Source organism: Paenalicyclobacillus ferrooxydans, from assembly GCF_001399675.1.
Lineage (GTDB): Bacteria > Bacillota > Bacilli > Alicyclobacillales > Alicyclobacillaceae > Alicyclobacillus_B > Alicyclobacillus_B ferrooxydans.
Window position 1 is genome coordinate 57672 of record NZ_LJCO01000033.1, and the last position, 115343, is coordinate 173014.

The 115343-nt window shown below is 52.0% G+C and carries 89 protein-coding genes and 1 pseudogene (2 of these 90 cut by a window edge); 58 read left to right on the plus strand and 32 right to left on the minus strand.

Annotated elements, in window-relative coordinates; translation table 11 throughout:
* The 17 genes and pseudogenes from AN477_RS07090 to AN477_RS07185 all read left to right on the plus strand — a co-directional run.
* On the plus strand, positions 1-523 hold the 3' portion of the coding sequence (locus AN477_RS07090; protein WP_054968474.1) for a flagellar biosynthetic protein FliR. Its footprint begins 257 nt before the window's first position; only the last 523 of its 780 coding nucleotides appear in the window; the start codon falls outside the window, past its left edge; the stop codon is at positions 521-523.
* 4 nt (positions 524-527) lie between these two features.
* Positions 528-1604: a flagellar biosynthesis protein FlhB gene (gene flhB / locus AN477_RS07095; RefSeq protein ID WP_054968475.1), complete on the plus strand. Its 1077-nt coding sequence runs from the start codon at positions 528-530 to the stop codon at positions 1602-1604.
* Positions 1605-3644 (plus strand): annotated as a pseudogene (flhA, locus tag AN477_RS07100) (flagellar biosynthesis protein FlhA).
* Positions 3644-4699: a flagellar biosynthesis GTPase FlhF gene (gene flhF / locus AN477_RS07105; RefSeq protein WP_054968476.1), complete on the plus strand. Its 1056-nt coding sequence runs from the start codon at positions 3644-3646 to the stop codon at positions 4697-4699. The pseudogene flhA and the gene flhF overlap by 1 nt, the downstream one beginning before the upstream one ends.
* The gene (locus AN477_RS07110) at positions 4699-5562 is read left to right on the plus strand and encodes an AAA family ATPase (protein WP_054968477.1); all 864 of its coding nucleotides are present in this window, start codon (positions 4699-4701) and stop codon (positions 5560-5562) included. Before flhF ends, AN477_RS07110 begins: the two co-directional genes overlap by 1 nt.
* A gap of 14 nt (positions 5563-5576) precedes the next feature.
* Entirely contained in the window at positions 5577-6281 is a 705-nt protein-coding gene (locus AN477_RS07115; protein WP_054968478.1) for a MerR family transcriptional regulator, read from the plus strand.
* Between the two features lie 91 nt (positions 6282-6372).
* On the plus strand, positions 6373-7608 hold the full coding sequence (locus AN477_RS07120; RefSeq protein WP_054968479.1) for a flagellar hook-basal body protein: 1236 nt from the start codon (positions 6373-6375) through the stop codon (positions 7606-7608).
* Positions 7609-7621: 13 nt separating this feature from the next.
* Complete coding sequence (locus AN477_RS07125) at positions 7622-8428, plus strand: flagellar hook-basal body protein (protein WP_054968480.1); 807 nt, start codon at positions 7622-7624, stop codon at positions 8426-8428.
* Positions 8429-8961: 533 nt separating this feature from the next.
* Positions 8962-10296, plus strand: coding sequence for a DNA sulfur modification protein DndB (locus AN477_RS07135; RefSeq protein ID WP_054968482.1), 1335 nt, complete (start codon positions 8962-8964; stop codon positions 10294-10296).
* A gap of 1372 nt (positions 10297-11668) precedes the next feature.
* Positions 11669-12223, plus strand: coding sequence for a hypothetical protein (locus AN477_RS07150; protein ID WP_054968485.1), 555 nt, complete (start codon positions 11669-11671; stop codon positions 12221-12223).
* 71 nt (positions 12224-12294) lie between these two features.
* Positions 12295-12768 (plus strand): hypothetical protein, encoded by a 474-nt coding sequence (locus tag AN477_RS07155; RefSeq protein ID WP_054968486.1) that lies wholly within the window; start codon positions 12295-12297, stop codon positions 12766-12768.
* 312 nt (positions 12769-13080) lie between these two features.
* Positions 13081-13890 carry a flagellar motor protein gene (locus AN477_RS07160; RefSeq protein ID WP_054968487.1) on the plus strand — a complete coding sequence of 270 codons (810 nt, stop codon included), beginning with the start codon at positions 13081-13083 and terminating at the stop codon, positions 13888-13890.
* The gene (locus tag AN477_RS07165) at positions 13871-14701 is read left to right on the plus strand and encodes a flagellar motor protein MotB (RefSeq protein WP_054968488.1); all 831 of its coding nucleotides are present in this window, start codon (positions 13871-13873) and stop codon (positions 14699-14701) included. The genes AN477_RS07160 and AN477_RS07165 overlap by 20 nt, the downstream gene beginning before the upstream one ends.
* A 203-nt stretch (positions 14702-14904) precedes the next feature.
* Positions 14905-15636: a flagellar type III secretion system pore protein FliP gene (fliP, locus tag AN477_RS07170; protein ID WP_054968489.1), complete on the plus strand. Its 732-nt coding sequence runs from the start codon at positions 14905-14907 to the stop codon at positions 15634-15636.
* 32 nt (positions 15637-15668) lie between these two features.
* Complete coding sequence (locus AN477_RS07175; protein WP_245631748.1) at positions 15669-16406, plus strand: lytic transglycosylase domain-containing protein; 738 nt, start codon at positions 15669-15671, stop codon at positions 16404-16406.
* A 50-nt stretch (positions 16407-16456) separates the two neighbouring features.
* Positions 16457-16882, plus strand: a complete 426-nt coding sequence (locus AN477_RS07180; RefSeq protein ID WP_054968490.1) for a flagellar basal body-associated FliL family protein — start codon at positions 16457-16459, stop codon at positions 16880-16882.
* 432 nt (positions 16883-17314) lie between these two features.
* On the plus strand, positions 17315-18214 hold the full coding sequence (locus AN477_RS07185) for a flagellar hook-basal body protein (protein WP_054968491.1): 900 nt from the start codon (positions 17315-17317) through the stop codon (positions 18212-18214).
* Positions 18215-18278: 64 nt separating this feature from the next.
* On the opposite strand, the gene AN477_RS07190 is transcribed toward AN477_RS07185, so the two are convergent.
* The 6 genes from AN477_RS07190 to AN477_RS07205 form a co-directional block, all read right to left on the minus strand.
* Positions 18279-19049, minus strand: coding sequence for a single-stranded DNA-binding protein (locus AN477_RS07190; RefSeq protein ID WP_054968492.1), 771 nt, complete (start codon positions 19047-19049; stop codon positions 18279-18281).
* Between the two features lie 175 nt (positions 19050-19224).
* Positions 19225-19707: a hypothetical protein gene (locus tag AN477_RS07195; protein ID WP_054968493.1), complete on the minus strand. Its 483-nt coding sequence runs from the start codon at positions 19705-19707 to the stop codon at positions 19225-19227.
* A gap of 540 nt (positions 19708-20247) precedes the next feature.
* Positions 20248-21621, minus strand: coding sequence for an FAD-binding oxidoreductase (locus AN477_RS07200; protein WP_054968494.1), 1374 nt, complete (start codon positions 21619-21621; stop codon positions 20248-20250).
* 574 nt (positions 21622-22195) lie between these two features.
* Entirely contained in the window at positions 22196-22336 is a 141-nt protein-coding gene (locus tag AN477_RS24975; protein WP_169787859.1) for a hypothetical protein, read from the minus strand.
* A 48-nt stretch (positions 22337-22384) separates the two neighbouring features.
* Positions 22385-22513: a hypothetical protein gene (locus AN477_RS25655; protein ID WP_281176324.1), complete on the minus strand. Its 129-nt coding sequence runs from the start codon at positions 22511-22513 to the stop codon at positions 22385-22387.
* 95 nt (positions 22514-22608) lie between these two features.
* Positions 22609-23940: a sugar efflux transporter gene (locus tag AN477_RS07205; protein WP_054968495.1), complete on the minus strand. Its 1332-nt coding sequence runs from the start codon at positions 23938-23940 to the stop codon at positions 22609-22611.
* Between the two features lie 170 nt (positions 23941-24110).
* On the opposite strand from AN477_RS07205, the gene AN477_RS07210 reads away from it, so the two are divergent.
* The 3 genes from AN477_RS07210 to AN477_RS07220 all read left to right on the plus strand — a co-directional run bounded on the left by AN477_RS07210 (position 24111) and on the right by AN477_RS07220 (position 26959).
* Entirely contained in the window at positions 24111-25220 is a 1110-nt protein-coding gene (locus AN477_RS07210; protein WP_054968496.1) for a pyridoxal-phosphate-dependent aminotransferase family protein, read from the plus strand.
* Positions 25221-25640: 420 nt separating this feature from the next.
* Positions 25641-26300: a CoA transferase subunit A gene (locus tag AN477_RS07215; RefSeq protein WP_054968576.1), complete on the plus strand. Its 660-nt coding sequence runs from the start codon at positions 25641-25643 to the stop codon at positions 26298-26300.
* Between the two features lie 8 nt (positions 26301-26308).
* Positions 26309-26959, plus strand: coding sequence for a 3-oxoacid CoA-transferase subunit B (locus tag AN477_RS07220; RefSeq protein ID WP_054968577.1), 651 nt, complete (start codon positions 26309-26311; stop codon positions 26957-26959).
* A 167-nt stretch (positions 26960-27126) separates the two neighbouring features.
* On the opposite strand, the gene AN477_RS07225 is transcribed toward AN477_RS07220, so the two are convergent.
* Positions 27127-27768 carry an EAL domain-containing protein gene (locus AN477_RS07225; protein WP_054968497.1) on the minus strand — a complete coding sequence of 214 codons (642 nt, stop codon included), beginning with the start codon at positions 27766-27768 and terminating at the stop codon, positions 27127-27129.
* Positions 27769-28587: 819 nt separating this feature from the next.
* On the minus strand, positions 28588-30309 hold the full coding sequence (locus AN477_RS07230) for a long-chain fatty acid--CoA ligase (RefSeq protein ID WP_054968578.1): 1722 nt from the start codon (positions 30307-30309) through the stop codon (positions 28588-28590).
* A gap of 337 nt (positions 30310-30646) precedes the next feature.
* Between AN477_RS07230 and AN477_RS07235 the strand changes: the two genes are divergently transcribed.
* Complete coding sequence (locus AN477_RS07235) at positions 30647-31792, plus strand: acyl-CoA dehydrogenase family protein (protein WP_157061853.1); 1146 nt, start codon at positions 30647-30649, stop codon at positions 31790-31792.
* 305 nt (positions 31793-32097) lie between these two features.
* Positions 32098-32667, plus strand: coding sequence for a hypothetical protein (locus AN477_RS07240; protein ID WP_054968499.1), 570 nt, complete (start codon positions 32098-32100; stop codon positions 32665-32667).
* Between the two features lie 99 nt (positions 32668-32766).
* On the opposite strand, the gene AN477_RS07245 is transcribed toward AN477_RS07240, so the two are convergent.
* The gene (locus AN477_RS07245) at positions 32767-34443 is read right to left on the minus strand and encodes an acyl-CoA synthetase (RefSeq protein WP_054968500.1); all 1677 of its coding nucleotides are present in this window, start codon (positions 34441-34443) and stop codon (positions 32767-32769) included.
* A gap of 293 nt (positions 34444-34736) precedes the next feature.
* Here AN477_RS07245 and AN477_RS07250 point away from each other — a divergent pair, with 293 nt between their 5' ends.
* From AN477_RS07250 to AN477_RS07265, 4 genes are all read left to right on the plus strand, one after another.
* Positions 34737-36113 (plus strand): 6-phospho-beta-glucosidase, encoded by a 1377-nt coding sequence (locus AN477_RS07250; protein WP_083486046.1) that lies wholly within the window; start codon positions 34737-34739, stop codon positions 36111-36113.
* A gap of 54 nt (positions 36114-36167) precedes the next feature.
* Complete coding sequence (locus tag AN477_RS07255; protein WP_054968501.1) at positions 36168-37349, plus strand: N-acetylglucosamine kinase; 1182 nt, start codon at positions 36168-36170, stop codon at positions 37347-37349.
* A 129-nt stretch (positions 37350-37478) separates the two neighbouring features.
* Positions 37479-39254 carry a glycerol-3-phosphate dehydrogenase/oxidase gene (locus tag AN477_RS07260; RefSeq protein WP_054968502.1) on the plus strand — a complete coding sequence of 592 codons (1776 nt, stop codon included), beginning with the start codon at positions 37479-37481 and terminating at the stop codon, positions 39252-39254.
* Between the two features lie 231 nt (positions 39255-39485).
* Positions 39486-40037, plus strand: coding sequence for a glycerol-3-phosphate responsive antiterminator (locus AN477_RS07265; protein WP_245631749.1), 552 nt, complete (start codon positions 39486-39488; stop codon positions 40035-40037).
* On the opposite strand, the gene AN477_RS07270 is transcribed toward AN477_RS07265, so the two are convergent.
* The 6 genes from AN477_RS07270 to AN477_RS07290 all read right to left on the minus strand — a co-directional run bounded on the left by AN477_RS07270 (position 40034) and on the right by AN477_RS07290 (position 47664).
* Complete coding sequence (locus AN477_RS07270; RefSeq protein WP_157061854.1) at positions 40034-40207, minus strand: hypothetical protein; 174 nt, start codon at positions 40205-40207, stop codon at positions 40034-40036. The genes AN477_RS07265 and AN477_RS07270 overlap by 4 nt on opposite strands.
* 292 nt (positions 40208-40499) lie before the next feature.
* Positions 40500-42803: a peptidoglycan D,D-transpeptidase FtsI family protein gene (locus AN477_RS07275; RefSeq protein ID WP_245631750.1), complete on the minus strand. Its 2304-nt coding sequence runs from the start codon at positions 42801-42803 to the stop codon at positions 40500-40502.
* A 549-nt stretch (positions 42804-43352) separates the two neighbouring features.
* Positions 43353-44513 (minus strand): glycosyltransferase family protein, encoded by a 1161-nt coding sequence (locus AN477_RS07280; RefSeq protein ID WP_054968505.1) that lies wholly within the window; start codon positions 44511-44513, stop codon positions 43353-43355.
* Positions 44514-44771: 258 nt separating this feature from the next.
* The gene (locus AN477_RS07285) at positions 44772-45752 is read right to left on the minus strand and encodes a phosphotriesterase family protein (RefSeq protein ID WP_054968506.1); all 981 of its coding nucleotides are present in this window, start codon (positions 45750-45752) and stop codon (positions 44772-44774) included.
* A gap of 45 nt (positions 45753-45797) precedes the next feature.
* Positions 45798-45947 (minus strand): hypothetical protein, encoded by a 150-nt coding sequence (locus AN477_RS24340; protein ID WP_157061855.1) that lies wholly within the window; start codon positions 45945-45947, stop codon positions 45798-45800.
* A 1-nt stretch (position 45948) separates the two neighbouring features.
* Positions 45949-47664 carry a long-chain fatty acid--CoA ligase gene (locus AN477_RS07290; protein WP_054968581.1) on the minus strand — a complete coding sequence of 572 codons (1716 nt, stop codon included), beginning with the start codon at positions 47662-47664 and terminating at the stop codon, positions 45949-45951.
* A 1228-nt stretch (positions 47665-48892) separates the two neighbouring features.
* Here AN477_RS07290 and AN477_RS07295 point away from each other — a divergent pair.
* From AN477_RS07295 to AN477_RS07355, 13 genes are all read left to right on the plus strand, one after another.
* A complete protein-coding gene (locus tag AN477_RS07295; RefSeq protein WP_054968507.1) occupies positions 48893-50536 on the plus strand; it encodes a long-chain-fatty-acid--CoA ligase in 1644 nt (547 codons plus the stop codon).
* Positions 50537-50871: 335 nt separating this feature from the next.
* The gene (locus AN477_RS07300) at positions 50872-51435 is read left to right on the plus strand and encodes a TetR/AcrR family transcriptional regulator (RefSeq protein WP_054968508.1); all 564 of its coding nucleotides are present in this window, start codon (positions 50872-50874) and stop codon (positions 51433-51435) included.
* Between the two features lie 205 nt (positions 51436-51640).
* Entirely contained in the window at positions 51641-53467 is a 1827-nt protein-coding gene (locus tag AN477_RS07305; RefSeq protein WP_054968509.1) for a class I adenylate-forming enzyme family protein, read from the plus strand.
* 123 nt (positions 53468-53590) lie between these two features.
* Positions 53591-55153, plus strand: a complete 1563-nt coding sequence (locus tag AN477_RS07310; RefSeq protein WP_157061856.1) for an acyl-CoA carboxylase subunit beta — start codon at positions 53591-53593, stop codon at positions 55151-55153.
* A gap of 714 nt (positions 55154-55867) precedes the next feature.
* Positions 55868-56263, plus strand: coding sequence for a VOC family protein (locus tag AN477_RS07315; protein WP_054968510.1), 396 nt, complete (start codon positions 55868-55870; stop codon positions 56261-56263).
* Positions 56264-56577: 314 nt separating this feature from the next.
* The gene (locus AN477_RS07320; protein ID WP_054968511.1) at positions 56578-58620 is read left to right on the plus strand and encodes a beta-galactosidase; all 2043 of its coding nucleotides are present in this window, start codon (positions 56578-56580) and stop codon (positions 58618-58620) included.
* A gap of 356 nt (positions 58621-58976) precedes the next feature.
* A complete protein-coding gene (locus AN477_RS07325; protein ID WP_054968512.1) occupies positions 58977-60350 on the plus strand; it encodes an ABC transporter substrate-binding protein in 1374 nt (457 codons plus the stop codon).
* Between the two features lie 106 nt (positions 60351-60456).
* Positions 60457-61371 carry a carbohydrate ABC transporter permease gene (locus tag AN477_RS07330; protein ID WP_083486047.1) on the plus strand — a complete coding sequence of 305 codons (915 nt, stop codon included), beginning with the start codon at positions 60457-60459 and terminating at the stop codon, positions 61369-61371.
* Entirely contained in the window at positions 61371-62210 is an 840-nt protein-coding gene (locus AN477_RS07335; RefSeq protein WP_054968513.1) for a carbohydrate ABC transporter permease, read from the plus strand. The genes AN477_RS07330 and AN477_RS07335 overlap by 1 nt, the downstream gene beginning before the upstream one ends.
* Before the next feature lie 119 nt (positions 62211-62329).
* The gene (locus AN477_RS07340) at positions 62330-63343 is read left to right on the plus strand and encodes a LacI family DNA-binding transcriptional regulator (RefSeq protein ID WP_054968584.1); all 1014 of its coding nucleotides are present in this window, start codon (positions 62330-62332) and stop codon (positions 63341-63343) included.
* A gap of 52 nt (positions 63344-63395) precedes the next feature.
* A complete protein-coding gene (locus tag AN477_RS07345) occupies positions 63396-65813 on the plus strand; it encodes a glycoside hydrolase family 2 protein (RefSeq protein ID WP_054968514.1) in 2418 nt (805 codons plus the stop codon).
* Between the two features lie 70 nt (positions 65814-65883).
* Positions 65884-68256: an alpha-galactosidase gene (locus tag AN477_RS07350; RefSeq protein WP_054968515.1), complete on the plus strand. Its 2373-nt coding sequence runs from the start codon at positions 65884-65886 to the stop codon at positions 68254-68256.
* A gap of 103 nt (positions 68257-68359) precedes the next feature.
* On the plus strand, positions 68360-69550 hold the full coding sequence (locus tag AN477_RS07355) for a PfkB family carbohydrate kinase (RefSeq protein WP_083486049.1): 1191 nt from the start codon (positions 68360-68362) through the stop codon (positions 69548-69550).
* Between the two features lie 399 nt (positions 69551-69949).
* Here AN477_RS07355 and AN477_RS07360 read toward each other — a convergent pair whose 3' ends face one another.
* From AN477_RS07360 to AN477_RS07370, 3 genes are all read right to left on the minus strand, one after another.
* Positions 69950-70543 (minus strand): plasmid pRiA4b ORF-3 family protein, encoded by a 594-nt coding sequence (locus tag AN477_RS07360; protein WP_054968516.1) that lies wholly within the window; start codon positions 70541-70543, stop codon positions 69950-69952.
* 19 nt (positions 70544-70562) lie between these two features.
* Positions 70563-74798, minus strand: a complete 4236-nt coding sequence (locus AN477_RS07365; protein WP_054968517.1) for a DEAD/DEAH box helicase — start codon at positions 74796-74798, stop codon at positions 70563-70565.
* A 921-nt stretch (positions 74799-75719) separates the two neighbouring features.
* The gene (locus AN477_RS07370; protein ID WP_054968518.1) at positions 75720-76385 is read right to left on the minus strand and encodes a hypothetical protein; all 666 of its coding nucleotides are present in this window, start codon (positions 76383-76385) and stop codon (positions 75720-75722) included.
* A 684-nt stretch (positions 76386-77069) separates the two neighbouring features.
* On the opposite strand from AN477_RS07370, the gene AN477_RS07375 reads away from it, so the two are divergent.
* The 5 genes from AN477_RS07375 to AN477_RS07390 all read left to right on the plus strand — a co-directional run bounded on the left by AN477_RS07375 (position 77070) and on the right by AN477_RS07390 (position 84211).
* Entirely contained in the window at positions 77070-78032 is a 963-nt protein-coding gene (locus tag AN477_RS07375) for an ABC transporter substrate-binding protein (RefSeq protein WP_054968519.1), read from the plus strand.
* Positions 78033-78443: 411 nt separating this feature from the next.
* Positions 78444-80018, plus strand: coding sequence for an APC family permease (locus tag AN477_RS07380; protein WP_054968520.1), 1575 nt, complete (start codon positions 78444-78446; stop codon positions 80016-80018).
* 354 nt (positions 80019-80372) lie between these two features.
* Positions 80373-81938 (plus strand): MFS transporter, encoded by a 1566-nt coding sequence (locus AN477_RS07385; RefSeq protein ID WP_054968521.1) that lies wholly within the window; start codon positions 80373-80375, stop codon positions 81936-81938.
* A 17-nt stretch (positions 81939-81955) separates the two neighbouring features.
* A complete protein-coding gene (locus AN477_RS25850) occupies positions 81956-82168 on the plus strand; it encodes a DUF6886 family protein (RefSeq protein ID WP_425388137.1) in 213 nt (70 codons plus the stop codon).
* A 264-nt stretch (positions 82169-82432) separates the two neighbouring features.
* Complete coding sequence (locus AN477_RS07390) at positions 82433-84211, plus strand: long-chain-fatty-acid--CoA ligase (RefSeq protein ID WP_169787860.1); 1779 nt, start codon at positions 82433-82435, stop codon at positions 84209-84211.
* A gap of 362 nt (positions 84212-84573) precedes the next feature.
* Here AN477_RS07390 and AN477_RS07395 read toward each other — a convergent pair whose 3' ends face one another.
* Entirely contained in the window at positions 84574-85584 is a 1011-nt protein-coding gene (locus AN477_RS07395; protein ID WP_054968522.1) for a VanW family protein, read from the minus strand.
* 172 nt (positions 85585-85756) lie between these two features.
* On the opposite strand from AN477_RS07395, the gene AN477_RS07400 reads away from it, so the two are divergent.
* Positions 85757-86563, plus strand: a complete 807-nt coding sequence (locus AN477_RS07400) for an EamA family transporter (RefSeq protein ID WP_054968523.1) — start codon at positions 85757-85759, stop codon at positions 86561-86563.
* A 1-nt stretch (position 86564) separates the two neighbouring features.
* On the opposite strand, the gene AN477_RS07405 is transcribed toward AN477_RS07400, so the two are convergent.
* Positions 86565-86744 (minus strand): hypothetical protein, encoded by a 180-nt coding sequence (locus AN477_RS07405; protein WP_054968524.1) that lies wholly within the window; start codon positions 86742-86744, stop codon positions 86565-86567.
* Between the two features lie 391 nt (positions 86745-87135).
* Here AN477_RS07405 and AN477_RS07415 point away from each other — a divergent pair, with 391 nt between their 5' ends.
* On the plus strand, positions 87136-87711 hold the full coding sequence (locus tag AN477_RS07415; RefSeq protein ID WP_083486052.1) for a DsbA family oxidoreductase: 576 nt from the start codon (positions 87136-87138) through the stop codon (positions 87709-87711).
* A 133-nt stretch (positions 87712-87844) separates the two neighbouring features.
* Here the strand turns inward: AN477_RS07415 and AN477_RS07420 are convergent, their stop codons facing one another.
* Together AN477_RS07420 and AN477_RS07425 are read right to left on the minus strand one after the other, a co-directional pair.
* On the minus strand, positions 87845-88090 hold the full coding sequence (locus AN477_RS07420; RefSeq protein ID WP_054968527.1) for a hypothetical protein: 246 nt from the start codon (positions 88088-88090) through the stop codon (positions 87845-87847).
* 139 nt (positions 88091-88229) lie between these two features.
* Positions 88230-89078: a pirin family protein gene (locus AN477_RS07425; protein ID WP_054968528.1), complete on the minus strand. Its 849-nt coding sequence runs from the start codon at positions 89076-89078 to the stop codon at positions 88230-88232.
* A 231-nt stretch (positions 89079-89309) separates the two neighbouring features.
* On the opposite strand from AN477_RS07425, the gene AN477_RS07430 reads away from it, so the two are divergent.
* Both AN477_RS07430 and AN477_RS07435 read left to right on the plus strand, forming a co-directional pair.
* Entirely contained in the window at positions 89310-90260 is a 951-nt protein-coding gene (locus AN477_RS07430) for an aldo/keto reductase (RefSeq protein WP_211265969.1), read from the plus strand.
* Positions 90261-91035: 775 nt separating this feature from the next.
* Entirely contained in the window at positions 91036-91989 is a 954-nt protein-coding gene (locus AN477_RS07435; protein ID WP_054968530.1) for a hydroxyacid dehydrogenase, read from the plus strand.
* A 236-nt stretch (positions 91990-92225) separates the two neighbouring features.
* Here the strand turns inward: AN477_RS07435 and AN477_RS07440 are convergent, their stop codons facing one another.
* The 4 genes from AN477_RS07440 to AN477_RS07455 all read right to left on the minus strand — a co-directional run bounded on the left by AN477_RS07440 (position 92226) and on the right by AN477_RS07455 (position 97609).
* Entirely contained in the window at positions 92226-94364 is a 2139-nt protein-coding gene (locus AN477_RS07440) for a glycoside hydrolase family 13 protein (protein WP_054968531.1), read from the minus strand.
* Between the two features lie 134 nt (positions 94365-94498).
* The gene (locus tag AN477_RS07445; protein WP_054968532.1) at positions 94499-95656 is read right to left on the minus strand and encodes an aminotransferase class V-fold PLP-dependent enzyme; all 1158 of its coding nucleotides are present in this window, start codon (positions 95654-95656) and stop codon (positions 94499-94501) included.
* 12 nt (positions 95657-95668) lie between these two features.
* Positions 95669-96847 (minus strand): hypothetical protein, encoded by a 1179-nt coding sequence (locus tag AN477_RS07450; RefSeq protein ID WP_054968533.1) that lies wholly within the window; start codon positions 96845-96847, stop codon positions 95669-95671.
* Positions 96848-96859: 12 nt separating this feature from the next.
* A complete protein-coding gene (locus AN477_RS07455; RefSeq protein WP_054968534.1) occupies positions 96860-97609 on the minus strand; it encodes a phosphodiester glycosidase family protein in 750 nt (249 codons plus the stop codon).
* Positions 97610-98208: 599 nt separating this feature from the next.
* On the opposite strand from AN477_RS07455, the gene AN477_RS07460 reads away from it, so the two are divergent.
* The 5 genes from AN477_RS07460 (at position 98209) to AN477_RS07480 (ending at position 103744) form a co-directional block, all read left to right on the plus strand.
* The gene (locus AN477_RS07460; RefSeq protein WP_054968535.1) at positions 98209-98970 is read left to right on the plus strand and encodes a TSUP family transporter; all 762 of its coding nucleotides are present in this window, start codon (positions 98209-98211) and stop codon (positions 98968-98970) included.
* A 256-nt stretch (positions 98971-99226) separates the two neighbouring features.
* Positions 99227-100570 carry an ABC transporter substrate-binding protein gene (locus tag AN477_RS07465; RefSeq protein WP_245631751.1) on the plus strand — a complete coding sequence of 448 codons (1344 nt, stop codon included), beginning with the start codon at positions 99227-99229 and terminating at the stop codon, positions 100568-100570.
* Between the two features lie 96 nt (positions 100571-100666).
* Complete coding sequence (locus tag AN477_RS07470) at positions 100667-101650, plus strand: carbohydrate ABC transporter permease (RefSeq protein WP_054968536.1); 984 nt, start codon at positions 100667-100669, stop codon at positions 101648-101650.
* On the plus strand, positions 101647-102468 hold the full coding sequence (locus AN477_RS07475) for a carbohydrate ABC transporter permease (protein ID WP_054968537.1): 822 nt from the start codon (positions 101647-101649) through the stop codon (positions 102466-102468). Before AN477_RS07470 ends, AN477_RS07475 begins: the two co-directional genes overlap by 4 nt.
* 100 nt (positions 102469-102568) lie before the next feature.
* A complete protein-coding gene (locus tag AN477_RS07480; RefSeq protein ID WP_054968538.1) occupies positions 102569-103744 on the plus strand; it encodes an ROK family protein in 1176 nt (391 codons plus the stop codon).
* 90 nt (positions 103745-103834) lie between these two features.
* Here AN477_RS07480 and AN477_RS07485 read toward each other — a convergent pair whose 3' ends face one another.
* From AN477_RS07485 to murB, 6 genes are all read right to left on the minus strand, one after another.
* Positions 103835-104788, minus strand: a complete 954-nt coding sequence (locus tag AN477_RS07485) for a DUF4097 family beta strand repeat-containing protein (protein ID WP_054968539.1) — start codon at positions 104786-104788, stop codon at positions 103835-103837.
* A gap of 1 nt (position 104789) precedes the next feature.
* Positions 104790-105353 carry an HAAS signaling domain-containing protein gene (locus AN477_RS07490; RefSeq protein WP_054968540.1) on the minus strand — a complete coding sequence of 188 codons (564 nt, stop codon included), beginning with the start codon at positions 105351-105353 and terminating at the stop codon, positions 104790-104792.
* Positions 105350-105670 (minus strand): PadR family transcriptional regulator, encoded by a 321-nt coding sequence (locus AN477_RS07495; RefSeq protein ID WP_054968541.1) that lies wholly within the window; start codon positions 105668-105670, stop codon positions 105350-105352. The genes AN477_RS07490 and AN477_RS07495 overlap by 4 nt, the downstream gene beginning before the upstream one ends.
* A gap of 269 nt (positions 105671-105939) precedes the next feature.
* Positions 105940-107211, minus strand: coding sequence for an MFS transporter (locus tag AN477_RS07500; protein ID WP_054968542.1), 1272 nt, complete (start codon positions 107209-107211; stop codon positions 105940-105942).
* Positions 107212-107471: 260 nt separating this feature from the next.
* Entirely contained in the window at positions 107472-108446 is a 975-nt protein-coding gene (locus AN477_RS07505; protein WP_054968543.1) for an aldo/keto reductase, read from the minus strand.
* A 555-nt stretch (positions 108447-109001) separates the two neighbouring features.
* A complete protein-coding gene (gene murB / locus AN477_RS07510; RefSeq protein WP_054968544.1) occupies positions 109002-109910 on the minus strand; it encodes a UDP-N-acetylmuramate dehydrogenase in 909 nt (302 codons plus the stop codon).
* Between the two features lie 168 nt (positions 109911-110078).
* Between murB and AN477_RS07515 the strand changes: the two genes are divergently transcribed.
* The 5 genes from AN477_RS07515 to AN477_RS07540 form a co-directional block, all read left to right on the plus strand.
* Positions 110079-111245: a M20 family metallopeptidase gene (locus tag AN477_RS07515; RefSeq protein ID WP_054968545.1), complete on the plus strand. Its 1167-nt coding sequence runs from the start codon at positions 110079-110081 to the stop codon at positions 111243-111245.
* Between the two features lie 167 nt (positions 111246-111412).
* Positions 111413-112414: an SDR family NAD(P)-dependent oxidoreductase gene (locus tag AN477_RS07520; protein WP_245631752.1), complete on the plus strand. Its 1002-nt coding sequence runs from the start codon at positions 111413-111415 to the stop codon at positions 112412-112414.
* A 51-nt stretch (positions 112415-112465) separates the two neighbouring features.
* The gene (locus tag AN477_RS07525; RefSeq protein ID WP_054968546.1) at positions 112466-113128 is read left to right on the plus strand and encodes a GntR family transcriptional regulator; all 663 of its coding nucleotides are present in this window, start codon (positions 112466-112468) and stop codon (positions 113126-113128) included.
* Positions 113129-113604: 476 nt separating this feature from the next.
* On the plus strand, positions 113605-113919 hold the full coding sequence (locus AN477_RS07530; RefSeq protein ID WP_054968547.1) for an LSm family protein: 315 nt from the start codon (positions 113605-113607) through the stop codon (positions 113917-113919).
* A gap of 564 nt (positions 113920-114483) precedes the next feature.
* Positions 114484-115343, plus strand: partial view of a hypothetical protein gene (locus AN477_RS07540; protein ID WP_157061860.1) — the 5' portion only. It continues 451 nt past the right edge of the window; only the first 860 of its 1311 coding nucleotides appear in the window; it begins with the start codon at positions 114484-114486; the stop codon falls past the right edge of the window.

Sequence of the window (115343 nt, forward strand, 5' to 3'; positions counted from 1 at the left end):
CGCAAGTGTCATATACGCGACGGTAAATGTGGCTGGACGCATACTTGATTTGGAGATTGGGTACAGTGCTGTATCGCTGCTGGCACCTGGGACAAACGACCAGGAGAGTGTGATGGGGTCTTTTCAGGGGGCTTTGTTTGCTCTCTATTTTCTAGGGATGAATGGATTGGACGGACTCGTTCTCGCAGTCTTGAACAGCTATAAGCTTATCCCGCTTGGATACTTCCACATGCCGGGTACGACGATTCAGTTTTTGATGTACATGTTTAATGTGTTGTTTACGATGGCCGTCGAAGTCGTCATTCCGTTTCTGTGTGTGCTGCTGTTCACTGATGTGACTTTGGCCGTTATTTCCCGCAGTATGCCACAGTTGAACGTATTCATTGTGGGGCTTCCCGCAAAGTTATTCTTTGGTCTGTCATTGTTTTCCATTGGCATGGTTGGTACTACTTATTTGTTTGGGCAAATATTTCAAACGCTTTTTAGCGATACAACGATGTTTTTGAAGTGGTTTGGGGGCTAGTCCAGTGCTCGCGTTTGAGCTTCAGAGGTTTGCTGAAGACAAAACTGAAAAGGCTACGCCTCGTCGTCGGCAGAAATCCATACAAGAAGGCAACATTCCCAAAAGCCGCGATCTGGTTTCATCGATTTCTTTTCTAGTCGCATTATTTGTACTGAAATTTTTTGCTCAAGGCACCTGGAATCGTTTAACACAGGACTGGACTTATGATTTATCGCATGTAGCGCAGGTCCAACTCACTGCGGCCGATGTAATCCCCTTTTTGTTCCAACAGTTGATGGTGGTCGTTGGTATTGCTTATCCGTTTGTGATTTTTCCAATGATTGTCGGTATTATCGCAAACTACGCGCAGGTAAAATTCGTTTTTCTGCCCAATTTGATTTTGCCCAAGTTTAGTCGTCTGAACCCGTTAACAGGTTTTACACGGATATTTGGGGTAAGCGGCCTGGTACAGACTCTGCAGTCTCTGTTTAAACTGCTGGTGATATCCAGTGTGGCGTATTTTTCGGTGCAGGGTCTGATCAGTCAGATTTTGAATCTGCCACAATACTTGCTATCGCAGTATCCGGGCCTGATTGCAAGCATGATATACAGCGTGATGATCAAAGCGGCCGTTGGTTTGATAGTGCTAGCTGGACTTGATTACGCCTATCAGAGGTTTGATTCTGAGAAACGTATGAAGATGTCCAAGGAGGAAGTTAAGCGAGAACGCAAGGACGCTGAAGGGAATCCAGAAGTCAAGCAAAAAATTCGAAAGATGGGATTCCAAATCGCGTCTAAGCGGATGATGCAGCAAGTACCGAAAGCCGATGTTGTTGTCACCAATCCAACTCATTTCGCCGTGTGTCTCAAGTACGAACGAGGCACGAAGGCTCCAATTGTTACTGCAAAAGGTTCTGATGAGATAGCATTGCGCATTCGATCTATCGCTCACGAGCACGCGATTCCAATTGTCGAAAATAAGCCTCTCGCTCGTGAGTTATATCAATCATGTGACCTAGATGACCCAATCCCAATGCATTTGTTCAAAGCTGTAGCGGAATTACTGGCTTATGTCTATATCCGCAGGAAGATGGTGAGATAAATGAAGCGAAGCGACCTGATTGTGATGGCCTCCATTTTGGGCATGGTTGTGATGATTGTGATACCCATCAATCGCACCTTGCTCGATATTTTGCTCATTATTAACCTCTTTCTCTCCATGTCCATCCTGCTGGTGGCTATGAACACGACGAAGCCCTTGGAATTTTCCATCTTTCCTTCCTTACTTTTGGTTACCACCTTGTTTCGATTGGCGCTGAACCTGTCCTCAACGCGACTCATTTTAACGCAAGGCAATGCTGGACAGGTGATTCAAACATTCGGACACTTCGTTATAGGTGGTAATGTTGTAATTGGACTCATTGTCTTCATCATCATTGCTGTAGTTCAATTTATTGTAATTACGAAGGGGTCTGAACGAGTCGCTGAGGTTGCAGCACGGTTTACTCTCGATGCAATGCCAGGTAAACAGATTTCGATCGATGCTGACCTTAACTCGGGGTTAATCAATGAACAGGAAGCACGAGCCAGACGTCAAGAGATTGAAGGCGAAGCGGACTTTTATGGTGCAATGGACGGGGCATCCAAGTTTGTTCGAGGTGATGCTATTGCAACCTTGTTTATTGTTGTCATTAACATCATTGGTGGCTTTATCATTGGCATGGTCGGCAGTCATATGAGTTGGCAAACGGCTGCTCAAACATACACGACACTTTCCATCGGCGATGCACTGGTTGACCAGATTCCTGCGTTACTTTTATCGACCGCGACAGGCTTGATTGTTACCCGCGCAGCTTCGACTGGAAATTTTGGTTCAGACATCGTTGGGCAGGTATTCGCATATCCACGAACCATCTTCATCGTATCGGGGGCGATTGCCGCTCTTGGAGTAATTACTCCAATTGGAGTCTTTCGAACGTGGCCAGTTGCCATAGGGTTCGGTATTCTCGGGTGGAATATTCGGCGCACTGCACAGGCCGTTACGCGAAAGCAGGAAGATGAGGTGAAACGCCAAAAGGTAGAGGATACAAAACGTCCTGAGAGTTTAATGCCGTTGTTACGTGTTGATCCGATTGAGTTTGAGTTCGGATTTTCGCTGATTCCCCTTGTCGACAATAAGCAGGGGGGAGACTTTCTGAATCGGATGTCTTCCATTCGAAAGCAGCTCGCATTGGAGCTCGGTTATTTGATTCCGGTGGTTAAGATGCAGGACAATCCAAAGTTAGCGTCCGATGCGTATCTCATTAAAATTAACGGCGTCGCGGTGGCAGAAGGCACCATCATGCCGAGACACTGGCTCGCAATGAATGCTGGAAACGTTACAGACGATACAGTCGTTGGTATTCCAACAAAGGAGCCAACTTTTGGAGCGAGTGCGTTGTGGGTGAGCAATGATATGCGCAGCGTTGCGGAAGAGGCTGGATATACCATCATCGACCCTACGACTGTCTTGGCAACGCACATGAAGCACGTTTTGAAGAGCCATGGGCACGAACTTCTAGGCCGCAAAGAAACAAAAGCCTTACTCGACAATCTCAAGGAAGTGTCTGCCTCATCCTTGGTGGATGACTTGATACCCAGTCTGCTCTCCATTGCCCAAGTCCAAAGGATTCTCATTAACCTGCTGTCGGAGCGGATTTCCATTCGATCGCTCAACTTAATTTTGGAAATCTTGGCGATTCACGCCGAGAATACAAAAGACATTGACGTTTTAACCGAACTGGTGCGCCAAGGCTTATCAAGACAGATATGCAACCAATTCCGCGTACCAAACGGACCGTTACGCGTGGTTACGTTGTCTCCGAGTGTGGAAGGTGAGCTGGATGGGTCTCTCGTTGAGAAAAATGGAAATCTCTTTGTTGGGTTAAACGCCGTGAGAGGGTAAGCTGTTTTTAAACGACTTCAAGAGGAGGCGCAGCAGCTCTCTCGAGGAGGTTTGACGCCAATCTTGCTTGTACCGCCGAAGTTGCGTCTTCCAATTCGAAGGTGGTTGGCGAAAACCCTACCGAGTCTCGTAATTATGTCTTACAGTGAGCTCGATCCAGGTATAGATATTACGAATGCAGGTGTGGTGAATCTCTGATGCAGGTGCAAACGTTTGTTGCGGATAACATGCCGGAGGCAATTCTTCAAATTCGAAAACACATGGGGAAAGATGCGGTGATTTTGAATTCGAGGAAGGTTTATCAGCGTCGTTGGTGGAGTCTCAAGAAAACCGTAAAATACGAGGTGTCTGCTTGCTTAGCAGCAGAAGCTCCGGAAGTCCAATCTCAACTTACGTCCAATTCCAGACCTACCGATAGGGATGAAATCCAAACGGAGTTAAAGCAAATTCGGAGCATGCTGCAAACCGCAATTCAAACCAATGACGCAATGATTGTAATGCTGTCCGATTATTTGAGAGAGCAGGGTTTGACGCGTGAGCTTGCAATGGCGCTTATTCAAGAAATTTCCCACGATACGAACGCTCGGGAGGAAGTGAAGGAGTCCCTCCAGAGAAGATTGGTTGAACAGTTGCACGACTTCCAGCATACAGCTCCCATAAGACCGGAGTCACGGGTTATCGCATTTGTAGGGCCGACAGGGGTTGGAAAGACGACGACCATTGCAAAACTCGCCGCTGCATACGTTGCTAACGGAAAAAAGGTTGGGTTGATTACGACAGATACCTATCGGATCGCGGCGATTGAACAGTTGAAGACATATGCCAAAATCCTAGAAATACCTGTCGAGGTTGCCTATAAGCCTGAAGAATTGACTAAGGCGATGGAGCGATTGCGACACTGCGACGTAATTTTGGTCGACACATCAGGACGAAACTTCAGACTTATGTCTTATGTAGAGGAAACAAAGGCTTTTCTTCGAGAACTGCCGGTGGATGAAACTTTGCTTGTGCTTTCACTTACGATGAAACCCAAGGATATCAATTATATTGTTGAAATGTTTATGGACCTGCCTGCAGATAAGTTTGTATTCACAAAACTGGATGAAACGGACACTTATGGTTCCATCCTGAATGTTCTTTTGACGCACAAGAAACCGATGTCTTACATCACCATGGGTCAATCTGTCCCAACTGATATTGAAATTCCATCTCTAGACAGAATTGTAAACATGGTATTGGAAGGCATCCAGTGATGGCTGACCAAGCAGAAGCATTACGACGTATGATGGACACCAACCGATCACAAAGGACAGCTGAACGAATTGTGGCCATCGCTAGCGGCAAAGGGGGCGTTGGGAAATCAAATGTTGCTGTCAACCTGGCTGTTGCTTTGCAACGTCTTGGCCGAAGTGCGATTGTTATCGATTTAGATATTGGATTTACAAACGTGGAACTGCTGCTGGGTGCCAGAAGTCGCAGACGTTTGACTGACGTGTTGCATGGCACGGACATCTGGGATGTCATCAATCATTCGGCATCAGGGGTTTCGTTTATTACTTCAGGTACGCAGTTTGCTGACTTCGGCCAATTCACACCTGAGCAACTCATCACACTGGTCAACCAACTGAAGCGTCTACATGAGCAATATGACTTCATCTTGTTGGATGGGAGCGCTGGAATGACTGCAAATAGTCAGCGGCTGATATCGGCAGCGGATGATATGCTTCTTATTGTCACCCCAGAGCCGACCTCGATTGCAGATGCATATTCGTTTGTGAAATTTCTCTACCGTGAGCATAGTCTCCCCACGACCCATATCGTAACAAACCGGGCCCAGTCATTTGTGGATGCGAAGAATGCTGCTGCTAAGATTCAATCCGTTTGCACGCACTTTCTCAACGTGTCACTGTCTATACTTGGCTATGTACTTGACGATGTCCACGTCCCGGATGCTGTCAGAAAACAAACAGCGGTTATGACGCTATATCCAAACACTCTGGCATCAAAGTGTATCATGCAGGTGGCGAAGAATTATCTGAATGCAGGAGAATCCAGAGAAGAAGTCCAGCTTAAACGGGGTTTTGCTGCATGGTTGGACAATATGTTTAGAAAATAAACGGGGGTGCCTGTATGACGTACCTGTATATTTACGGTGTCATTTTGATCTTACTGGTGGGCGTGTATATCCTCAGCAAAAACAAAGACGGAAAGTCACGGAATTTTCTGTACGGAGTCAACACCCTGTTGCGTCCCCATTCGCAGTTAGATAGCAGCGGAGACGATGCGGAAGCAATCCTATTATTGGAGGAGATGTACAAGGAGTTCACACTTGGACTGGAAGACGTCCAATTAAAAAATCAGGAACTCCAACACCAAGTGGAACAAATGCGGGAGGAGTTGGCATCCATTAAAGGTGTAAATGCAGGACTTCCTATGTCAGCAAGTACGCTGACGACGAAGGACATTGCTCATATGATTGGTTCAGCGGAATCAACAGTGAGGAAGTGGGAGAAAGAATTTGGGGAATACATTCCAAAATTCAATGATCCTTCTGGAAGCAAGCGGCACAATGAAGAAGCCCTTCGAGTGTTCTTCCAAATCAAGTTCTTGCGGGATAGACGCGTGCCGACCGATGCAATTAAGGAAGAACTTGCACAAGGGCATAACGAATCCCCAAAGAAGGATGAACTTGATGATACGGCTTACCACCAAGCTGTTCAGGAATTGCTGAACAAAGGCTTGTCAGCGAGTGAAGTCGCACAGAACCTGGGAGTGTCGGTTACTGAAATTCAAATTCTTCAGGATAAACTCACCTTTACCCCCTCGATTTTTTAAGCAACCTCCAGTTGCAGATACAGAAGTTATCGGCCAGGCCTAAAACGTTATAGTGATTGGTAGCATCCCAATGGTAAAGAGAGGCTTCCGTATGTTACGCGGTATCACTACAGCATCATCAGGTATGTTGACGGACCAACGCTTGGAACAGGCACTCGCGAATAACCTGGCCAACCTCCAAACGCCGGGATACAAGGCCGTTGCCGGTGAATCATTATCGTTTCCGCAACAACTCATTGTGGCAATGAAGGATACAGGATCGTCAGTGATAGGCCAGTTAGGCACCGGTGCAGTGTATCAGGAGGGTGTTCCTTATTTTGGCCAAGGTGCGATTGCGAGTACAGGAAGAAACCTCGACGTTGCAATTCAAGATAACCTGCAGGCTGGAACGTATGCTTCGGTAGTTGGGCCGAACAATCAACCGATATCGGCTCAGGGGCAGATTACATCTGGACTCAATGGGCGCCTCACGATGAATGGTCAACCACTTGCTATACTAAATGGGCAGAATCAAATTGTTCCAAATGTATACGCGGCCGTGAATCCTGCTTATAAGCCAGCTAATTCCACGGTTGGGCTGGTTGCCTCGGACGGCAAGCCGAACTATGACAGTGCTGGTAACCCATCGTATGTGTTTGTAAATGCGCAGGGGAAGATTATTGGTTCCTCAGCTAGCTCTGCATTTGCGGACTTGGGGATAAGAGTGGGGAATCAGAACGACATGGGTGTACACCAGTTTTTTCCTGTCGGGTACACTGCCTTCAACGGTAATACAGGCGTTGTTTTGACCCAAGACGGCCATTTTTCAATAAACGCGAAACATCAACTTGTAGATGTAAACGGTAACCCGATTTTGCCGATTGACTCGGTAACGGGTCGTCCAATTGTTGGCGGACATATTAATATAAATCCAAATTATACGGGAAAAGCTTTGTTTGCTTCAAATGGAACGGCGTTAACAGACGCACAAGGTCAATTATCGTTTCAAGCGGTGAATGCAACAGGACAGGTGATTTCAACTGGGCGTCTGGGGACTGTTGGAGCAGACGTAACCAATGTATCTCCGCTAGGGCAAAGCGAATATATGGTAAACGGCACAATCCAATCTGGTACAGCTCTTGGCGGCCTCACCTTCTATAATTCTAACAATCCCAATAGAGCGAGTTTGCTTCCAGGTGAGTTGGAGCAAAGTAATGTGAATCAAAATCAGACGATGACCGAGATGGATCAAATCCTCAATGAATATCAGGCAAACCAAAGTGTCTTGCAGTCAGAAGCTCAAGCTCTAGACCTTGCAACGACTGATATAGGGAAAGTAAATATCTAAGGGGGTATCCTCGGTGCAAAGTCTTTGGACGGGATTGTCAGCTCTCAATGCTGCATCTAGCCAACTAAGTCAGGTTTCTGGGAATATAGCCAATATTAATACTGTTGGATATGGCACGGCAGATAGTACTTTTGAAGATTTACTCACAACGCATCTCGGTGGAGAAGCGACTGCTCCGACGGTTGCTGGGCGTTACACACAACCCGGCCTGTGGGAAGGGACTGGGGTCATGAATACGCAACTCATGACACACTTTGGCGGGATGGGACTTGAAAAGACGGGCAACAGCCTGGACTTTGCGCTGTCAGCGGAGAACGAATTTTTCGTTTTGAAAGACTCAAATGGTCAAACCCTCTATACAAAAGCGGGTAATTTTCAACTTAAAGAGAATTCCAACGGCACGGCTAACCTTGTGACAACAGGTGGCCAGCAGGTTGAAAGCACAAATGGACAACCCATTACCATCCCCAAAGGCGTAAAATCGATAGAGGTTTCAAGTAATGGGCAGATTTCATACGGGGGCCAGACGGGTCAGCGGATTGCAGTCGCCATCGTAAATACGCCGAGTCAGTTTCTAAGGTCAGTTGGTAACAATAACTTCGCCAGTGTCCAGGGCCTTCCCTCCCAGACTATCGCAAATTCAGCCGCAGGCTCAAGTTCAGGGATTCACGTTCTACAGGGCTATCTAACAACCAACAACGTAGATTTAACGAACGAGATGACTGACTTAGTTAAAGCTCAGGATTACTATGAATCAAACGCAAAGGCTATCAATATTGCGAACAAATTAATGCAAATCGATAACCAAATCCGTCCCTAGTACAACACTCACCAATGACCGTGTTGGTACGTTGTTGTAATGTGAAGATGAGTACGAGACGTAAGACGGGCGGGGTGCAAGGTGGACATCTTCAAAGACCTGTTATTCTTATTGCTTATTCTCGGTAGCCTGGTATTTATGTCTTCTAAAAGGACGCGCAGGCGAAATGTTACCGCTCAGAACGAAGATCTGATGGACACTGTTGCATGCCGCTATCTACTGACACAGTTACGCCAACGCGGTGTTGATCCCCAGTTGTTATCCCGTTTAGAGACTATGGAATACGGCGCTGTACGCAGACACGTGATTCGAGAACATCTGCTAACCTATGACGAAGTTAACGAGTACGCAGAGAGAGTTCAAAAGCATACAGATGCTATACGCAGGGTTCTGGAAAATACGTAGAAAGTAAATTAATACGGTTCAGTACAGTGGAACCCGTTTTTATATGATGTAGTTGCAAAGAAAAAATATTGTTGGTATGTTGAACGCATTGATTGCAAATCTGCAAAAACAGCAAAGGGCGGACTCATATGGCAAAATTATTCGGTGCCAACTACGATTTACAGGCTTACGAGGCGGCTGACATTTTCCCTGATGGACTTCATATTGATGAAAATGTTCAACGAAGGATAGCACCATCTCGCGTGAAGGGAATTGGGCAGTACATTATTAGAGCTGTTGATACGCAGACTGTTGGTGCTTTTTTTGCACCCCTGGTCGTGAATAAACGTACCGACGGGAATATGTATATCCTGGATGGACAGCACCGCTACAAGGGGATTGGTGTGGCCATTGATACCTTAGAAAAGCGAGTAAAGTCGTTGTCAGCATATTTGTCGAAGAAAAACCTCAACGAGCATGATAAGGATACCGCCCAAAGTGAGTTGGCTGGGACCAAGCGGATGTTAAACAGTATCCGCACCAGTCGCATCCCCGTAATGGTCTATCAAGGCCTCAATACTGAAGAAGAGAGGCAACTCTTTCATGATTTGAATAATCTAGCAAAGAGAGCTCCGACATCATTGGCTCTTTTGTTCGACAACTCGGATCCCTACGTGCGTGTTGCAAAGGAAGTTGTGTCGATTGTAGATGGTCTGGAAGCTCTGGTTGACCATGTAAACACGAATAAACTCGACGAAGGAAAACTGTTCCTCTTTAGTACTGTACATAAATCTGTGGTCAAATTGCTTGGTAAGAGGTATTTCTCCGATCGCGGGGTTCAGTTTACAACAGTTTATAACAATGGTGTCGAAAAGACAGCTCGTTTCTTTGAAGTTGTGCTTGCTTCCTTACCGGAAGATGCAGCAACCGGAAATTACCTATACAAGGATGCAAAGGTACTTCAGGGTATTGGTGAGTTTGTTAACAAGATGGATAACATTCAGTATGTAGACGGGCTAGTCACATTGAGGGAGCTCCTTAAGGACTTCTCTTTTCAGAGTACGAATAAGTTGTTCGCGACGGCTGGGGGAGCGACAAGAAATCCTGACGGGACGATTTCGTTTAAGGGGACGGGGTCTGGTATCAAAGCCGTTGTGAGAACGTTATCTTCACAAGCAATTCGCTACGATGCAAATGGAATTGAGGCAACAGATGCCTATAAGTATTCAATTGATGACAAGATTGATGATTCTGAAGTCGTGACTCCCGATGAACCAACCGTGTTTCCTGAAGCAGTGAGCCGCAAAAAGTCCTCACGTAATTCTCAGAGTGAAAAACGGAGAGACAAAACACCCCGTGCTGAACGGTTAAAGAATGTGGAATTCGTAGATTCACCTGTAAAAGCAAAAATTCAAGTGGATGACGTAGAAGATGCACAGCAACTTGATTTAACAAAACAGTTGAGTCACTTTTTCAAGGGTTGACGAGATCTGCAGCCAGGAATTTACTTTCAGATAAATTTACAAGGCTACACGATTCCGCCTCGGCGTCGTGTAGCCTTATTCTATTCGGTACGAATACGAATACCTTGCTCCTCATATATTTTCTCCAGAAATGTTCTGGGGAGATTATACTCTCTAACCTTCGTATCGTGTTCAAAACGGTACAGCCATTGCTCACCGTTCCTCTCCATCCGAAGAAGTCTCCAGTCACGCCCCCAGTCACGACAGTACAGTGTTCCAGTTGGAATAGAACCATCTGTTTCATCTGCCACAATATAAAACAAAAGAGGACCGAGTTTTTTGTCTGAGAAGATAAAAGAGTGGGGTTTTCCGCACTCAGAGATTATGAGTTCTGAGAAGCTCAATAACATGTAATTTCGCACCATCCTGACGGTTAACTTTCTAAGTTATTATTACGAAAAAGCCAAGAAGGGGAAGGGAAATAAGGGGAGAAGATATATCTTTTTCACGGTCTACAATAGATGCCTTTTTCCGGAGCGTGAAGACGTTAGAATCTGGCGGATAGATTGCAATGGCTCATGAGTCAACCTCCATCGTTACTTGAAGACGAGTTACAACTATTCGTAGGTGTTCATTGTGATTATTTTATGGGACGAAACGGACCGTACAGCGATGGCTGCAGAGTGGGTGCACGAATATACCCGGGGAAGCTGTGGTGGGGATTTCTAAATGTGGATTCCTTTCCGAGACTGCCCTATCGAAATATCATTCACGAGGTTGACCGACAAGAGGACGGCATCTTCTTTACTTTTTCGAACTCACAAACAGCACTAGTACAGTCTATTTCGGACCTGGGCTATTTTGTCGTTGTATACATACAGGGTGTATCAAGCTGGAGCGAGAAATCTAAGTACTTTGACGAAAGAACATTTCAACACATAATCCGCCTTGGTGCACAGGAGCTAGACAATCGTGTGTTGGTTGGTGCCTGCCGTAGGAGATTTGAGTTTGTATTCTTTTTTTTGTATGCCATAGACGGAGGGAGGCGTGAGGATGACGACGTATGTTGGAATGCACATTGAGGATAGTCTTCCGTTTATTGTAATTTCCCAATGCCCTCCGGAGCCGTACATGAAAATCGATTGGTACTGGAACTTCAACCTAAATCAGGACCCTCCACAGGTTTTGTTTGCCAGCAGGCGCGTGTGGATTCGGTGTGCACAATCCGAACTGAAGATCCTGTTGCGAGAATTCCCATCGCTGATAGACCGAGAGCAGGTTTTTGTATCACGAGCTCTCATCAGGTCATTTTATCGGAGTTACCCGGGCTCGCGAGATTGCTGTGTATTTCAGGAGGGGTCTTTACATATCGCGGATCAGGAGATTTCGACTCATGTATGGTTATGACGAGTTATTCTGGGAAGAGACAATTCAGGGATATCACAAAAAACAATTTCCTAAAAATTATTTTCAGAAGTCCATAGCTAAAATGCGAGGTATGGTTTTACTTCAATATTTCTGCGAATTAGATGGCAGGACTGTCGAGGTTATCTATCAAGATTTAAACGATGAATGGATAGAACAGTACAGACTGGACAGGTTTGAGAAGTATCTGCCACTTCTAGGGAACACGCGCTTTGATCGTATCGTACATTTGTTCAGAATTACGTTTCCTCAGCTACCCCCTTTCGATCTGCGAACGCAAATTGTGCAGTGGAATATTGAGTTGTTAGCGGGTGAACGGAGGGCTTATCCCTACAAGTGCTTTGATGGACGCACTGGTAGAGACAGGGCGATTGCTCTCTTAAAGCACTTTAAACGGTCATCAAAGCTACCCTCGAATGCCATCACATTAGAAGTCTTACAATCCTATCGAATCCCTCTGCTGCATGTGCTTGCACCAACTTTAAAAGGGCTTCAGGACATTTATGAAGCTCTCTCGGTTTAGTGGCTTGGAGCAGTTTTGTGTGGGTACGGAGCGTATTATAAGCGAATTCTAGTTGGAAAGAGGCTGATGTGATGCCGAATGTTATACCGTTTGGTAAGCCTCCCAAGCAGGGAGGGTCGTCTACGATCACCTTTGAAATACTGCGTGTGGACCAACATGTGTGGCATCAGTTTCTTGAGTTTGTTCTAGAGAGCCAATTCTTAGTTCTTCAAGAACTAAGCGGGTTTGAGTCCGATAATCTTGACAGGTGTACTTGCTATGCATTCATTACAACCTTCTCAAGAGTCGGAGTAATGTTGGGTAGTGGAACCGAAGGCCCGATTAGAATTGAACTAGAGCCATTCGAAGTACCGGTCCTCATTCTTGGATTACAGCACTTTTTGTCGGTTGGTAGGACGCTTGTGAACGAAGAGTATCAGGCGAAGCGATACGAGAGAAACTGTGCTGTGTATATGGACAAGATTACTAATGCATCAAAGTACTTTCTTAACGAAGCTTACTATCTTGGTGAACTTAAAAAGTACGCGCAGACCTTTATTGGATGAAGTGACTCTTTGTACAAACCCCACGGTATGTCACACCTTATAAGGTTGACTACGATTAGATACCCTAACGAGTTTTGAGAGGGCTCGACGTTTGGATAACCCTGCGGACGGCAGCCGCCAAAGCGTCCTTTCACCTAGGGGCTTCTCAGTCATGTTCAAATGCGAGTCGCATGGTCAAGTGCCTTGTCGAGTAATGGATGACCCCCTTAGCCACATGTATTCGTATGGAGCCATAGTGAACCGTGATTTTCTCGTATAATCCTGGACACATGGTGAGTCGAGAATTTCACCCATAGAAGGAGACCGATCAGGTTGGACATTGCGACGATCTTTGGAATTACCATTGCCATAGCTAGTTTAGTCGGTGGATTTGTAATGGATGGCGGCAAGATCGGCGGACTTTATCAACCGACGGCACTGATAATTGTATTTGGAGGGACCATTGGTGCAACTCTGACGAGTGTATCCCTTAAGGATTTCTTTGCGCTCGGCAAGTATATAAAGGTCTCAATGTTCGGTAAAGCTAAAGATCCGCTAGTATTGATTGAGATGCTGGTAACATTGTCGGCATACGCGAGACGAGAGGGTCTTCTAGCCTTAGAAGAAAGAGTCGAAAACTTGAACGATGATTTTGTCAAAACAAACCTACGTCTCGTGATTGATGGAATTGAGGAAGCGATGGTTCAAGGCATTATGGAGATAGAAATCAGCAATATTGAAAGTCGGCATAAGCGTCAAGCCAGTTTCTTTGATATGGCTGGAGGTTTTGCACCGACGATGGGCATTATTGGTACTGTAATGGGCTTGATTCATGTGTTAGGAAGCTTGAGTGATGTATTGACGCTTGGGCCAAAAATTGCAACCGCATTTACTGCCACGCTGTACGGCGTAGCTAGTGCAAATGTTCTGTGGCACCCACTTGCGAACAAACTGAAGCATCGAAACTACAGTGAAGGACTCTATTATGAAATTGCAGCGGAAGGGATTCTATCCATTCAGGCCGGAGAAAGCCCGAATGCCCTTAGAGACAAACTGATATCATTTCTCTCGCGGACGGACAGAAGTCGCTTGGACAAGATGGGACAGAGGGGGCAGGACCAGCTTGAAGCGCAGGCGCAGTGAGGATGAACATGTAAACCAAGAGAGATGGTTGATTACTTATTCGGACTTAATTACACTCTTGTTGATATTTTTTGTTATTTTATTTTCAATGAGTACCATTGATAAACAAAAATTTCAGCAACTCATGATGACAATGGCAAAATCAATGAGCGTTGGCCAAAGTCACATTGTCATGAATCAAGGGAATACGGGACTCATTGCTCAGTCAAACCAGTTGTCACAGGCGCAGAAAATTCAGGAACAAAAAGATGCGATTGATGCAAAGCAACTCGACCGCTTGTACAAGGAAGTACAGTCATATATCAAGCAGAATCATTTGCAAAATAATATGTCTGTTACAAATGAGAATATTGGTGTCGTGGTTACGATGAAAGATGTGGCTTTATTTGCAACGGGTTCTGACCAGTTGACCCCTCAATCGAGGCATATCCTTGATGGACTCGTGCCTCTCCTGTTGCAAATGACGAACGACATTGATGTGGCCGGATACACGGACAATGTTCCGATTCATACTGCCCAATTTGCGTCAAACTGGGAGTTATCGGCCATGCGTGCTATCAATGTGGTTCATTATCTTATATCTAAAAATATTGACCCATCCCGTCTTGCAGGAATTGGTTATGGTGCCTATCATCCTGTTGCTTCGAACGCAACTCCTCTAGGGCGGCAGAGTAATCGCCGTGTTAATCTCGTAGTTCTCCGGAAGTCTGACGCAAATCTATTCAATAGTCCAGCCCCATCCACAGCGAAGCAGGAGATCGGCAATCAAATTGGCACTACACTTTCGGGCAACATCAATAATACACCGTAATTGGTTCGAATTTCTTAATCTTATGCTCGGATTGGCTCGTGGTTGATATAAAACTCACCTTTTGGGTTTTGTTTTGTACATACATTGTTAGTTCTCTGCGAATTTCGTCAGACTGTGGTTGTGTGTTCAGCCTTGTCATTTAGGATGTGGTAGCAATTTCACAGCGTAGAGTCGTTCTAATCCTCGTTACCTTTTTCTTTTCAATGCTTGTTGTAAGAGATCAAGCCTTTGCTGCAACGACAACCAACAATAATTCGATTTTGCCAGGAATACATCTGAATATCGGATCATCGACTGGGCCCACTGGAGTAGATGGCACCATACAAATTATTCTCTTATTAACGGTCCTCTCCATTGCCCCAGCTATCCTGGTTTTGATGACAGCCTTCACAAGGGTCATTGTAGTATTGGGTTTTGTTCGCAACGCGTTATCGCTGCAGAATACGCCACCCAATCAAGTGCTCATTGGACTGGCCTTGTTTATAACGTTGTTCATTATGCAACCAGTGCTCTCGCAGGCCAATACGGATGCTCTACAGCCGTATCTTAAGGGTGATATTTCTCAAACGATCGCTCTTCAGAAGGCGGAGTTACCTTTCAAAGAGTTTATGGGAAAGGAGACACGCACTGATGACATTGAAATCTTCTTGAATTACCGTCACGAGAAAATGCCTGCGAAGGTTCAGGATTTGCCAATGAGCATTCTGGTACCTGCGTACACAATTAGTGAACTTAAGACCGGTTTTCAGATCGGATTCATGATATATATTCCCTTTCTCCTGATTGATTTAATTGTATCAACTACGCTCATGTCGATGGGCATGATGATGCTCCCCCCGACAATGATTTCACTGCCCTTTAAAATACTGTTGTTTATTCTAGTCGATGGATGGAACTTGATTATTCAGTCCATCTTATCTGGTTATGCTCATTAGCCGTCAAATTTTGTTAGAGTGGAGGAAAAGTCGTGCAAGTGCAGGCCGCAAGTGTACCCACTGTGAAACCGAGCGCCTCAGAAACGTTGTTCCCTGCCAATGTGAGCGCCGTTCAGGCGTTTGAACAATTGGTTCTTGAAGAGATCACACAACTTATGCAGACAGATGCAGTTTCGGCCGCCCAACAGATATCGAGCGGGACTTCTTCCTCCGATGAAATCCTGCAAAAATTATTCACCGGCACGTGGCTTCCAATGCTTGAGGCGGTTAACGGGCCGCAGTTGACCGCTTCGGGAGTGAGTAGTGGCGGGGGGGCAAGCTTCAATGCTGGTAATGCGTCTAGTGTGACCAGTGTCGGTTCAGAGAATGCAAGCGGAACTATGAGCAAGACTGCCATCGATAACTTCATTGCACAGGCAAGTGATGCTTATGGAGTACCTGGTAACCTTATCAAAGGGGTCGTGCAACAAGAGTCGGGCATGAATGTGCACGCAGTGAGTGGTGCAGGTGCTATGGGCTTGATGCAGTTGATGCCGGGTACTGCGCAAGCTATGGGTGTCTCAAATCCGTTTGATCCACAACAAAATGTTATGGGAGGTACGAAATACCTGTCACAACTTCTGACCCGATTTGGTGGGAATCAAGCACTGGCGCTTGCCGCATACAACGCAGGGCCTGCTGCGGTAGAAAAATATGGCGGCATCCCTCCCTACGCCCAGACCCAAGACTATGTCCACAAAGTACTCAGCTACGCCAATGCATACGCGTAACTATGGGTAACGAACAGATAACCAGGTGTTGAACAAGAAGGGTGAAATTATTGAGGAAGTTAGTGATATATATTTCTAGCGGTGTTTTGTTAGTTGCAGTTTTAGCATTAGGGGGCGCTTATTGGTATCACACAAAGAAGGCGCCACATAAGCCTGCGCCGCTGACATTGGCCGAACTATCGAAACTTCAGGTCAATCTGCCACAGGTGATGACCAATACTAGAGATGGACATCTTGTGCAAGCAACATTCACAATTCAGACGTTGAATCAACAAACGTATAAGGACGTAACTGCGGGTCAAGCTCAAATACTGGATATCATTAATACCTCGATCCATGGAGAGAACGGGAGTGAATTTCTTTCCCAACACGGATTGGAAAATTTCAAACTATTAGTACTAGGCCAAATAAGGAAACTGCTTCCTGTCAAAGATGAGATATCTCAGATTGATGTCGTTAATATCATCGAGCAGTGACAACTGCCCATCTGGTGTAATCTTAGTGGAATTACAACTGACGCATTCGGAATGTGATCTGGGGGAATAGACGAGTGTCAAGAGTTTACTAGAATTGTTGTCGCTGGTAGATGGCACGATATAATTAATTGGACTATTTATAAACAATGAAGGGTTTCGGGGTCGATTCATAAGTAAGGACTGAATAGGCCATATTACAAATACGGAATGGTAGCCAAAATAACCCGGAAAGGTCCAGAAACCACGCGAACGTTGCGTTGGTTCTGGACCTTTCTATTTGATTGGGAATCGTTCTGGGGTAGGGCTACTGTAATTAGGCAAGATGAAATATGTTCGTTTGTCGGTAAGCAGATATATTGGTTCATCATCGTGATTTTCTGGAGTACTATGAGGCTATTGTACTTTTTGATCTCGTGAGAGTGAGGTAGAGCTATGGGACTATTAGACACTCCTGTTTCGGGTATGGACGCCTATAATCAGTGGATGCAAGTCATTGGAAACAATATCGCAAACGTAAATACGGTAGGCTATAAAAGCAGTGATGTAAATTTTGAGACGATGCTCAGCCAAACAATGAGTCAAGGTGCTTCAGCCGGAGGTGGGACAAACCCCGAGCAGGTGGGGCTTGGCGTAGCAGTTGGTCAAATAGCTCCCAATTTTTCCGAGGGTAGTCTTGTGCAGACTGGGAGTCCGAGCGACATGGCGATTAATGGGAATGGATTTTTCGTCGTGAACACGAAACCGGACGGTACCGGAACATTCTATTACGAACGTGCTGGGAATTTTGCTCCAGACAGTAATGGTTACTTGGTCGATCCGAATGGAAATTATCTTATGGGAGTGGATACCTCCACGTCGACCAGTGGTACTGGTAGCGGTACTGGTACAGGATCCGCTAATACCACGCCGACATGGTCGGCAATCAATATTGAGAGTTTGGCGGCCAATTCTGGCACTGGAACCACTGGAACCACGCCCACATTCTCTGGTCAACCGTCGACATACACGATTGGTCAAAATGGAACAATTACTGTTCAGAATGGAAAAACATATAATATCATGTTGGCGGATTTTCCGAACCCTAGTGGCTTGGACGCTGTGGGGAACAATTTGTATCAAGCGCCGACAGGCGGAAATGAAGGTACCGTGACATACAATCAAGGTGGTCAATCGAATCTTGGTACAATTCAACAGGGGATGCTTGAACAATCCAATGTGGATTTGACCAAGGAAATGTCGAACATGATTCAAGCACAGACGGACTATAATGCGAATTCAAAAGTGATTAATACAGCAAATGGCATGCTACAGTTTATGTTGCAACAAGTCTAATGTAGAAAACGGCCGATCGCGGAGCGACGGCCGTTTTTTCAAAGTCACCCAAGTACCAGACCCGTTACCCCAACTCCTGAGCTAGATTTTTGATTTTAGACAACTCGTTCAGTGCCCAGTGATTAGGGTCAGCGTTTTCTGGGAATCTACACCGGTTCAAGTATTCGGTTGACCGAGCAACAATCTCTGTGTTTAGACTTCTCAGTGTGTGGATGTTTCCACACCCAGGACATACGATTGAGCGTGGACGGACTGATGTTTGGACGGCGCCTTCAACAAATAATTGTGAGCCATGCTGTAAGCGATGGGCATCTTCTTGTGCCAGTCGTTTATAAGACGAAATGAAAGGATAGTCCGCCCCGCCAGTTGAATCCTTTCGATTAATAGCCATTTGATACTTTGTTTTCGGGATGTTATTCCTGGTTGTCCAAACCTGGGGATCCTTCACTAAGGTTCCGAGCAGATACGCATGGTTCTCGGAGAATGTGTGCCCCTTAATAAGTGGCAGTATTTGGAATCCGTCTTCGCCAACAGCAATACTTGTAATCATTATACTGGTGGAATATAGGGTACTGCATCTGTCGCAGGTAAGTGTCTTCGTGGCCGAGCGTGTACGGATTTCTCCTTCGATATGCACTGCATCCCCAACAGAGAGCCTGGATACTTCGGGAAATAGATTCTCGTCCAGCACTTCAATGATCGGTTCATCAGTACCAACATGTTTTCGACGCGCAAGGAAGAGTTTGAAGAAAAAAAAGTCTTTGCTATTTCTCAGTGAATGTGTAACTCCGGACCCAACCACCCCGGTTAAGTTAATGATATTTTTACGTGCCATTGCTCAGTGCACTCCTTAGTCTATCCTGTCGTGTGACATGCAGATCGCGTACGATTTACGCAGGCGGTACTTCTGACACTATACTTGTTTCAAACGAGATTTGCGCGCTGTATATCTGACGTTCGGGGTGTGATTGCAGCCACACGTGTATGAGCTATTGAAAGCTTACCCTCAATCAAAAAATAGCTCTAATCCATTCTTTTCGCGCCTCTAGGCCACTATGAAGGATTTCATCGAGCTCAGATTTTAATACGAACTTTGCTTCCACAATAAAGTTCAGGAAATGGTCTCGACCCATGTCTTGTGCTGTTACATACTGCGTCTGCCCGTAAACATTCCACTGTAATACGTTAAAACATCCATTGTTAACGGTAAGTTTTGGATAGGGAACGCCGTCAATTTCAACTCGTTCAATCCACTTCGTCATACGTGCACTACCCTCGTAGACTCCTTCCAGGCACAGCCCTTGTTTAAAATCTACAAGGATGAGTTGCATTAACATATAGCGGTTACGAAACGGATTGTATTGATGGAAGTGTTTCACGAAGAGGTGCTTGTCTTTGCTGTACTGTGCCACCATCCAGACGTTGATGAGTTCACCATAGTATTTCTCATCGATGAGTAGGTCTTTTTGTGCTTGTGAGATATTTACACTCATTGTTTTGTTATCCACCCTTATGAACTTCGCCAGTATCATGCCACATCAAGAGCATCACCACATAATTCGTCATGGTTCGACAGCTTTCATCAAACCTATCTACGTGACGACATGTGTGGGCGGAGTTTTTGTTTAATATGCTTTACAACAATTGTAACGTAGTTTATGTATTCAGGAAGGGCGTAAGGGGCATGTGTTTTGCGAGAGTGGATATATACACTCTCTGCCGTTTGCCTGGTTGTACAATCCCTGATCACGTTTTGACCTTCAATGACTGACTTCATGACTTGTTGTTCTGACTCAGAGAGAAACTCAGGAGGTATGGCCCTACGCATTTCAGAAATGTGTGGAAATCCGATTCGTGCCCCGCGAGGGACGCTGATTGGTGGGCCGCATCAATACGCGAAGTATCAGATGAGGTCAAAGCTGAAAAGCGTTGGCTCCGCTCTGAAAACTTGCTGCAGTTGGTCAATTGGCTGCAGGGGTTGCACACGAGATTGGCAATCCACATACAGTTCAATATGTACTCGAAATATGCAATCAAACTCCGTCACGAATATTTACATTGTGCCGGAAGGTGTTGCGAGGGTCGATTCGTCGTTTCAGGGTCTGCAAGCGGGCGTAGTTGACACCATAGACATCTCTTGGAAGGGAATCGTCCATGGTTTCTGTAACGCCAATTGCATTGGCATACCTCGTTGCTGAATCAGAATGGTCTCGAATATCTTGAATGGCTCGCCTCATCCATTCTGCGCGTTGTTGCAGCCTATCTCGATCACTCCCCGCTGCGTTGATGAACACCGCCCAATCTGCGTTGCGAATCGGGAATGCCGTCGCATCTTCAGCAGGTCGATTCATCTGACCGCCAAGCATCCATAACTGGAGTGACACTGGCTGAGGGTTATCCACAAGGAGAGATTCCATCAATTGAATGGCATCTGGCGTCAAAGTCTCCAAAAACACGCTCGTCCCATCGTAATAGACACTATCCGGAAAATTTGCATCTAACCGAGACTGCAGTGCGTTATAAGGCATGATCCCGCTCTCGTCAAGAAGAGGCTTTGCGAGTGTGCGGAATGCCTCTAAGAGTTTCATTCCTTCATCAGCGTTGTGGTTCGCCATACCTAAAATCCTGATCACCCACTGTCCTTGCATAGTGGGAGTATAATTCCGATTCATGGGCAGTGGTGACACAAGGAGATGAAAAGAGATTACGTCCGGTGCTGTGCGTGGTGCCTCAATCAACTTCGTCATCACAGTTCGAAACTGCGAGATGGGGTAGAAGACGTCGAGGACCGAAACCTCGGGTCCGACGTTGTGAAGTCGGAACTCAAACTCCGTTACAACTCCGAAATTACCGCCGCCTCCGCGAATCCCCCAAAAGATTTCGGTATTCTCATTCTCACTGACCTGAATGACTTCGCCGCTTGGAAGGACGAGTCTGGCGGAAACAAGCTGGTCGATGGTTAAGCCGTATTGTCGACGCAAGTGACCAAAGCCTCCGCCAAGTGTCAGCCCAGCAATTCCTGTTCCCGAAGACGTTCCCGTGGGTACGGCAAACCCGTATGATTGGGTTACTCTGTCTAACTCACCGATTGTGGCCCCTGCACCGACCTTGACTGTTTTGTTAAACTCGTCGACAACAATGTGATTGAGACCGCGCATGTGTATCATGACCGCATCATCTTGGACGGCAAATCCGGCAAAATGGTGTCCACCGCCCCGAACACACACGGTCTTGCCGGATTTCTCCGCGTACAAGACAGCCAATGAGACATCTATTTCGTTCACAGGAACGACAATGAGATGCGGAGTCCCGTCGGCAGCTTTATTCCATACACTTCGATAGGCTTCGAATTCTTCGTCTCCGGCGTTAACTACCTTACCTTGAATGGCCAGCAGTGAATCATGCATACCGATAGACCCCCAGACAGATGACAAGGAACTGACTACTGATACTTTACCAGAATCTTCTTTATCATAGACGATCTGAGATCAACAAGAGCATAAATGTTAGGGAGTCGATCTAATAGAGTTCTCCTAGAGTTCCCCTGATACGGTCCACTCAGGATTCGACGTTTTGTCGAGGGAACGCGAGCTTCGTCGCTCACCTGCGCGAATAGATCTGATCTCTCTTCGCGATGAGGACTCTTGTCGAAGATGCAGAATGGACGTCGAGGGTTTGCGCGAATAGATCTGATCAATTCGGTGGATTTGTCTCTCAAAAGTCCCACTGAGGTGTAAAACATTCTACCGACGTACGAAATTCTCTTTCTATCTCAACACGTGGTACGATGGATAGAAGAATACGAGGTGATTTGGCTCCCTCCGGAGCATTGAGAAGTACCCATAATTACTTTTCCTGGATCATTTTTCAGCTGTGTGCGACACAATCTGACATGACTAATTTGAACAAAAAAGGACGCTCCATGATGATGGATCGTCCTTCTTCTGTCTTCCGCTAGTTGTCAATATCCGTAACAGCTAGTTAATAGCCGTAACCGCCGCCTGCTCCACCAGCGCAGCTTCCGCCGCCGTAGTAAGGAACGAGCAAGAAGAACAGGACAAAGATGATCAGAAATACTACTGCCCACTGGGTGTAGTATCCAAAGGTTCCACCACCGTACATAGCCTTTGACCTCCTCCCGTGTGAGTATCAAAAATGGCTGTTTAAAGATTAGTAGCCGGCTGCTCCGCCTGCACAACTCCCGCCGCCGTAATATGGCACAAGCAGCATGAACAGAACGAAGATAATCAGGAACACAACTGCCCAGCGTGTGTAGCCGCCAAAGGTTCCGCCGTACATGTCATAATCCCTCCCTGTGGTACAACATGCTGCTAGAATACGCGGCACCGCCACAGACAGGTATGCATATTTGTCTAGTACATCCAAAAACGGGCTTATTCAGAGGAAGTGCGCACGTTGGCGGGTAGAGTGCTTGAAAGGGTGTCTTGAGTGGAGCGGGAGCGTCGACGCAGCAAGAACACATACGAAATCACTCCTAGGCCGACGCAAAGCCAAAAGACTGCCCGAAACCCGAAGGCCTGAGCGATGACACCGCCAAGGAGGCTGCCGGTCATGGAGCCTACATTGCTCGTGTTGCTGTACAGGGTTGTAGCCGCTCCCGGTGCATCCGGCATGAAATCCTGAAAATAGCTCATGCCAATGCTGACTGCAATCGATACGTAAACAGCACAGAGGACCTGGAGGGCAAGGACTTCCCACGGTGCACGGGCAAATGCCATGCCCAGGTAGTACGCGGTTCCAAAGATGGCGCCACCGAGGAGCAGGATACGCTTGCCGAGCCTGACAGCAACGGCACCAAGACCAATCATAATCGGGATTTCAAGGCCGGCACTCAGGCTGAAGACCCACCCGACGACTCTTTCTGAGCCGTGCAGGGTACGAGTGACAAGGAGTGGCATATACAACATGTTGCTCGTCATTGCGGTTGAAATGGCGACGAAGGAGATACAGGACAGCCAAACATCCTTGGTCTTCAGAGTCGCCCATAGGGTGGTATCGGATCGGGATGAGATATCGTTTGCGCCCTGGGCTGATCCGGTTGCCTTCGGCTTCCCCGCCGCCGGGCCACGCGTGGCGCGCGTACTTGTGGATCGCGAGCGTCGTTCAAGCCGGAGTAGGACAAGCAAGAACACGACGACAAAGACAATGCCCGTGGAGACAAACAGCCCCTGGTAATGAAATGAGCTCAGCACCCAGGTTCCGACGAGCGGCCCGATGACCCAGGCAAGGGAGAAGAAAGAGCGCAGGGTTGAGATGGCGATGGTTGCATCTCCTTGAACAGCAGAGCGGGCAGACTCCCTGGCGTAGGCGAACAACTGCGGGTATGCTGCAGAACCGAGTCCTAGCAACACTGTTGAGACAATCAGTAAGGGCCAGTAGGCATGAAGAAATAGAAAGCTGACATAACCTAAGCCTGCGGCCACGGTAGACACGAGCATGATGTCTTTTTTCGGGGTGCGGGAATCAGAGAGTTTCCCAAGCCAGGTGCTGGCAATCACGCCGCCGACCCCGTTAATGAATGTGAAGACGCCGAGTTGGAGGGGGGACATGTGAATCACGTTGGTGTAAAAGAGGGACAGGTAAGGACGGGTGATGGACAGGCCGACACCGATGAGCGTGATCCCAAGGCTCAGCACAATAAAGCCCGGGAAGCGCGTGAACACGGACGAAGACGTGGATGGCCTGCTCGAAGATGTCAGCCGCAAAGGTGTGGCCCCCTCGAATTCATAGGGATTAGATACGCGCTTATCGTATCACAGCCGATGGATGGCGCAAGATTAGAATTTCGGCACAATCCAGGTGGTTTAAACCTTTGAAGATCTGGTTCAACCAGCTATCATTAGAACTATCTGGTGAGGAAAGAAGGGGAGTATCAGTGCACATTCAATCCCAAAACCGTTTGTTGCTCGGACCGGGACCAAGCAGTGTTCACCCGGAGGTTCTAAAGGCGATGGCGACTCCGCTCGTGGGGCACCTCGATCCCTACTTCCTCCAAGTCATGTCCGACACGCAAGGCATGTTACGGAAGGTATTTCAGACAGATAACCAACTCACGTTGGCGATGTCCGGCACCGGCAGTGCTGGAATGGAGACCGTTTTCGTGAACCTCGTCGAGCCGGGAGACAGGGTCATCGTGTGTATCGCGGGTGTGTTTGGAGAGCGGATGAAGGATGTTGCAGAGCGATCCGGTGCCGAAGTCATCACTGTTGAAACACCGTGGGGCAGGGCGATTGAACCGGATCAGGTGGAAAAGGCTCTCAAAGCGACGCCAGGCGTGAAGGCTGTCGCGATTGTCCATGCGGAAACATCCACTGGTGTTCGCCAACCCCTCGAAGAAATCGCACGGCTTGCCCATGACTACGGTGCGTTGTTCATCGTCGATGCCGTGACGTCTCTCGGAGGCATTCCGGTTGAGGTCGACAAGCTCGGCATTGACGCGTGCTACAGCGGTACGCAGAAGTGTCTCGGGGCACCTCCGGGACTGGCACCGGTAACGCTAAACGCCAGAGCGCTCGAAGTCGTTCGGAACCGTACAAAGAAAGTGCAGAGTTGGTATTTGGACCTCAATATGATCGCGAATTATTGGGGCGAAGACCGATTCTATCACCATACAGCTCCGATTTCGATGATTTTCTCTCTGCACGAAGCACTTCGCCTCTTGCTTGATGAAGGTCTCGAGAATGCGTTCACGCGGCACGCACAGAACGGCGAATTGCTCCAGTCTGAGTTGCAGAAGATGGGCCTCGAACTGTTTGCGGCAGAAGGCTTCCGTTTGCCGCAGTTGACGAGCGTCGTCTTCCCAGACGGCGTGAATGAAGGACAGCTGCGCAAACAGTTACTTGAAGAATACGGGATTGAGGTCGGCGGAGGTCTTGGTTCACTGAAGGGCCGCGCATGGCGCATTGGCCTCCTCGGCTACTCCTCACAGAAACGCAATGTGGTGCTGCTGCTCCAGGCGATGAAGGAACTGCTCGGTCAGGCGTAAGGCCATAGGCGGTAACGTGAGACAACTAAGTTGTGCAAATCAAGTAAATGAGGGCCATCCCATTCTTGGGATGGCCTTTTATGTAATAAATCGGATGGGGCATCTCTGCTAATTTGTTGATATGCGATGTATACTGGTTACGTAGACATTTGCACAATCGGATAAATAAAATTGACAGTCTATTATAATTGTTTAAAAAATAAGCGGGGGATAGGGGGGCTGTGTGCGGCATAGAGCGCACCTGCCCGACGGCGCACATAGAGCGTCTAACCAAGGAGCAAGGCAACGAACGAGAAGGCCGATGGAACCAGACCGCCAATGGAACGAACAGGCCAGTAGAACCTGACCGCCAGTGGAACGAACATGCTGACGAACGAACATGCCAACAAACGAACAAGCCAAAAAAATGGGGGATCAGCGATGCGCAACAAGGTCGTAACCAAGGAAGAGGCGGTGTCGCAGATCCGGAGCGGATCGGCGATTATGGTCGGCGGATTTGGGCAAGTGGGGACACCGCTTCTGCTCATCGACGAGTTGCTCAGGCAAGGTCAGCGCGATCTGACTATTATCAGCAACAACGTGGGAGAACCGGGCCGGGGGCTCGGACTCTTGCTTGAGCATGGACGCATTCGCAAGGCCATCGGATCGTACTTTACAAGCAACCCAGTGGTTGGCCAGCACTATCTGCGCGGCGAGATAGAGGTGCAGCTCATCCCGCAGGGGTCGTTCTCCGAGGCTATCCGTGCAGGGGGAGCGGGGATTGGCGGATTTTATACGAGGGCGTCCGCCGGTACAACGCTCGCTGAGGGAAAAGAACAGAAGGTTATCAATGGTCAACTCTACGTTCTCGAATATCCGCTCGTCGCTGATGTATCGCTGATACGGGCATACCGGGCTGACACACTCGGCAATCTTACCTATCGAAAGACAGCACGCAATTTCAACCCTGTGATGGCGACGGCTGGCAAATTAGTCATTGCGGAAGTCGATGAGGTGGTCTCTCCAGGCGATCTCGATCCCGAATCCATTGTGACACCCCACCTCTACGTAGACTTTGTGGTACAAAGGGGGATGATGTGATGAGTGACATGGATTTTAAAGCTATCATTGCAGCTCGGGCGGCCCTAGAGTTGCAGGACGGGGACATCGTTAATTTGGGTGTCGGGATTCCCACACTCGTGGTGAATTATCTCCCCGAGGGGCGCGAGGTGTTTATGCACACTGAAAACGGTCTGCTGGGTGTCGGGCCGACTCCTGCACCTGATCATGTCGATCCCGATCTCATCAACGCAAGCAAGCTTCCCGTCACCCAAACGGTTGGATGTAGCTTCTTTGCGAGCGATGAGTCTTTTGCGATGATCCGCGGGGGGCACATCGATGTGACGATTCTCGGGGCCCTGCAGGTCGACACGCGTGGGCGAGTAGCCAATTGGTCTGTACCGGGGAAACCGATTCTTGGTGTTGGCGGTGCGATGGATCTGTTAATCGGAGCCAAGCGGGTCATCGTGACGATGAGTCATACGGATCGCAATGGAAACCCGAAGATTGTAGAGGAGTGCACATTGCCGCTGACAGCGGATCGGAATGTGAATGTGGTTATCACGGATTTAGCGGTATTTAAGGTAGAGCCGCAAGGCCTGGTTCTGACGGAACTCCTATCTGGAGCCACATTGGATGAGGTCACGGCCAAAACCGGTGCCCGGTTTGACGTCAAGTTGGTTGAAACCACGACGGGGTGAGACTTGCGAGATCTTTGGGTTTGCGTGGCACGGGGGATTCGGGATGAGATTCGGGATGAGATTTTGGGGGGGCGAAACCACGTGATGAGAGAGGCGACGCTCCATGAAGCTCAGAGCATGGCCTCGTGGAACGTCAACGGATCGGCCAAAACCAAGAGGACATCACATCAGGAAAACAGCTCACTCAGAGGTTTCGGCATGCCGAGATACCAGCCTTGCATGTAGCGGACGCCGAGTTCCAGGAGTTGATGATAGTCCTGCTTTGACTCGACACCTTCTACAATCAGGTTGATAGCCCCTTCTTCGCAGAACCTCAGCATTCCACGGATGCTTGTCGATTGGCCATTCTGGCGCATGGTTTCCACGAAATATTTATCTAACTTGATGTACTCAGGGTGCAAGATGTCTACCAACTTTAACGCATCAGCACCGACACCGAAGTCATCTAATGCAACCTTCATACCCCGGCGCCGGTTGGCTTCGATTTTTCCCAACACCTTGTCGTTGGTAGGCAAAAGCTGATGCTCCGTGATCTCGAGTGTCACATGATTCAAGTCATGATCCTCATCGAACCATGGGTACTCACCAACCTCGTGGTCGGGGAACAGGTTTACGAAAATGCGTTGGTTCGGATTCAAACGAGACATCAGGCCATCGAGTGCCTGACATCTGGCTAAATAATCTATGGTGTTCACTTCGCGGGATCCGTAGCGACGGATCAGATCAAGGAAACCGTCCGTTGTGGCTTCATAGCCGATGATTTGGTTGGTGTTCCATGTATCGCAAATTGGCTGGTATCTAGTATCCACGAATATGCTCCTTGTGTTCTTTATAATGAACATATATGTATATATATAGAACGATAGTACCATACATCACAGGCCTCTCAATAGCTGTTCAATGGAAAAAATGTGCGCATGCGTATGTTACCGAGTGGAATGTCATGACCCACTTGGCTAAGTCGGTGAGAGCGACTTAATAGCCGCGGCCCCCCAAGGCTAAGTGGCTGAGACCGACTAAGGAGCTCGAAATTGGGGAGCTAAGTCGCTGGGAGCGACTTAGCATCGACCACTGGCAGTTGTTCCACCGGTTTAAGTCGGTGAGAGCCACTTAATAGCTGCCGACCCACCAGGCTAAGTGGCTGAGACCGACTAAGGAGCTCGAAATTCGGGAGCTAAGTCGCTGGGAGCGACTTAGCATCTACCATTGGCCGCCTTTCCGCCGGTTTAAGTCGGTGAGAGCGACTTAGTAGGCGTCGCCCCCCAAGGCTAAGTGGCTGAGACCGACTAAGGAGCTCAAAATTCGGGAGCTAAGTCGCTGGGAGCGACTTAGCATCGACCATTGGCCGCCTTTCCGCCGGTTTAAGTCGGTGAGAGCGACTTAATAGCTGCCGACCCACCAGGCTAAGTGGCTGAGACCGACTAAGAAGCTCAAAATTGGGGAGCTAAGTCGCTGCGAGCGACTTAGCATCTACCATTGGCAGCCTTTCCGCCGGTTTAAGTCGGTGAGAGCGACTTAATAGCCGCCGCCCCACAAGGCTAAGTCGGCTGCCCCGCGCCCTGCCTACCGCCCCACCCGCTACACGCCGCGCCCGCCCGCTGGCCTGCCGGCACCTACCGCCTTACACCTCACACCCCTGCGTAGTGGCCCTGGTACTCTTCGCGTAAGGTGCGCTTCATGAACTTGCCGACGGAGGTCTTCGGGATCTCATCGATGATGAGGATGTCATCTGGAATCCACCATTTGGCGAAGCGGGATCGCAAACTGTTAAGCAGTTCCTCCTTGGCAGCCGACTGGCCTGGTTTGAAAACCACGAATGCAAGTGGTCTCTCGTCCCACTTGGGGTGGGGTACTCCGACAACTGCAGCCTCGAAGACAGCGGGATGGGCCATGAGGGCATTCTCGAGATCGACCGAGGAGATCCACTCGCCGCCGCTTTTCACCAGATCCTTTGTGCGGTCAACGAGCCTCACAAAACCTTCCTCGTCAATGGTGGCAACATCCCCGGTGTGCAGCCACCCATCCCGGAAGGCGTCTTGGCTGCGTTCATCGTTGTAATACCCATCGGCAATCCACGGCCCGCGCAGCAACAATTCACCCATCTCGCGCCCGTCCCATGCGACATCCTCGTCATCCTCGTCATCCTTGACCACGCGAACCTCGAGGCCAGGCACGAGCATGCCCTGCGTGGCCCGGATGGACAACTGCTCTTCGGGGGATAGGGCCGTCTGATATGTCTGCAGCCGCGCAAAGGTGGCAAGCGGACTCGTCTCAGTCATCCCATACGCGTGCTGGAAGGGGATGCCGTGTTGCTCGTAAGCCTGAATCAAGGCTGGAGGGGCGGCCGATCCGCCGCATAACACCGTCCGCAACGCAAGCTTCTGTTCCGGATGCGTCTCAACCTCCTGCAGCAGCCCAAGCCAAACAGTCGGCACTCCTGCAGCGACGGTGACTCCTTCTTTGGCGATCAGACTGAGCAGTGCAGACGGTGATGGTGCGGGCCCTGGCAGGACCATCTTGGCGCCAAACCAAACCGCGGCGAAAGGGAGGCCCCATGCGTTGGCGTGGAACATCGGCACAATCGGCATGATGACATCGCTCTCGGACAGGGCCATCGTGTTCGCCAGGCCGGTCGCCATCGTGTGCAGGTAGATGCCGCGATGCGAATACACGACACCCTTCGGATTCCCTGTCGTGGCCGAGGTGTAGCACATGCCCATGGGGGCGTTTTCCTCGAGATCGTCGGGGTAGGAAAATGCAGGGTCACCCTCCGTGAGCAGGGCCTCATAGCTGTACGCCGGTTGAAGTGGGGTATTTCGCGCGCGATCCGATGCACCACTTTCGCTGCCCCCGGCCCCGATTCGCCCTTTGCCTCCGGCTCCGCCTTCGCCTGCTCCGCTGCCAGCCGCGTCTTCGCCGTCGAGTTGAACCCCGCCTTCGCCCATGATGATGAAGGCCTTCACGCTTTGCAGCTGATCGGCGAGCGGTTCGAGCAACGGCAACAGACCCTCGTCCACGAGCAGGACCTTGTCCTCGGCGTGGTTCACGATGTAGGTGATGTGCTCCGGCGAGAGCCGGATGTTGATGGTGTGCAGGACTGCACCCATGCACGGGATGGCGAAGTAGGCTTCGAGGTGGCGGTGATGGTTCCAGGCAAAGGTCCCAACTCTGTCGCCGCGCTCGACACCAAGTTTGGCGAGTGCGGAGGACAGCCGGCGCGTGCGCTCACCGAAGTCACGGTAGGTGTAGCGAAATTCACCATCTGGGGTGCGAGTTACAATTTCCTTCTGTGGATAATAGATTTGTGAATATTCAAATAAATGACGCATGATCAGGGGCGTTTCCATCATAACCGTCATCCACTCCCGTTCCATGTTGAGGTCCACTTGCCACCATTATAATCGAAATATTAGTACGAATGTCACGAGGTCACTTGGCTTCTGATTTATAATTGAGAGGATAGGAAATTCGAGTCCCTGTAATAGCGTGCTTGTGATTTACATGATGAGCATTCCTGGTTTGCGTGATCGAGGCTCATGTGGTGGGACATGTGTGATTACGCAGCAACAATATTCGAGGTTGATGTAACGCGACATTTAAGAACAACATTTAAGAACAACATTTAAGAACAACATTTAAGAACAACATTTAAGAACAACATTTAAGAACAACATGGAGGGGACGGGTTTGCAACACTTGTATCTGACGGACGAGCACAACCAGTTTCGGCAGGCTTTTCGACGCTTTCTGGAGCGCGAGGCGGTGCCGTACTTTGCAGAGTGGGAGAAGCAGCACCGGATCCCACGAGAACTCTGGCGGAAGATGGGCGAACAGGGGTACCTCGCTCCGTCTGTGCCGGAAGCGTACGGCGGTGCGGAGGGGGACTTTGGCTACTCCGTGGTGATGAATGAGGAGTTGGAGCGGGTCGGATCGGGCATGGTCGGTATTGGCCTCCACAACGACATCGTCATTCCATATCTGATGGACTACGGCACGGCGGAACAAAAGGACCGCTGGCTCCCAGGCTGTGTGACGGGAGACATCATCACGGCCATCGCAATGACTGAACCAGGTGCCGGTTCCGATCTCGCTGGCGTCCGCACGACCGCCATTCGCGATGGCGACCACTATGTGTTAAACGGACAGAAGACCTTTATTACGAACGGCATGCAGTCCGATCTCGTTGTCGTGGTCTGCAAAACGGATCTGCACGCGAATCCGCCGCACAAAGGGATGAGCCTCATCGCAGTTGAGACGGGCACGCCAGGGTTTACGCGGGGGCGACAGCTTGAAAAAATCGGGCAGCACAGCCAGGATACGGCGGAGCTCTTCTTTGAAGACTGCCGAGTGCCCGTCGGTAACCTGGTTGGCGAGGAAGGCAAGGCGTTCACCTACCTGATGGAGAAGCTGCAGCAAGAGCGGCTGATTGTGGCCATTTCAGCTCAGATTGCGATGGAGGAGTCGCTTTGCATCACGATTGACTACGTCAAACAGCGGACGGCCTTCGGCCAACCCATCAGTAAGTTCCAGAATACGCGCTTCAAGATTGCCGAGGCTGCGACAAAGGTGGAGGTCAGCCGGGCCTTCTTAGATCAGCTCATCGCGCGCCACATGGCGGGGGAGTCGATTGTCACCGAGGTCTCGATGGCGAAATACTGGAGCACGGACGTCGCAAAGGATGTCATCGGCGAGTGCATGCAGTTGCACGGTGGGTACGGGTATATGGAAGAGTACGAGATCGCGCGCCGGTTTCGCGACATCCCCGTAATGGCGATTTACGCGGGCACAAACGAGATTATGAAGACCATCATCGCGAAGAACCTTGGATTGTAAGGAATGAAGGTTTGATCGCAAAGGAACAGCGTGCCAACCGTGCCGAATGGGCACCTTGGCACGCTGTTTTGATCCCGAGGATGCTGCTGCAAAGCACCCAGGGTTCTGATTCCATCCGAAGTGCAACAGGACTTTTTGCTCCTTACCGAGAGTATAGATCAATAGAACCGTTGATCTGTTCTTGACCCGCATCCTGTGGGTGCCTTGGCTGTGTTTGTTCTAACGGAACGGGAGATCGCTGGCTGGGCAGGTACCTTTTCATGAGAAAGTTTGCTACGACAATACGAAAGGAGTTGCGTTACTACTTGGAAAACAAAAAACACAATTTGAGTGCTATGGTAACGGGGGCTCTCGTCGGAACGCTTACGAATGCTGGAGAGGTTGGTACTGCTGCCATTGATGCAGTCAAGAAAATTGTTGTCACTGCCTTGCGCGATACATCAGAGGTAACCACGGCGGCGACCCAGGCAGCAGGTGATATTACAGGAGCTGCAATCCACACCGCTGTCAGCGTGGGGAGTGACGCGGGCACAGCAGTGAGCCATGCCATTCATGGTGTGATTCACGGGGTCAATGACGTTGGTGGTGACCTTGGTGCAACCGTCGAACATGCTGCCAAAGGTGCGATTAAAGCCACAAACGAAGTGGGCGGTGACCTGGGGAAGACGGCTGTTTCCGTCGTGCGGGGCACTATCGCAGCAACGGCGCAGGTTGGCGGTGATGTCGGGCAGGTATCTGAGAAAGCTGTGAAAGGCGTTCTTGATGGAGCCCGGGAGATCAGTCAAACGGCCGTCAATACCGTATCTGGTGCTCTTGAAAGCAGTATCGTGGAAGCGAAAGATATCGTGCACACAGCTGTGAGCAAACATAAGTAGTTTACGAGTTCCGCTTTGACGGGGCCAGCCACTGGTGACTGACCTCACCGTCAGTCACCAGTGGCTGGCTCTTCACTGATTTGAAAGGCCCAGGCGAGCCTACTGGCCTGCCTGCTTTCGCTCTGCCTCCCGCTTGCGCAAAACCGCGCGCTGGATCTTTCCGGAGGGCGTCATCGGAAATGACTCTACGAATTCAATCTCCCGCGGGTATTCGTGCGCGCCGAGTTTCTGGCGAACCCACTGCTGAAGCTCGCGTCTCAACGGATCGTCCGCGGCAACTCCATCCCGCAGCCGCACAAACGCCTTCACAATCTGCCCGCGCGTTTCGTCCGGGATGCCGACGACCGCCGCCATCAGCACAGTGGGATGCTGTACGAGCGATTCCTCGACCTCTGCCGGTCCAATCCGGTACCCGGCTGAGCTGATGATGTCGTCGTCGCGTCCGACAAAATAGATGTAACCTTCCTCATTCATATAGCCCATGTCACCCGTGCGCAGCCAGTCACCGACGAATTTGCGATCCGTTGCGGCAGACTGGTTCCAATAGCGGAGAAACATGACGGGATTCGGACTCTTGACCGCGATCTCGCCCATGGTACCTGAAGGCACTACATTGCCGTCGTCATCGATGATGGCCACTTCATGCCCAGGGGCCGCCTTTCCCATGGAACCAGGCTTGGACGGAAATGCGTCGGTACAGTTGCTGACGACCATGTTGCACTCAGTTTGTCCGTAAAACTCGTTGATGTGGATGCCAAGTGAGGTCTCAGCCCACCGCAGGGTCTCTTCGCCTAAGGACTCGCCGCCGCAAGCGATAGTCCGCAGTTGCAAAGGCCAACGGTCGAGCGGTTTTTCAATCTGCCGCATCATTTTCAGAGCTGTTGGGGGCAGAAAGGTGTTTCTGACGTTGAGGCGCGCCATCAAGTAGAACGCTGCTTCTGGATCAAACTTCGGCATGCGGTGGGCGACAATCGGGATCGCCCAGTGGAGTGCAGGGAAGAGCACGTCAAACATACCGCCAATCCATGCCCAGTCCGCAGGTGTCCAAATGAGGTCGTTCGGCCTTGGCATCAGGTTGTGCGACACGCTGACGCCGGGCAGGTGACCGAGCAGGACTCGGTGCCCGTGGAGCGCACCCTTCGCCTTGCCGGTGGTGCCGGAAGTGTAGATGATGATAGCGGGATCGTCCGATTTGGTATGAACGGGTTCAAAGGTGTCGGAACTGGCAGCGAGCAGGTCGTCTAAACTGAGTGCGCCAGAATGGTGACCGTCAACCACGATGACATGCTCTAAATCGGGGAGTTCCCTTTGACAGTCGAGAATGAGATTCAGGTGTTCCTCGTCGGTGATGACAATTCGTGCTTGGCTGTCGCTCATGCGGTGCACAACGGCATCGGGTCCAAAGAGGGTAAACAAGGGGACAACAATCGCCCCGAGTTTGTAGATGGCAAAGTGAGTCATCGGAAGCTGCGGGGACTGGGAGAGAAATACAGCGACTCTGTCGCCGCACCGAATGCCCAAACCTTGCAAGGCATTGGCCAAGCGGTTGGAACTTGTCTTCAGGTCACGGAAAGTCCAGTTTTCCGGATGTCCATCGCCTCTATCATAGATGAGAGCGAGACGATTTGGATTCGCAGCGTGCCTGTCGCAGGCATCGACGGCAATATTGTAGAACTCAGGGATATCCCATCGAAACGCTTCACGAATCGCTTGATAGGATGGGTTTTTTAGGTCTTGAGCGGTAGTCTCCCAGAAGTCTTGATAGGTATCTTTCATTCCGTTGCCAACCCCATTCCTATATGACGTGTTGACGTTATCTCTTGAATTTATGATATGTTCGATAAATTCGATAATCAACTGCTCGGATGGGCAGGCATCTGAAAGATGAGGCTGCCAAGGATCCCACGAGCTGTGACGAGCCCGCGACCTGCAGCGAGCTCCGAGCTGTGACGAGCCCGCGACCTGCAGCGAGCTCCGACCTGTGACGAGCCATCGACCTGTGGCGAGCTCGGACTTGTGACGCTATGATGGAGAAGGAATCTGCAAGACAACGTCAGGAGGCTGGTCACATGCAGGACAATGGACCAAGCGGGAATGGACTAAACGGGAATGGACCAAGCGGGTCAACCGGGAGCCCTCGAAGTGGACTGAAAATTGCCGTGATCGGCGGCGGATCGTCATATACACCGGAACTCATGGAAGGATTCATTTATCATATAGCGACTCTGCCAGTGCGCGAAGTGTGGTTGGTCGACATTGAAGCGGGACGGGAGAAACTGAGCGTTGTCGGGGCCTTGGCCAAGCGGATGATTGAGAAGGCAGGCGTGCAGATTGACCTTCATCAGACGCTCGACAGGCGAGAGGCCATCGAGGGGGCAGACTTTGTACTTACGCAGCTGCGGGTAGGTCTGCTTGATGCGAGGGCAAGGGATGAGCGGATCCCTTTACGTTATCACTGCATTGGTCAGGAGACGACCGGAGCGGGGGGATTTGCCAAGGCACTGCGCACGGTGCCCGTGATCCTTGATATCTGCCAGGACATGCGCGAACTTGCGCCAAAAGCGATGTTGCTGAATTTTACCAACCCAGCTGGCCTCGTGACGGAGGCAGTCATCAAGTACGGTGGTGTGAAAGCCATCGGTCTTTGCAACCTGCCGATTGGCATGCGGATGAACATCGCGAACACGCTTGGGGTGGGGCTCGAGCGGATCGACACGGAGATGGTCGGCATCAACCACCTCAACTGGACAACCCGTGTCTTCCTCGACGGGGACGACATCACCTCTGAATTTTTAGACCGGTACCTGAGTGAGCAGGGCATGACCCCGGCGAACATCCCGGACCTCCAGTGGGACGCGGAGCTGTTGCAGACGATTGGTGCGATTCCGTGCGGCTACCTGCGCTACTACTACATGCCGGACGAGATGTTGGCTGAGGAGCAGGAGGCCGCGCGAACAACCGGCACACGGGCTGAAGTCGTGAAAAAGGTGGAGGCGGAGCTGTTTGACCTTTATCGCGATCCCAATCTCGCCATCAAACCAAAACAGCTCGAGCAGCGGGGCGGGGCCTATTACTCGGAGGCTGCGGTTCGGCTCATGGATTCCATCTACAACAACACGAAGGACATTCAGACGGTGAATGTGCGTAACGGCAAAACTCTGCCGTATCTGCCTGAGGATGCGAGTGTGGAGGTCAACTGTGTGATTGGCCGCGACGGGGCGATCCCGCTCCCACCGACGGTCCCCCTTGCCGCAAGTTCGCGCGGGCTGCTGCAGGTGGTGAAGGCCTATGAGAGCCTCGCTGTCGAGGCAGCGGTACACGGTGACAGGGCCGCGGCCCTCGAGGCACTCACGGTTCATCCACTCGTGCCGTCGGTGGCGGCAGCCAAGCAGCTGCTGCATGATATCCTCGCGGAAAACGAGGCCTACCTGCCGCAGTTTCGGTGAGCGGGGACGGCCCCGAGGTCCCAACAACCCTACTTCAAAGGAGAGACGGACCTAGTGCGTTACTTTTTAGGCGTCGACGGAGGCGGAAGCAAGACGACCGCTGCCGTGATCAATGAGCAAGGACAAGTCCTTGGAGCCGGCCGATCCGGTGGCAGCAACCACCAGATCTGCGGCATGGAGGCAGCGCTGGTCAATATCCACGGCGCCATCAACAGCGCACTGGTCCGGGCTGGACTGCAACCGAGCGACATCCATCACGCGGTGTTTGGGCTGGCGGGAGCGGATCGGCCATACGATATGTCGATTATCCTCCCCGCCATCGAGACATTGCCGCTTTCATCGTGGCGCGTCGTAGGAGACACGATGATTGGCCTGCGCAGCGGCAGCCCGTCCAACACAGGGGTCGTGCTTATCTGTGGGTCCGGCACGAGCGCTGCCGGACGGAACCTCCAGGGCGACGAGCTCATGACAGGCGGGTTTGGGTATCTCTACGGCGATTGGGGCGGCGGCTTTGACTTGGCGAGGGAGACGTTTCGGATGGCAGTCCGATCGTGGGAACACCGCGAACCGCCGTCCGTCTTAACACGGATGGTTCCCGAGTTTCTTGGCTACCAGGACGTGGAGACGATGTACAACGATTGTCTTGATCACGTTCGCGACGACGTTCCTTTCGACCTCACCCTCGTGCTCCACGACGCAGCCAAGATGGGCGATCCGGTGGCTCTATCGGTGTTGTCTCGCCTTGGACATGAGCTCGGGTTGGCAGCGCACTCTGTGGCGACGCGCCTCACGGAGCGGCCGATTCGGGCAAAGTCTGGAGCCGGGACGTCATCGCAGACGTCATCGCAGACGTCATCGCAGACGTCACCGCAGACGTCACCGCACGTCGGGGCGGCATCGTCGCACGCCCAGACGGCATTGTCATCGCAGACGTCAGCGTCGCCGCAGATGTCATCGGAGGTCGGGGCGGCATCGTCGCACGAATCAATGGATGCTGCCGTGCACTCATCCATGTTGCCGTCGCCGTTCGATCTCGTTCTTATCGGCAGCGTCCTCCAAAAGGGGCGTCATCCGCTGGTGATCGGCGGGATAGAGGACGTACTGAAGTCACATGGATGGAACTATTCACTGCAGATTCCAGATGTACCTCCCGTTCACGGGGCACTGTTGCTAGCGTGCGATGATGCAGGTTTTCGGGCTCCTCAGATTGTTGACAGCGAAGGTTACATCGTATAACTTGGAGTCAGATAAAACTTTCCAAGTTAATATTCAACTCGTGCGTTGAGTGTTGGAGAAACCACAAGATTCCCGATAGAGGTCGGGTTCTTGTGGTTTTTTGTTTTGATCGTGAGGAGGGAACCGGGTATGACCGAGGAATTTTCCGTAGGACAACGTGCTGCAATGTCGGAACGGCTGCAATCGCAAACGCTCGATCTGCTCGTGATTGGCGGTGGCGTCACAGGGGCTGGGATTCTTCTCGACGCGGTGAGCCGCAGGATGAAGCCTGGACTCGTCGAGATGCAGGACTTTGCGGCGGGGACCTCGAGCCGATCGACGAAGCTCGTCCACGGCGGGCTTCGCTATCTGAAACAATTTGATATCGATCTCGTTGCCGAAGTCGGCCGCGAACGCGCGATTGTCTACGAAAACGCACCGCATGTGACCACCCCTTTGTGGATGCTCCTGCCGATTATCAAAAGAGGCACTTACGGCATGTTCATGAGTGCCGTCGGGTTGTATGTGTACGACAGGTTGGCGGAGGTCCGTCATGAGGAGCGACGTAAGATGCTGAGTCGCACGGAGGCTCTCGAGAAAGAGCCGCTGCTGCGGAGCGACGACTTGAAGGGAGCCGGGTACTATGTAGAGTACCGGACGGACGACGCGCGACTGACGCTCGAAATCATGAAGGAAGCGGTCGCGAGAGGTGCTACTGCGGTCAATTACACGAAAGCGGAGCAGCTCCTGTACGACCCGGCGGGTAAGGTGATTGGGGCACGCATGCACGATCTCGTTACGGACACCCACTACGACGTCCACGCCCTCAAGGTGATAAACGCAACTGGGCCGTGGGTGGACGAGCTGCGGGAGCAGGACGGATCGAAAAACGAAAAGACAATGCACTTGACCAAAGGGGTTCATATTGTTGTGGACGCATCGCGATTCCCACTTCGCAATCCCGTCTACTACGACGTGCCGGATGGCCGCATGGTGTTCGCCATCCCGCGGGCAGGGAAGACCTATGTGGGAACCACAGACACCAACTTTCACGGGGATGTGCGGTCCCCGAGGACCACGAAAGCGGATCGCGATTATCTCATCGATTGTGTGAACACAATGTTTCCGTCGGTGGCCCTGACCGGGGATGACGTGGAGTCGTTCTGGGCAGGGGTGCGCCCGCTGATTCACGAGCAGGGCAAGGGGCCGTCGGAGATCTCCCGCCGCGACGAGGTGTTTGTGTCACCGAGTGGGCTGTTGACGATTGCCGGCGGCAAACTGACAGGATACCGGGTGATGGCAGACAAGGTCGTTTCCATGGCCGCGAGGCAATTGGCCGAGGAGACTGGAGTGGACTTTGGCCGATGTCAAACCGAGAAGATTGAGTTGTCTGGGGGGAAGTTCGGCGGATCGCAAAACATGGCTGACTACCTGACCCAGCAGGTTGAGGTTGGCGTGTCGCTTGGACTCACGCGTGACGAGGCCAGAAAGTTAGCGGAGCGCTACGGCACCAACGTGCCTGAGGTGTGGGAGGTCCTGATGCGTGCGGGTGACGGCGCAGCCTCAGAAGCCCAGGATTGTGAAGACGAGGCACCAGAAGACCAGGTCAGTGTAGACCAGGATTGTGAAGGCACGGTCAGTGAACGCCCGGCCTCAGAAGACGAGGCCTGCGGTGAACTATCGAAGGAGGTTTATGCGGCTTTAGTCTATGGGATAAACCACGAGATGGTTGTGACGCCTTCCGACTTCTTCATCCGCCGGACGGCAGCCATGTTCTTCGATATCGCTTGGGTGCACCAATGGAAGGTACCTGTCATCCGCTGCATGGCTAAGTTCTACGGCTGGTCTGAAGAAGTGACTCGTAAGATGCAACACGAGTTGGAGGAGCACATCGTGGAAGCCACCGAGGTGATTGAGAGTGAGTGAGTGGGGCTTCTGCGGTTTGAAGGCCCTTGGCCAAGTGACAAGGGGACATAAAGAGCGAGAAGGGGCGACAAGGAGGGATAGATAAGGGGCCATAAGGAGGGATAGATAAGGAGGGACAAAGAGCAACAAAGAGCGGCAAAGAGCAACACAACACAGAGTAAAAAGCGAACGGATGGCTAAAACGAGGTACAATCGTAATAAAGGGCGTATACGAAAGGGGAGGGAAAGATGGTGCAATTCAACCAAAAGGTAATCCCCGCAGCTCGAAGTATCAAGGATTTCGAACGTTTGATGAGAACCGGAGCCGAGTACGTCGTGATGCTGCAACTGCATCTTTCCCAGGCCAAATTCGTTGCCAATCTGGCCAAGCAACATGGTGTCAAAGTACTGATGCACGCCGATCTGATTCAAGGCCTTCGGCCGGATGAACACGGTGCACAGTTTCTATGTCAGGAAGTTCGACCGGCAGGGCTCATCTCAACGCATGCGCAGGTTGTGGCAACTGCGAAAAAGCGGGAGTTGATTGCAGTACAGCGGATTTTTCTGCTCGATAGTCAATCTCTCGAGACAAGCTACCGTGTTGTCCAGTCCGTGCATCCGGATTGCATCGAGGTATTGCCTGGCGTATTGACGGACGTTATTCGTGAGGTTGTTGCAAACACGAAGATTCCTGTTCTGGCCGGGGGATTTATTCGGACGGTGGAGGATGTCGATCGGGCATTGGATGCAGGCGCAGTCGGCGTGACGAGTTCAGACAGTGACTTGTGGAATTATGGGCGCTAGCAGGCTGTCATTGGAGTAACGCTCCAAATAGCAGTTCCAAGCTGCATTACAAACTGCATTACAAACTGCATTACAAACTGCATTACAAACTGCATTACAAACTGCATGACAAACTGCATGACAAACTGCATGACAATTGGTTGTCCAACGGTCATGCCATGTTGTTGCATGTTGCATCTTTTCGACGATGGGTGATGCTGTGCCATCATCAAACCAATACCGTGATTGTGTCCTTCTCCGTTCGAGTTCCCGGTTCTGTAGTTTCATTTGCTTTTACGTTCCCACTCCTCATTGGGGTAACGCCAACCGCCTTGTGTTGAGATATCCCATGCAAAAAAATCAGGTGGTACAAGGAAGTTTGGCAGATGGCTTCTCGTTTAATAGGCGTGCCCATCGGGCACGCCATACGGCTTTTCACTATGAATGATTGCACGTCTCGCCCAGTGCCTGTACCGTCTAGTACTACTTCGCTGTAAATGCCGTGTTGGCTTGGGACGTCAACCAGTTTGCCGGAATGGTGGTCGATTCCCACTGACTCTTTGGGTAAAACTCGTGGTGTTCTTTAAAATACGTATCGATCATGTTCCGCGCAATCGCCGCCGCAGACTCGGCACCATAACCACCACCGGGGATCATGACTGCAACTGCGACCTGCGGGTTCTTAAACGGTGCATACGCAATGAAAACAGAGTTTGTCATGTGTACGCCGTTTAAGTAGATATCAGCCGTTCCTGTTTTGCCTGCAGCCTGATAGGGTGCCCCTTGAAAATCTGCGTACGCTGTGCCTAGCGGATTGTTACAGACCCCCCACATACCTTGCTGCGCAATTGAAAGATAAGTTGGATTCAGGTTCAAATTGGCTTGCACTTTCGGCTTCACCTGTTTGCTTGGTTTCTGCGAGTTGCCAATCTGGTTCACCAGACCAGGTGGATACACCGCTTGCAACAGGTGTGGTTGGATCCGTTTCCCACCATTCGCGATGGTCGATACATACTGAGCGAGTTCGATCGGCGTAAATTGCTGCTCCTGACCGATGGCAGACAAGGCGATGGAGACAGGGGTACTGTAGTTGGTGTACTGCCCGGTCTTCTGAATCGACTTCTTCGCAGCAGCCAAATTGAATGGAACAGCAGCGTAGTTTTGATTGGCATCCATCACGAAGAAGTTGCCCTGTTGTTCGCCTGGGAGGTCAATCCCCGTCAACTGTCCAAGACCGAACCGCCACTCACCGTTAAACAGTTCAGTCAGACCCTTTGCAAAGTCAGTATCTCTCCACGTCTGCAAAGATACACCGCCCGCTGGTGCACCACCAGAGGATGGTGAAGCCCCGAACCACTTTGCCAAATCCAGCCCCACGTTGTAAAAGAATACGTCGGATGACACTGTAACGGCGAGAGCATCGTTGACAAACCCATGGGGCATATCGTCGTGCTTGATCGCTCCAGCAATATAGATTTGATATGGTACGGTATAGGCAGTTTGCGGCGTGATAGCGCCATATTCAAGTCCGGTAATGAGGTTCGCGGGCTTGACGGTTGAACCAGGATAGTTCGGGTTTTGAATGGCGTTGTTCTGCTGTGCTCCGGATGTAGCCAAGTAAGTCGCATGTTTGCCAAGCTTGCCAGGAACTGTGTACCAGTTCGGATCGAGATACGGATAACTGACCAGTGATAGTACAGCGCCTGTGTTTACATTCAGCATCACGGCAGCAGCATCATTGATGGTGCTCTGGTACGGTGATTTGTTAATGAAGCTCACCAAATCCTCCTGGGTAACAGCTTGGAGGTGACCGTCGACGGTCAGCTGCAAGTTGTCTCCCGCCGCAGGGGCAGGGTTCATCACGACGGATTGCGGCATATTGCCGGCCTTGTCGAAAATGATGTCCTGTTGCCCGACGCTGCCCTCAAGAAGGTTGTTATATTCATTTTCGATCCCGGTTTCACCGACCTGCTGATTACGCAGGTAACCCAGTTGATTCACGTAATAGCTCATGGTCTGCGTTGTAATAGGACCGACGTACCCGAGGACGTGTCCTGCGAGTGCACCATATGGATAAATCCGTTCGGAATCGAGTTCGACTGTCACGCCTGGCAACTCACTTTGATGCTCTGTGACGAAGGCGACCTGGCTTTCATTGATATTCTTAAACAGCTTAATGACGGCATACTGTTTTTGCGTGTTAATGTTGGCCATGATGCTTGCCGAAGTTACGTTGAACACTGGGGCAAGGATGTCAGCCGTTGCCTGTAGTTGTTGCATGTTTGTGTTGCTTTGCATGAGCACAAGACTGTATACGGGTTGATCATAGGCTAGTAGTGTCCCATTTGAGTCAAAAATACGCCCTCGCGGAGGCAGTACAGGAACCGTATTGGTGATGGTCGTCGACGCCTGTGTACGGAATTGCGGTCCTTTCACAATCTGCAAGTAAGCCATTCGGAAAATCAAGGAGGTAAACGAGAGAAACACGAGCCCGTAGATCACGTTGACACGTGCTTTGTGACCGCGCTTCGGTTTTTGCCGCGTGATCCGCTCGTGCCTGCGTCCGCGTCTGGCCTGAAAGTCTTCCATTCCAGCTCGAACACTGTTCATGCCAATTTGCAGTTGCTGATTTACCTCGGTGCGAATCCGGTTGAATCTCTGGAGATTGTCGTCGAGGTCTTTATCTGAAAATCTGCTGTTTCGGCGAGATTTGTTGCTTCGTTTCGATCCGCTCCAGTCGTTATCCTTTTTTGTCCGCTGAAGACGGCCTTTTCCCCATTTCGGCATCCTTGATTCTCCTTGCTGCAAACTTCTGCTTGCATGCTAATCGTTCACGTAGCTGCAAATTTCCCAGCGAGCGCAAATTTTCATTGAAAGCTATGGATGTGGCCGATCGCGATAAGGCGAATCCCACATGTGTCCATCTCTATAATATGGCGGGATAGTCGATGATTTGTCAGGGAGATATGAAGATGTAATGACACTATGAAGTCATGTGGAACTGCACTTGCTGTCAGTGACTATTGTACTCTCATTTCGGTGTGTTCGCTCATGCTATGTTCACAGATTTGCTATGATAATTTTAACATTGTCGGTAGAAGGAGGGTGACAGAGGTGGGACTTAAGCTATCTTGGCATCTTAACCGACCCGAGCTCCCCTTCCAGGCGACTCTAACCGACTTTATGCGCGCGGAGGCCGCGCTGAGGTAAGGGTGTGGACGTTTTGGAGATCGGAGCTAGAAAGCCTCACAAAATGGTGAAGCCTTCTATTGCTGGTCAATTCAGAATAAACTTCATCAAAAGGAGGTGTTTACTTATTTCTACAATCCCCCGATATTACTCGACCGAATCTAGAAAGCGTTTGACGTGTTCAATCATCAGCTGTACGCGATGAGACCACATATGGCCGTTTTGAACGATTGCCTCTCCCATGTTCGCTCTTTGTTCCAACAATGAGGGATTCGCTAACAAACTAGAAATCTGATGGTTGACCATTCCTTCACGTGGTCGGAAGGCAGAGATTGCATTTCGGAAGTTGTTGCGTGTGTACGGGGTGTCAACTGTCAAGATCGCGGCACCTTCGTGCATTGCCTGGAACGTTCGTTCATGTGCGCCTTGAATGTATGGATGAATGTCTAGAACGATCTTCGTTTGTCGCATTAAAGACACAATTTTTTCGTAAGGCACAGACGGAAGTCGAACCACGTTCGCGGGCAAAGAAGCATTCTCCCAGCCCTCGCCAAACACATGGATAGGCACATCGGTAATTGACGAAAGAATTCGTTCTCGCAACAACCCTCGGAGTAATTTATCCATATAAAGCATCGATTGTCGAATAAAGGTGTGCTCAAACTCCTTAATGGCAATACCCATGCTCTTCGTGATGTCCTCAAATGCTTGAAACAACGGAAGGCTATCAGACTGAATCATCTGTTCCATGACCAAGTTCATTAGTACTTGGACATTTTGAGGTAACTGTTTAAGGTTTTGCCTCATTAAATTGTAATCACTATAAGTACCCGCTACGAGGACCTCAATGGGACGTCTTTCAAAAGGAGTATTTTGCCTCTGCGTTCGAATGGCACCATGTGGAACAACACAGGCATATGTGTCGGCGGAGACTTGGGAACGAAAGTAATCCAGATGTTCCTCCGCAATAAATGAAGCGATATGGTAACGAATAGGAACGTTCAAACGCTCCTCCTGGTACATCGGATGATCGACATAGAAGGCCCAAATAGGAACTTTAAATTCATCAAAAACAGGATAAATTTGAGGGAAATTGAGCGTGACTCCGCTCATTGAGAACACAAATAGAACATCTTTTTGAGATAAGACTTGGCGCAGTTCTTGCAAACAAGCCGATGGTTCTGCAACAGAGATTTCTAAAACATCGTACCCCATGTCCACAAGGACTTGACCGATTTCATCACTGAATCGATTCAGTACATCGTATCGACTTATATAGTCTTTTAATACAGCAACAACTTGTGGCACCGATTTTATCTCCCATCTTCTAAAACTGGGTTCAGTTTATCGAATTCACCAAAATCGATGCCATGGGATATAAATTGACGAATGAAAAAATAGAAAAGCAGGGAGTGACCCATGCTTTTCATTGCTGTGCCTTACGATTCAGCCTACATTTGTTGAGCAGAAGAACTGGAAGTGAGATTAGGCATGGTTATTTGTAAAAAATAACCATGCCGGTTGGGCGTGATCAATACAGAAGACGACGTCCTGCACCCGAGTGGATCAGCCGCCAAACACGGACCTCGGGTTCTCCTCGAAGATCTGGCGAAGCTGCGCCTCGGTGATGCCAGCCTTCTCGAGCACCGGCAGGACGTCGTCGAAAATGTGCGTCGGGTTCCATGTGGAGAGCAAGGCTGCCGCCTGCTCGCTCATCTTAAAGGGCCGGCCGCACCAGCAGTTGACAGAGTCATGCGAGAGCACGACTTTGTGCCCGTACCCAATGCCAATCAGACCAATCAGCACCGTCTCGCGCAGGTAGTCCATGGGGCAGTTGTTGACGATCTGCAGACCAAATCGGTCAAAGCCAATTGTCACACCACGCTTCAGGGTTTCGTGGTGATAGGCGACATCGGTGTTCCCATCCATATGGCCGATCACGATTCTATCCGGATTGCCGCCCTCACTAATCAAGAGGTCCGCCTGATCCGGTCCCATCGTCCCATCCTGGGTATGTGTCACGATGGTGATGCCGGTCTCCTTCTGCGCACGGGCGGCGGCTCGGAAGAACACCTGCTCGTAGTCCGTGATGACACCCCTGCTTGACCCGAGCTTGATGACGCCTGGTTTGATCCCTGTCTTTGCGATCCCGCGCGTGATCTCAGTCATAAACATCTCGTAGACTTCTTCGCCGATGTCACCGAACCCTGCGCGCAGCTTAAAGTACGCGGGGGCACCCTCGCCTTCGTAATAGTAGCCAGTCGCGCAGATAATCTGCAGCCCCGTCCGCTCAGAAATCTCGCGCAGGAGTTCAGGGTTACGTCCGCAGTCGTTTGGGGTCGGATCGACCACTGTCTTGACGCCGTGTGCGAGCAGTCGTTCTGCAACGCCGATCCCGATGTTCAGGGCTTCCTCGTGATCAAACGCACCAAGAGTCACGTCACCTTGGTATCCCGGGTAACCGAAGACGAAGTGTTCGTGCATGAGGGTCTTGCCGAGATCGCTGGCAGGTACCGGGCCTGTAACTGTGTTGACCATATTTGTCATGTGTTCCGCCTCCTGGAATGTGAATGCATGACTTCAAATCGCGACTCAGTGTGTGTCCGGCTTCCTGGCACCGAATTGCAACGCCAAACTGCAACGCCAAACTGCAACGCCAAACCGCAACGCCAAACCGCAACGCCAAACCGCAACGCCAAACTGCAGCTTCAAATCGTCACTCAGGTGTGTAAGTGACTCCAACTCACGCCCCTGGCGTCGCTGCCGCCGCCTCGTCTTCTTGTAACTTTCGCCACAAAATCTTGCCGCTGCCGGACATCGGCAGGCTGTCGACAAACTGGACGACCCGCGGCACCTTGTATGCGGCCATCTGCTCACGAGCCCAACTGATGATCTCCTCCGCAGTGACATCGTCCCGCCGATCCGCTTTCGGGATGATGTACGCCTTCACTGTCTCACCGCGCCTGAGATCCGGCACACCAATCACGCACGCCTGGCCGACAGCCGGGTGCTTGTAGAGGATGGTCTCGACCTCGCTTGGCCATACCTTAAAGCCGGCCGCGTTGATCATCCGCTTCACCCGGTCGACCATGAAGAAGTAGCCGTCTTCGTCGTAACGAGCGAGATCGCCTGTGCGGAAGAACCGTTTCCCGCCGATCTCGATAAACGACTTCGCATCATCCGCCGGCCGGTTCCAGTAACCGACGAACACTTGCGGTCCGTTCACGACGAGCTCGCCTTCCTGGTTCGGACCAAGTTCGGCTCCGGTTTCCGTATCAAGGATGCGGGCGTCGACGTCGAATGACGGAATGCCCATGCACTGCAGCTTTGGCGCGTCGGGCGGGTTAAAGTGGGTCTGCGAAATGGTCTCCGAGAGGCCGTAGCCTTCCATGTAGCGGATCCCGGTGCGCTGGAACAACTGCTCTCCGACAGCTTCGGGCAAGGTTGCACCGCCGCCACCAATGGTCTGCAGCGAGGAGATATCGTACTGGTCGACCTTCGGGTTCATCAGGAAGTCAACAACCATGGTTGAGATGTTCGTCCAACCTGTGCACCTTGTGCGTTGAATCAGTTCGCCAGCCATGTCCCTGTCCCAGCGCGTCATCAGCACCATCTGGCTCCCGCCAAAAATGGGGGCGAGCATGCTGTGCACCATGCCGGTTACATGAAACAAGGGTAGAACCGTGAGGATGACGCCATCTGCAGAGAGCCCGACCCAGTTGCAGGCACCGACGGTGTTTGCCTGAACCGTACGGTTGGTGTGCATGCACCCTTTTGGCGCGCCGGTCGTACCGGAGGTGTAGGGCATGACAGCGAGATCGGACGGGCCGGTCTGCGATGGTGCCGCCTCGAGAGCTGCATCGAGTGCATTGCTCCAGGCGACGGCAAAGCTGTCGTCGAGTTTGCGTCGGGGTGCGCGGATGAACTCCGGAAGCGTTTTCATGTAGACCGCGATGTCGCCTGCGTTGTCAGCACCCTCACTCTTTTGAACTGGCAGGTAGTCGGAATAGGTGGCAACGATGACAGTAGACAACTCGGTTTCACCTGTAAGAGTGGCGATCCGGTCATACAACTCTTGGCCTACAATCGCGACCCTGGCACCGCTGTCTTCGATGTAGTGCTTCAGCTCGTCGGTCAGGTTCATCGGATTGACGGGGAGGACAACGGCATCGGATCGCAAAATGGCATGAAATCCAATCACAAACTGAGGAGAGTTTTGGAGGTATAAAAGGACTCGATCGCCCTTCTGAACCCCGGCTTTGTGCTGCAGGTAACCTGCAAGATGTTCCGACTGCTGGTAGAGTTGGCGGTAGCTGATGCGTTGCCCATAGTAGTAAATGGCTGTCTTGTCTGGATAACGTGCGGCGCTGACTGCTAAGTTGTTGTACAGCGTGGTTTCTGGCACGGTAAGATTGTGAGACACCCGTTTCGGCCAGAACTTGTAGTGTTCGGTCAACAATTCCATCTGCTCCTCTCTGCATTGCATGGGAACTGCATGCACATCTGGGACTGAACTGGATCTGATACTGAACTGGATCTGATACCCATGACATGAACAAACGGATGTACGGTGATTAGGCAGCAGTGTGACACAGTGTCAAACCCTATCAAACAGATTATATCATTTGTTTCGAATATTATGACTGTGTTACCAGATTCAAGAATCTTTCCCTCGGAGATAGTTTCACCACACTGCTCTACGCGGCTGGCGGCTGGCGGTCGGCGGTAGGGCGGTAGGGCGGTAGGGCGGTAGGGCGGTAGGGCGGTAGGGCGGTAGGGCGGTAGGGCGGTAGGGCGGTAGGAGTGGTCGATTCACATTTGCTGCCATGGCGGGCGTTGCCACACGAGGGCGCTGCCACAGGAGGGTTCTCAGACGACAGGGGAAAAAATGTATGCTATTCGGCCTACATGTAGGTCGGCTTTAAAGACAAGGGAAAGAGTTTCCGCTGTAGCAAAATCAGACTGGAATTCTGGGGAGAAATCTTGCTATAGGGGAAACTCTGGACGTTAATGCGAAGCAGAATCGGTGAATTTCGAGGTTAAGGGAAAACCCTTCCGCTATACGGCGGGCGTTCCATGGGGCGTCTTCGGTGCTAGGAAACAAATAGTGCGCTGCCACGTGAAGAAGGGAAATATGGACTCTTCGTGCGCTGGGGCCATGAGGAGGCTTCATGGAGGCTTCATGATAGGTTAAACGGAAGGTTCAATGGTAGGTTCAATGGTAGGTTCAATGGTAGAGTTTTGCCAGAGCTCAAAGCTATTCGGTTAGCCCCACCGTACGGTGGGGCTTTCCATATATCAAGTACGTTATTTAAGTCCGGAGACGATGGTGGAACCTTGGAACGGTTCCGCATCTCTGGTGATCCCTTGCTGTGTCGCTACATACCCTGCAGACAAGCAACAAACTTGTATCTCCTCCCTGCGGACAGGCACCAATCTTGTCTCTCCTCGACGGTGCTAAGAATAATATAGTGTTGCGACCGTACATGCGGTGGATGTATACTTACAGCAACATACCAACCGGTCAGTATACGAGCGACTGATGCAAGCGCTTTCGGGCCGGATCGACAATAACCGAGTCGCGTGAAGTGAGTCGCGTGCGGACATGGAACCGGACGGGAGAACCAAGCGGGATCGGCATGGGCATAACAGTGTGACAATCCAGTATATTCAGGGAGGCAGATAGAGTGAAAGTGAACTACGGCTTTCAAAACTACCCGGAATCTATATCAAGAGACGTAGATATTCCGGATTGGTCCTTACCACAAATGCTGGCGGAGTCCGTAAGGAAGCACCCTGATGCTGAAGCAATGAGCTTCTACGGCCAAAAGACGACATATAAACAGTTGGCGGATGCGGTAAGTTTATTCGCGTCTCGGTTGCAACAAGCTGGGATTCAGAAGGGTGACAGGGTTGCCATCATGCTTCCGAACAGCCCTCATTTTGTGATCAGCTACTACGGGATCTTAACTGCTGGCGCGGTTGTCACACAAGTGAACCCGATGTTGGTGGAGCGCGAGCTGGCGCACATCCTGCAGGACTCTGGTGCCAAGGCCATTGTTGCGCTGGACGCTGTTTACCCACGCGTGAAAGCGGTTGAGTCAGAATCAGATGTTAGCACAGTCGTGGTGGTCTCTCTGCAGCCGTCAGGTGTTTCATTCGCGCCGGACGTGACCTTTGAGGAGTTTCTGGAGCAGGGAAAGACGGTTCCGGTGACTCCTGTATCTGTCGATCCCGCTGAAGACCTTGCCATTCTCCAATACACGGGCGGAACCACGGGGCGCTCCAAAGGCGCAATGCTCACGCACCGCAACCTCTTGGCGAACGTGATCCAGAGCTATGAGTTCTTCAAGGATGAGTTTAGGCCGGGGCAGGATCGGTGTTTGACTGTTATCCCTCTGTTCCATGTATTTGGCATGACGTCCTGTATGAACCTGACTCTCTACACCGGATCATCCTTGGTCCTCTTGCCCCGGTTTGACATCAAGGAGGTCCTTGAAACCATTCAGCGTGAGAAACCGACGACGTTTCCCGGTGTGCCTACGATGTACGTGGCATTGACGAATTATCCTGGTGTTGAGTCGTACGGTGTGAACAGCATTCGAACCTGCAACAGCGGCAGTGCGCCGATGCCAGTCGAGTTGCTGCGCGAGTTTGAGCGAAAGACTGGTGCCAAGATTCTCGAAGGGTACGGCTTGTCGGAAGCATCACCGACAACGCACTGCAACCCGCCCTTTACAGAACGTAAACCCGGCAGCGTGGGCGTGGGATTTCCTTCTACTGAGTACAAGATCGTCGACACAGAGACAGGGGAACACGAGATGCCAGTTGGTGAACTCGGCGAGCTCGTCGTTCGCGGACCTCAGGTGATGAAAGGGTATTGGAACATGCCGGAGGAGACCGCTAAGACGCTGCGCGACGGCTGGCTATACACTGGTGACATTGCGAAGATGGACGAGGACGGATATTTATACATCATGGATCGTAAAAAAGACCTCATTATTGCGAGTGGGTACAACGTGTATCCGCGTGAAATCGAAGAGGTCATTTACGAACATCCCGCTGTCAAGGAAGCTGCGGTGGTTGGCGTTGCCGATCCGTACCGCGGTGAAACTGTGAAGGCGTTCATCGTTTTGAAAGACGGTGCATCCTGCACGGAAGAAGAGATGTCCGCCTACTGTAAAGCCAATATGGCCCCATATAAAGTGCCAAAGTTAATTGAGTTTCGTACCGAGCTGCCAAAAACAAATGTGGGCAAAGTTCTCCGTCGTACACTGCGCGAGACTGAGGCTGAAGCAGCCGCAGGATCACAAGGTGAAGGGAAGGCATAAGTCGGAGCAAAGCAGGCAACCCAAGGCAGTTGTCATGAGGGCTGGGCTGTCAAGGAGGCCGGACTGTGAGCTTGAATGTGAAGAGAGATGGAATGTGAAGAGAGATGGAATGTGAAGAGAGATGGAATGTGAAGAGAGATGGAATGTGAAGAGAGATGGAATGTGAAGAGAGATGGAATGTGAAGAGAGATGGAATGTGAAGAGAGATGGAATGTGAAGAGAGATGGAATGTGAAGATTGCGGGGCTGTGAAGAAGGTCACGATGTCTCGACGCACGAGGGTATGGTAAAGCGGACCTCGGGTCCGCTTACCTTTTTATATGAGAGGATGTATCCATGAAGGACAAAATCACGGAAGCCAGCATTCAGTTGTTTGAGAAAAAGGGATTCTCGGAAACGTCCGTACAAGACATCTGCGATGCGCTTGGTGTGAGTAAAGGGACCTTTTACTATTATTTCACCAGCAAGGAAGAGCTGCTGCTTGACATTCACCTGTCGTATATCGAGGACATTCTCGCTCAGCAGGAGAGGATCCTGACCGATCCGACACGAAACTCCAAAACAAAACTGTACGACGTCGTGTACATGTTGCTGCATTCTATCGAACGACAAGGGGCAAGTGCGCGAGTTTTCTTCCGCGAGATGCGGCATCTGAATGAGGAGCGGATGAACACCGTCATTCCAAAGCGCACCCAATTTAGACTGAATATTGAGGAACTTCTGCGCCGTGGAATTGAGAATGGAGAGTTTCGTGAAGATTTGAACCCTAGCATCGCTGCGTTTGGGATTCTTGGGATCACGAATTGGAGCTACCAGTGGTTTCACCCGGAGGGAGAAGTGCCTGATAAGGAAGTGGCACGGATCTTCGTGGAGATGGTACTGCAAGGGATCGAGCGCTGATGAACCGACGATTGAAGCCCCAATCAAACAGCAGGAGTTGACGGACCTGACAGTTGAATCGAGTGTCGACTCGTCAGGCAACAGGTAACTCAAGTTCGAGAACGGCGGAGTCAGAAACCGAACCAGTCTTCGACATCTCCCTTGCGTCTAGCGTCACAGATTGTATGCCTTATCGGTCACATGCAGTTTATTGGAGGTGGATCGTATGCTGCCAATCGTGGACAGGCCACAAGAACTAACTTATCGGAACGGTGAACGACCTTTGCACGAGGTTTTGCTGAAACACGCCGCGGAGCAACCGGAGAAAACTGCAATTATCTGGTATGGTGCCGTGACCTCTTTTGGTCAGCTCGCAGATTGGGTCAACCGATTTGCAATCGTCTTGAAACGGCTTGGCGTCACTCCGGGAGACAGGGTTGCGCTCTTCCTCCACAACTGTCCTCAGTACTACGTTGCACATTATGCGGCCCAACTCATTGGTGCCATCGTCAGTCCAGTCAGTCCAGCCTATAAAGCCATGGAACTCAGCTATCAAGTCTCCGACTTAGACGCAAAGGTGCTCGTCACTGCAGAAAGCCTATACCCCGTGGTGCAGGAAGCGGGCGATTCTGTTTCGCTCGATCACGTTGTACTCACCCACTACGGCACCCTCTTACCGAGTGATCCAGCCTGGACAGTCCCGGACGAGCTGTTGGTACCGCGTGCAAATGCCACGGATAGCGAGGCTAAGCCACCAGAAGTCATGACAACCTTCAAGATTCAGGAGTTAGACACCACAACTCCAGACACGGACCCGAGCGTGATCGACAGGAGGCAGAGCGCCATCGACCTGGACCTGGACTTCAGGTCATCTGGCAGGTTGGCGAGCGTGATCGACATGTTCACAGCCATCAACGATGTCCCACCTGGTACGCGTGTGGAGCCGGAGCAGGTTTCCCTAGATGATACTTGCCTGCTTGTGTACACGTCGGGCACAACGGGGCGACCAAAGGGTGCCATGCTCAGCTACCGCAATGCATTGTTTAAGACGGTGGCGTCGGGGCTTGCCAACGGGGTGAAGCAGGATGATCGGGTTTTGTCCGTGATGCCGCTCAGTCACATTGCTGGCATGTTGATGGGGCTGAATGTTCCCATTTATACCGGGTGCACAGTGATTTTGATGTACCGCTTTGACCCGAAAGCCATCCTCGAAGCTCTCTCTCGCAGCCGAGCGACCTGGTGGTACAGCACAACCCCAATGAATGTGGCCGTGATGGCGAGCGCCAAGGAGACGGAGGCTGTCTACAACCTTTCCCACCTTCGCACCAATCTCTGCACCAGTTTTGGCATTCAACTCACGCCGGAGATCGCCGAACAGTGGACTGAATTCACGGGTGAATGTGCGATCTACGAAGCAGCGTATGGGCTCAGTGAGACTCATACAGCAGACACCTTCATGCCAGCAGAGGCCATCAAGTGGGGGACGCAGGGCATCCCTGTCTACCAAACTGAGATTCGTATTGTCGATCCCGATACTCACCGAGACCTCCCACGCGGAGAACAGGGTGAGGTATTCGTTCGCGGTCCTGGTGTCTTTCAAGGCTATTGGCGGAATCCTGAGGCAACACAGCGAACCCTCGAAAATGGCTGGGTCAAAACCGGAGATGTCGGACGTTTGGATGATCATGGGTACCTCACGTTCCTTGGCAGGATCAAGGAGATGATTAAGGTCTCTGGATTCAGCGTCTTTCCGGAAGACGTGGAAGCCTTGTTGATGGCACACCCGAGCGTCGCTCAGGTGGCGGTGATTGGTGTACCGGATCCAAAACGCGGAGAGGTTGTGAAGGCTTTTATTGTCCGGAAGCCTTCTATGCAGGGGCCCGCGCAGGATGGCACTGCTGCTGGTGAGGACAACATCACTCCTGCGGACATTATTGACTGGGCTAAGAGCCACATGGCTTCATACAAAGTGCCAAGGTTTGTCGAGTTTATCGAAGCCTTGCCAACCTCTAGCACCGGCAAGGTTTTACGCCGGATGCTGGCACACGAGTAAGCGCCAAGGACGGGGGTCGCAAAGGTTGTTGGCACACGAGTAAGCGTCAACGACAGAGGCCGCGAAGGTTGATGGTAAGCGAGTAAATGGACTAAATTGGCTACCGCTGGAAGGAGTCCTATCGTGCAGGAACTCATCGATGATTTGAATCGACGGAAAGAGAAACATCGAAGTATGTCAGACATCAAACGACGTGACACTGAAGGGGCGGGCGGCCCGCGCTGGTCGGCAGCGACAGAACGGTGGACGGCGAGAGAGCGGATCGACTACTTGGTGGACAAAGGGTCCTTCCTCGAGCTCGGTGCCCTGAACCACTCGGATGTTCCGGGAATGGCAGAAAGGAGCCCCGCGGACGGACTGGTTGCAGGGCTGGCAGAGATAGATGGCAGGCCTGTCGTGGTGATGGCACCGGATCGCCACGTGCTTGCCGGCACGGAGGGCACCGTCTACATCCGAAAGGGCGCGGCACTGCACAAGTTTGCCGTGGACCGCGGGCTTCCCATCTTCCACATCGGCGAAGGCGGCGGGCTGCGGATGCCGGACGGGATGGGATCCGATGGTATCAGCGAGCGCATGATGCCCTACGGCTTGCTGAGGCACGGGCGTGAGGTGCCACTTATCTCGAGCATTATAGGCGACAGTTTTGGCGGGCCGACCTGGTACGCGATTCAGTCGGATTTCGTCGTGCAGGTGAAGGGGACGTGTATGGCCGTCGCCGGTCCGCGGATGCTGGAGATTGCGACGGGTGAAAAGGTCACCCCCGAGGAACTTGGCGGCTGGGAGATCCACGCGAAGCAGACGGGCCAGACGCACCGTGTGGCGGAGGACGAGGCGGGGGCGCTCGATGCGATGCGCAAGCTGTTCTCGTATCTGCCGCTCCACAGTGGTGAGACGCCGCCGGTTATGGACTCGGACGATCCGATTGATCGCAACCTCGATACCCTCCTCGACCTCGTCCCGACGCGGCGCACCCGGGCGTACGATATGCGCAAGGTCATTCGGGTCATCTTCGATGAGGGGTCTTTCTTCGAGCTGAAGCCAGACTTTGGGGGCGCACTGTTGACAGGGCTAGCCCGGCTCGGCGGCCGCGTTGTCGGTGTCGTGGCGAGTCAGCCGATGATACGGGGCGGATCGTACGGACCAGACGAGGCAGACAAGGCCATCTCGTTCATCGCCTTCTGCGACTCCTATCATATTCCGCTCGTCTTTTTACACGATGTGCCCGGTTTTCGAGTCGGCCGATCCGCTGAGGCCGATCGCATGGCCTCGAAGATCATGGTGTGGAACCAGGCTGTCGCGTGGTCATCGGTGCCGAAGGTGTCGGTTGTCATCCGAAAGAGCATCGGTGCGGCCTACAGCAATATGTGCGGGCCAAATATGGGGGCGGACTTCATCGTGGCATGGCCGACGGCGGAGATCTCGTTCACAGGCGCCGAGGTGGGTGTAAACGTGGTCTATGGCCGACAACTTGCGAAGTCTGACAACCCTGTGGGGGAGCGGCAGAAGCTGCTCACCGAGTGGGAGTTCGACAGCTCACCGTATCAGGCGGCCGCAAAGCACTTGTTGGACGACGTGATAGACCCGCGTGAAACGCGCAAATTCCTCCACCGCACGATGGAGTTGGCTTGCCGTAAGAACGGGGGCAAGAGTCAGCGTCTGCTGGCGAACTGGCCGACGGGGTATTAAGATCAGGTGGCCCATGGATGGGTAAGACCTGTGGGTTAAGCGCCGGTTAAGGCGAAGGGGATTAACCGACGTGCAGGGGAAGGCCGGGGGAGTAAGCGCCGGCAGGATGGTTGATTCAATGAGGCATCCGCTGTGTTAGATTTAGACCGGGAATCAGGTTTAATCTCGAAATGTCATGGCTGTCCTGTATATCAACGGCTCATCACAATGTAGCTCGGATTGGCTTTCGCTGATTAACTTACGGGCTTGTGATGGAGCCGTTTTTGTATTTATGAGCGACGGGGTCGCTCTTGGGCAGCCTCCCGAGTTGTGTTAGCGGAACTGAGTTCCGCTGTGGGTTGAGCTGCGGGCCGTCGATGGGGTGTTAGCGGAACTGAGTTCCGCTGTGGGTTGAGCTGTGGGCCGTCGCTGGTGTGTTAGCGGAACTGAGTTCCGCTGTGGGTTGAGCCGCCGACCGTCACTGGTGTGTTAGCGGAACTGAGTTCCGCTGTGGGTTGAGCTGCGGGCCGTCGCTGGTGTGTTAGCGGAACTGAGTTCCGCTGTGGGTTGAGCTGCGGGCCGTCGCTGGTGTGTTAGCGGAACTGAGTTCCGCTGTGGGTTGAGCTGCCGAACTGCCGTGGGGCAGCTCATGAACCCAGTGATCAACTTGTACGAATAACAAACCTGAGATACGCTGTGCCTGTTGGGTTTATACAAGTAAAGGAGCGAATTCACTTGCCAAAACTTTCACCTTACATATTCAGCGACAATGCCAGGGAGCAGGCAGCCCTTTATGCAGACGCTCTTGGCGGAGAAGTAGTCGATATCCGGACGTTCGCAGACATGCCCGGAGCAAATGAGGCTGAGAAAGACAGGGTCATGCACCTTGTGTTGAAGGTCGGAGATGCGACCATCTATATGGCCGATAACGGGGAGAAAGCAGTTCATCGCGGACATGGCTTGGATCTGACACTCGAGTTTAAGACGGAAGAGGAAGCCCGATCCGCTTTTGAGAAACTGGCTCAAGGTGGGCGGGTCGTTATGCCGCTTGAGCAGATGTTTTGGGGTGCAGTATTCGGGAGGTTGGAGGATTCGTATGGCGTACGTTGGCAGATCTCTACGGAGGCCTAACAACTACCAGGCCACTGCTACAAGGCCACGACTCGCCATTGTCTAACAAGATGCAGAATAATAAGGAAGGCGGCCGCTCGGCCGCCTTCCTTTATTCCTTTTTGTTTACATAGATAATTGCAAATAGATTGACAGGATTCGCAGGCAAGTGCCAAACTTTCAGAGTATCCGTTTCATGTTTCATCCTGTATCGCCTGTATCGCCGTGTTGTGTCTGGCAAATCTCCGATGCTTTCGCTTCACACCAGGTTCACACTAGCTTCACACCAGGTTCACCAAATCTGGACATCTTGCGTTTGTACAGGGGGGGCATCAATGGCAAAACTGGTTCAGTCGAAGATCGCCTATGGAGGCGATTACAACCCGGAACAGTGGCCGAGGGACGTGTGGGATGAAGACGTCCGAATGTTTGAACTCGCGAATATTGATATCGCAACCGTGGGTGTATTCTCTTGGGTCAAGCATCAACCAAACGAGGAAACGTACACCTTTGAGTGGATGGACGAGGTGCTGAATCATCTCCACAACCACGGTATTCGCGCATGTCTTGCAACCGGGACCGCTGCGCATCCGGCGTGGATGGCAAAGAAGTATCCGGACATCTTGCGGGTAGATTTCGCGGGCCGAAAGCACAATTTTGGACAGCGGCACAATTCCTGCCCAAACAGTCCCACGTATCGTAAGTTCTCTGTGGCACTGGCTGAGAAACTGGCCGAGCGCTATAAGGACCATCCTGCTTTAGCAGTTTGGCATATCAGTAACGAATACGGCGGTGCATGTTACTGTGATAACTGTGCAAGGGAATTCCGTGTCTGGGTAAAGAACCGGTATCACACAATTGATCGGTTGAACGAAGTCTGGAACACTGCTTTCTGGGGGCATACGTTTACCGACTGGGATGAAGTGGTTCCTCCAAACCTGCTCAGTGAGCATATGAGCGAATCACAACCCACAAGGACGGCATTCCAGGGGATCTCGCTTGATTACTCGCGCTTCATGTCGGATAGTATCTTGGCTTGTTACCGGCTGGAGTACGACGCTATTCGCAAGCACACGCCAAATATCCCCATCACGACCAATCTGATGGGTACGTTTAAACCACTGGATTACTTCGAGTGGGCGAAGTACATGGACATTGTCTCTTGGGATAACTATCCGGCGTACGACACACCGCCGTCGCAAGTGGCCTTCCGGCACGATTTGATGCGCGGGCTCAAACATGGCCAATCCTTCATGCTGATGGAGCAGACACCGAGCCAGCAAAACTGGCAGCCGTACAATTCTTTAAAGCGTCCCGGGGTTATGCGCTTGCAAAGTTATCAAGCGGTTGCTCATGGTGCGGACACGGTGATGTTCTTCCAATTGCGGCGTTCTCGCGGTGCATGTGAGAAGTTTCACGGTGCAGTCATTGAACATGTTGGACACGAGGACACCAGGGTGTTTCAGGAAACTGCGCAACTCGGGCATGAGTTGAAACAACTCGGTGATCGGCTTCTCGAGGCCCGTACCAAGGCAAGCGTCGGTATTTTGTTCGACTGGGCTAATTGGTGGGCGGTGGAATACTCAAGCGGACCGAGTGTTGACTTGAAGTATGTGTCTGAAGTCACGAAGTACTACGAGGCTTTGTACAACGAGCATATTTCGGTGGATGTCATTGGAAAGGAAACTGACTTCAGCCAATATGACATCGTCATTGCACCGGTGCTTTACATGGTGACGCAGCAGGATGCGGAGAAAATCAGGGCCTACGTGAAAAATGGCGGCAAGTTTATCACCACGTTTTTCAGCGGTATTGTGGATGAGCACGATCTCGTTCATCTCGGCGGCTATCCAGGCCCTCTGCGCGATGTGCTCGGTATCTGGTCTGAGGAAATCGATGCGCTGCCCCCGAACAAACACAATCAAATTGTTGTTCAGGAAGCGGATGGGCGGTTTCAGGGCACCTACGATTGTTTTATGCTGTACGATCGGATCCATTCTGAAGGAGCAGAAGTTCTGGCCGTTTACGGCGACGATTTCTATCGTGGTGAACCCGTCATAACCCGGAACCAATTTGGTCAAGGTTTTGCCTATTATGTGGCTTCGAGTCCAGATGACAGATTTTTGCGTGATTTCTTGCGGGTAATTTGCGAAAAATCAAGTATTCAAAGTCTGATCCAAGCATCGGAAAAAGTGGAAGCCACACTTCGTGAAAAAGACGGCCAGGCCTATCTCACAGTACTCAATCACAGCAGTGAGCCGCAGGCTGTCACGCTGCTCGCTGGACGTGGAACTGATGCACTGAGTGGTAGGGTCGTAGAGGGATCCTTTGTCGCTGAGCCTTATGGGGTTTATATCATTCAGCTGAAAATCATTTGACAAACCTTGCTAAATCAGCATTTTTAGGGATTCCGAAATACTGTTGACAGAGGGCTGGGGTGGACACACCATTTCCAGCCCTCTTAATTTTCAAATTAAAATGTGATTGACGAACAATAACCCAGATGATATAAACGGATCAAGAGAAAACGCTTTCTCTATTTCATACAGCTTAGATATTCAGGGATATGCGCAGACACGGAACAGTCGGGAAGTGGTCCTGAAGTGCACAGTGGTTGGTTTTGCCGAGTCATTTTTAATCTGTACCGAATGTGGTCACGTGTCCACATTCACCGAAAAATGTATCGCGGTCATGTGTCACGGTGTGATACAGCAGATTACTTGGGGGTGCTCGTGTGAAAAGTAAGTTCAAAAAAATCGGTATTGCGGGAATTGGCGTTCTAGGTATCACAGCTCTGCTTGCGGGTTGCGGATCCGGAGGATCCAACGGCAGCTCAGGTGGATCAGGAGGTTCAGGTTCATCGAACACCGCAAACTCAAACTCAGGACCTACCAGCCAACCGGTCACACTCAAAGTTATGGGGTGGAATATCGCCGAGGGGACACTTGTATCTGACGAAGCGTTATTCAAAAAGATTCACCCAAATGTGAGCTTTAACAACGTCACCGTGGACAGCCCGCCGAATACGTACACGAAGTACAATGCAGAGCTAGCTGCTGGTGCAGACGTGCCAGACGTCATGATTGTCGAGACCAGTCAAGCTGGCAGCTTCTTAAAGAAGTTCCCGAACTCCTTTTTGGACTTGACAAGTTACATGACCCCGATGAAGAGCGATTTTGCTGCCGCTAAGTGGCCAGCACTGACCATGAACGGAAAGATCTACGGCATTCCTTGGGATATCGGTCCGGCGCTGGTATTTTACCGTACCGATCTGTTTAAGCAAGCCGGCATTAATCCGAGCAGCATCAAGACCTGGAACGATTACATTGCAGCCGGCCAGAAGTTGACGCAGCACTTTGGCGGCAAGGTCAAGATGACCACTGGCTCCTACGCGAATGACGGTATGTTTAAACTGCTGATGAATGAGCAGGGCTCGTACTACTTTAATCAGAGCGGCGATATCACGCTGACGACGCCAGCTGCACAGACGGCAGTCAGCATAGAGAAGAAGATGTGGGATTCCGGCATCCTCATGCACGTGCCAAGTGCAACGGGTTGGAATGACACCATTAAAGCTTTTGTGAACAACCAAATTGCCTCTGCGATTATGGGTATCTGGTACGTAGGTACCATTGAAGGGTCAGCCCCGAGCCAGTCTGGGAAATGGGCAGTGATGCCGCTGCCGGCCGTGTCGGCTGGCGGGAACACTGCGGCGAACTCCGGCGGATCGAACCTGATGATTTCCGCTCACACGCAGCATCCGAAAACCGCGGAGGAATTTGCTCAGTTCTGTATGACCAACTCGCAGGCACTCGATATCTCGATGAAAAACGGAATTTACCCATCGTATCTGCCGTATTTAAAGAACTCTCCGCTGATTTCTCAGGCACAACCATTCTTTGGCGGACAAAAGGTATTTCAGATTGCATCCAATGAGGTACCGAACATCACTCCGGCCAACCACACATCTGACTTTACGGTGGCTGAGAACTATGTCGATACGGCACTGGGACAAATCTTCACCAATAAGTCTTCCATCTCCCAGGGACTCAGCTCCGCAGCAAACAAGTTGGCGCAGGAGACAGGGCGCAAAATTTCATCCCAGTGACAGACTGTATGGTCACAGTGGACCAATCCTGATTCAAACAGCGTGAACACGCCGGGGCCGCGAACGCGGCCCTTTCAACAAACATCAGGAGGGAGGTTGGACAGACATGTCATCTACACTTGAACGGGAACAAATCCCAGCGCGTCGGAGGCACAGAGGGAACGTTCTGTATCCGGCCTCAACCCCATACTGGTTTGTCGCACCGTTCCTCGTCATCTTTCTCGCGTTTTTGGTATTCCCGATTATCTACTCGCTGGTCATCAGCTTTTCTCAGTGGTCAGCTGGATCGTTGCACTTCAGAGGACTCTTCCAATACTCAAAACTGTTCTCTGACGGTCAATTTTGGCACTCCCTCGCGAACACCTTCATCATCCTAATCATCCAGGTCCCTGTGATGATAGGACTCGCGGCCCTGTTTGCAACGTTGCTGAATTCACCTCGTTTAAGGTGGAAACCGTTGTTTCAGTTGGGCTTCTTCCTGCCGATTTTGATTGACAGCGTAGCGTACTCTATGACGTGGTCGTTCATCCTTGATAATCACGGACTGATTAACCATATCCTCAATACGTTCGGGATTCCGAGTGTGAATTGGCTGGGGAATGCGGTCGCGGCCAAGGTCAGCATTATGTTGGCCATTACCTGGCACTGGACAGGTTACAACGTTGTCATTTTGCTGGGCGGTATGCAGTCGATGCCTTCTGAGGTGTATGAAGCCGCCCGGGTGGATGGAGCAAGTGCCATTCGGCAGTGGTTCTCCATGACGTTGCCGTTACTGCGTCCGATTCTGTTGTTTGAGGCTGTCCTCTCCACGATTGGAACGATGCAGCTATTCACTGAACCGTTTATCCTCACCGGTGGGGGCCCCGCGAACTCGACGCTGACACCGGTGTTGTACTTGTACAAAATGGGATTCCAGACGTTTGATTTCGGGTATGCCGCGGCCATTGCGTATGTCTTGGCCATCATCATTGCGGTGTTCTCTGTCATCCAGATGCGGTTGACCCGTGGGGGTGAGATTTGATGTCTGCAAAACGCCGTTTCACGGTGTCCGATTTCTTTTTACATCTGGTTGTATTAATTGGCTTTGTCGTTTCCGTCTACCCCATCTACTGGATGTTTGTGTCGAGCACACAGGACAACGAGCAGATCTTCGGTCAAAGTACCTACCTCGGGTTTGGGCATTCGTTGGGGGCAAACTTTCACGATCTGATGGTGAACTCCGGCATCAACATCTTTCGGGCCGTTGGAAACAGCCTGGAGATTTCCATTATTGCAACGCTCATCGCGGTGTTGTTAGCGACGCTTGCGGGATACGCATTTGCTATCTATCGCTTTCGCGGCTCAAAAGCGATGTTCAACATTTTTCTCATCTCGCTGATGATCCCGCCGCAGGTCACGATGATCCCGCTGTTCATTCTGATGAGCAAATTCCACCTTATTAATACGATGTGGGCTGTCATCCTGCCGGCACTGGTTACCGTATTTGGTGTGTTCCTGATGCGGCAGTCCTTTATGACATTTCCAGTCGAACTCTTGGATGCGGCGCGTATCGACGGACTCGGAGAGGGCCGGATTTTCCTGCGAATTGTGCTGCCTTTGATGCGGCCCATTCTATCTTCACTTGGCATTCTGACCTTTCTTGCTTCCTGGACGAACTTGCTGTGGCCGCTGATTGTGTTGGACGATGCATCCAAATACACAATTCCTGTGGCTTTATCCACTTTGATGAGTACACAAACGTCACCAAATTATGGGATGATTATGCTTGGGGCTTCGATTGCGACGATCCCGATGCTCGTTATCTTCCTTTTGCTTCGCAAACAATTCGTTTCCGGCATCATGAGCGGCTTTTACCGCTGATGAAGAGATATAAACAGCTCCGTAAGGAGCGCATAGCTTGGTTCCGCTTACACAAAGGCAGTCAATATGGCCCGGGAATGTAAGAGGCGGAAAGAGCTCACTTGCAAGGGGTGGTTGTTTTGGTCACGCGTAAAGATGTTGCTGAACTTGCAGGAGTTTCGTCGTCGACCGTATCCCGAGTGCTAAACAACGGTTATGTGTCCGAGGACGTTCGGATGCGAGTCGAGAAAGCGATCCAGTCGCTCAACTATGTGCCAAACCGGGTCGCCCAGAGCCTGCGTATGCAAAAACTGCGGCAGATTTCCTGTATTACCCACAATATCTCAAACCCGTTTTACAGTGAAGTTTTGCTCGGCATTGAAGAAGCGGCGTATCACAGTGGCTACACGTTTTCACTCTATAACGCGAACTTTGAAGTCCGGGACTACGAGCATGTGGTTCAACAAGGACTGCATGACGGCCTCATCGTCATGTCCCCGGTTGAACTCATGAGCCAGTTAAACAATGTGATGCAGACGTTGCCAACCGTTGTCCTTTGGGATTGGAAGAGCCAGTCACCGATTCCATCTGTGCATGTCGATCTCGCCAAGGCGATGCGTACGAGCGTAGAATACCTGGTCCAAAATGGTCATGAGCGAATCGTGTTTCTCGGTATGGATGCGACGGACAGCCAGGAAAATCCGAGGTTGCACGGGTACTTACAGGCCATGAAGGACTATGGATTCAAGGTCGACGAGTCGATGCTCCAACTGATTCCAAAGTGGCAGGACAACTTCCGAAACGGCTATAACCAAATGAAACGCCGCTTGCTGGCTGGCCTCGACTTTACTGCCGTGGCTGCATCCAATGATCTTCTGGCGGTGGGCGCACTGCGTGCTATTCAGGAGAGCGGGCTGCGTGTGCCGGATGACGTGTCGATCGTCGGGATCGACGACATCGAACTGTCTCAGATGGTGACACCATCTTTGACGACAGTGCGCATTCCCAAACGAGACATCGGTTGGTCCATGTTTGAACTACTGCACGGGTTGATGAACGGCACCGTAAAAAAAGATGCCAGAGTTGAGCACAAGACAGAGCTTGTTGTACGGGAGTCGGTTGCATCCATCCGCACACGCGTACGCACAAGATAGATACAGTTTCACTTGACTGATACACCAGGCAGAGACAGAGGGAGTGTGCAGCGTGGATGTGATTCGTCCATATCTAGGCCAGCGACAGATCTATGACTTCAATCAACAATGGAAGTTTATTGCACAAGACGAACCAGGGTTTAAAGATGTGGATGTAAACGATGGCGAATGGGAAACGATCCACCTGCCTGCCCCGAACCGCTTACTCCCGCACAAGGATTTCCCAGTTGAAACCTACCAGTTTTGCAGTTGGTATCGAAAGCACTTTACACTGCCGGAGAGTGCGGCTGGCCAGCGGATCGTCCTCATGTGCGACGGTGCGATGGCTGTGGCTGAGGTGTTTGTCAATGGACAACACCTGGGGATGCACGCGGGCGGATACACCTCGTTCTCACTTGACATCACAGATGCGGTCAGGGTGGGAAAGGACAACGTGATCGCCATCCGTCTCGATTCGACCCGTCGCACGGACGTTCCACCGGAGGGCGGGATCGTCGACTATATGCTGTTTGGCGGGATGTACAGAAATGTGTACATTGCGGTGCATCATCCTGTTTATCTAGAGGACGTTTTTCTTACGACACAAGCAGTGACGGATGAGGGCGCGCGGCTTCGTGCGCAGGTAGAAGTCGCCAACCTGACAGCAAATCCATGGACGGGGACTGTCTCGATCCGGTTGAACCATCGAAATGGCGCGGCTATCGACAAAGCTGCATTCGACCTCGGCAGCGCACTCGGATCGGATATTCCGTTTGACAAGAGTGCCGCTCTTGAAAAGGGTGCTCCTATAGAAACTAGTACTCCTATAGAAACTAGTGCTCCGTTTGAAAGTACTTATGAAGTTGATCTGACCGCAGGCGGCGTCTCTACGGCCGAATGGGAGTTCTTTGTCCCGGGTGCAAATCTGTGGGACGTCGATGATCCGCAGTTGTACCAGGTGACCGCTCGTCTTGTGTCTGACAGCGGGGAAGTGTTTGACGATGCTGCATTTCGGTTCGGGGTCCGCACGGCCACACCTCACGCGGATGGACTGTTGCTTAACGGCAGGGTGGTCAAGTTGCGTGGATTAAACCGGCATCAGTCGTTTCCGTATGTGGGGGGAGCTGCCCCCAAGCGGTTGCAACGCCGGGACGCATACGTCTTAAAACACGAACTCGGTCTGAATTATGTTCGCACATCCCATTACCCGCAGGACCAAAGTTTTCTGGATGCCTGCGATGAGCTTGGGGTGCTCGTTTTCACTGAACTCCCCGGCTGGCAGCACATCGGCGACGAGGCTTGGCAAAATCAAGCGCTTGATGACCTGACATCGCTGATCACAAGAGACCGAAATCATCCATCCATTTTTATGTGGGGCGTGCGCATCAACGAGTCGCGAGATGATCACGATTTTTATATCGCAACGAATGAATTGGCAAAGTCTCTCGATCCGATGCGGCCCACTGGCGGCGTCCGCAACTTCAGGACGAGCGAGTTTTTAGAAGATGTATTTACCCTCAACGACTTCTCAATGGACCTGATGCCGACCGTGCATACGCCGCAGCTCATCACGGAGTACATGGGGCATATGTATCCAACCGCCCCGTTTGATCCGGAACCGAGGTTGGTTGAACACGCACTCAATCACGCAAGAATTGTGAACAGTCTCTATGGTCGCGATGACTTGATGGGGGCTTCAGGTTGGTGTGCATTCGACTACAATACGCACAGTCAGTTTGGACCCGGCGATATGGTTTGCTACCACGGTGTTATGGATATGTTCCGGCAACCTAAATTTGCGGCCTGGTTCTATGCGTCGCAGCAGCCGGCAGAGGAGCGGATCGTGCTTAACGCAGCAAGTTACTTTACGTTTGCAAGTGCCCCACACGATGTGATGTTGCGGGAACTCATCGATATTACGGCGATGGAACAGGAACTGGCTTCAGCCAAGTACCGTATGCCCGTCTATGTGTTCAGCAACTGCGATGAAATCGAGGTACACCTAAATGGACATTCGCTTGGTCGATTGCTGCCGGACAGAGACACCTTCCCAAACCTTCCTCATCCGCCGTTTGTTTTCTCCGTTCACGGTTATCAGGTCTGCGGCGGGGTGGACATCACTGGATATAAGGATGGGCAACAGGTTGCACAGACCCGTTTGCAAACTCCTCAGGGTGGCACGCGTTTGAAGTTGCGGGCAGACGATGTGGAACTTGTGGCGGACGGAAGTGACATGACTCAGGTCATCGTGGAACTTGTGGACCAGAACGGAACGCGTTCCCCGTATGGAAATCGGGCAGTTACGTTCATTTGTGACGGCCCGGGCGAGCTAGTCGGCGAAAACCCAGTGGCAATGGAAGGCGGGCGAATGGGTATCTTCGTTCGCGCGGGTATGGTTCCGGGGACGATTCGTGTTATTGCCTCCGCTTTTGGGGTAGAAAGTGCAGAGACAGTAATTCGGACCACACTGGATACATCGCCACGACTGTGAGGGGCTGTTACCAAGGTCACATCACGACGGACACAATCGAGATTCCAGCGAGGTTGACAGGAGGGACAGCATGATTCGTGAAATATACGATCGCCAGATGAGTACCGGGGTCGCAAGCAGGGCCGACAATGGTGACCCGCAGGGCCAGCAGAGTACGGGAGCCGCAAGCAACATCTCGGATAGCGACCGAGGCCAGCACCGGACGTGGGTCCTTGAGACCAAGTCGTCCGCGTATTGTATTGCGGTCGCCAACGGCTCACCGATGTCCACCGGATCGGCCTCACAATTGGTTCACCTATACTGGGGGCCGACGTTGCCGCGCGATGAGGATTACATACAACACATTACGTTTCCTGAACGGAGCAGTTTTGACTACGCGCCGCTCATCTGGCCGCATGAGTACCGGCCGTGGCACGGCCGCATGTACCAGGAGCCGTCTCTGAGGGTAACATTTTCAGACGGAACGCGGGACGTGGCATGGAAGTTTGAGCGTGCTGAAGTGGCAGCTATGAAGGATACGCATCGATTGACCCTTTGCTTCTCCGATCCGAAAGGCCTCGACATCAAACTCCACTACGAAACGCGGGACGAGCAGGACGTAATCGCCCGCTGGGTAGAAGTAACAAACGTGTCTCAGGATATCGTGCAAGTTACCCATTTGTCGTCAGCGGTCTGGAGCTTGCCCATCCTGCCGGCATACCGCACCACGACCGTCTACGGAGACTGGGGGCGGGAGTTCCAACTGCAGCGTTCGTTCCTATCTTACGGCAAGCAGGTGATTGAGAGCCGCAAGGGACATACCAGCCATCAAACGAACCCGCTTTTCATGCTTGACAGCGGGAACGCGAATGAGGAGTCTGGCGACGTTTGGTTTGGAGCTCTTGCATGGAGCGGGAACTGGAAAATCGCATTTGAGCGCAACACCCACAATCAGTTGTCTGTGTCTGGCGGCTTAAACGACTTTGACTTTGTGAGTGTACTTGGCCCAAGGGAAAAAGTGGCTTCACCGCATTTTTATGCGGGGTACACGAATGACGGGTTTGGCGGTGCGAGTCGGGAGATGCACAGGTTGGCGCATCGGATTCAAGAGGAATTTGGGACAAAGGAACGCCCGACACCGGTGTTGTACAATTCCTGGGAAGCGACGTACTTCGATGTCAACGAACCGGATCAGATGAAACTTGCCGAGATTGCGGCTGACCTCGGCGTTGAATTGTTTGTCGTGGATGACGGCTGGTTCGGTCGGCGCAATTCGGACACTGCCGGCCTTGGAGACTGGACGGTCAACCCGGAAAAGTTTCCAGACGGGCTCGATCCGTTGATTCGCCACGTGCAAGGCCTTGGTATGAAATTTGGCATCTGGGTGGAGCCGGAGATGGTGAACCCAGACAGTGATCTGTACAGGGCGCATCCGGACTGGGTATTGCACTTCCCGGATCGAGACAGGACGCTGGCTCGACATCAGGCAGTCCTCGACTACTCGAATCAGGCTGTACGAGATCACATTTTCGGGCTCCTCGACGAGCTGCTCTCGCGCCACTCAATTGCTTTTGTGAAATGGGATATGAATCGACCTCTGACAGAGCCTGGGTCTGCCACGCTGGCACCAGACATGCAACCTGAAGTCTGGACGCGGCACGTCGAGGGTTTGTATGAAATTTTGGGACGACTTCACACCCGACATCCGAACGTTGTGTTTGAGTCATGCAGTGGAGGAGGCGGTCGTGTCGATCTCGCGATGCTCCAATTCGCCTCCCAGTTCTGGACAAGCGACAACACGGACGCCTATGACAGGTTGCGCATTCAGGAGGGTTTCAGCTATGCCTATCCTGCGTCCACCATGCGGGCTTGGGTGACGGATTCGCCGCAGTTCATGAATCATCGAAAGGTGCCGCTCGTGTTCCGCTTTCACAGTGCCATGATGGGCGCCCTCGGAATCGGTGCGGACATCTCACAGTGGACGACGGAGGAACGCGAGGAAGCCGCCAAACGGGTGGAGCTTTACAAGACCATTCGACACCTTGTCACAGACGGCGAATTGTATCGTTTGTTGTCGCCGACGTTTGGCACGGTATCCGGGGCTGACACAGGTGGCATTGGTGCGGGATACGGTGGCGGATATGGGGTTGCATCAGGAGATGCGGGTGCATGGTCAGCGGTCGAATACGCAGACCAGAAAGGAACCGAGGCAGTTGTTTTTGTGCTTGGTCGCGGAACACAATATGGTGATCCGACACCTGTCATTCGTCCTGTCGGCCTCGACGATAACATGGTTTATACACTCGAGGTGCTTGATGTCCATACGGCAGATGAGCAACGCTTCTACGGCATGTGGGACCTTGCGCCGCGGTCAGGGTTGGCGTGGGCTCGGATGGGTTTCCGGCTTCTCTTGCGTGGGGACTACGCGAGTGCCATCATACGGTTTAAAGCGGTCGTGGAATGACCTGTTGGTGTTTTGGACGGCGTAAAATGGATTGCGTGGAATGGGCCGGGCCGGAGCACATGCAGGCCCACAGCCCGAAGGATGCGAGGTAAGGAGAAAACGTATGTTTGACGTAGTTGCGATTGGTGAGCTGTTGATTGATTTTACCCCCGTGTCGGGGAGTCTGCCGAAGACGAGCGACGTTGGCAATAACGGGTCGGCTCGGCCATGCTTCGAGCAGAATCCCGGCGGCGCACCGGCAAACGTTGCTGTTGCGGCTGCTCAGATGGGCAAACGGGCAGCTTTCATAGGAAAAGTTGGCGAGGACGCGTTTGGGAGGTTCCTGCGTGAGACTCTGGAGAGCCGCGGAGTCGACGTGAGCGGGCTGCTTTCGACGAATGCTTATCCGACTACACTTGCATTTGTACACCTGGATACATCCGGTGAGCGCTCTTTTAGCTTCTACCGCAACCCGAGTGCCGATGTCATGCTGGAGCCTGATGATGTCGATCCTGAACTGTTGTCACAAACGAAGTTATTCCATTTTGGATCCGTCTCAATGACCGCGGACCCTTCACGAACAGCGACGCTTGCTTCGGTTCGAGCGGCACGGAACGCGGGGGCAATCATTAGCTATGACCCCAATTTGCGTTTGTCACTTTGGAAGGATCAGGAGGCAGCAAAAGAGGTCATATTAGGTGCAATGCAATACGCTGATGTTCTGAAGGTTTCTGATGAGGAATTGAGATTCCTGACAGGAGAGACGGGAATTGAAGATGGGATCGAGGTCCTCCGGCGCTATCATCAGTGCGCGATCACGCTGGTTACTTTAGGAGCAGAGGGATGTTATTACTCGGCTGCATGCGGAAGCGGATCCGTTCCCTCGTATGCAGTGCATGCCATCGACACAACGGGTGCTGGAGATGCCTTTGTGGGTGCGTTTGTCTCGGAGTTGCTCGATGCATTGGATGAGTTGGAGAGACCAGGAAGAGCCCACGGCGTCGCAGGCATCTCTGCATCGGGCCCGGTACCAGTGTCAGACGAGACGACTGCTCAAGGCAAGTTCAATCGAAACATGCTGAATCCAAGCGTGTTAGGTCGAAGTACGCCGGGTCGAAACATGCTAGGTCGAAACATGCTAGGTCGAAACATGCTAGGTGGAATCACTGAAGAGAGGCTCCAGCAGGCGATCCGTTTTGCCAACACCAGCGGCGCGTTGACAACCACTAAGCGCGGTGGGATACCTGCACTTCCCACGAAGCGTGAGGTTTTTGAATATATGCAGCACCACCTTCCGCTGAACGAAGATTATTAATTACTAGATTGGAAGGGCCGCCATTTGGCGGCCCCATCTTATCAACGATTGAACGAAGCCTATTAAGATACCGAAAGGGCCTTGAGGGCTCGATAAAGCCGTTTTCTTCCCTTACCAAACTTCGTCGTCGACGAACCAAGCGGAGGTTAACGCCCGGATTTTCCCTTATGGGCTGTTTTGCCGGGGGTGGCGATAACATAACGCCACAAATTTCCCTTATGGCGTCTTTCCCGGCTATTTTTCTGTGACTGCCGGCCATCAACGAACAAAATGCTCGCTGTGACAGCGCAAATGAGGGGAAACAACCGAATAACGGACAATGTTTCCCTTAAATGTCCTACGTCTCGAACTGACCTGACGCACCCCTCGAACTGAACTGACCTACCCCCTTGACCTGACCTACTTCTTGCGTTTGCGAAAGCGCGCGGCCAATTCCTGATTGATGTGATTAAGATCAAATGCCTCAGGGTCGAATTCGTCGCCACACGAAGCAACCGCGTCATCGTGACCGGGATCATCCACATCAGCCAAGGCCTTTACGTGGACCTCGTAGCCGTAGGGGCCGCCGATGTCTTCGGGAGGGCAGGCGCGGGCGCCTTCTTGGCATCGGATCGCCCCGGATATCGCCCCCCCAATGGCTGAAATAGACTCAATGCGCAACAAGTGAATCCAGTCGTCGCCAAAGTCATAGTGGTAGGTCAATAGATCGTTCTGTTCCACGAGAAGGGCTTCCAAGGTTTCGGAGCGGGCGTCGAGATGGACCGGATCGGCCGTGAAGAAGTCGTCCAAGTCGGGGCGTGAGATCTCAAGCGGCCCATAGCGGAAGCGATACAGGTGTGCGCTCTCCCAGCCCATGACAACCTGAATCACCTGGTGCAGTTCTTGGAAAGTGAGCTTGCCTGGAACGCTGAACCGGCGCCAAACCACCGGCTTGACGTCAAACAGTTCGACGTAGAACGTGTACAGTAAGTCAGGTTCTTTCTTCTGCGGCATGGGTTAGCCTCCTACTCAATCAGATGCTGAGGATACTGCGGATGTCGTCCTCTGTCAGCGCGCTTAGGCCTTCGTCGTTTGCCTGGACGACGGAGTCGATGAGATCGCGCTTTTTTTGTTGCAACTGGTACATCTTTTCTTCAATCGTACCTTGGGTGACCATGCGAATGACTTGGACCGTGTTCTTTTGGCCGATCCGATGGGCCCTATCCGCAGCCTGCTCCTCGACCGCCGGGTTCCACCACAAATCGTAGAGAATGACCGTGTCGGCTCCTGTCAGGTTGAGGCCAGTGCCACCGGCCTTCAGCGAGATCAGGAAGATGGGAACCGCGCCTTGGTTGAAGCGGTCGCATAACTCGAGACGATCCTTGGCGGGTGTTTGGCCATCCAAATAGAAGAGGTCAAACCCGCGTTCCTGTAATTCCTGCTGAATGATGGCAAGCATCGACGTAAACTGCGAAAAGATGAGTATCCGCTGATTAGCAAGTCGGTACTCTTCGACAAGTTCCAGCAGTTGATCGAGTTTCCCGGAATTTCCCCGGAAATTGTCGATGCACAGAGATGGATGGCAGCAGATCTGTCGAAGCCTCGTGAGCCCCGCCAATATCTGAAAGCGACCCTTTTGAAACCCTTGTGTTTCGAGGCCCTGGATTGTCTCCTTTTGGAGTTGAGCTAGGTACGCCATGTATGCCGCCTTTTGCTCTTTCGTCAGCTCTGCTGTCTGTAAGGTCTCAATTTTGTCCGGCAACTCCGTCAACACATCCCGTTTCAGGCGCCTGAGGATAAACGGCCGTACATGACGGGCAACCAACTCTGGCGGCAGGTTGGAGAAGGATTTACGGCTTCCGAGCAAATCAGGGAAGACAGCCCGGAAAATGGACCAAAGGTCATCAAGGGAGTTCTCGACAGGCGTACCTGTGAGCGCAAATCGATGCACACTCTGAATCTCTCCCACGGCCTGCGCGGTCTGCGTCGTGTGGTTTTTGATGGCTTGTGCCTCATCGAGGATGAGGGTACTGAACCTAACATCGCGATACATGTCGATATCTCGCCACAACAGCGGATACGACGTGATGATGACGTCCGGGTGTTCGTTGCCATGATTGTGGCCCGCCGCAGCGACGATTGCCTCACGCTCGGCTTTATCGCCAGTGACGATGACAGCATGTAGCCCAGGTGCAAATTTCTCGATCTCACTCTTCCAATTATACGTGAGTGACGCGGGACAGACGATGAGAACCGGGGCGCCTGAGGTAATCGCGGCTGCGGCTTTCCCAGCCCCGGCTCGGCCTGTCATCAGGTCGCCTTGAGCCGGGCCCGCCACCGGATCGTCCCCAGTTCGAGTCCCTTCCCGCTCTGATAATAGGAATGCGATGGTCTGGATGGTCTTCCCAAGACCCATATCGTCTGCGAGAATTCCGCCAAACCCGTACTGGGCGAGCGTCTTCATCCACTGAAAGCCAAACTTTTGATACTCGCGCAGAGTGGCTCGAAGACCAGTCGGAAGGTCGACGTCAATATTGTCCGGGTTTCGGAGGTTGTCCAACCAGCGGCGCAAGGCTCGGCCGAACTTCACATGGCTCATCCCGTCGTGGCCCTCGATGAGTGGCAACGCGCGGATCGACGGAATACGCAAATCCAGAGTCTGTCCACCAGACTCTGCGGTGCCGCCGGCGTTGTCCTGCGATGCACCGGATTGTGGTGCCGCGCCACGCTGCGGATCGTCAACCGCTGCCTCTTTGCGCGACTTCACGGCCTTCTTCAAGTCGGACGGCTTGAGTCCTAACTCGCTGACAACCCTCTGCAGTTCAGAGAAACCTTCGGTCTGCAGTGAGACGAATGCACCACTTTCCAGCCGATGGTACTTCTTACGCTCGATCATCGACTGCAGCACATGCATGACTTCGTCCGCGGACAGGTCCCCAATGTCAAACGAGACTTCCAGCCAGTTTGTCTTTGTGTCGATCTCGATCCGACTTTTCGGTCTCACAGCCGCTGGTCGGATCCACCCGTCAACCGAACTGGTTGCGAACACTTCCACCCACTGTTCCAATTCAGGCAAGCGCTCGTATACGAATTCATAGATATAGTCCTCGCCAGAGAGAATAAGCTCGCCGTCCACCACGTCGAATCCGGATTGATAGAGGAACCTGACGATTTGCGTTTCCTTTATCAGGTCGCGCACGATGATTTGGCGCGTATCGGTATCTGATCCACTGTAGATGAGGGCGCCGGATTCGGTCGCATAGGCATCGGCAAGTTGGCCGCCGTCGGAATGGGTAAAGTTCCCGAATCCGTCGTCGCCCAACTGGCTGTTGGAGCTTCCAAAACGGTTATCTCCCAGGCCGTCAACGGTCCCAAAACGGTCGTCGTCAAACTCATTATCATCAGCATCCTGGCGGTTGAACGGATCGACGATGCTGTCCTCGTAGGTAAACACAAGACGACCAGTTAGGACGTCTTCGTCCCAGTATGGTGCCTGATTTGTGTATCGATCGAGATATAACTTGGCGTGTAACGGGGCTTCAATGACGCGGTCCCGAATGCTCGCGTCCACCTCAACTTGTCCGATTCTCCTGAGCCCTGGTAAAACCTCGTTCATAAACGGCTGAAGAGCATCTTCCGCGATAGGGATTTCAGTGTGCTTGGTCTCGGAGGAGAACCCGCTTGTCTTACTCGCCTCCTCGTCGTCAAGAGGGTGCGCGTCTTCGCTGCGCAGGAGCTCAAGTGCCCGCTGCCGACCGAGTCTCCGTTCGAGTTTCAGCACGCGATCGGCTTCCATCATGCGCTGCGACTCCAGCACCTTTTGTGTTTCGACAAACTGGCGGAGGACCACCGGATCCATCAGATGAAAGGTCGATCCGGATACGACACACCCATAGGACGGCAACGGAACCATGTCGTCCAGTCCGCTCACTTCGAGACCGTAGTGTCCTTCACCGTGTTTCACAATCTGCATGTTTACATCAGGTGTTTCTACCGTGACATGGATGGGCCCGACAGTGTTACCACCCTTACCAACGACGGTCGTGTCACTTTGGAGGAGCAAAGGGTGGAGTGATCGCCAGACAATTGGAGAGATGAACAGCGCTCTCTCATTGCCGCGGTAGGTGTATGAATAGTTTCCCATCATGCTTCGATAGAGCGCCTCTTCGTGCATCACTTCACACAGCACTCGAATAACCCGAAGGTCCTCGGGGCGGAAGCGATACTGGTCGGGACCGTAGGAGAACCTTGGCGTGAAGTAGAAAGGGCGGTTCTCTTCGACAGCTAGTAGAAAATCCCGGATTTTCTTGACGACGTATGTCTTCTGTGGGCCAATCTTCATCTCGATCTGGATGTGCTCACTCGCCGCAAATCCGCCTACGTGCGGGGCACAGAAAAACTCGACGCTTAGGAGCTCTCGACTATCAATCGTTGCGGAGCGGAGCGGCCGGGCGGACTGGGCAGTGCTGCTGGTACTGCCTGGGGCTGGTGCCGTGTTGCGGCCCGGGGCAGAAGCTGTGTTGCGGTCCAGGGCAGAAGCTGTGTTGCGGTCCAGGGCAGAAGCTGTGGCGCGGTCCAGATTTGCGCTCATGCTCATGCCAGAGCTCGCATTGTTACCAGTGGGCCAACTGGAGGCAGGAACTGTGGGCAGGGTGTCGTCGAGATCGACAGCCCAAAGGTCGTTCGACAACGCTGCGGCAGCTTCCGACCGTCGAAACAGGTCTAGCAGCCGTGTGGATGATGAAAAGTTGGGTGGATCTGGTTGCACCGTATCGTTTCGGGTATCGGTGGCAGCTGTGGCTGCATCGTGTGCAATTGTGGCTGCGGCAGCATCGGGTCGATCGGATGGGTGATCGGTGGGCACCATACCCGATTGACCAGCAAAATGGTCGGATGGCGCGGCATCGGATCGACCTGTTAAAGGGCTGGATGGCTCTGTAACGGATCGCGCGAGATCTGGCCGGGAATAGTTGCCGGATTTCGTCAAATCTCCAATGGCCATCAGGGCTGCGGCGACGTGCTTGCAAGCATCCCACGGATCAAAAATAGGGCAGTTGCAATCACCTTCAAGATGATACTCGTTGATGGTCAGATTGACCTCATAGACGCGCTTTCCACGGACGAGGGCGGTCCATTGCGCAGGATCGGTCTCGTCTTGGCGGACGGAGAGCACGCGTCCCTCTTCGTAATATCGCTTACCGCGACTATAGTAATTTGTCCCGCAAAACTCGCGAATTTGGCTGCGGGTAACTAGGGTTTCTTTCGGCACAGGATGTGATTCCTCCTGACAGTGATGAGTCAGCTGCGGTAGTGGGGGTGGATTCGTTCGCGCGGCCGGGGCAGGATCACGGTAGGATCACGGTAGGATCACGGTAGGCGCGACACTCCATTTGAGTCGCGGAGGCCAGGGTCTCACTCGGGCCACGAATCTCGATTACGCCAGGGACTACCCCCAACAGTCAAACTGACTACAGCTACGTCTATTGTGCCGGACTAAGAGACTACGGGCAAGGGGAGTTGAATGGACACAGTGGAAGGAAAGGGGGAGGCAGCCAAGTGGGAAATGGCAATACGGGAGGACCCTCATGGACAAAAGGCGACCTATTTATGGGAGGTAAAAGGATACAACGATTAACGGATACCACTTGAAGGCAAGTTAAGACTTTCAATGTGGAGATGAACGGAGTACCACACGCCTGACAGGTTCTTACGTCGGAACGATAAGGTGGATGTGAAGGGAGTGCGTGTTTAAGCCATGGGGTGCGGGCGTCGATTTGCGTCTCTTGAGGCTACCTTTATGCCACCTTGGCGCTACTTTGCCTACCTTGATGGCACCTTGATGGCACCTTGATGGCACCTTGATGGCACCTTGGCGCTACAAGGGAAGAAATGTTCGTTGATCGACGGAAAATCAGATCTCGGCGTCAACGAACGAACAGAATTTCCTCTATACCCTCCGATTCGGTCTAAATCAGGTGGGATTCACGCCACAAGGGAAGTTATGTTCGTTCTTTCGAGCGCAGTTTCTGGATAACTGCCTACTGGGGAAAAACTTGCCCTTAAATTTTTATACCCATATGGGTATATGGCGGAGATAGTGAACATAAAGGTCGTTGTTGGATGGACAACGACCCTAGTGGCATTGACACTTCACGGAACTGTTAGTTAGGCCCCTGTGCTTCCTTTGGATTTACAATCGCATGTTTGAGCGAGAAGGGTGGAGTTGATATGAGGTGTAGCGTACTTTACCACTTGAAGGCACTAACCAACGCTTTTGTACCATCCTATGAAGAACCCAACGGGCTGTTTTAGGTGATGTGTTCAACAATAGAGCAACCTCTGCAGGGGTAATTGGGGAACTGGCTCGAAGTGCCGAGCGTGCCACTTCACGCTCCTCTACCGTCAGATCCCCCAATGAGATGCTGCTAGACTGCCAACGGCCCAGCAACTGCTGAATGGTTTGCTGGCAAATAATAGGATGCTCATCGATAGCGTCGTAAGTAAAGCGTAGAATGTACCATCCATCAATAGCGAGAGAGTTCTGCCGAAAATTATGTTCGGTAAACTGCCACTTATTAATGTTCTTCCAGTGAGGTCCGATTCCGTCAATTTCCATCGCCACTCGAAAATAGGGCTCGATATAAGCAAAATCGATGTACCTGTACCCCTCTCTGTAGTCGCGAACTTCATATTCAGGGTGTAAATTTTCAAATTGATGAAACATTGGCCACCAAACTTTTTCAAGGAACATTTTTTCAGCATGTCCGAGACCCTCGGCCAGCCGTTGGCGTGACGGTCCGCTACGTCGTGTAAGATGGCTCTCAACAAATGCTCGATACTCCTTAGTAAAAGTCATGCGTATCCCCTCGCAAGTAAGTTTGATACAGCCGACTCAGCTTTCTTGTGGATGAGCGGTGCGATGGTTTCTAGTGGGACGGCTTCTGATGCTTGGGTTCAGCTCGCCGTGCGAGATATGTTATACCAGCACTAATATCCTACTTGACTAGCCTCCGTACTGCGATGATGTCTAGAAGAAGATGTATGATGAAAGCAAATAAGTTGCACCGATTCGGCATCTTGCCCTATTCCGCGTGCAGCCTCATTCGGCATCTTGCCCTATTCCGCGTGCAGCCTCATTCGGCACTTGCCCTATTTCGCGTGCAGTCTCATTCGTCATCTGGCCCTATTCAGTGTGCCGCCCTATTGCGCATCCGCCCCCATTTGGCCTGCAGCCCCCTTCGGGTCAGACCAGAGAGGCGGAATCCACTGAAAGGTGAACTCCACTGAAAGGTGAACGGATTGGACCGGTTACACGCGCAAAACGATGATGAACCTAAGACACGATGATTTGCCCAAGAAACGATGATGAACCTAAGACACGATGATTACTCTGGGAAACGATGATGAACCTGAAGTAGACCTGCTTGCCTTTCATTGAATCAAAACAGAGGACAGAATGTCCTCTGTCGCCGCATGCCCCCCACGGAGCAAGCCGGTTTCAAATCCATTTCCAATGTAGAACAAGAGAGGTGTGCATATCGTGCGATCAGACACGGATCAGGGTCTCAAGTCCAACCATCTCCCATCCTTTCGCATCGCCTCACTTTGCCCCAGCAATACGGAACTCATCTGTGCACTTGGGTTGCAGGGGTGCCTCGTCGGGGTGGACAGCTACTCTGACTATCCACAGGACGTAGTGGCTGACCTGCCGAAACTCGGACCCGATCTCAACATCGACATCGACGCCCTCAACCATCTCCAACCCGATCTCGTTGTCTCATCCCTCTCCGTCCCCGGCATGGAGAAGGTTGTGGAAGCGGTGGAACATGCCGGCCTGAGACAAGTCATCCTTTCGCCGCGCAGTTTTGCAGATATCTATGCTGACCTCCGTACCCTGGCTGCGCACGTGCCCGACGATGTGTTGGCGGGTGGGGAGGCGGAGCGGATCGTGCACCAGCTGGAACAGCGAGTAGAACGAGTGCGCGCTTGGACGAACCAGAATATTCCGGACTATGAGCAGCCTAAGCTGTACTGGGAATGGTGGGCGAAACCGGTCTTTTCGCCTGGCGGCCGCAATTGGTTGACGGAGCTCAGTCAGGCGGCAGGTGCCCGCAACATTTTTGCCGATCTTGATCACGATTCCGTCCAGGACGACGGCACCCTCGTTTGCGACGCGAACCCAGACTGGTTTCTGGCAGTCTGGACGGGCATCCCACAGCACAAAGTGCCCATCAAGAAAATCTTGTCTCGTCCGGCAGTATGGCAAGATACGGTTCCGTTTACCAAGCATCAACTGCTCATTTTATCGGAGGGCCTGTTCTGCCGCCCATCACAGCGCCTCGTTGACGGATTGGAACAGCTGGTCGGGATTTTGCACCCAACCTCTATCGTCGATCTCGATTTGAAACGTCCAGAAGAGTACGCACCCGTGAGGAGGGCAGATGGATCGTGGTTGGGCGGACTGTCATCGCCTCAGTCCAGTCTTGGGTTGAGCGGGCAATAGATGCAGCACCGGTCCGGTCGCAGTCTGGCCAGCGGCGAGAGTGTCAACAATCCTGCCCCGGTGGTTCGATGTAAGCGACATCATATCCAAGCCAGCAAACACATAGAGTTAAAGACGGGGGCGGAGATCGTCCCCTTTCTTTATGCTGGGCAAGTCCGGGGAGGTGTTGGGTGTACCACGTTCGGCGTACCGCGGTGGTGTGCCCAAAGTGGTGATCCGGTGTGATGTGCCAGTTGCCATGTGCAATGCGCCATGTGCCATGTGCCATGTGCCATCATTTGTTCCGGCATCATGTCCATGTGGCCCTGCCGACCTGCCGTGGTGCACCGTGGGTTGGCAGCAGCAAGAGCTCCCAACACGCCCCCACCGAAATGCTTCAGCAAGTCTATCTGTACAGGAGGGAATCGGAGCTTGAATGAAGATCGCCTGCTGAAACGTCGGCTTGGTTTCTGGTCACTAACTGCTGCTTCGCTTGGCGGAGTCATTGGTTCTGGATGGTTGTTCGGTGCCATGTACGCCGCGAAGGCGGCTGGGCCGGAGTCTATCATCACTTGGATTGTGGGCGGTATCGCCATGTTGCTCGTCGGCCTCGTCTTTGCTGAACTAGGCATGGCAAAGCCTGAGGCAGGGGGGCTTGTAAGGTATCCCAAATTGACCAACGGCTCGATGGTCGGTTCGCTGATTGGATTCGCCATATGGCTGGGGTTTGTCGCCAATCCGCCAACGGAAGCATCGGGGGTCGTGCAGTACGCGAGTCGCTTTTGGCCCGGGCTGTATAACGGGAATACTCTTACTGGACGCGGGATTGCCGTTGCGATTGTCCTCATGCTCATTTTTGTCCTCGTTAACTACTTTGGCGTCAATGTGTTTGCGAAGGTCAACAACGTCGTTACAGGCATCAAGTTCGTGGTCCCGGTGATCACGATTGTCACACTTCTCGTTGCCGGTTTTCACCCGTCTAACTTCAGCGGTCACGGAGGATTCGCACCGTACGGCTGGGGCAGCGGCCTGTCAGCGATTGCAACGGCGGGTATCGTGTTTGCATACACTGGGTTCCGGAACTCCATCGATCTTTCCGCAGAGGCCGTGAATCCCCGCAGAAATGTGCCAATGGCCATTGTGGCGACGATCGTGATCGCTATCGTGCTTTATATCCTTCTTGAAATCGCGTTTATGGGGGCGGTCCCGACCAAGGACCTAATCCACGGCTGGCAGGGCGTCAGTTTTAATTCTCCCTTTGCCGATCTCGCTTTCTCCCTCAACCTCACCTGGCTCTACTGGATTTTGATGGTGGATGCGATGGTGTCACCGTCCGGATCGAGCTTTTCATACACCGCTGGTAACGCAAGAAACGTATACGGGCTCGCCAAAAATCGCTTTTTCCCGCGTTATTTCGCGAAGATTCATCCGAAGTTTGGGGTTCCGACACGGGCGCTCATTCTGAATTTTATCGTCGGCCTGCTGTATCTCGTGCCGCTGAAGAGTTGGCACAGCATCATCGCGCTGACCAGTGCGCTTGCTGTCTATACGTTCTCGGCCGGTGCCGTATCGGTGATGGTGTTTCGGAAGGTAGGAATCAGCGACAAATACCGGATCAGGGGGATGAACGTGATCGCACCGCTGGCCTTTGTCGTCGGCAGCCTCATCATCTACTGGGATAAATGGTCGGAGCTTCAGTTCACCATTTGGGTTCTGGTGCTGGGTCTTATTCTCTACTTGATTACCTATGTATTCAACAAAGAGAAAGGACCAGAAATCAGAGGCGGCATCTGGATGGTCATCTACTTGTTTGTAGTCTTGCTGCTCGCTGGTCTGGGTAATTTTGGTGGAGCCGAGCTGATACCAGAACCGTACATGTCCATCATCGTGGCCATCGCCTCGTTGATTCTCTATTTCATAGGCGTGCAGAGCGGTGTTTGGTACATGCGGAAGGTCGGCAACGTCGAGGAGATTCGGAGGGAAAACGAGGAGATGGACGAGGGTTGACCTAGCTACGGAGATGGACGCCGGTTGGCAGAAGCCTGCCATGGACGGAGGTTGACAAGGGCCTAGCTACAGGGGAAGGATAGAAGGAGCGAACGACGGCCAGGCAGTTAAAGTGGCGCACTGTTCCTCAATCCTCATTGGAGGGCGGCCGTTTGGGCCGCCCCTACTATATAATAAGGTGCTCGCCCCCACGTGTAGTGTGGCCTGTCCATTACCAAGGTAAGCACTCAAGGTAAGCTAGCTCAAAGAAGAAACCGCCGCGGGTGTCTCCGACTAAAGTCGGAGGAGAGTCGGTCCTGAGCCTGATGTGTCATCACGACCCAGGCATTATCATAAAACTGGGAGTTGATGAAAATGTCAGACGAGGCGGGGTACACAGAGTGTAATGGTGGAGTCAACGCTAGTCCCACCGATGGAGTCAAGGGCAGCCCCACCGATGGTGCCAAGGGGAGCCTCATCGATGGAGTCAAGGGGAGCCCAACTATACAGCCCGGTCGGTTGCTGAGCAACCGAAGATACCTATTTTTAATGAGTGCTCAGGCCATATCCAACCTGGGTGACTGGCTATACATACTGGCACTATTCGTGATCGTTGGATTCAAGTGGCATGGCTCTCCAATCGTTATCTCCGTGATGATGCTGTGCCTTACAGCACCGATGGTGGTTCTCGGTACGTTCACGGGCATGCTCGCGGACAAATGGAACCGCACGACCATCATGATGGTCTCGAACATCGTTATGGCTATCCTGGTCGGTGTTATTCCGTTGCTTCCTCAGAAGTGGATGCTTTTTGTGATTTTGATCTTGGTGGGGATTTTCCAATCTTTGTTCAGCCCTGCAGAGTCAGGGAAGGTGAAGGAGATTGTACCCGATGAGCATATGCAGCAAGCTACTTCCATTAACCAATCTATTGTGCAGTTAACAAAGATTATAGGACCGGGTGCGAGCGGGTTTTTGGTGGCTGCGTTTGGATCGATGTCGGCATTCTGGCTCGACTCTATCTCTTTTGTCCTGTCGACGGTTCTCCTGATTTTTACGGGATTTCGCGCTGCCGCATTCCGCTTGCCAGAGGCTGAACCGGATCGCGCATCGGACCCTGAGGCCACACCTTCAACCGGAACAGGAACTACACCTGCAACCGAGCCCGTGCCTTCGACCGAAACCACACCTTCAACCGAGCCCGTGCCTTCGACCGGGGTTGCAGCAGCTTCAACTGGCACGGCCGATCCCGTGAAGGAGAAAGGGCGGCGAGGCTTCATGGAAGGCATTGACTATATTCGAAAGGTGCGCGTTCTGTGGGCGGGCACCCTCATTCTGACGCTGACCCTGTTATTTGTGCAGCTCACCGATGCGCAAATTGTGACCCTCATTCGAACGATTCCAAATGCATCATCGAGTCTAATGGGGATGATCATGGGCTTGTCGGGTGCAGGTGGTCTCATCGCAGCTTTGTTGGTCGGCGTCATTAAATGGAAATCATCCATCCGACTGATGGGATTAGGCTGCATCGCCATGGGCATCGGGTTCACAGCGACCGCACTGGTTGTGCAGCATGGGGGGATGACAGGCGGGATCACACTCCTGTGGATGACTGTCATCGTTGTTCTCTCCATCTTCATTGGGATGGGGGCCGGTTTTACGTTCATTCCCTTTTCGGCAGACGCTCAGAAGAACACGCCTGTCCACCTGACAGGTCGCGTCTTTGGTGTGATCGGCAGCTTCACGACCGGTGCATCCTTGCTTGGACCAGCGCTCGGAGGACTGGTGGTGACGCTGATTGGGGTTATCAATGCATACATGGCCACGGGTGTTCTTGTTCTCATCATGGGTATCGCAACGTATTTCGGACGCCGCTGGCTGGAGGGGGCACAACTAGTCGATCCCGCTACCAGCTCCGAACCTCACGTCTTAGCCAAATAGACTAGCTTGAACAAACGATTTTTGAACTGTTTGATTCTATCGCCGGTTACTATATCTCTCATCGGGAAGAAGTACCAGTCTCTGTCGATCCGCTGACCTCCCTCCCTCGATACATCCTCGAATCAGGTGCTGAACTGCGTGTGACACCTGATCTGCATCCACTGCGGGAGCTGATTTTCGAGTCTCGCATCCAAGCCTTCGGGATTCATAGATTCGAGAATAGCGTTTGAATATTCTATCTAGTTCCATATATCATTACAGATAATCGATATGTCGTGTCTCCCTGCGGCTGTGGCCGTAAGTGCGGCGGGGTCCCAAGTCGGTGGGCCCAAGCGGTATGGCTGTCCACTGGGGCTGCCCACTGGTACGGCTGGCTCAAGTGATATGGCTGCCCCACGTGGTATTGCTGTCTCAAGTGGTACGCCGGAGTCAGGTACACGCCCGAATGGCCGTGAAATGGGAGCTGGACAGGATGAATGAGGAGGGGTAAATTCATGGCAGAGAGTCAGATTAAGGCGGCCGGATGGACCGAAGATACACGAAGAGAACCGGGTATGAACCCCGATGTGCTCCGGGCAAGGCGGAATACGGTTGCGGATCTATTGTCTCGCAGCGCCGCCCGATTTCCGGACAAACTCGCGTTAGCGTTTCGCGAGGAAAGGTTGACGTACGCGCAACTCGATACCCGCGTGAATCAAACAGCGCATCGATTCCTCGCGGATGGACTGAAACGTGGAATGAGGCTCGCAGTCCTTTCCAAGAACAGCCTAGACTTTGCTGTCCTTGTCTTTGCCGCCGCACGAGTCGGATTAACTATCGTACCCATCAATTACATGCTGACGGTTCCGGACATTGCGTACATTATTGGACATTGTGCGGCAGACGCACTCGCTGCACCTGTGGAGTTGGCAGAGAAGCTAGAGGCAGCAGTCAGAGATGCATCTGCCAACAGAGAGGCTGCAGGCACAGCGGACACAGGTTCGTTAGGAACCTCACACGCTGCGACAGGAGATTTGGTCAAGGGAGCGGCAGGTGGCATTAGGGGGGCAGCAGGTAGCAAGGGTATAGCAGGTGGTGCAAAGGGGTCAACCGTGATCGCCAGATACCTTATGCAGTCTTCCGAATCGATGAAGGTGGGCGAGAGTGCGTGGCAACCGATGCGCGGTGCGAACGTCCGCGGGATGCCAACATTTGATCCTGAAGCACCCGTCTACGCTGCAGACGTCGCGCAAATCCTTTATACGAGTGGTACCGAGTCAAAGCCGAAAGGTGTCATGCTCACGCATGACAATTTGATTGCGCAGTATGTGAGCGTGATCGTCGGCGGAAGAATGGAATCCAGAGACGTGTGCGTTCACGCGCTGCCGCTCTATCACAGTGCACAGCTCAACTGTTTCCTTGGGCCAAGTGTGTACTTGGGTTCGACGGGGATTGTCCTTGAACAAGCCGATCCGGCAACTATCCTTGCCACTGTCGAGCGCGAGCGGGTGTCGCAACTGTTTTGCCCGCCGACTGTGTGGATTGCGTTGCTGTGCCATCCGGACTTTGAGAAACGCGACCTGTCGACTTTGGAAAAATGTTATTACGGTGCGGCCATTATGCCGATGGAGGTGCTAAAGGAGCTCTCCGAGAGGCTGCCTGGTGCACTGTTCTGGAACTTCTACGGCCAGACGGAGGTTGCGCCGCTTGCTACCGCGCTGCAACCGGAGGACCAGATGCGAAAACTGGGATCAGCAGGTCAGGCCACGCTGAACGTAGAGACTCGCATTGTTGATGACGAGGACAATGAGGTGCCGCGGGGGACGATCGGCGAGATCGTGCACAGAACTGCTCACGCGATGCTCGGATACCTGAATGACCCGGAGAAAACGGCGGCAGCGTTCCAAAACGGTTGGTTCCACAGTGGCGATCTCGGTGTCATGGACGAAGAAGGCTATATCACTGTCGTCGATCGGAAGAAAGACATGATCAAGACTGGCGGTATCAACGTCTCGAGCCGCGAGGTCGAGGAGGCGGTGTACCAGTACCCAGGCGTGTCAGAGGTTGCGGTGATCGGTGTACCGGATGAGTACTGGATTGAGGCAGTCACCGCGATTGTCGTGCCAAAGCCAGGGGTGACCATTGACGTCGCGGGCCTCGAGACTTACTGCAAGGAGAACCTTGCGGCGTTTAAGGTGCCGAAGCGGATCATCGTGGTCGATGGGCTGCCACGCAACCCGAGTGGCAAAATTTTGAAGAGAGACCTTCGTGAGCAGTACAAGAGTTTGGCGTAACACGGCGTGCGTGAAAGAGCACACGCCGGGAGTGCGCCGTTATACCACAATTGAGTAACGGTAGAAAAATACGTCCCACGGCGAGTGATCATCCCACGCAATTTGATGGGAGGATGGCACGTGGGACGTGTTGTTTGTTTGAGCTAAACAGTCAGAACCTCTGCCGACTTCGTTCTTGAGACGGCAAGTCCGCATGTACCAACCTGCCTAAACTCCAACTCCTCAGAGGGTAAACTCCTCCGACAATAAACCCTCCGCATACAGCTTGGCCCGTGGGCATACCTATTTACTATTGGCCTTGTCCCTTAACGAGTCAGCTCACGGCAGGCTACCTGACTCCTGCCAGATGCAGTCTTTGTCTTTTACTTCTCGATAATCCGTGGGCTAGGCTTGTACGTGTCTGTGCCGAGCGATTTCGTCACGACACCCTTGTCCGTTTTAATTTCGAGCCAAGTCGCCACTTTACCGCCGACTTGTCCTGGTGCAACCACTTTTTCCTCATCAGATGAGGAGGAAGTTGTGACCGTTTGGAACGGGTACACAGCCAACACCTTATGGTGAACCGTAATTTGTGGATTTGGCTTGGCGCTCCAAATTGCAACCGTGATCACGCGCTTTTCCGGGTAGCCCTGTGCACCAATCATGATTGGTGAGTCAGAGGTGTTCTTAAACCGGAAGTCGAGACGAGACGAGTAGGAAACGGTTGCATCTTCGCCGCCGGGGAGATAGGGGACAGTCAGACTGTGCGCATGCCGCTCGACAAACGTTACCGCCCCGGTGCGGATTAACGTGGAATACAAGGTACTCGCACCTTGGCAGACACCGCCTCCCAGGGAGGGGACGATCCGGTTTCCGCTAAACGCACGACCCCAGCCGTAGCCGTTCTGCTCTGTGTATGGGCCAAGTTTTTGGTTATACGAGAAGGTTTGCCCTGGCTGAATCACGGTGCCGTTCAGCCTTTTCGCCACCAACTCGATATTTTTGGCCTGTGTTGGACTGGCGTGTCTGTAATTGGTAGACCTTTGGGCAAGCATGTACTGCAGTTTGTGTTGTGCTGCTTGGTCCTTGCCTGGGGCAGGTGGATTTGGCGGCATGTACAAGTTGATTGGAATTTGCTTTGTTGTTGAGGCCGATCCCGATTTACCCGAATCGTCTTCCTCAGATGCCGCAGCTATAGGTTTTGATGCCATTGACACCTGTGATGCTGCCAGAACCAATGGTTGTGCTGTGAACTTAGTGAGTGTTGCAGCTGAAACTGAACCTGCTGACGATACTGGTCGTGTGTCCGTTTTCTGATGCCCATCTGCAGCGATAGGTGTGTTTACAAAGGCAACGGCGCCGCAGACAGCAATGGAGCAAAATGTTGAGAGCATTAATTCACCTTCCAAACGTCAAACTCTGGCTAGGTTGTGAAGAAACGCCCGGGCTTATGCACGAAGTGCTGTACACTACCCCAACTGGGTAACGAACCGCTGTACACCACAGCCCCAACTAGGACGAAACCCTGTGTGACGAATTAAGGAAGGGATGAGGGGAGGCAAACGAGTGGTCATTGTTGCTTTCTTGGCCGGCCTTCGAATCCTGACGTTGACCGTTGAACGCGTGTCACTCAATCGATTGGGGCAATCCGGAGCTGGATCTTTGGCGACCATGGGAGTGGGTTTTGGCGGTGCCGCTGTCGTGTTGGTGGTTATGTCGTTATTTTCTGAGACCCCGATCCCATTTACAACAACCTTTTGGACGGGCGCACTGTATGCGCTTGCTTTCGGTTTATACACGGCTTCTCTTGTAAGGGGTCCCATAGGACTTGTCAGTCCGTGGAGTAATGCAACTGTGGTGTTGCTCTGGATGTATCATCCACTCAATAGTGAAGGGGCATGGTGGGGGCTTGCTCTGTTTGTCGTTGGTGTATTGATCTTGACCCACAAGCAGTTCAATCGTGCCGTTCTCATGATGTTGGCAAGCGACGTGGTGTTGGCTCTGGCGAGAGTGATGGACGTCCGGCATTCAGGGCACGCACCCGTGTCGTACGCAGCGGGCATGTTCATCGCCATCAGTCTGTGGATACTTGTCCCTGTCGTCATGAGTGGTCAGCACAAGACAATCGGGCCGCTCATTCAAAAGCAACCCGGATGGAGCTTCGTAGCCGCCACTTCTAACGCAGCAGCTTACTTATCAGTATTTACGCTGCTGAGGTGGCTCCACCCGGCTATTGTCGAAGCCTTTTCCGCCCTCGCCAGCAGCCTCGCTGCGTTTGTCGGGGTATTTTTCTTTCATGAAAAGCAGGGAACCCGCAAAATCATCTCCTCAATTCTCGTCACGGTTGGAACCATACTGCTCCTGTTGGGATAGTCTAGACCCGCCTTGTATTTGACGTTGGTTCCGACTTCGCCGCCTTACGTGCCGCGATTCGGGCGTTGATAGTTAATCCAAGGGCTACCATCACAGCTCCTCCTGCAATGACCCATTGACCTGCGGGAAGTAAGAAGGTCGTGGCAAACAAACCTTGACGTTGCTCATTTTGGCCGTCCACGTCACTCCCTCCTTGTCTCGATTCTGTGTACGTGCAGTCACGCTTTGAGCACTGCAGATTTGAGCACTGCGGATTTTTCAGCATCACAGATTTGAGCACTACAATTTAGTGGATGCAACGCTTGTGTATTGTGCCACTGACACGTGACAGAGACAGATGGATTCCATTGAGGTGATAAAAACACCGTGGTGAGTGCGGCGATGCGAATTACCACCTCCCTGGGTTTTATGTATCGGACTGATACTGACTTTTTTGATCTCGACACTGGCAATTCGCGCGTTGAGGGATTAAGGTAGTGGGTATCCTTATCCCGAAATCGAAACTTGTGGAGGTATGCAGAGTGCAATTTAAATTTCGTGTGTTCTCGGACTATATATGACCCTTTTGCTTTATCGGCAACGGGATTGTCGAATCGCTGAAGAAAGAGTTTGATATTGATGATGAGTGGGTCAGCTTTGAGATCCATCCGGAAACACCGCCAGAGGGCATTTCCATGGACGCCCTCTTTCCAAAGTCATCCAGGGAACAGATGCACGCCCGGCTTCGCGCGTCTGGGGAACCCTATGGTCTTCAATTTACCGACAATGACTGGCTTTCGAATTCACGGTTAGCTCTTGAAGCGAGTGAATTCGCACGAGACACCGGACGGTTCCATGAGTTTCATTCGCGGGTCTTTCGAGCGTACTTCAGCGAGGCGAGAGACATCGGGGACCGCGGCGTATTAAGCGAGATCGCAAAAGACAGTGGACTTGACACAGCCGCCTTGAATGCCGCACTCGACGAGGGAAGATACCGCAGTCGGATAGAGGAAGGGCAGCACGAAGGTCAACGTTACGGGGTGACGGGGACCCCGACTTACATCATCAACAACAAGTACAAGGTGGTCGGTGCGCAACCGCTTGAAGTGATGCGACGGGCCCTGAATGAGATCGCGGAGCGGGAACGCAGCGCGGGTGCAGAGTCCTAGGCACGGCCAATGTTCGAATACGAAAAGCAGGGTCGCGTGCAGTGTCCGGTTAAACCGTGACCTGTCACCGGCCCTGTTTGTCAGTCTATCTAGTATCCCAACGATGCCGGAACGCGCGACCTGATGCATCATTTCAGTGATGTGGGATGGGCGAGTCGCTCGGTTTCTCGTACGCGAGTAGATAGATATGCCGCTGCGTCTCTTTTCTCAGCGTGTGTTCGAGCTTTCGGATCTGGTTCAATGTACCTTCCGAAAGTTCTGCAAACTGGACGTCTCCCATATCCATCGTGATACCGGTGTTTGACGCAAAACCTCCGAAATTCCCACGGATATTGGATTCCGAGCTTCGGCTCTCTTCTCCCTGTATTCCACGATCCATTACTGGGCCCTCCCTTCCGAGGACTGTCATTTCCCCTTAGATGGATTGCAACGTTTGCTTATCTATTACACATCTGCATTATTTGCAAACTATTTGAATTTTAGTCCTGGTATCGCCAGGGAGTGTAAGGCAGGGAGTGTTAGTTCACGAAGCGACCAGCTTGGTAGTCCTGAATGGCCTCAAGGATTTGCTCCTTGGTGTTCATGACAAAAGGTCCATACGAGACAATCGGTTCATGCAACGGACGTCCCGCGTAGAGCAGTGCACGCAGCTTGGTGGTGGCTTCAATTTCGATTTCACTTCGTTCAAACTCGCGTTTGACAGGGTCGAGCAGCATCGCCTGACCCTGCCGCGCTTCCACCTTTTCAGCGCCAAACCTGCCAGTGCTTTCGAGAATGTAGATAAATCCGTTGTAATCTGCAGGAAGGTTTTGTCGAACGGATCGCCCCGGCTCTACATTGAATTCAACCATCGTGACTGGCACATGATTGAGTGTCGGAGAGGTCACATCTCCAGACGATCTGCTGAACACTGTCACTTGGGCTCCGTCCTCAAGGCGCACAGGCATGTCAACTTTGCGCAGGTTTTGATACCGTGGCGCAGTCATTTTCTGTTCCTTAGGCAGGTTGACCCACAACTGAAGACTGTGGACGGTTTCACCGGGGGCCGGGTCTTCCTTATGAACTACGCCTCGGCCTGCGGTCATCCACTGTACATCACCAGGGCCAAGTTCGCCGCCGCCAGCGTTGCTGTCGTAATGGGTAAGTTTCCCTTCGATCACGTAGGTAACCGTTTCTTGGCCGCGGTGTGGGTGAATATCGAAGGTGCCCTGGCCAAACCAGTCTTCGGCGAGGATGAGGAACGGATCGAAATCGGAAGGCTTGGTCGGGTCAATCACCATGGCAACTTTATGATTCGGGCTCTGCTGCTGGGCTTGTACATCCCACACCCGTTTGATGGTGCGCTGTTGAACGGTATCGTTGGTCATTTGAAAGTCTCCTCACATCTCGTAGTTTCAATGTGTAGTTTACGGTTGTGTTTGATGCTTTGAACTTGTGTTTTGTCGAATGGTAGAGTGTGTGCAGTACAGTGTTATGATTCGTTCAACACCTATTGTAACACCATCTCTATAAAAACGTAAGTAACTAGTGTTTGTGCATTGGGGCGGTGCACCGCAGATACGGTTGCGGCATGCATGCGCTTGAAAGGAGCATGGGACGTGGAGCAGAGGGGATTTGGACAAACGGGATTGCAAGTGTCAGCACTCGGATTTGGTGCAGGTCAGGTCGGGGATGAAAAGGTTTCGGAGCACGATGCAGAGAGGCTTCTCAATGCGGTTCTCGATGAGGGAATCACTCTCATCGATACAGCGCGGGGTTATGGATTGTCAGAGGAGCGGATCGGCAAATACATTTCTCATCGACGCAATGAATTCGTCCTGTCCACAAAAGTCGGTTACGGTATCACTGGTTACGAAGATTGGACTTACGACTGTATCCTTGCCGGTGTAGATGAGGCGTTACGGTTGCTTAAGACGGACTACATTGACATCGTTCATTTGCATTCCTGCCCAGTCGAGACGCTTCGCAAGGGAGACGTGATTCGAGCGCTCGAGGATGTCAAACAAGCGGGCAAGATTCGAGTTGCAGCGTATTCAGGCGACAATGAACACCTAAACTTTGCGATTGAAAGCGGCCGGTTTGGAAGCGTTGAGACGTCCATCAACATGTGTGATCAACGTGTTATTTCGGATGGTCTGGCCAAAGCAGCACAGAAGGGTCTCGGTGTCATTGCCAAGCGGCCCATCGCCAATGCCCCGTGGCGGTTTGAAGAGCGCCCTGTGGGGCATTATTGTGAGTTGTATTGGGAGCGTCTGCGCGAGATGGGTCTCGATCCTGGAATGTTTGCGGGGCGGGCCGCGACCGTGGTTCGGGACACGGGAGATACATCGAGCAGCAACGGATCGGCTTCAGTTGCTTGGAACGAACTGGCACTTCGCTTTACCGCCTATCAACCAGGGGTGCACAGTTGCATTGTTGGAACGACGAGTGTGGACCATTTGAGGCAGAACATTCGGGTGTTGGAACACGGGCCGTTGGACCCTGACACGGTGGCGCAGATTCGTTCGCGTTTTGAGGCGCACGATCGCGATTGGGTGGGCCTGACCTGACAGACGGGTTCAACCTGTAGACTGGGAAGTAGTGAGGTCCAGCCCGTGCTGGGATGACGCCGCTACGCACCGTCATGCAGGCCCGTAAAGGGGTTGCCCAACGACTCAAGAGAAGGTAAAAGGTGGAATGCAGCCGCGCTTTGCGGCTGCAAACCATTTAAACCCATTAAACCTGTCCGCCTTTTGGCTTTCCTGCCTGCCCGGCGGAGGTTTAAGCCGGCTTGACCAGATGGGACCAGAGGGGACCAGGTGAGGCTAGGTGAGGCTTGACTTAGCTAGGTTGAACCGCGGCCGCTAAGTCGGCCGCACCGACTAAGTGAGGCCCACACGGGAGCTGAACAAGGGAGTTTAGTCGGCGCCGCCGACTTAGTTCGCGAATTTAGGGGAGCTAAGTCGCTGACAGCGACTTAGCTAGGTTGAACCACGGCCGCTAAGTCGTCTACACCGACTAAGTGAGGCCCCAAGGGAGCTGAATACGGTAGTTTAGTCGGCGCCGCCGACTTAGTTCGCGAATTTAGGGGAGCTAAGTCGCTGACAGCGACTTAGCTAGGTTGAACCGCGGCCGCTAAGTCGTCTGCACCGACTAAGCAAGCCCACATGGCCACTCCCGTCGAACACAGCGAGGCTGCATAGCCGATCACGCCCCTCCTGCCCGCCCACATTCGAGTACTGTCCCCGGTATGCCGACGTATACATACTATGATGTACAGTTTTCGGTCGGTTGTGACCGGGAACTGTGCAGGGCCAGTCACACCATCGTTGTGGGGGAATGTCAATGAAGCCAAAGGTCGTGATTTCCGAAGATTTGTGGTGGGATGTACCTCATTCATTCAGCCATGCGTACGAAGTCACCTACGATCCGTCGCTGGTGGATGATCCTACCCGTCTCCACGCCATCGGCAAAGATGCGAAGGCGTTGGTGGTGCGAAACCGGACACGAGTGGATGGCAACTTGCTGACTCAATTTCCCGAACTGAAAGTGGTTGGCCGGCTTGGCGTCGGTCTCGACAACATTGACCTTCCAGCCTGCCAAGCACGTGACGTGCGGGTCGTCGCCGCAAGGGGATGTAATGCCATCAGCGTCGCGGAGTATGTCATTGCCTGCCTGTTTCATCATGCACGGTTCCTTCACACGAGCGATATTGCCGTTCGCGGCGGGGTATGGAACCGTGCCGAAGCAACCGGTTTTGAATTGTTCGGAAAGACTCTCGGACTGGTTGGTGTGGGAGACATCGGACAGCGGGTTGCAACCCGTGCGAAGGCACTGGGGTTACACGTCATCGCTTACGATCCGTTTGTTCTTCCAACGAGCGCCTTGGCTCAAGACGTCGGCGTGGAATTGGTCGATCTCGAGACCTTACTGAGACAATCCCACTATGTTTCTGTTCATGTTCCGCTCACACCTGCTACGCGCTACATCCTTGGGCCAACACAACTCGTTTTAATGCGCGATGACGCAGTTTTAATTAATACTTCGCGCGGGGGAACCGTTGACGAAGGGGCACTCGCTGAAGTGTTAGTCCGCTCTCCATACCGTTCGGCTTATCTGGACGTTCGAGAAGCGGAGCCGCCTGATGCCGACGATCCGTTGGTTCGTCTTCCGAATGTCATCGTGACCCCACATGTCGCTGGAATCACGAAGGAATCTTCACAACGTGTCGCTGAGTTTGTCCTCAAGCAGGTAGACACGGTACTGCAGGGATTCACAGCGCAAGGAATGGTTATGTAACTAATGGTCGTGTAACTAACGGTTGTGTAAGGAATGGTTATGTAACTAACGGTCGTGTAACTAACGGCCGTGTTACCAATTGTCTTTGCGCCATATGAAGCAGGTCAAAAGTGAAATTGCCGGGCAGCCCTGATATCCCACATGGTTGCCCGGCAATATAACCTGGTGCGAAGTGTGCAGTCTTCGTTAGTACAAACTCCGTCAGTGCAGTGCAGTCTTCGTTAGTACAAACTCCGTTAGTACAAAGGCCCGCCTTTTTGCGTGAGGATGACACCGTAATTCGCGGGAATGGTAACTTCAATGTTCCCCTTGCCGTTGAGCGTGGCATTGCCGCCTTGGCCGCTGCCACCGTCGCCAGTCACACCTGGCAACAGCGGGGTGACATTTTTGAATGTCGACCCGTACAGAGCCCCTGTAGCGGAGGCGTTTACCTTCTCGGTTACCGGTTTGTTAGAGTCATTCAACAGAATGATGATCCGCTGATTCGCATCGACGCGTGCGAAGCCGAATACGTCGTTCGTATCGTCCGCGACAAGCGGCATAAACGACCCATCAACAAGGGCACTGTCGGCCTTTCTCATCGCAATCAACGTCTGATACACATTGAACAAGCTGTTCCCCGTCTGGCTCCAGTTAAACGGCCAACGCTTGCCGGCATCGTTCGTACCGCCGCCCATCATACCGTACTCGTCTCCGTAGTAAATCGTAGGCAGACCCGGGTAGGTCATCTGCAGCATCGCACCGAGGGCGTCCTTGCGGTAGTTCGGTGTGCCGCCGTAAGGGAACGTTGTCCCATTTGGGTAGGTCTTCGTGTTGATGGCTGTAGCTGCGCGTTCGCCGAAGCGAGGCGTATCGTGATCGCCCAGTTGATTTACCTGAACCAACTGTGCAGGCCGCGGCAGTGAATTTAGCGTTGTCAGAAACGTGTTTTCCAAGTCTGACGGGCTCAAGGATGCTGGATTCATATTCAGGTCTTTGCCGGTGACCCAAGCAGAGACAGGATTGATGAACCCGCCGTAGTTGATGGATCCATCCCATTGATTTCCTTTCAGCCATGGCAAGGCGACAGAGTTTTCCCAGAACTCACCGAAGATGAGTGCATTCGGGTTTGTGGACTTAACGGCCTTGCGGAAATCTGTCCAGAGCTGATGGTTGATAGGATCATTGTAATCCCCGTTGGCCTCAGGGTCATATCCGTTGCCACTGGCATGGCCTGCTGCGTCAAGACGCCAGCCATCAGCATTAAACGGAGGGCTTAGCCAGTACTGCGCAATCTTATCCACTTCATTGATCACCGCAGGATTCGCGTAGTTCAGCTTCGGCAAGTTACTGACGCCAGAGAATGTAGCATACTGGCTCGGACAGTTCGTGAATGTGTACCAGTTGTAATAGGGGCTTTTCTTTGACTGCTGTGCACTTTGGAACCAAGCGTTTGAGGCGCCAGTGTGGTTGAAAACACCGTCCAAGATGACCTTGTCCCCATCCGAATGCGCACTTGAAATCAGGGAGGAGAGGGCCTGGTTGCCGCCAAAGTGGGGGTCGACCTGAAAGTAGTTATCGACTCCATACTTATGGTTGGTCTTTGCCGTAAACACTGGGTTCAAGTACAAGATGTTCACACCCAGTTGGTTGTTCAAGTAAGGCAACTTGTCTTGTACCCCTTGGAGGTCACCCCCTGAGAAAGCGACTTGATCCTCACCGCCTTGATCCCCGGTTTCTGGATCCTGGCCCCATTTCAACTGTATCGTCTTGTTCCCATACCACGAGTATTCCCCGGTTTTGACATCGTTGCTCGGGTTGCCATCGTAAAAACGATCGACGAAGATCTGGTACATAACGCCGTCTTGCGCCCACTTCGGTGTGGTGAAACCGGGAGCAATCGCAAACCACCCAATAGATGGAAGTTCTGAGGTGGCACCGTTTCCGGAGTAGTAGGCGGTGCCGCTGCCGCTGTTGGCAACAAAATAATAGTTCTCATAGTCGGAATTTGGCGGGATAGTGGCCTGCCAGTACTCATATTCGTGGTTCTGGTCAACCCCTGCTTTCACCATGTTTAAAGTGGTCTGCTTCTTCGTCTTGGCGTCGACAATCACGACCTGTGCACTGGTTAAATTCCCGGCGGCAGCGCGAAGCGTCACCTTCACCGGGTCGGACGATGTCGGTTCCTGTGGTGAGAAGAACAGGGTGCCTTGGTCAGAAAAGAGCGCATTAAGATTGACTTGGCCCTGGGCAGCTTGAGAGGATGCTAGGTTTCCTGCGGAGGCAGTCGTATTTGTACCGGTCGGATTCCCGGCTACATAGGCGCCTATCAGTCCAGCGACGGCCACAACGGCGACCGTAGAGAAGAGGTAGATACGGGTGTTTTTCTTATTCATCTATGAGCCCCCTGTTTATGCAATCGTTTGCACGAAAAGCCATATGTACAGGATAGCCCTTTCATAGGTTGGGGCTCAAGAGGAATGTGTAAGAAATTAACCGTTACAAATCATACAAATAAGCTGAACGAATGCTAGTGCGCCCTATGTTGTCCGTTTCGTTCGCAGATTGCGTCGAGGGCTCTATCGAGCTCTGCCTCGGTACTGAAGAAGTGCGGCGCCAAGCGGATCACGTCGCCCCGGGCAGATGCGATGATACTTTTCTCCATCAGGAAGACCTCGACGTCGTGGGCGTTGCTGACCCGAATCGCCGTGTTGGCGCCTTTCAATGTGATATCCTCCGGACTGGCGAGATCGAGACCGCGAGCCTGAACACCTTGTACTGCGTACGCAGATAACTCGTCGATCCGCCTTTCGATCCGCTCCAACCCCACATCAAAGATGAGGTCCATCCCACCGCGGGCGGCAAAAGCAGCCAACACGGGTGGTGTTCCTGTATTAAAGCGACCGGCACTTGCCGCATAATCGAGGTTCTTCGCGTCGAAATGGAATGGGTTTTGCCGTCCAAACCAACCCGTCATCGCCGGCTCAAGACGTTCAGCAACCTCCTTGCGCACGTACAGAAAGGCGATTCCAGGCATCCCGAGCAGGTACTTCAGATTGCCCGACACGAGAATATCAATGGGTGTTTTCTGCACGTCAATCACACAGGTTCCCATGCTCTGATAGGCATCTACGAATAGGAGGGCGTGATGTTCGTGTGCGAGTGACGCTAACTCGTTTAGGTCTTGCTTTGCGCCATTGTAGTATCCGACGTGGTGAACAGACAAGACACCTGTCTGCGAGGTAATATGGGGTTCAAACACCGATGGTGTATATATGCGATCCGCTGCAGACACAAAGTCCACGTCCAGCCAGCCACGACGGGCGTGGGCATTCCAGACCTGCCCAACTGTTGGAAACTCGTCAACGGTCGTGACGACATGTCTCTGATTGCCCAGTGGAAAGGCACTGGCAATCATCGAGGCGGCGTCTGACACAGAGCCTGCGACAGCTACCTCAGATGGGTCGGCATTGATGAGCCTGGCGAAAGATGCTTTCGCCTGCTCTACGCCTTCCATCCAAAAGTCCCAGTCCATACCGACTGAACGCCAGTTGCTCAGATATTCATCTATCGCAGCCAAGACGGGTGTCGATTGGGGAGACTGAGAGCAGTTTCCCAGGTGAATCTTTTCCTCAAGAATGGGAAACAGGCTGCGATACTCGTGTAACAAACTTCGCTTTGTTTTCATCATTCCTCCACCTTATGTGAAGAACTGTACAGTCCCATTCGAAGAGAGAAGAATCAACGCATCGGATCGTTCAACGGATTGTGCCCCCGACGGAACCGGGATTTGCTCCTTCGTGGTCAAGTCGTCGACACTGCTCGTACCAAGCACAAGGACATTGCCTTTATCGGTGATGTACACCTGTGACGGCGGTACTGGCGTTGGCAAGGTGGCTACGGCGGTCGTCGAACCGTTCGCTCCGCTTGAGCCACTTGATGATGCACTCGCCGTTCCTGAACTGCCACTGCTTGAGTTTCCAGATGAATTGGAACTTGAGCCAGGGCCATTCGTTAGACCACCGCTTGCTCCTGCAGCCTGTGAGCCCGCGACCGCTGGATTGCCAAGGTCGGCAGGGGCGATGTACCGGTCAACCTCAGTGACATTGCCTTGGCTGTCGAGTTTGCCGAAATAAAGGGTATTGCCAATCACCCGAAGGACAGCTGCATTTCGTTGCAACACAGTAATATTTCCTGCTGTGTCGAGCATCAGGAGATTCGGCGTACCTAGGTCGAAGTCCTGGAAGTAGACAATGGCCGTTGTCGCTGTTGCGGCAGCATGGGTGACAAAGCGTCCGCCGAGATGGACATGATTCAGGTTGCCATTGGTGTCGTAATGATACATCACAGACGCCGATTGGCTGGCAATGAGGACATATACATCGTTTGTGTACGGGCTGAAAGTGACGTTACGGAAAGTAGCGTCCGGCGCATAACCTGCAAACACGTGGATGAGTCGCAACTGGCCGGATGACAGCGTTAAAGTGGAAAGCCGCAAGTCTTGCAGGTTGCCGTCTGGCACAGTCGTGCCAATGAACAGGCTGTCGTTTCGGATCCAACTCAGATACGCCGGCTTCATCAACAGTTGCAGGCTGTACAGTGTCTTGCCTGTGGCGACGTCAATTGCGATAAGCTTGTCGTTTTGGTCAACATAGGCAAACCGTTGTCCGTCACTGGAGACAGCCATCAAATTGGGCTGCAACGGGTGAATCCCCGACAGCGTTGTCGGCTTCTCTTGAACAGGCTTGGCTGTCGCCGGGACCGCAGCAACAGGCGTGTTTTTTGCGATGGATAAAAGCTGATTGTAGTGTGCAAAAACCCCGACTTCCACAGCTGTGATAACCCCGAGGTAAATTAGATTCTTCGTCAGGCGTTTCATGTCGGTGCTCCTTTACTTTACGATGATGGCCGTTGCCACTTCACGTTCGCCGAGTACGTCGCTTGGCTGGTTCACAAGTTTGCCGTTATAGAACATCGTGGTCGATGATCCGCCGTCTAGGTTCGCTGCTGTGACAGCGCCGAAGTGGAGCATCAGTTGGGCCATATCTTGAATGGATGCACCCATGTTGTTCGCTCCGTGAATGTATCTGCCGTCTGTAACTGCGAGAATAATTGTTCCATTTGCTGTTTGTCCGATTGCTGTGCGAGGAGCATATCCCCATCCGCCGCTGCCTTGAACCATGTCCTTGCCGTCCTGAACGAGGACAGGCCCGAAGGTCACCGCTTGGTTGACGTGCATCTGTTTGAGCTGCGCAAGAGTGTAGGGCCCAACAACAAGCGCGCCGTTGGCTGTGATTCCGATGACGGGTTCATTGCCTGACGGCTGACCTGTGACGACCTTTCCATTTGTAATGGTGATCCCTTGTGGAAGGCCTCCTGTACCTTGCCAACCGGTATCGCGGAATGCACCAGCATTCACGCCGGCGATCGCGTGATTTTCCTGAACCATGTCTGAAACCGTCTGACCGACATTGCCGTTGTACTTTGTGACAGCGACTTCGACACGCCTGGGATCGCGGATGAGCATCACATTTGCTGTGAACATGGGAGCTTTGTAAGTATCAATGGTGATTTGGGTAGATTGAATGTTGCTGTAATCGGCGGAAGCTTGGCGCTGGCTTGTGGCCTTGTTTACAGTCACTAAGCTTGGCGTGGCTTTCCTTATGTCAGCCTCAGAGAGGGTGTACATTGACAAAGGACGAAGCAAATAGCCGTGCATAGAGGTTGTAAAGATGTCGATGAAATACTGCCGAAAGGCTGAGAAAGGCCCGTGAAAGATGAGAATGGAACACGAAATGTAGATGTATATTAAGAAAAAAATGGTTCGCTTTACGATTCTCAGAAGTATTCCTCCCGGTATTACAGATACTGTGACAAGATTTTAGAATCAGCAGTTGTCGAACAAGGCTACATAACCTATCTTATTCCGCCTATGTAGTATAGTACAGATCTATTCTTCTGGGAGAAAGACTGTAAGGAAATTCATCCGTTATTACGCATTATTTAATCAAAATCTAATACGGCTATCCATCTTTAACCTACATACTTATGCATTTTACCGACCTGCTGCATCTACTCGAAGTGGGGCTTGCATTGACCTTGTGCACTGCGATTGACGAAGTTTGAAACCCTGTGTCATCATGGGGAGAATTATGCCAAAAGTCGGACGAGCATAGGCTCGGGCAGTGACCTGACGGGCAATACGCTGTGGGCGCGAGAAACCAAAGGAGACACCATAAGATGCACCTGACACACGTTGAAGCGATTTGTTTTCTCCTCGTGATGGGATTCATATCCGCGTTTTTTGATGCGATTGTCGGTGGCGGGGGACTTATCTCTGTGCCCGCGTTGTTGTTTGTCGGGCTGCCTCCAGCAGTGACTCTTGGAACCAACAAACTTGCTGGGAGCGTAGGCGCTTTTACGAGTACCATGAGCTACTTAAAGTCCGGTAAGATACAGTTCTCTCTTATAAAGTATGTGTTTCCGCTGTCAGTCATCGGAGCGGTCTTTGGAAGTGCGACACTCCACTTGATACCCTCCTCCTTTCTCAGGCCTCTGGTTCTCATCATGTTGGTCGCGGTGACGCTGTATACCCTGCTCAAGAAAAATATCGGCGAATCATCGACGTTTTCGGGGGTCACTCGAAAAATCATTCTGCTTTGTGCTGTCGTTGCGTTTGTGGTAGGGTTTTACGACGGCTTTTTCGGACCAGGAACGGGTTCTTTTCTGACGATTGCCTTCACGTTGCTTGGATTTGATTTCGTGCAGTCCGCCGGGAATGCAAAAGCGCTCAACTTCGGCAGCAACATCTCCGCTCTGGTCACCTTTATGTTCATGCACACCATTGATTATCAGTACGGGATTCCCATGGCCATCGGGATGGTTTTCGGCGCCTTGGCAGGTGCCCAATTCGCGATTCGAAAAGGTCCTGTGGTTGTCCGACCTCTCTTCATTCTCGCCACCGTGGCCATGATTGGCGACCAAATGATAAAACTCCTGTAGTGGTCTCATGAGGCTATTACACTTCTCCATCGCTGCGCTTTAGGTGTGTGCAATTTTGAAAACTCACAACTTAGTAAGTATGAAAAACAAACAAACAATGATAGATTGACGTTGTTTTGAAGCGGATCGACAAATTATGCTTGTAAATGCTTACACGAAAGTTTATACTCCAAACCAAGGAATACAAACTAGCTAGTTACGGCAGCATTTTGTAGGGTACACCGAAGATCGGTGTAGACAAAAAGGAGGGGGCAATTTGAAAGGGTTTACAAAGAAAACTGGCGTTGCTGTACTAAGTGTAGCGACCATGGGTGCTCTGCTTGCAGGTTGCGGAACATCGAACGGTAACTCCACATCAGGCAGTGGGAACTCTGCGAACACGACTAACAGCACGACCTCGACTGGGACCGGAAATAGCGGCTCTCTTGAGATTTTTAGTTGGTGGACTGGTGTTGCTAGCAGCAAGGCATTGCAACAGTTTATCAATCAGTACGAGAAACAGTACCCGGGTGTCAAAGTGGTCAATGCAGCTGTTGCAGGTGGAGCTGGTTCCAACGCGAAGGCTGTTCTTTCAAGCAGAATGGAGGCAGGCAAGCCGCCTGGAACGTTCCAGGTCCACGCTGGAAACGGAAGCCTGTTGTCTTGGGTGCAAGCAGGTGACATGACCCCGCTGAACTCACTCTACAAACAAATGGGCTGGAATACTAAGTTCCCCCAATCTCTCTTAAATCTCGTTACTTTTAACGGCAAAATTTACGCTGTTCCGGTCGATATGCAACGCGACAATGTCCTTTGGTACAACAAGAAGGTTTTTGCAAAGTACAACTTGACTCCGCCGACAACGTTCAACCAGTTCTTCACAGATGCTCAGGTGTTGAAGTCTCACGGTATTACGCCGCTGGCGCTTGCAAACCATGGCAACTGGGAGACCACCATTTTATGGAGTGACGTCTTGCTCGGAACCGTGGGATACACCAAATACGACCAATTGATGAGCGGTAAGGTCGGTTGGAATGATCCAGGTGTCACTCAAGCGACAAATACCTTCCTGAAAATGATGCAGTACACGAATTCTGATTACAACTCACTGCATTGGGCTCAGGCCGACGGCTTAGTAGCACAGGGCAAAGCTGCCATGAACGTACAAGGTGACTGGGCACAGGGTTACTTCACTACTACAGCAGGCTTAAAACCAAATGTTGATTTTGGCTGGGCCCCGACACCAGGTACGCAAGGCGTCTTTGCCGCCGTATCAGATGTCTTCGGGTTACCGTCCAAGTTGACGGGCACAGACAAGACGAACGCGGAAAACTTCCTAAAGGTATTGGGATCTTCTGAAGGGCAGAAGGCCTTCAACACTCTGAAGGGGACCATCTCTCCGAGACTTGATGCGAACCCGTCAGATTACAATGCTTACGGTCAAAGCGCCATGGCATCGTATAAAAAAGACAAGCTTGTCTTGACTCCTACACAGGGTGGATTGAACCCAGGATTTACCACGGCTTTGCAAAATGCGATGACTCAGTTGATCAGCAGTCAGAATGTGAGCCAGTTTGTATCAGCTCTACAAAGTGCTGCCCAACAAAATCCGTTAAGTTAAACTAACCGGTTCTGAACAACTGCGGTAGAAAGAATGTAGTTGAGACCAGACGGATGGGATGTCCGTCTGGTCTTAGTTTTAAAAAGGAGGTTTGTCATGAATCAGTCAGGACAAACAACGGCATCTGAAAGCCCAGTGGGTGTCAATAAAATACGTCGTCCGCGGGTCCGCGTTGAGACACTATGGGCAATTTTTACGCTCATCCCGTCCATCATTTTGTTAGGTGTGTTTGTGTACTATTTCATTTTCTGGACTGGATACGTATCGTTCACAAAATGGAACAGCTTTATTCAAGATATGCATTTCAACGGATTTCGAAACTACGTTGCTATTTTCCAATCGTTCCGGTTTCAGTCTGACCTGAGGAATATGGTGTTTTTTACGGTTTTCTTTATGCTGGGCTGTCTCATTCTTGGCTTGTTCCTCGCAATTTTGGTCGACCAAAAAATTAAAGCGGAAGGGTTCTTCCGCAGTGTATTTCTGTACCCAATGGCTATTTCCGCAGCGGCGACTGGTGTGATTTGGAGTTGGCTGCTGAACCCAACGACAGGTTTAAACCTGATTTTGCATGCATTTGGTATTAAGCACGTTCCACAATGGTACTTGTCCACGAGGATTCTTCCGAATGTGCACATTGCATCGATCAGCGGCGGATTCCCGTTAGCCATGATTGCCGTTCTGATTGCGAGTATCTGGCAATGGTCCGGTTTTGCGATGGCTCTCTATTTAGCAGGCCTTCGTGCAATACCTGAGGAATTGAAAGAGGCTGCACGGATTGACGGTGCAAAGGCGATGCGACTGTTCTTTTCAATTACCCTTCCACAACTTCGACCAATCACGACAACTGCAGTCGTCATGCTCATGGCGTCGTCGCTTAAGGTATTTGATTTGCTGTACGCCATGACGGGTCCGGGAGCAAACTTTGTGACCGACCTGCCTGCATTGAACATGTTTGATACAACATTCCAAGGGAATGAGTTTGCCCAGGGAGCTGCCATTGCGACGGTATTGTTGATCTTGGTGCTGATTTTCATCATTCCATACCTGATTGGGACACTTCGCAAGGAGGTGAGCAAATGAGAGCACGTGTTTTTAATCGCACCATTTTGTATGTCGTGCTGGTCATTTTTGCCGCCGTATTTTTAATACCTGTCTATTTGCTCATCATTACCGGGTTGAAATCCAATTCAGCTGTTGGTCTTAGTCATATGTGGGCATGGCCGAATCCGTTGGGATTCTCGGGACTTTCACAGGCATGGCAACAAGTGGCCCCTGATATGTTGAACAGCGTATATCTAGCCGTATCAGCGACAGTTGTGGTAACGATTCTTGGTGCCATCAACGGCTATGCTTTAGCAAAATGGAAGTTTCGCGGTTCTAACGTTATATATTTCTTTATTCTACTCGGCATGTTTATCCCCTATCAGAGTACCTTGATTCCGCTCATACGCATCTTGGATAAAGTCGGATTATTTGACACCATACCAGGTTTGGCTCTGGTACACATTGTGTACGGTATTCCCATGATGACACTGATTTTCAGAAACTTCTTTGCTGATATACCAGGTGAATTGATTGAATCAGCGCAAATCGACGGTAATGGCTATTGGGGGGTATTTCGACACATCATGCTCCCGCTATCCATTCCTGGGTTTGTGGTTGCGGCAATTTGGGAGTTCACACAGGTTTGGAACGACTTCCTGTTTGGCGTTGCGGTGACTGACCCGCCGAACCAACCAGTCACTGTTGCCATTGTGAATATTGCAGGAAGCCAGCACATCCAGTGGAACGTACTGATGTCTAGTACTCTGTTAGCGTCTTTACCGACGTTGATTGTTTACCTGGTACTCGGGCGATATTTCGTTCGCGGGCTGTTGGCTGGGTCTGTTAAGGGATGATTCGTGTGGCACTTTGTGTCTTGTCTTTCGAAGAGACGCGTGCAGAGATTTCAATCCGAAATCAATGTGTTATTAGAGCAGTTGTGAGGAGGACATTGTTGTGACGCATTCTATCGATGCGCGCGCAATGAGACGCATGAACCGCGCCAACGTATTTCGCAAGATCTTTGAGGCAGATACGATTTCGAGGGTTCAGATCTCGAGAGACATGGGTATGAATAAGGCAACGGTTTCATCGATTGTCGACGATCTAATTCAACAACAGTTTGTTCACGAGACTGGATATGGAGAGTCACAGGGAGGGCGTAAGCCCGTCTTGCTTCAGTTAAACAGCACGGCAGGGTACGTAATTGGTATCGACGTCCAAATTGCGCACATGACCACTGCTGTTTTTTCCCTTAAGGGAGAAGTCGTATGGTTGACACGGCATCCTTTGTACCGAGCAGGTGAACTGTCTACAGTTGAGAGCCTTGTAGATAAATTAGAGGGACAAATTCGGCGGGCTATGGGGCAAGTTCCGCGCAGCCCACATGGGGTTCTCGGCGTTGGAATCGCGCTTCCTGGCATGGTCAATGCACGCACCGGATATGTTTACTATTTACCCAACTTGGAGATTTTTGATTGGGCCATGAAAGACGATTTGGGAGCTCGTATAAAACTCCCGATATTTATCGACAACGATGCGAACTGTGGGGCACTCGCGGAGCATATCGTATCTCAAACCGCAAATCTGGCGTTTGTGAATGCCGGGATTGGTGTGGGGGTCGGCATTATCGCGAGTGGACAACTCTATCATGGTCAAGATGGTCTCGCAGGTGAATATGGGCACACGACAATTTCTGCGATGGGCCTTCGATGTTCTTGCGGAAGCTACGGATGCTGGGAAGAGTATGCATCTGAGCGAGGACTTTTGCGAATCTTGCAAGACCGGGGCAAGGAATTGAATACTAAAATTCCCGATCCTGAATTTATAGAACGATGCATCGGAAAAGCAAACGCGGGAGACGAATCATATCTTGAAGGCTTCGCTGAACTAGGGAAGAACCTGGGTTTTGGCATGGCCAACATCTGCAACTCTATTAATCCCGCGCGAATCATGCTTGGCGGATCTGTTGCCCACGCGTATCCGTTTATCATCGAGTCGATTAGTCAAGTGCTGGGGCAACGAGCCGTCGCGAAGAACAAAAGTATCAAGGTAGAACAGGCCGACCCGGAGAGCGTTGTACGCGGTGCTTCCAGGCTCGTCCTGCAACAGGTACTATTTGGTGCAGAATAAAGACGTAATGAACAGTTTCGACTCTGTGATCAGACAGAAAAGAGTACGCGCCAGAAAAGAGTATCAGCCAGAACATGCTTCACATGGCAGTTAATCTATCGGCCCCTGTGACACGTCTACCGATCCCGCTGACGCCTGTAAATTGAGCAACGGTCCGCCGTGTCCGATGGACCCCTCGACGTCAGATGGCTTGTTCACGGTAAAGTTTGCGTTGGGAAGTCGAAAGTCGATGCTGCCTGCCGATGTCTGGATGGTAAATTGCAATGCAGGTGGAACTTGTGCGGTGGTGATGACAACGCGGCCCGCACTGCTCCGGGCTGAAATGTTGTGTGTGATGTCCTGCAACTTGAGGTTGATCGACCCCGCTGAACTCTCTGCGTCGATGTTTCCATTGACGCCAATGGCGTTGACGGATCCGGCGTTTGACTGCAGGTTCACGTTGCCTTTGACATCTGTCAGTGTCACCGAGCCGGCGTTGCTCCCAGCTTGTACGGCACCTGTCAGGTTCGATGCATTGACCGATCCAGCATTTGAATGGAGTGTGAACGCTGCCGCCTTCAGGTCTTCGATTGTCACACTGCCGGCCATGGCTTGTGCGTTCAGTGTCTTGTAGAGATGCTGCGGGATTTGTACGTCCACCATCAGGTGAACCGAATTGAATCCAAAGGACAGCATTGGGCTGCGCTTATGCAGCGAGATCGTCACTTGATTGCCGGAGCGGCTCACGTCAAAGACGAAGTCGCTTGGATTGACACCAATCAGAGTGCCATACGCATGAGCTGTCAGTTGGTTCGAGTTTGAAGGATGAATATGGACGGAGGCAGGTTCGGCGGTGATGACCAGCGATTGAACAGAAGTGCCGTCGAGCGTCTTTGATTGGTTAAAATTCTGAGCTGTCTGCTCTGTTGCACTTTTAACTCCGCCGTGCATTGCGGACAGAACGTACTGCAGCCCGCTTTCGTGTTGAACAGAGGCTGTTACTGCCATGCCCCCGATCCCAATCAAGACCAGCCCAGTTGCCACAAGTGCAATCTGTTTCAACATCTTACTTTCCCCCTTCAATCACCCGCAGGTTCAGTTTTAGATACCGAATACAGAGTTGCCCGAACAGCCTGGTCAGGCTGATGGCTCCAACCGCGAGCAGCCAACCCACACCTTCCACCGTCACCATTGCAAATATGGCCAACAGCGGACTCAGAACACCTAGATATGCAGAACCAACAATGATGCCAATCAAGGCGGCGATGGGAGCAATGATAAAGCTGAACGCCACCGCGTACAGCGCGATCAGGACACCGACGACAGCGCAGAATGGTCCAAGAACGATAACGATGTTAAAGAATCCGAGCCCAATGACCGCCAGCACCGCGCGCAACACATTCGGGATGCTCGTCGATGTCTCCGCCTGCTGAACATACGCTGTGGCCAAGAGCTCTTTGGCAATCATCTTTGGGTTCCCGAGTCTTGTCACCGCTTCGACTTCGGTCGATCCGTTTTCAATCGCGGACCTGATGTGCTCTTCGTAGTCGTAGAGCATCTCGCGCCTCTCCGAAACCGGAACCCGTGCTAACAGCCTGTTTAGTTCGCGAAGGAATTCCTGTTTTGTCATGGAGATGCATCCTCCTCAATGACCTGGTTCACGCTGGTGTAGAATTCGCGCCATTCCCGAACCTGGTCGGCCAGGTATTGCTCACCCTTTGTCGTCAGGTGGTAGTACTTGCGAGGAGGGCCTTCCGAAGATTCAGCAAGGTATGTCGTGAAAAGGCCTTCCTTCGTCAACCGTCGTAAAATGGGATAGACGGTCCCTTCCGCGATTTCAAGTGTTTCGGACAGTCTATGTACAAGCTCGTATCCGTATCGATCCGCTTTCGCGGTTAACGCGAGCACACACAACTCCAATACGCCCTTCTTGAATTGCACATTCATATGTGTGACAACCACCTCGAGGTCTTTCTGCTCAGTAGTGCACCTTGTACAGCAACAGGTTCGCAATGAACCGGTACGACTACAATATAACAGCCACTACTAAACAATGCAAGGTACTGAAATGACCAATTTATATCATCGAATCAACGGACACTCCACGGTGAGTTGAAATCGGTTCATTCAGATACGTGTCTATTCGGCAGGTTCATTCGGAGGATGGTTCAGACAGCCACAGGTTTATTCAGCCACAGGCTTATTCAAGCGCGAGTTTATTCAGGCATTGGCTGAAGCAGTGGGCGCAACAGCGCAATTGACAGAACAGCGCAGAAAGTAGAGATGCAACCGGCAACGAGCAGTCCGTTCGAATCTCCGATGCGTTGCCCTAACCAACCAAACACGCTGATGCCAAGCGTTTCGGCTATATTGAGGGAAGCGAAAAAGAGGCCAAAAATTCGACCCTGTAAGTCACGGGGGATATGTAATTGCAGAACCGTCATTACGCTCGCTTGTTCCATGCCCCACCCGAGTCCTTGCAGGAAGGAGAAAACTGCAACGAGACTGAACGAATGAGAGAGCCCAATGGCGAACATCGCGAGCCCTTGGAGCGGCATATTGAGGAGAAACATCGGGACGACGGCAGCATTTTTGAGCCATCTTGTGGAGCCAAATGTGATGGCCAGCATCCCAATGGCTTGGATGGCAATCAGAAGGCCATAGCCGCTGCTGCCTCTGTGAAAATGAAATGACAGGCCTAATGCAAGCACATTAAACGCTGTCAGTCCGAAAATGAACACGCTGTACGCAGTGAGCATAGTCCGCAGAAATCGATCTGAAAAGGCATACTGGATGCCACCAAGCAACTGCTGCATCATGCTCTCAGTACGGCTGCTTTCGTCCAGGCCGTTCGTTTCGTCCAGATTGCCTTGCTCAAGCTTGCTTCGTGTACTCACAACTTCCTGTTGTGTGGTTTTCGATGGAATATATAGTGTACAAATGAGAGACAAAATTTGGCTCCCGGATGCAGCATAGAACCCCCATGCAACTGATGCTTTCGATACCAATATCCCCCCAAGTAACGGTCCAACGATAAAAGAGAGATTCAATGCAGAACTGACGATGGCATTCACCTTCGGCAGCGCAGAGTCGGGAACCAGTCTCGGGATCAGTGTGCTTGTGGAAGTGGACTCCAGCATTCCACCAACTGCAGTGACTGCGGCAAGGAGCGTAAGCCAGGGTATGGCGTGAATTTGTGCCATCACAGCAAACAGGATGATGCGGCCTGTAAGCGAGATCGCCATCAGCAATTTGGGATTGAAGCGGTCAACAAACAAACCAGAGATGGGAGTGAATCCTGTTGAGACGAGGAGCCGAGTGCCGAGAACCAATCCGGCAAGTGCCATGGAATGGCTCATGAGGAAGACGGCAACCGGCAAAATTGTGATTGCGATTTGGCCGCCGAGCGCTGACAAGCCTCGGCTGGCTGAAAGCGTGAAGGCACTGCTGAATCGTGACTGATGGACTGATGAATTTGGCACCGGCATTCAGGGTCCTCCGTTGTGTTGACGATTTGGGAGCCGCAGTCACAACAGACAGAGGGCCCGATTGCCAAACGACCCATGCACAACAGGGGGTTCAAGCAGAGAAATCCTGCAAGTCATGCCTGCGGAGAACCCCTGCGCCAGGGGCTACTCACGGTAGGGGCTTCCGAAAACAAGGAGTTTCTGCGCAGGGGTATCCTACAGGGTAGAATTTCTACGGCAGGGGCCTACTTTGGCCCGAGGCTGCCCACAGCAGCGGCTTCCTACGGCAGAGGCTTCCCTCGCGATGTGACATAGAGCTTGTACCACTCTTCACGGGAGAGTTTGACTTGAAGGGCCTGCCCACAGGCGCGGATCCGGTCTGTATTCGTTGTTCCGATGACTGGCTGAATGCCTGCTGGATGTCTCATCAGCCAAGCGAGCAGAACGGCTTCTGCGGAGGTACCTTTCTGTTCTGCCATCTCTTGTACGAGCTTCGCTGTAGCGCGAACGTTGTCAGGTTGGCCATCCAGAGATCGGCCGCTCAAGTAACCGAGTGCAAGCGGTGACCAAGCCTGTACCTGAATGTTCTGCAGGTGCATGTATTCCATGGTGCCGTCTGGAAACACATTGGCTCTGGCTGCTTCCTGATTCACGTGAACGCCTGTTTCCACAAAACCATGCTTCAGGAGACTCATTTCTAATTGGTTGATGACGAATGGGTGATCCGAGTACGCTTGCAAGAGTTCAATTTGACCGGCATTCATATTTGACACGCCGAACCAACGTACCTTCCCAGCCGCATGGAGATCTGACAGGGCACTGGCAACCTCTTCGGGTTCCATCAACGGATCGGGTCGATGCAACAGCAAGAAGTCTATGTATTCCACACCAAGGCGTGCCAAGATGCCATCTACGCTCTTGACAATGTGATGCTCCGAGAAGTCATACCGCCCCGGAACGCCGCCGGCTTCCGGAAAGCGAATACCGCATTTGGACTGAATAAAGATCTGGTCACGCAGGCCCGGCTTTGCTTTGAGAACCTCTCCAAAAACGCGTTCGGCTTTGCCCATGCGGTAGATGTCCGCGTGATCGAACATATTGATGTCCGTTTCGAGTGCAGCCTCTACGACTTCGTGTGCCTGTTTAATATGCGCAGCCTCAATGGGGGCGTCGTTCCAGTCTCCACCGAGCCCCATGCACCCGAGCACGATGCGGCTGACAGGTAAATCCCGGTCTTGCAACGGAAATGGTTTCACTGCAATCCCTCCTCACGAACGATGGTATCCGCTAGAAATGGCCAAGTCCAGTAGCCTGTTAAAGCCCGTCCCAGCTCGTTTTCACAAAAAGCAGCTCCAAGCCTCAGCGAAGCGCATCCTGAACCGAATAGCGCGCATCCTCAAGGAGCAGATTTGAGCTTCAACGAAGCACATTTTCGGCGAGGCGACGCCAACTTCAACCAACGAGTAACGGATCCTATTAGGTAATCAGACGTTTAGGTCATCAGGCGTTCAGGTCATCAGCAGTTGAGAATGGAGCGAACAAAACTTCCTCTGTTGTTGAGCTTTCGGGCCCAACGCGTCAGGTGAGCGTACTAATTTTCCCTTATGGCCCCGGTTTGTCGCTCTTTCCGTCGTGGGGACGGAAACAAGGGAAATACTGTTCGTTGTTCAGCTCATCCCTGCCAGAAACCAGCCATTAGCGAACATATCTTCCGCTGTGTCGATCCGGTGGCCGATCCGGTAGCTGATCCGGTGGCTGATCCGCTTCGCTCTCCGGCAACGCCCACTTGCCTTACGCACGCTATCGGACAATCAGTCACCGATAATGCGAACTTCACGCTCGAGTGCCACGCCGAACTTCTCTTTCACGGCTGCCTGAACCGCTTCAATAACCTGAATGTACTCGGAAGCCGTCGCATCGTTGACATTGACAATAAAACCGGCGTGTTTCGTTGATACTTCAGCACCGCCGATCCGCAGACCTTGAAGACCCGCGTCCTGAATCAGCTTGCCGGCAAAGTAGCCGGGTGGTCGCTTAAAGACACTGCCGCAGGAAGGGTACTCAAGTGGCTGTTTACTGGTGCGCAGAAAGGTGAGTTCATCCATTTTGGCGCGGATGGCCACCGGATCGCCAGGATCAAGAGCGAAGGTTGCCTGCAGCACAATGTCTCCATTTCTCTCTACGTTGCTGTGACGGTAGGATAGATCCAGTTCGTCATTCCGGCGCTCAAGGATCTCGCCATCCCTGGTCAGTACAAGGGCGGATAGGAGTACATCGGATACCTCGCCACCGTATGCGCCAGCGTTCATGTAAACGGCGCCCCCAACACTGCCAGGGATGCCGCAGGCAAACTCGAGGCCAGTCAGTGACTGTGCATAGGCAAAATTTGAGACGCCGATGATAGCCGCTCCACAATCCGCAATGATACGTTTACCATCTCGGCGAATTTCATCGAGGCCCGTCAGGATCATCGTCACACCGCGAATGCCTTCATCAGTGACGATCACGTTCGATCCGTTTCCGAGTACTGTGAGGGCAGTGGCGGCACTCCGAACGAGATCGACCGCATGTTTTACATCTTGTATGGTTCTTGGGAAAATCGCGATATCCGCTTTGCCCCCAAGTTTTGTATAGGTGTGATGAGATAACAGCTCGTTCCTCCGAATGTTCCCGGCTCCGAGAACAGAGGAAAGCGCGTTATAAAGGGTCTCAGTTGTCATAGATGCACCACCGTTTCGCAATACCCTGATTATACATCCTTTTTATGCCTCGCCCAGTCACGGCGCTACTAGCAAAAAGTTATTCTGAATTGTGTCTTGAGTGCCCCCCTGTGCGGGTGACAGTCTGATATGGTGAAGAGGAGATCTTATCACAAGGGGGAACGCCTCATGGATCCAATTCTTTCGTATCTGGTGGATCACCAACAAGAAATGCTTGCAGACCTGCGAACGTTCGTTTGCACAGAGACCCCGTCTACAGATAAAGACAGGCTGGACAAGTTTGCGGAATTCCTGCGCAGCTATGCGGAAGGAATTGGCGGACAGGTCGAGGTTCTGGAGAGCACCGAATATGGCAACCACCTCCGCATAGAATGGGGGATGGATAGAGACAGTCTGTCCTCGAGTGTCAAACCGGTTCTCCTCGTTGGACATTTCGACACCGTATGGTCACTTGGAACACTCGAAACGATGCCGTTTCAGATTGACGCGAATGGGCGTGTTTCTGGCCCCGGCATCTTCGACATGAAGGGTGGACTCGTTCAGGGTTTTTGGGCCATCCGGGCACTGCGAGAGGTGACTCGACACGTGCCGCCGATTGTATTTCTATGTAATGCGGATGAGGAGATTGGAAGCCGATCGTCGCGGCCGTTCATTGAGGCGGAAGCGAAGCGGGCTAGTGCCGCATTGATCCTCGAAGCTAGTCAGGACGGAAAGTTGAAGACGGCACGCAAGGGTGTGGGGATCTATCACGTGACGGTGGAAGGCAAGGCTGCACATGCTGGGCTCGATCCGCTTGCCGGCGTCAGCGCGATCGAAGAGATGGCACATCAAATTCTGACTCTGCACGCACAGACAGACATGGGTGTCGGAACGACGGTGAATGTCGGTGTGGTGCAGGGGGGGACGAGATCGAATGTGACCGCTCCTTCCGCGGAAGCAGAGGTGGATCTGAGGGTTGTGACGACGGCAGAGGCGAATCGGATGAATGAACTCATCCTCGGACTAGAGGCTCACAATCCGCGTGCGAAGGTGCGGGTCACAGGGGACATCAACAGACCGCCGATGGAACGAACGGAAGCAACCGCTAAGCTGTTTGGACTCGCAAAGTCCATCGCGGCAGATCTCGGCTTTGACGTGGACGAAGTGGCCGTCGGCGGGGGCAGTGATGGCAACTTCTGCGCTGCGGTTGGCACGCCAGTACTTGACGGACTTGGTGCAGTGGGTGGTGGGGCACACGCGGTTCACGAACACCTGATTGCCGATGAGATGCCCCGCCGAGCTGCATTGTTGGCGCGGCTGATAGAGCAAATTGCGACCGAAGACCCCAACCGATAGAGCAACTTTCCGCCGAAGACCCTAGCCGATAGAGCAAATTGTTGCCGAAGGCCCTCGATAGTCGGATTCGGTTGACAGTGAGCAGCGTCCATCTCTAGCCCTGGACATGGTAGGGATGAAGACCTCAATTTTGATAACAGCTCGATTTGGCACAGATGAAGACACAGATGAAGACACAGATGAAGACACAGATGAAGACACAGATGAAGACACAGATGAAGACTGGACTTGGCACCAATCAACTGAGTTGTGCCACTGTTGACAGTTTTCAGACAGGTGGTAGCATAAGCACAAATGAGTGGTCCCCTGACAGAATTCCCAATGACAAAAGTGAAGGCGGGGATTTGATGATGGAGTCAACAGCGCACTACCGGTCTCTCCCAACGGGATCCGTTTTTCGTGGACGTACGGTCGTAGTGACGGGGGCGGCACACGGATTTGGTCGGGCGATTGCAGTACTGCTCGTCGAACGCGGCGCAACAGTGATGGCCACGGATGTGTTAGGAGATGAACTTGTCGTTACTGAGCAAGCCATGCAGGAGGCTGCCCAGTACGGTGGTGGGGGCCGTACGGCTCTGCTCGACGTCACGGATGAGGCTAGTGTTCAGAGTCTGTTTCGTAAATTGTCAGCGGATTTTGGAAGTGTTGATATCCTGATCAACAATGCTGGCGGTGTGCTTGGGCAAGTCCACAAGCCGATTGAAGAAGTTACGACCAGCGAATGGCAATCGATTTTGGACGTGAATTTGACGGGCGCATTCTACTGTATTCAGGCGGTGGCACCCCTGATGAAGGCGAATCGCTACGGAAGGATTGTCAACGTATCCTCCGGAGCGGGTCGAAGCTTCAGCTTGACAGGGATCCAGGCATACGCCAGTGCAAAAGCTGGGCAGATTGGACTGACTCGTCAGATGGCCCGAGAGCTTGGCCCATTTCAGATTACCGTGAACAACGTGGCACCAGGGTTCGTTCGAAGTAACCCTACGACGGAGAAACAATGGCAAGCGATGGGTGAAAAAGCCCAGGAAGAACTCATTCACTCCATCTCGCTGCGCAGGCTCGGGACGACAAGGGATATTGCGGAAGCCGTCTTGTTTTTCGCTTCGGATGCTGCGGCGTGGATAAGTGGTCAAGTCATCAGTGTAGATGGCGGACACCACATGTTCTGATGGAGGGCACCCGGTGTAAGGAAAGATGGGGCAGGGTGGTGGAATAGAACGATGGGCATCAGTGGAACAGAATTTCGTTATCGGACCTTGAGCGAAGGTGTGGAGAGTATTGTTCGGAAGATGATCCTGCTCGGAGATCTCGTTCCGGGAGAACGGATCAACGAGGTGCAACTTGCAGAACAGTTGGAGATGAGCAGGGGACCCGTTCGCGAGGCCCTTCGCCGGCTTCAGGCAGAGGGCCTTGTGACTTATCATGCACACCGTGGTACGTTTGTGGCGGAGTTGTCGGATAAGGATGCCGAAGAGGTTTACAAACTGCGCGCATTACTTGAGGTTGGCGCTGTAAAGGCAGCGCTGCCGAACTTCCGCGAGAAACACCTCGGTCATCTGAGGGAAATTGTCAGTCGCTTTGAGGCTGCTTGCCTGAATGAGGATATTTCAGCCATGATTCAGGCCGATCTCGATTTTCACCACCTGATTGTCCAACTCTCCGGAAACGGAAGACTCGTCGACATGTACCAGTCGTTAGACACGCAGCTTGGCGCGATGTTTATCGCTGTGCAGACTAAGGCACCGGATAGGTTAGCGAATGTCGCGAAGCTGCACTTCGATCTCGTGACTGCCTTGGAGTCCAGAGATGAAGACATTATCTGCAGCGCCTTTGAAGACCACTACCTCTCAGCGTGGCAGGCCCTCGATCGGTTGTCCCCATGACAACGGTCTTTTTGCATATCCTCTTGCGCGGGGATGCATGAGCATCTTCCGTATGCACTCCAAACGGGGGTGGGGGATTGCAAGGGACATCTGTCGATGTCGCCCTGATGCTGATGATGTACGGTGTCGCCAAGGTGTGTTTCGGTGTGGCTGAAATCATTCGTGCGCTCAAGGGCGGGCCGGTGAACAAGCAGTGATCACCGGATCCCACGCAACCAGTGGAGTGAGGACGCATCTGTCTTCACTCCTTTTCCACGGGAGCACCTCTGCTTTCGCCCGTTAGGCAGACCTCCCAGGCAGACCTCTCCCAAAATTCCGAACCCCTTTGGGACATGAGTACATAACGTTGTTCGTTCGCCAATCGTAATACCCCCCAAAACAAGGCTTGGCAAGGCGAATGGACACTGGACAAATACCCTCCCGACCAAATGCGCATGGCCATAAGATGTGCGTGAGGAGGAAAGGAGGTTGTGACCATGTATCATCCCTTGTATCTTCAGTCACGGGGTTGGGTTGGTCGTACGGTTCTCGTTCATCATCGGAGCGGACGTACCTATCAAGGAACGTTGCTCCACGTTGAACCACATGGGCTGTACCTGATGCCAAACCGTGTACAACCAGGCCTGATGTCCCACTCACAGGCACCCCGCCAGGTTGAGGACTTGGACCTGAATCCTGCACAGTCAACGAGCATGGATCCAGAGCTCGTGTACGCAGGTGCTGGATACTTTGCCTTTGGAGCGTTAGCCGGGCTTACCCTTGGTGCGATGGCTGGCGGAATGTACTGGTAAAACGCACTTACGTTTTGACATACTGCGCGAAACCGAAGCAAAGTCAGACATCAGGAAAGCGCGGAACAAGAGATGCCTCACTGCCGTCCAATATGGATGCCAGTGGGGCATTCTTCATTTTTTATGACAATTGGTTTAGGGGAATCAACGCGTGTTTGGAATGGACGGGAGTTTATAGGGGATTGAACTGTCAATTAGGGATTGGGTGCAAACAAATTCGACAGGTGCAAAGTTACGACAAGGATTTGCGTTTATGCGACAGGGATTTGCATTTGTCAGGTAGAACACTGTGTAGGAGAAGCGATGAACTTTTAGAGCAAACGCTGCTGAAACAATGCATGGCAAGTGTCGAACCAAAGCACGCCATTGTCGAAACAGAGCAGGGCAAGTGTCGAATTATAGCTTCAATTGTTAAAACACAGCTGGCAAATACCGAACCAGAGCATGGCAACTGTCGAAACACGATCAACTTGGGCCTTGCACTGCATGTTTGCAGAGACAACACGATGACCTTAAAAAGCGATGAATGAGGCACAGCATTGACGAGAGATGGTGAATGAATCATTGAGCAGCATGCGACATCACAAGCGGATCGAGCGGAAAGCACTGGCTCTGGCCGTGTGCCTTCTCGGTGGTTTATCTGTAACCGCATGTAGTCCAGTATCCGCATTGCATCAACTGTCACCGAGTTCTGGGACTACTACCGGTGTTAAGAGCTCGGGAAACGGCACAGGGGCCAAACTGGGGACTGTAAACACTGCTGCTAACCCACGACAATTAGCAAATGAGCCGGGGAATGTTGCGCCGACGTTCGATGGCGTCCCTGTAGGTGGAACTACATTTGACCCACAAGGGCTCTTTGACTTTTATGATGACAGTATCTACGTCACGGAGGCGGGTAACACACTCTACGTTTCCTGGGAGTCATATGCCCATGGTGATGAGGTCTACACGTCAATTGCTCAAGGTGGGCAATGGGTTGTTCAAGACAAGCCCGTTTACAGTCTCGCACCTTTCGCCAAGGATGGGGATTGGTCGAGATACCTGGCAGGCAACGAATTGGCCGTTGTGAATAACCTTCAAGACACCTCGTTTATGGTTAAGTGGAATAGTTCAGGAAACCTTGCGACACAGCAGACGTTATACAATGGCTGGATAGGCGGCGATTTCCCAATCAGCGATGACGGTGGGTGGGCGGTAACACTGCATCTCCCGTACGGTGCACCGACAGGTGGAGCTCGCTACAGCCTTTTTCTGCCGTCCAATCCCGCACATCCCCAGGTGATAACAACGTCAGCGAGCCAGTTCACGGGTGCACTATATGCATTTGATACTGGCTCATCCCGGCTTTATGAGGTTCAGACGACGCCGGCGGGGGCGCATGTTCTTGATGTGTACACTGTTGGTGGAGCAGGCAGCCAATC

Excerpts from the sequence above, each read along its gene's own strand:
- flhF (WP_054968476.1), top strand. The coding sequence starts at position 3,644 with ATGCAGGTGCAAACGTTTGTTGCGGATAACATGCCGGAGGCAATTCTT.
- AN477_RS07110 (WP_054968477.1), top strand. The coding sequence starts at position 4,699 with ATGGCTGACCAAGCAGAAGCATTACGACGTATGATGGACACCAACCGA.
- AN477_RS07115 (WP_054968478.1), top strand. The coding sequence starts at position 5,577 with ATGACGTACCTGTATATTTACGGTGTCATTTTGATCTTACTGGTGGGC.
- AN477_RS07120 (WP_054968479.1), top strand. The coding sequence starts at position 6,373 with ATGTTACGCGGTATCACTACAGCATCATCAGGTATGTTGACGGACCAA.
- AN477_RS07135 (WP_054968482.1), top strand. The coding sequence starts at position 8,962 with ATGGCAAAATTATTCGGTGCCAACTACGATTTACAGGCTTACGAGGCG.
- AN477_RS07150 (WP_054968485.1), top strand. The coding sequence starts at position 11,669 with ATGTATGGTTATGACGAGTTATTCTGGGAAGAGACAATTCAGGGATAT.
- AN477_RS07155 (WP_054968486.1), top strand. The coding sequence starts at position 12,295 with ATGCCGAATGTTATACCGTTTGGTAAGCCTCCCAAGCAGGGAGGGTCG.
- fliP (WP_054968489.1), top strand. The coding sequence starts at position 14,905 with ATGCTTGTTGTAAGAGATCAAGCCTTTGCTGCAACGACAACCAACAAT.
- AN477_RS07185 (WP_054968491.1), top strand. The coding sequence starts at position 17,315 with ATGGGACTATTAGACACTCCTGTTTCGGGTATGGACGCCTATAATCAG.
- AN477_RS07190 (WP_054968492.1), bottom strand. The coding sequence starts at position 19,049 with ATGGCACGTAAAAATATCATTAACTTAACCGGGGTGGTTGGGTCCGGA.
- AN477_RS07195 (WP_054968493.1), bottom strand. The coding sequence starts at position 19,707 with ATGAGTGTAAATATCTCACAAGCACAAAAAGACCTACTCATCGATGAG.
- AN477_RS07200 (WP_054968494.1), bottom strand. The coding sequence starts at position 21,621 with ATGCATGATTCACTGCTGGCCATTCAAGGTAAGGTAGTTAACGCCGGA.
- AN477_RS24975 (WP_169787859.1), bottom strand. The coding sequence starts at position 22,336 with ATGTACGGTGGTGGAACCTTTGGATACTACACCCAGTGGGCAGTAGTA.
- AN477_RS25655 (WP_281176324.1), bottom strand. The coding sequence starts at position 22,513 with ATGTACGGCGGAACCTTTGGCGGCTACACACGCTGGGCAGTTGTGTTC.
- AN477_RS07215 (WP_054968576.1), top strand. The coding sequence starts at position 25,641 with ATGCGCAACAAGGTCGTAACCAAGGAAGAGGCGGTGTCGCAGATCCGG.
- AN477_RS07220 (WP_054968577.1), top strand. The coding sequence starts at position 26,309 with ATGGATTTTAAAGCTATCATTGCAGCTCGGGCGGCCCTAGAGTTGCAG.
- AN477_RS07230 (WP_054968578.1), bottom strand. The coding sequence starts at position 30,309 with ATGATGGAAACGCCCCTGATCATGCGTCATTTATTTGAATATTCACAA.
- AN477_RS07245 (WP_054968500.1), bottom strand. The coding sequence starts at position 34,443 with ATGAAAGATACCTATCAAGACTTCTGGGAGACTACCGCTCAAGACCTA.
- AN477_RS07250 (WP_083486046.1), top strand. The coding sequence starts at position 34,737 with ATGCAGGACAATGGACCAAGCGGGAATGGACTAAACGGGAATGGACCA.
- AN477_RS07260 (WP_054968502.1), top strand. The coding sequence starts at position 37,479 with ATGACCGAGGAATTTTCCGTAGGACAACGTGCTGCAATGTCGGAACGG.
- AN477_RS07270 (WP_157061854.1), bottom strand. The coding sequence starts at position 40,207 with ATGCAACAACATGGCATGACCGTTGGACAACCAATTGTCATGCAGTTT.
- AN477_RS07275 (WP_245631750.1), bottom strand. The coding sequence starts at position 42,803 with ATGCCGAAATGGGGAAAAGGCCGTCTTCAGCGGACAAAAAAGGATAAC.
- AN477_RS07285 (WP_054968506.1), bottom strand. The coding sequence starts at position 45,752 with ATGACAAATATGGTCAACACAGTTACAGGCCCGGTACCTGCCAGCGAT.
- AN477_RS07300 (WP_054968508.1), top strand. The coding sequence starts at position 50,872 with ATGAAGGACAAAATCACGGAAGCCAGCATTCAGTTGTTTGAGAAAAAG.
- AN477_RS07305 (WP_054968509.1), top strand. The coding sequence starts at position 51,641 with ATGCTGCCAATCGTGGACAGGCCACAAGAACTAACTTATCGGAACGGT.
- AN477_RS07320 (WP_054968511.1), top strand. The coding sequence starts at position 56,578 with ATGGCAAAACTGGTTCAGTCGAAGATCGCCTATGGAGGCGATTACAAC.
- AN477_RS07330 (WP_083486047.1), top strand. The coding sequence starts at position 60,457 with ATGTCATCTACACTTGAACGGGAACAAATCCCAGCGCGTCGGAGGCAC.
- AN477_RS07335 (WP_054968513.1), top strand. The coding sequence starts at position 61,371 with ATGTCTGCAAAACGCCGTTTCACGGTGTCCGATTTCTTTTTACATCTG.
- AN477_RS07350 (WP_054968515.1), top strand. The coding sequence starts at position 65,884 with ATGATTCGTGAAATATACGATCGCCAGATGAGTACCGGGGTCGCAAGC.
- AN477_RS07355 (WP_083486049.1), top strand. The coding sequence starts at position 68,360 with ATGTTTGACGTAGTTGCGATTGGTGAGCTGTTGATTGATTTTACCCCC.
- AN477_RS07360 (WP_054968516.1), bottom strand. The coding sequence starts at position 70,543 with ATGCCGCAGAAGAAAGAACCTGACTTACTGTACACGTTCTACGTCGAA.
- AN477_RS07370 (WP_054968518.1), bottom strand. The coding sequence starts at position 76,385 with ATGACTTTTACTAAGGAGTATCGAGCATTTGTTGAGAGCCATCTTACA.
- AN477_RS07385 (WP_054968521.1), top strand. The coding sequence starts at position 80,373 with ATGTCAGACGAGGCGGGGTACACAGAGTGTAATGGTGGAGTCAACGCT.
- AN477_RS07390 (WP_169787860.1), top strand. The coding sequence starts at position 82,433 with ATGGCAGAGAGTCAGATTAAGGCGGCCGGATGGACCGAAGATACACGA.
- AN477_RS07395 (WP_054968522.1), bottom strand. The coding sequence starts at position 85,584 with ATGCTCTCAACATTTTGCTCCATTGCTGTCTGCGGCGCCGTTGCCTTT.
- AN477_RS07420 (WP_054968527.1), bottom strand. The coding sequence starts at position 88,090 with ATGGATCGTGGAATACAGGGAGAAGAGAGCCGAAGCTCGGAATCCAAT.
- AN477_RS07425 (WP_054968528.1), bottom strand. The coding sequence starts at position 89,078 with ATGACCAACGATACCGTTCAACAGCGCACCATCAAACGGGTGTGGGAT.
- AN477_RS07435 (WP_054968530.1), top strand. The coding sequence starts at position 91,036 with ATGAAGCCAAAGGTCGTGATTTCCGAAGATTTGTGGTGGGATGTACCT.
- AN477_RS07440 (WP_054968531.1), bottom strand. The coding sequence starts at position 94,364 with ATGAATAAGAAAAACACCCGTATCTACCTCTTCTCTACGGTCGCCGTT.
- AN477_RS07445 (WP_054968532.1), bottom strand. The coding sequence starts at position 95,656 with ATGAAAACAAAGCGAAGTTTGTTACACGAGTATCGCAGCCTGTTTCCC.
- AN477_RS07450 (WP_054968533.1), bottom strand. The coding sequence starts at position 96,847 with ATGAAACGCCTGACGAAGAATCTAATTTACCTCGGGGTTATCACAGCT.
- AN477_RS07460 (WP_054968535.1), top strand. The coding sequence starts at position 98,209 with ATGCACCTGACACACGTTGAAGCGATTTGTTTTCTCCTCGTGATGGGA.
- AN477_RS07470 (WP_054968536.1), top strand. The coding sequence starts at position 100,667 with ATGAATCAGTCAGGACAAACAACGGCATCTGAAAGCCCAGTGGGTGTC.
- AN477_RS07475 (WP_054968537.1), top strand. The coding sequence starts at position 101,647 with ATGAGAGCACGTGTTTTTAATCGCACCATTTTGTATGTCGTGCTGGTC.
- AN477_RS07485 (WP_054968539.1), bottom strand. The coding sequence starts at position 104,788 with ATGTTGAAACAGATTGCACTTGTGGCAACTGGGCTGGTCTTGATTGGG.
- AN477_RS07490 (WP_054968540.1), bottom strand. The coding sequence starts at position 105,353 with ATGACAAAACAGGAATTCCTTCGCGAACTAAACAGGCTGTTAGCACGG.
- AN477_RS07495 (WP_054968541.1), bottom strand. The coding sequence starts at position 105,670 with ATGAATGTGCAATTCAAGAAGGGCGTATTGGAGTTGTGTGTGCTCGCG.
- AN477_RS07500 (WP_054968542.1), bottom strand. The coding sequence starts at position 107,211 with ATGCCGGTGCCAAATTCATCAGTCCATCAGTCACGATTCAGCAGTGCC.
- murB (WP_054968544.1), bottom strand. The coding sequence starts at position 109,910 with ATGACAACTGAGACCCTTTATAACGCGCTTTCCTCTGTTCTCGGAGCC.
- AN477_RS07515 (WP_054968545.1), top strand. The coding sequence starts at position 110,079 with ATGGATCCAATTCTTTCGTATCTGGTGGATCACCAACAAGAAATGCTT.
- AN477_RS07520 (WP_245631752.1), top strand. The coding sequence starts at position 111,413 with ATGAAGACACAGATGAAGACACAGATGAAGACACAGATGAAGACACAG.
- AN477_RS07525 (WP_054968546.1), top strand. The coding sequence starts at position 112,466 with ATGGGCATCAGTGGAACAGAATTTCGTTATCGGACCTTGAGCGAAGGT.
- AN477_RS07530 (WP_054968547.1), top strand. The coding sequence starts at position 113,605 with ATGTATCATCCCTTGTATCTTCAGTCACGGGGTTGGGTTGGTCGTACG.